This is a genomic window from Streptomyces sp. NPDC050842 (assembly GCF_044456565.1).
Classification (GTDB): domain Bacteria; phylum Actinomycetota; class Actinomycetes; order Streptomycetales; family Streptomycetaceae; genus Streptomyces.
In genome coordinates this window covers 111,700-222,954 of sequence record NZ_JBITGA010000001.1, presented here as the reverse complement: position 1 = coordinate 222,954, position 111,255 = coordinate 111,700, and the positions used below count along the sequence as shown (strand labels likewise).

Annotated in this window: 97 protein-coding genes, 1 tRNA gene and 1 riboswitch (2 of these 99 cut by a window edge); of the genes, 55 read left to right on the top strand and 43 right to left on the bottom strand. The window is 73.4% G+C overall.

The genetic code is table 11. From position 1 onward, the window contains the following. Positions 1-1,387, bottom strand: the 5' portion of a protein-coding gene (locus ACIBG6_RS01025; protein WP_399221146.1) for an FUSC family protein. 107 nt of this gene lie to the left of the window's left edge; 1,387 of the gene's 1,494 nt are visible here — the first part of the coding sequence; it begins with the start codon at positions 1,385-1,387; the stop codon falls past the left edge of the window. Positions 1,388-1,775: 388 nt separating this feature from the next. Between ACIBG6_RS01025 and ACIBG6_RS01020 the strand changes: the two genes are divergently transcribed. Together ACIBG6_RS01020 and ACIBG6_RS01015 are read left to right on the top strand one after the other, a co-directional pair. Next, positions 1,776-2,282: a hypothetical protein gene (locus tag ACIBG6_RS01020; protein ID WP_399220352.1), complete on the top strand. Its 507-nt coding sequence runs from the start codon at positions 1,776-1,778 to the stop codon at positions 2,280-2,282. A 167-nt stretch (positions 2,283-2,449) separates the two neighbouring features. Continuing rightward, positions 2,450-2,523: transfer RNA gene (locus ACIBG6_RS01015), tRNA-Met, on the top strand. A gap of 68 nt (positions 2,524-2,591) precedes the next feature. On the opposite strand, the gene ACIBG6_RS01010 is transcribed toward ACIBG6_RS01015, so the two are convergent. After that, positions 2,592-3,470: a DUF2690 domain-containing protein gene (locus ACIBG6_RS01010; RefSeq protein WP_399220351.1), complete on the bottom strand. Its 879-nt coding sequence runs from the start codon at positions 3,468-3,470 to the stop codon at positions 2,592-2,594. A 264-nt stretch (positions 3,471-3,734) separates the two neighbouring features. On the opposite strand from ACIBG6_RS01010, the gene ACIBG6_RS01005 reads away from it, so the two are divergent. The 3 genes from ACIBG6_RS01005 (at position 3,735) to ACIBG6_RS00995 (ending at position 7,063) form a co-directional block, all read left to right on the top strand. Next, positions 3,735-4,781: a peptidoglycan-binding protein gene (locus ACIBG6_RS01005; protein WP_399220350.1), complete on the top strand. Its 1,047-nt coding sequence runs from the start codon at positions 3,735-3,737 to the stop codon at positions 4,779-4,781. 57 nt (positions 4,782-4,838) lie between these two features. Beyond that, positions 4,839-6,056 carry a peptidoglycan-binding protein gene (locus ACIBG6_RS01000; protein ID WP_399220349.1) on the top strand — a complete coding sequence of 406 codons (1,218 nt, stop codon included), beginning with the start codon at positions 4,839-4,841 and terminating at the stop codon, positions 6,054-6,056. Between the two features lie 62 nt (positions 6,057-6,118). Continuing rightward, entirely contained in the window at positions 6,119-7,063 is a 945-nt protein-coding gene (locus ACIBG6_RS00995; protein WP_399220347.1) for a peptidoglycan-binding protein, read from the top strand. Between the two features lie 174 nt (positions 7,064-7,237). Here the strand turns inward: ACIBG6_RS00995 and ACIBG6_RS00990 are convergent, their stop codons facing one another. After that, entirely contained in the window at positions 7,238-7,786 is a 549-nt protein-coding gene (locus ACIBG6_RS00990; RefSeq protein WP_399220346.1) for a hypothetical protein, read from the bottom strand. 374 nt (positions 7,787-8,160) lie between these two features. Here ACIBG6_RS00990 and ACIBG6_RS00985 point away from each other — a divergent pair, with 374 nt between their 5' ends. The 5 genes from ACIBG6_RS00985 (at position 8,161) to ACIBG6_RS00965 (ending at position 13,510) form a co-directional block, all read left to right on the top strand. Next, entirely contained in the window at positions 8,161-9,120 is a 960-nt protein-coding gene (locus ACIBG6_RS00985) for a serine/threonine dehydratase (RefSeq protein ID WP_399220345.1), read from the top strand. Positions 9,121-9,209: 89 nt separating this feature from the next. Beyond that, positions 9,210-10,292, top strand: coding sequence for a magnesium and cobalt transport protein CorA (locus tag ACIBG6_RS00980; RefSeq protein WP_399221145.1), 1,083 nt, complete (start codon positions 9,210-9,212; stop codon positions 10,290-10,292). Positions 10,293-10,422: 130 nt separating this feature from the next. Further along, positions 10,423-10,902 carry an Lrp/AsnC family transcriptional regulator gene (locus ACIBG6_RS00975; RefSeq protein ID WP_399220343.1) on the top strand — a complete coding sequence of 160 codons (480 nt, stop codon included), beginning with the start codon at positions 10,423-10,425 and terminating at the stop codon, positions 10,900-10,902. Positions 10,903-11,010: 108 nt separating this feature from the next. Beyond that, positions 11,011-11,406 carry a molybdopterin-binding protein gene (locus ACIBG6_RS00970; protein ID WP_399220342.1) on the top strand — a complete coding sequence of 132 codons (396 nt, stop codon included), beginning with the start codon at positions 11,011-11,013 and terminating at the stop codon, positions 11,404-11,406. A gap of 124 nt (positions 11,407-11,530) precedes the next feature. Beyond that, positions 11,531-13,510 carry an ABC transporter permease gene (locus tag ACIBG6_RS00965; protein WP_399220340.1) on the top strand — a complete coding sequence of 660 codons (1,980 nt, stop codon included), beginning with the start codon at positions 11,531-11,533 and terminating at the stop codon, positions 13,508-13,510. A gap of 224 nt (positions 13,511-13,734) precedes the next feature. On the opposite strand, the gene ACIBG6_RS00960 is transcribed toward ACIBG6_RS00965, so the two are convergent. Next, positions 13,735-15,798, bottom strand: coding sequence for a SpoIIE family protein phosphatase (locus tag ACIBG6_RS00960; RefSeq protein WP_399220338.1), 2,064 nt, complete (start codon positions 15,796-15,798; stop codon positions 13,735-13,737). A 273-nt stretch (positions 15,799-16,071) separates the two neighbouring features. Here ACIBG6_RS00960 and ACIBG6_RS00955 point away from each other — a divergent pair, with 273 nt between their 5' ends. Continuing rightward, entirely contained in the window at positions 16,072-17,829 is a 1,758-nt protein-coding gene (locus ACIBG6_RS00955; RefSeq protein WP_399220337.1) for a hypothetical protein, read from the top strand. Next, complete coding sequence (locus ACIBG6_RS00950; RefSeq protein WP_399220336.1) at positions 17,826-19,616, top strand: protein kinase; 1,791 nt, start codon at positions 17,826-17,828, stop codon at positions 19,614-19,616. Before ACIBG6_RS00955 ends, ACIBG6_RS00950 begins: the two co-directional genes overlap by 4 nt. Here ACIBG6_RS00950 and ACIBG6_RS00945 read toward each other — a convergent pair. From ACIBG6_RS00945 to ACIBG6_RS00935, 3 genes are all read right to left on the bottom strand, one after another. After that, a complete protein-coding gene (locus ACIBG6_RS00945) occupies positions 19,598-22,726 on the bottom strand; it encodes an AAA family ATPase (RefSeq protein WP_399220335.1) in 3,129 nt (1,042 codons plus the stop codon). The two genes, ACIBG6_RS00950 and ACIBG6_RS00945, sit on opposite strands and share 19 nt — an antisense overlap. Before the next feature lie 147 nt (positions 22,727-22,873). Continuing rightward, entirely contained in the window at positions 22,874-23,737 is an 864-nt protein-coding gene (locus tag ACIBG6_RS00940) for a phosphoenolpyruvate hydrolase family protein (protein ID WP_399220333.1), read from the bottom strand. Positions 23,738-23,782: 45 nt separating this feature from the next. Then, the gene (locus tag ACIBG6_RS00935; RefSeq protein WP_399220332.1) at positions 23,783-25,045 is read right to left on the bottom strand and encodes a Tm-1-like ATP-binding domain-containing protein; all 1,263 of its coding nucleotides are present in this window, start codon (positions 25,043-25,045) and stop codon (positions 23,783-23,785) included. A gap of 135 nt (positions 25,046-25,180) precedes the next feature. On the opposite strand from ACIBG6_RS00935, the gene ACIBG6_RS00930 reads away from it, so the two are divergent. From ACIBG6_RS00930 to ACIBG6_RS00900, 7 genes are all read left to right on the top strand, one after another. Further along, the gene (locus ACIBG6_RS00930; protein WP_399220331.1) at positions 25,181-26,656 is read left to right on the top strand and encodes a PLP-dependent aminotransferase family protein; all 1,476 of its coding nucleotides are present in this window, start codon (positions 25,181-25,183) and stop codon (positions 26,654-26,656) included. Positions 26,657-26,959: 303 nt separating this feature from the next. Then, a complete protein-coding gene (locus tag ACIBG6_RS00925; RefSeq protein ID WP_399220330.1) occupies positions 26,960-28,663 on the top strand; it encodes an FAD-dependent monooxygenase in 1,704 nt (567 codons plus the stop codon). Between the two features lie 22 nt (positions 28,664-28,685). Further along, positions 28,686-30,308 carry a flavin monoamine oxidase family protein gene (locus ACIBG6_RS00920; protein WP_399220328.1) on the top strand — a complete coding sequence of 541 codons (1,623 nt, stop codon included), beginning with the start codon at positions 28,686-28,688 and terminating at the stop codon, positions 30,306-30,308. Further along, positions 30,305-33,565, top strand: a complete 3,261-nt coding sequence (locus ACIBG6_RS00915) for a ferritin-like domain-containing protein (protein WP_399220327.1) — start codon at positions 30,305-30,307, stop codon at positions 33,563-33,565. Before ACIBG6_RS00920 ends, ACIBG6_RS00915 begins: the two co-directional genes overlap by 4 nt. Positions 33,566-33,569: 4 nt before the next feature. Continuing rightward, on the top strand, positions 33,570-35,354 hold the full coding sequence (locus ACIBG6_RS00910; RefSeq protein ID WP_399220326.1) for an FAD-dependent monooxygenase: 1,785 nt from the start codon (positions 33,570-33,572) through the stop codon (positions 35,352-35,354). Beyond that, positions 35,351-36,643, top strand: coding sequence for a cytochrome P450 (locus tag ACIBG6_RS00905; RefSeq protein ID WP_399220325.1), 1,293 nt, complete (start codon positions 35,351-35,353; stop codon positions 36,641-36,643). The genes ACIBG6_RS00910 and ACIBG6_RS00905 overlap by 4 nt, the downstream gene beginning before the upstream one ends. 63 nt (positions 36,644-36,706) lie before the next feature. Beyond that, the gene (locus ACIBG6_RS00900; protein WP_399220324.1) at positions 36,707-37,246 is read left to right on the top strand and encodes a carboxymuconolactone decarboxylase family protein; all 540 of its coding nucleotides are present in this window, start codon (positions 36,707-36,709) and stop codon (positions 37,244-37,246) included. Here the strand turns inward: ACIBG6_RS00900 and ACIBG6_RS00895 are convergent. The 7 genes from ACIBG6_RS00895 to ACIBG6_RS00865 form a co-directional block, all read right to left on the bottom strand. Next, a complete protein-coding gene (locus tag ACIBG6_RS00895) occupies positions 37,243-37,569 on the bottom strand; it encodes an ArsR/SmtB family transcription factor (RefSeq protein WP_399220323.1) in 327 nt (108 codons plus the stop codon). The two genes, ACIBG6_RS00900 and ACIBG6_RS00895, sit on opposite strands and share 4 nt — an antisense overlap. 121 nt (positions 37,570-37,690) lie before the next feature. After that, positions 37,691-38,077, bottom strand: coding sequence for an STAS domain-containing protein (locus tag ACIBG6_RS00890; RefSeq protein WP_399220322.1), 387 nt, complete (start codon positions 38,075-38,077; stop codon positions 37,691-37,693). Positions 38,078-38,237: 160 nt separating this feature from the next. Further along, complete coding sequence (locus ACIBG6_RS00885) at positions 38,238-38,816, bottom strand: isochorismatase family protein (protein WP_399220321.1); 579 nt, start codon at positions 38,814-38,816, stop codon at positions 38,238-38,240. Between the two features lie 90 nt (positions 38,817-38,906). Continuing rightward, positions 38,907-39,818: a hypothetical protein gene (locus tag ACIBG6_RS00880; protein ID WP_399220320.1), complete on the bottom strand. Its 912-nt coding sequence runs from the start codon at positions 39,816-39,818 to the stop codon at positions 38,907-38,909. Further along, on the bottom strand, positions 39,818-41,041 hold the full coding sequence (locus ACIBG6_RS00875) for a DUF2306 domain-containing protein (protein ID WP_399220319.1): 1,224 nt from the start codon (positions 41,039-41,041) through the stop codon (positions 39,818-39,820). The genes ACIBG6_RS00880 and ACIBG6_RS00875 overlap by 1 nt, the downstream gene beginning before the upstream one ends. A 121-nt stretch (positions 41,042-41,162) precedes the next feature. Then, positions 41,163-41,678: a PadR family transcriptional regulator gene (locus ACIBG6_RS00870; protein WP_399220318.1), complete on the bottom strand. Its 516-nt coding sequence runs from the start codon at positions 41,676-41,678 to the stop codon at positions 41,163-41,165. Continuing rightward, positions 41,671-42,096 carry an STAS domain-containing protein gene (locus ACIBG6_RS00865; RefSeq protein WP_399220317.1) on the bottom strand — a complete coding sequence of 142 codons (426 nt, stop codon included), beginning with the start codon at positions 42,094-42,096 and terminating at the stop codon, positions 41,671-41,673. Before ACIBG6_RS00865 ends, ACIBG6_RS00870 begins: the two co-directional genes overlap by 8 nt. A 265-nt stretch (positions 42,097-42,361) precedes the next feature. Between ACIBG6_RS00865 and ACIBG6_RS00860 the strand changes: the two genes are divergently transcribed. After that, the gene (locus ACIBG6_RS00860) at positions 42,362-42,985 is read left to right on the top strand and encodes a GNAT family N-acetyltransferase (protein WP_399220316.1); all 624 of its coding nucleotides are present in this window, start codon (positions 42,362-42,364) and stop codon (positions 42,983-42,985) included. Next, positions 42,982-43,899, top strand: a complete 918-nt coding sequence (locus ACIBG6_RS00855; RefSeq protein ID WP_399220315.1) for a PaaX family transcriptional regulator C-terminal domain-containing protein — start codon at positions 42,982-42,984, stop codon at positions 43,897-43,899. The genes ACIBG6_RS00860 and ACIBG6_RS00855 overlap by 4 nt, the downstream gene beginning before the upstream one ends. Positions 43,900-43,927: 28 nt before the next feature. On the opposite strand, the gene ACIBG6_RS00850 is transcribed toward ACIBG6_RS00855, so the two are convergent. After that, positions 43,928-45,343 (bottom strand): aminopeptidase P family protein, encoded by a 1,416-nt coding sequence (locus ACIBG6_RS00850; protein ID WP_399220314.1) that lies wholly within the window; start codon positions 45,341-45,343, stop codon positions 43,928-43,930. Positions 45,344-45,514: 171 nt separating this feature from the next. Between ACIBG6_RS00850 and ACIBG6_RS00845 the strand changes: the two genes are divergently transcribed. Further along, entirely contained in the window at positions 45,515-46,498 is a 984-nt protein-coding gene (locus tag ACIBG6_RS00845) for a LuxR family transcriptional regulator (protein ID WP_399220313.1), read from the top strand. Between the two features lie 59 nt (positions 46,499-46,557). On the opposite strand, the gene ACIBG6_RS00840 is transcribed toward ACIBG6_RS00845, so the two are convergent. From ACIBG6_RS00840 to ACIBG6_RS00820, 5 genes are all read right to left on the bottom strand, one after another. Continuing rightward, positions 46,558-48,597, bottom strand: coding sequence for a prolyl oligopeptidase family protein (locus ACIBG6_RS00840; protein WP_399220311.1), 2,040 nt, complete (start codon positions 48,595-48,597; stop codon positions 46,558-46,560). A gap of 4 nt (positions 48,598-48,601) precedes the next feature. Then, positions 48,602-49,147, bottom strand: a complete 546-nt coding sequence (locus ACIBG6_RS00835) for an FABP family protein (protein ID WP_399220309.1) — start codon at positions 49,145-49,147, stop codon at positions 48,602-48,604. A 125-nt stretch (positions 49,148-49,272) separates the two neighbouring features. Further along, on the bottom strand, positions 49,273-51,339 hold the full coding sequence (locus ACIBG6_RS00830; protein WP_399220307.1) for an iron ABC transporter permease: 2,067 nt from the start codon (positions 51,337-51,339) through the stop codon (positions 49,273-49,275). A 4-nt stretch (positions 51,340-51,343) separates the two neighbouring features. Next, a complete protein-coding gene (locus tag ACIBG6_RS00825; protein WP_399220306.1) occupies positions 51,344-52,321 on the bottom strand; it encodes an ABC transporter substrate-binding protein in 978 nt (325 codons plus the stop codon). Next, positions 52,318-53,118, bottom strand: coding sequence for an ABC transporter ATP-binding protein (locus tag ACIBG6_RS00820; RefSeq protein ID WP_399221144.1), 801 nt, complete (start codon positions 53,116-53,118; stop codon positions 52,318-52,320). The genes ACIBG6_RS00825 and ACIBG6_RS00820 overlap by 4 nt, the downstream gene beginning before the upstream one ends. A 200-nt stretch (positions 53,119-53,318) precedes the next feature. Here ACIBG6_RS00820 and ACIBG6_RS00815 point away from each other — a divergent pair, with 200 nt between their 5' ends. The 3 genes from ACIBG6_RS00815 to ACIBG6_RS00805 all read left to right on the top strand — a co-directional run bounded on the left by ACIBG6_RS00815 (position 53,319) and on the right by ACIBG6_RS00805 (position 55,785). After that, a complete protein-coding gene (locus ACIBG6_RS00815; protein WP_313884353.1) occupies positions 53,319-53,402 on the top strand; it encodes a putative leader peptide in 84 nt (27 codons plus the stop codon). A gap of 123 nt (positions 53,403-53,525) precedes the next feature. Then, complete coding sequence (locus ACIBG6_RS00810) at positions 53,526-54,671, top strand: LLM class flavin-dependent oxidoreductase (protein ID WP_399220305.1); 1,146 nt, start codon at positions 53,526-53,528, stop codon at positions 54,669-54,671. Between the two features lie 7 nt (positions 54,672-54,678). Then, positions 54,679-55,785 (top strand): NAD(P)-binding domain-containing protein, encoded by a 1,107-nt coding sequence (locus ACIBG6_RS00805; protein WP_399220304.1) that lies wholly within the window; start codon positions 54,679-54,681, stop codon positions 55,783-55,785. Between the two features lie 67 nt (positions 55,786-55,852). On the opposite strand, the gene mltG is transcribed toward ACIBG6_RS00805, so the two are convergent. Both mltG and ACIBG6_RS00795 read right to left on the bottom strand, forming a co-directional pair. Continuing rightward, positions 55,853-56,752: an endolytic transglycosylase MltG gene (mltG, locus tag ACIBG6_RS00800; RefSeq protein ID WP_399220303.1), complete on the bottom strand. Its 900-nt coding sequence runs from the start codon at positions 56,750-56,752 to the stop codon at positions 55,853-55,855. 289 nt (positions 56,753-57,041) lie between these two features. Further along, positions 57,042-58,946, bottom strand: a complete 1,905-nt coding sequence (locus ACIBG6_RS00795) for an ABC transporter ATP-binding protein (protein ID WP_399220302.1) — start codon at positions 58,944-58,946, stop codon at positions 57,042-57,044. Between the two features lie 96 nt (positions 58,947-59,042). On the opposite strand from ACIBG6_RS00795, the gene ACIBG6_RS00790 reads away from it, so the two are divergent. The 3 genes from ACIBG6_RS00790 to ACIBG6_RS00780 all read left to right on the top strand — a co-directional run bounded on the left by ACIBG6_RS00790 (position 59,043) and on the right by ACIBG6_RS00780 (position 64,173). Then, positions 59,043-59,531, top strand: coding sequence for a MarR family winged helix-turn-helix transcriptional regulator (locus ACIBG6_RS00790; RefSeq protein WP_399220301.1), 489 nt, complete (start codon positions 59,043-59,045; stop codon positions 59,529-59,531). 39 nt (positions 59,532-59,570) lie between these two features. Further along, on the top strand, positions 59,571-62,495 hold the full coding sequence (locus ACIBG6_RS00785) for an FAD-binding and (Fe-S)-binding domain-containing protein (protein WP_399220300.1): 2,925 nt from the start codon (positions 59,571-59,573) through the stop codon (positions 62,493-62,495). A 241-nt stretch (positions 62,496-62,736) separates the two neighbouring features. After that, entirely contained in the window at positions 62,737-64,173 is a 1,437-nt protein-coding gene (locus ACIBG6_RS00780; RefSeq protein ID WP_399220299.1) for a Gfo/Idh/MocA family protein, read from the top strand. A 48-nt stretch (positions 64,174-64,221) separates the two neighbouring features. Here ACIBG6_RS00780 and ACIBG6_RS00775 read toward each other — a convergent pair whose 3' ends face one another. Beyond that, positions 64,222-65,838, bottom strand: a complete 1,617-nt coding sequence (locus ACIBG6_RS00775; protein ID WP_399220298.1) for a peptide-N4-asparagine amidase — start codon at positions 65,836-65,838, stop codon at positions 64,222-64,224. 191 nt (positions 65,839-66,029) lie between these two features. Here ACIBG6_RS00775 and ACIBG6_RS00770 point away from each other — a divergent pair, with 191 nt between their 5' ends. Continuing rightward, positions 66,030-67,847 (top strand): ABC transporter transmembrane domain-containing protein, encoded by a 1,818-nt coding sequence (locus tag ACIBG6_RS00770; RefSeq protein WP_399220297.1) that lies wholly within the window; start codon positions 66,030-66,032, stop codon positions 67,845-67,847. Further along, positions 67,844-69,625: an ABC transporter ATP-binding protein gene (locus ACIBG6_RS00765; protein ID WP_399220296.1), complete on the top strand. Its 1,782-nt coding sequence runs from the start codon at positions 67,844-67,846 to the stop codon at positions 69,623-69,625. Before ACIBG6_RS00770 ends, ACIBG6_RS00765 begins: the two co-directional genes overlap by 4 nt. Positions 69,626-69,682: 57 nt before the next feature. On the opposite strand, the gene ACIBG6_RS00760 is transcribed toward ACIBG6_RS00765, so the two are convergent. Further along, the gene (locus tag ACIBG6_RS00760; protein ID WP_399220295.1) at positions 69,683-70,390 is read right to left on the bottom strand and encodes an NAD(P)-dependent oxidoreductase; all 708 of its coding nucleotides are present in this window, start codon (positions 70,388-70,390) and stop codon (positions 69,683-69,685) included. Between the two features lie 121 nt (positions 70,391-70,511). Between ACIBG6_RS00760 and ACIBG6_RS00755 the strand changes: the two genes are divergently transcribed. Then, positions 70,512-71,258 carry a TetR/AcrR family transcriptional regulator gene (locus ACIBG6_RS00755; RefSeq protein ID WP_399220294.1) on the top strand — a complete coding sequence of 249 codons (747 nt, stop codon included), beginning with the start codon at positions 70,512-70,514 and terminating at the stop codon, positions 71,256-71,258. 30 nt (positions 71,259-71,288) lie between these two features. Here ACIBG6_RS00755 and ACIBG6_RS00750 read toward each other — a convergent pair whose 3' ends face one another. After that, positions 71,289-72,080: a metal-dependent hydrolase gene (locus ACIBG6_RS00750; protein WP_399220292.1), complete on the bottom strand. Its 792-nt coding sequence runs from the start codon at positions 72,078-72,080 to the stop codon at positions 71,289-71,291. A 134-nt stretch (positions 72,081-72,214) separates the two neighbouring features. On the opposite strand from ACIBG6_RS00750, the gene ACIBG6_RS00745 reads away from it, so the two are divergent. Continuing rightward, entirely contained in the window at positions 72,215-74,728 is a 2,514-nt protein-coding gene (locus ACIBG6_RS00745) for a DEAD/DEAH box helicase (protein WP_399220291.1), read from the top strand. A gap of 14 nt (positions 74,729-74,742) precedes the next feature. After that, the gene (locus ACIBG6_RS00740; RefSeq protein WP_329624749.1) at positions 74,743-75,606 is read left to right on the top strand and encodes an acyl-CoA thioesterase II; all 864 of its coding nucleotides are present in this window, start codon (positions 74,743-74,745) and stop codon (positions 75,604-75,606) included. An 18-nt stretch (positions 75,607-75,624) separates the two neighbouring features. Here the strand turns inward: ACIBG6_RS00740 and ACIBG6_RS00735 are convergent, their stop codons facing one another. Both ACIBG6_RS00735 and ACIBG6_RS00730 read right to left on the bottom strand, forming a co-directional pair. After that, positions 75,625-76,695: an RNA ligase (ATP) gene (locus tag ACIBG6_RS00735; RefSeq protein ID WP_399220289.1), complete on the bottom strand. Its 1,071-nt coding sequence runs from the start codon at positions 76,693-76,695 to the stop codon at positions 75,625-75,627. A 127-nt stretch (positions 76,696-76,822) separates the two neighbouring features. Next, positions 76,823-77,044: a DUF6011 domain-containing protein gene (locus ACIBG6_RS00730; protein ID WP_399220287.1), complete on the bottom strand. Its 222-nt coding sequence runs from the start codon at positions 77,042-77,044 to the stop codon at positions 76,823-76,825. Between the two features lie 36 nt (positions 77,045-77,080). Between ACIBG6_RS00730 and ACIBG6_RS00725 the strand changes: the two genes are divergently transcribed. Beyond that, positions 77,081-77,563 (top strand): glutathione peroxidase, encoded by a 483-nt coding sequence (locus ACIBG6_RS00725; protein ID WP_399220286.1) that lies wholly within the window; start codon positions 77,081-77,083, stop codon positions 77,561-77,563. A gap of 99 nt (positions 77,564-77,662) precedes the next feature. Here the strand turns inward: ACIBG6_RS00725 and ACIBG6_RS00720 are convergent, their stop codons facing one another. Beyond that, on the bottom strand, positions 77,663-79,036 hold the full coding sequence (locus ACIBG6_RS00720) for a cytochrome P450 (RefSeq protein ID WP_399220285.1): 1,374 nt from the start codon (positions 79,034-79,036) through the stop codon (positions 77,663-77,665). A 186-nt stretch (positions 79,037-79,222) separates the two neighbouring features. Here ACIBG6_RS00720 and ACIBG6_RS00715 point away from each other — a divergent pair, with 186 nt between their 5' ends. Next, positions 79,223-79,690 carry a VOC family protein gene (locus ACIBG6_RS00715; protein ID WP_399220284.1) on the top strand — a complete coding sequence of 156 codons (468 nt, stop codon included), beginning with the start codon at positions 79,223-79,225 and terminating at the stop codon, positions 79,688-79,690. A 59-nt stretch (positions 79,691-79,749) separates the two neighbouring features. Here ACIBG6_RS00715 and ACIBG6_RS00710 read toward each other — a convergent pair whose 3' ends face one another. Then, complete coding sequence (locus tag ACIBG6_RS00710) at positions 79,750-80,967, bottom strand: acyl-CoA dehydrogenase family protein (RefSeq protein ID WP_399220283.1); 1,218 nt, start codon at positions 80,965-80,967, stop codon at positions 79,750-79,752. A 164-nt stretch (positions 80,968-81,131) separates the two neighbouring features. On the opposite strand from ACIBG6_RS00710, the gene ACIBG6_RS00705 reads away from it, so the two are divergent. After that, entirely contained in the window at positions 81,132-81,779 is a 648-nt protein-coding gene (locus ACIBG6_RS00705) for a TetR family transcriptional regulator (protein ID WP_399220282.1), read from the top strand. A 56-nt stretch (positions 81,780-81,835) separates the two neighbouring features. Here the strand turns inward: ACIBG6_RS00705 and def are convergent, their stop codons facing one another. Further along, entirely contained in the window at positions 81,836-82,402 is a 567-nt protein-coding gene (def, locus tag ACIBG6_RS00700) for a peptide deformylase (protein WP_399220281.1), read from the bottom strand. Positions 82,403-82,528: 126 nt separating this feature from the next. On the opposite strand from def, the gene ACIBG6_RS00695 reads away from it, so the two are divergent. The 5 genes from ACIBG6_RS00695 (at position 82,529) to ACIBG6_RS00675 (ending at position 87,121) form a co-directional block, all read left to right on the top strand. Then, positions 82,529-83,776 (top strand): MurT ligase domain-containing protein, encoded by a 1,248-nt coding sequence (locus tag ACIBG6_RS00695; RefSeq protein ID WP_329624721.1) that lies wholly within the window; start codon positions 82,529-82,531, stop codon positions 83,774-83,776. A gap of 19 nt (positions 83,777-83,795) precedes the next feature. Next, entirely contained in the window at positions 83,796-84,524 is a 729-nt protein-coding gene (locus tag ACIBG6_RS00690) for a type 1 glutamine amidotransferase (protein WP_399220280.1), read from the top strand. 172 nt (positions 84,525-84,696) lie between these two features. Next, positions 84,697-85,722, top strand: coding sequence for a 6-phosphofructokinase (locus ACIBG6_RS00685; protein ID WP_399220279.1), 1,026 nt, complete (start codon positions 84,697-84,699; stop codon positions 85,720-85,722). Positions 85,723-85,827: 105 nt separating this feature from the next. Then, complete coding sequence (locus ACIBG6_RS00680) at positions 85,828-86,778, top strand: cytochrome c oxidase assembly protein (RefSeq protein WP_399220277.1); 951 nt, start codon at positions 85,828-85,830, stop codon at positions 86,776-86,778. Between the two features lie 118 nt (positions 86,779-86,896). Next, complete coding sequence (locus ACIBG6_RS00675; RefSeq protein ID WP_399221194.1) at positions 86,897-87,121, top strand: hypothetical protein; 225 nt, start codon at positions 86,897-86,899, stop codon at positions 87,119-87,121. A gap of 26 nt (positions 87,122-87,147) precedes the next feature. On the opposite strand, the gene ACIBG6_RS00670 is transcribed toward ACIBG6_RS00675, so the two are convergent. Continuing rightward, positions 87,148-88,194: a DUF3048 domain-containing protein gene (locus ACIBG6_RS00670; protein WP_399220276.1), complete on the bottom strand. Its 1,047-nt coding sequence runs from the start codon at positions 88,192-88,194 to the stop codon at positions 87,148-87,150. A gap of 79 nt (positions 88,195-88,273) precedes the next feature. On the opposite strand from ACIBG6_RS00670, the gene ACIBG6_RS00665 reads away from it, so the two are divergent. Together ACIBG6_RS00665 and ACIBG6_RS00660 are read left to right on the top strand one after the other, a co-directional pair. Next, positions 88,274-88,993 (top strand): lysophospholipid acyltransferase family protein, encoded by a 720-nt coding sequence (locus ACIBG6_RS00665; RefSeq protein ID WP_399221143.1) that lies wholly within the window; start codon positions 88,274-88,276, stop codon positions 88,991-88,993. Between the two features lie 64 nt (positions 88,994-89,057). Next, positions 89,058-90,092, top strand: a complete 1,035-nt coding sequence (locus tag ACIBG6_RS00660; RefSeq protein WP_399220275.1) for an NAD-dependent epimerase/dehydratase family protein — start codon at positions 89,058-89,060, stop codon at positions 90,090-90,092. Positions 90,093-90,158: 66 nt separating this feature from the next. Here ACIBG6_RS00660 and ACIBG6_RS00655 read toward each other — a convergent pair whose 3' ends face one another. The 8 genes from ACIBG6_RS00655 to ACIBG6_RS00620 all read right to left on the bottom strand — a co-directional run bounded on the left by ACIBG6_RS00655 (position 90,159) and on the right by ACIBG6_RS00620 (position 97,290). Then, complete coding sequence (locus ACIBG6_RS00655; protein WP_399221142.1) at positions 90,159-91,724, bottom strand: alpha/beta hydrolase; 1,566 nt, start codon at positions 91,722-91,724, stop codon at positions 90,159-90,161. A gap of 205 nt (positions 91,725-91,929) precedes the next feature. Then, the gene (locus ACIBG6_RS00650; RefSeq protein WP_399220274.1) at positions 91,930-92,673 is read right to left on the bottom strand and encodes an urease accessory protein UreD; all 744 of its coding nucleotides are present in this window, start codon (positions 92,671-92,673) and stop codon (positions 91,930-91,932) included. Beyond that, entirely contained in the window at positions 92,670-93,377 is a 708-nt protein-coding gene (ureG, locus tag ACIBG6_RS00645) for an urease accessory protein UreG (RefSeq protein WP_399220272.1), read from the bottom strand. The genes ACIBG6_RS00650 and ureG overlap by 4 nt, the downstream gene beginning before the upstream one ends. A 19-nt stretch (positions 93,378-93,396) precedes the next feature. After that, positions 93,397-94,059, bottom strand: a complete 663-nt coding sequence (locus tag ACIBG6_RS00640; RefSeq protein ID WP_399220271.1) for an urease accessory protein UreF — start codon at positions 94,057-94,059, stop codon at positions 93,397-93,399. Positions 94,060-94,072: 13 nt separating this feature from the next. Further along, positions 94,073-95,794, bottom strand: a complete 1,722-nt coding sequence (locus tag ACIBG6_RS00635) for an urease subunit alpha (protein WP_399220269.1) — start codon at positions 95,792-95,794, stop codon at positions 94,073-94,075. Further along, a complete protein-coding gene (locus ACIBG6_RS00630; protein WP_399220268.1) occupies positions 95,787-96,191 on the bottom strand; it encodes an urease subunit beta in 405 nt (134 codons plus the stop codon). Before ACIBG6_RS00630 ends, ACIBG6_RS00635 begins: the two co-directional genes overlap by 8 nt. Positions 96,192-96,203: 12 nt before the next feature. Further along, positions 96,204-96,506, bottom strand: a complete 303-nt coding sequence (locus tag ACIBG6_RS00625) for an urease subunit gamma (protein WP_317593596.1) — start codon at positions 96,504-96,506, stop codon at positions 96,204-96,206. 163 nt (positions 96,507-96,669) lie between these two features. Then, positions 96,670-97,290, bottom strand: coding sequence for a TetR/AcrR family transcriptional regulator (locus ACIBG6_RS00620; RefSeq protein WP_399220267.1), 621 nt, complete (start codon positions 97,288-97,290; stop codon positions 96,670-96,672). A gap of 104 nt (positions 97,291-97,394) precedes the next feature. Between ACIBG6_RS00620 and ACIBG6_RS00615 the strand changes: the two genes are divergently transcribed. Next, entirely contained in the window at positions 97,395-98,411 is a 1,017-nt protein-coding gene (locus ACIBG6_RS00615) for an ABC transporter permease (RefSeq protein ID WP_399220266.1), read from the top strand. A 112-nt stretch (positions 98,412-98,523) separates the two neighbouring features. Here ACIBG6_RS00615 and ACIBG6_RS00610 read toward each other — a convergent pair whose 3' ends face one another. Then, positions 98,524-98,802, bottom strand: coding sequence for a type II toxin-antitoxin system Phd/YefM family antitoxin (locus ACIBG6_RS00610; RefSeq protein WP_399220264.1), 279 nt, complete (start codon positions 98,800-98,802; stop codon positions 98,524-98,526). A 67-nt stretch (positions 98,803-98,869) separates the two neighbouring features. Between ACIBG6_RS00610 and ACIBG6_RS00605 the strand changes: the two genes are divergently transcribed. The 3 genes from ACIBG6_RS00605 to ACIBG6_RS00595 all read left to right on the top strand — a co-directional run bounded on the left by ACIBG6_RS00605 (position 98,870) and on the right by ACIBG6_RS00595 (position 100,807). Next, positions 98,870-99,493, top strand: a complete 624-nt coding sequence (locus ACIBG6_RS00605) for an ATP-dependent Clp protease proteolytic subunit (protein ID WP_399220262.1) — start codon at positions 98,870-98,872, stop codon at positions 99,491-99,493. Positions 99,494-99,500: 7 nt separating this feature from the next. Beyond that, a complete protein-coding gene (locus ACIBG6_RS00600) occupies positions 99,501-99,806 on the top strand; it encodes a hypothetical protein (protein WP_399220260.1) in 306 nt (101 codons plus the stop codon). 314 nt (positions 99,807-100,120) lie between these two features. Continuing rightward, a riboswitch (cyclic di-AMP (ydaO/yuaA leader) is annotated at positions 100,121-100,327 on the top strand. Between the two features lie 3 nt (positions 100,328-100,330). Next, on the top strand, positions 100,331-100,807 hold the full coding sequence (locus ACIBG6_RS00595) for a C40 family peptidase (protein WP_399220259.1): 477 nt from the start codon (positions 100,331-100,333) through the stop codon (positions 100,805-100,807). A gap of 199 nt (positions 100,808-101,006) precedes the next feature. Here the strand turns inward: ACIBG6_RS00595 and ACIBG6_RS00590 are convergent, their stop codons facing one another. Together ACIBG6_RS00590 and ACIBG6_RS00585 are read right to left on the bottom strand one after the other, a co-directional pair. Then, on the bottom strand, positions 101,007-101,435 hold the full coding sequence (locus ACIBG6_RS00590) for an ATP-binding protein (protein ID WP_399220258.1): 429 nt from the start codon (positions 101,433-101,435) through the stop codon (positions 101,007-101,009). A gap of 159 nt (positions 101,436-101,594) precedes the next feature. Beyond that, the gene (locus ACIBG6_RS00585; RefSeq protein WP_399220257.1) at positions 101,595-102,773 is read right to left on the bottom strand and encodes an 8-amino-7-oxononanoate synthase; all 1,179 of its coding nucleotides are present in this window, start codon (positions 102,771-102,773) and stop codon (positions 101,595-101,597) included. A 143-nt stretch (positions 102,774-102,916) separates the two neighbouring features. Between ACIBG6_RS00585 and bioB the strand changes: the two genes are divergently transcribed. The 8 genes from bioB (at position 102,917) to ACIBG6_RS00545 (ending at position 110,353) form a co-directional block, all read left to right on the top strand. Further along, positions 102,917-104,182 carry a biotin synthase BioB gene (bioB, locus tag ACIBG6_RS00580; RefSeq protein ID WP_399220256.1) on the top strand — a complete coding sequence of 422 codons (1,266 nt, stop codon included), beginning with the start codon at positions 102,917-102,919 and terminating at the stop codon, positions 104,180-104,182. Between the two features lie 5 nt (positions 104,183-104,187). Next, a complete protein-coding gene (locus ACIBG6_RS00575; RefSeq protein WP_399220255.1) occupies positions 104,188-105,468 on the top strand; it encodes an adenosylmethionine--8-amino-7-oxononanoate transaminase in 1,281 nt (426 codons plus the stop codon). Between the two features lie 20 nt (positions 105,469-105,488). Beyond that, on the top strand, positions 105,489-106,241 hold the full coding sequence (gene bioD / locus ACIBG6_RS00570; protein ID WP_399220254.1) for a dethiobiotin synthase: 753 nt from the start codon (positions 105,489-105,491) through the stop codon (positions 106,239-106,241). 78 nt (positions 106,242-106,319) lie between these two features. Then, complete coding sequence (locus ACIBG6_RS00565; protein ID WP_399220252.1) at positions 106,320-106,664, top strand: VOC family protein; 345 nt, start codon at positions 106,320-106,322, stop codon at positions 106,662-106,664. Between the two features lie 10 nt (positions 106,665-106,674). Beyond that, positions 106,675-107,337, top strand: coding sequence for a class I SAM-dependent methyltransferase (locus ACIBG6_RS00560; protein ID WP_399220251.1), 663 nt, complete (start codon positions 106,675-106,677; stop codon positions 107,335-107,337). 63 nt (positions 107,338-107,400) lie between these two features. Further along, positions 107,401-107,826 (top strand): GNAT family N-acetyltransferase, encoded by a 426-nt coding sequence (locus ACIBG6_RS00555; RefSeq protein ID WP_399220250.1) that lies wholly within the window; start codon positions 107,401-107,403, stop codon positions 107,824-107,826. Positions 107,827-107,987: 161 nt separating this feature from the next. Then, complete coding sequence (locus ACIBG6_RS00550) at positions 107,988-109,337, top strand: hemolysin family protein (RefSeq protein WP_399220249.1); 1,350 nt, start codon at positions 107,988-107,990, stop codon at positions 109,335-109,337. Beyond that, positions 109,334-110,353, top strand: coding sequence for a hemolysin family protein (locus ACIBG6_RS00545; RefSeq protein WP_399220248.1), 1,020 nt, complete (start codon positions 109,334-109,336; stop codon positions 110,351-110,353). The genes ACIBG6_RS00550 and ACIBG6_RS00545 overlap by 4 nt, the downstream gene beginning before the upstream one ends. Positions 110,354-110,428: 75 nt before the next feature. Here ACIBG6_RS00545 and ACIBG6_RS00540 read toward each other — a convergent pair whose 3' ends face one another. Continuing rightward, positions 110,429-111,255 carry the 3' portion of a maleylpyruvate isomerase family mycothiol-dependent enzyme gene (locus tag ACIBG6_RS00540; RefSeq protein ID WP_399220247.1) on the bottom strand. Its footprint extends 205 nt past the window's final position, so only the last 827 of its 1,032 coding nucleotides appear in the window; its start codon lies beyond the right edge, outside the window — the gene reads right to left on this strand; its stop codon occupies positions 110,429-110,431.

The window sequence follows — 111,255 nt, the reverse complement described above, 5'->3', positions numbered from 1 at the left end:
GAGCCTCCCCCTCGGTCCGGAGGTGCGGATCCGTCGCCACCACGGCCCCGCCGCGGGAGGTGAGGGCCTCCACGGCGGCCTCGACCCGCCAGCAGGCCGCGGCCAGGCGAGCGTCGTGGCTGGCATCCGGGTCGGCGGCCACGTCGACCAGACCTCGGACCTCCCCTGCGGCTTCATCGAGCAGCGCGAGGACCCGGCGCGCTCGCTGCTTCCTGGCCAGGAACGGGTTCAGGGGATGCACCAGGGGAGCAAGGGACAGCCGCACACGACCGAGCAGGGACTCCAGCTCGGCGGCGTGCGGCGTGGGGTCCGCGGCCTCTTCGCCGGCGAGGCGACGGACCGACGCGGATGTGGCCGACCGCACGCACAGCAGCGCTCGCTGGATCCACGCGTCGTTCGTCGTGTGGGTCCGCACCGGAAGGACCAGAGTCACGGCGAGGCCGGCGCACACCGCCCCGACACCCGTCTCCGCCACGCGCAGGAGGAGCAGCGAGCCGTCCAGAACCCCCAGCAGCCCGTACAGGAGGCTCGCCATGACGGTGACGGCCAGGATCATCCAGCTGTACGAGACCGCGGCGGTGTAGAAGATCCCGAAGACGCACCCGGCGACCAGGACGGCTGTGGCTGCGGGCGCACCGCCCAGCGGGATGGCCACGAGGAATCCGCCGGCGATGCCGGTGACGGTGCCGAGGACGCGGCGGAAGCCGCGGACGAGCGTCTCACCGCGCGAGGCGGTGTTGACGAAGATCCACCAGACGGTGCCGACGGCCCAGTACCAGCGCTCCTCGGAGAGGAACTGGCCCATGACGAGGGCCACGCCGGAGGCCACGGCGACCTGGACCGCCTGCCGCGTGGTCGCGCGGGCGAGCCCCCTGCCGGGAAGTGCCGCAGGCACGGCCGGCGGCGGGACGCGCCGCTCGATGGGCCAGATCAGGAAGCGGACGACTGCCGCCGCGCCCAGGGCGACGCCGGTCGCCGCGTACAGCTCGGGGAGCTGGGCGGGGAGCGCGTGCAGGAACTGCGTCACGAAGAACTGCATGAAGGCGAAGATGCCGAGCGCGTGCCCGCGGGGTCCCCAGCGGCGGGCGTAGACGCCGGCGAAGACCACGAGCAGCCAGGCCGCGTCCCGGAGGAGCGGCGCGTCGTGGAGAAGGGTCGCGAGCGCGAGGACGGGGAAGCCGACGGCCGGCAGCAGGGCGGTGGTGACGGCCTGACGCCGCACGGTGGGGTCACCCACGGTGAAGAGCGCGAGGAGCGCGGCGAGACCGGCCGTGATGGAGGCGGTGAGCGAGAAGCCGAGGAGTTCGGCCAGGGCGACCGCGAGCGTGATGCCGAGAACGGCACGGAGCGAGATCCTGAGCCGGACGAGCCCCGGATCCGGGGCCATGAGGTACTTCTGCACGGCGGCCAATCCCGCCCCCCTTGTTCCTGATCCTCGCCGCACGCGAGGCTCCCCGGGGGTGGTGGGGGCTCGGACACGACGAAGGCACCGCGGGCCGGTCCGGCCTCGTCGCCGGACGGCGCTGCGCGGCGCCGAAGGTATGTGATGCCTACAAGAATAGACCCCAAGGGGTACATCGGCTCAACAGGTGAACGAACGGGTGGGCCAATGGACCAGTCTCACGAACGATCAAGTGGCCAGAGGTGGCCATTGGCCCAGAGGGTCCACGAGCAGCCCGCCGAGCCCCTGAGGAGCACCCGGCGGCGCGCACGGGTGACTATCTTGGGCGGCGGCCCTCTCCTCCCTTCACCCCGGCCCTCACGTGGGAGCTCTCTTGCCGTTGCGGACTGGCATCACCCGCCCGATAACCCTGCTCCTGTCGACCGTGCTCGCTGCCGGAACGCTCACCGGCTGCACGTTGATGGAGCTCGCCAGGGACTGCGAGGGGACCGACGACCGGGTGAAGGAGCTGGCCGGGCTCGACATCCTCGACTCCCGGCCCGCGGGGGCCACCGTCGCCCGGGGTTTCGAGGAGGTCGACGCCTACTGCTGGGCGGACAGCGGCGATGTCGCGGTGCACGCCGGCCGGACGTACGCCTTCCCCGGCACCCAGGCCGAAGTAGCCGCCCACTACCGCGCGGCGGCGGTACGGGGCGGATGGAACCGGGACCCCGAGGCCTTGCCCGACGACCTGAGCTTCGTCAAAGAGGACATGGTCCTGCAGGTCGTCTTCCTCACTGCCGAGCGCCTCGCGGAGGACGGTCACGGAAGCCGCCCCGATCTCACCGCCGGGGCCGGCTACTCGATCGACATCGACTCGTACGTGAACAGCGGCGTCTAGGCGAGAGGCCGGGACGTGCGGTGAGCCGAGATCACGTGGACGAGGACGAGGGACGTCTTCGATCCAGATCCGGACTTCCCCGACCGACCATCCGCACCGGGCGCCCGACAGCCCAGAGAGGGGTGGTCATGAGGGTGCCGTGAGTGCCGTAGTGTTGTACCTACCGACGCGGGGTGGAGCAGCTCGGTAGCTCGCTGGGCTCATAACCCAGAGGTCGCAGGTTCAAATCCTGTCCCCGCTACTGAAGTGACCTGAGGCCCGGATCCTATGGATCCGGGCCTCAGGCGTGCATCCCCGACGGCCGACGGATCAGCCGCGCGCTTCGGAGGGGATCGTCGCGCAGACCGTCCGTGTCGCCAGGACCGCGCAGGCCGTCACGTCCTCGGGGCGGGCGGCCGGCAGCATCGTCGTGTGCGCGTCCCGCCCGCTGATCTGCGTGTACTCGCGCTTGCGGCCCGCACGGTCGCCGATCCGGGCGACGTCCCCCTGCGTGGTGTTGCTGATCTTGGCCCAGGCCGCCCGGCATTGCGCGCTGTAGCGGAGCTCGATGCCGATCACGGGGTCGGTGTCGGCGAACGCGGTGACCGCGTCCGTACTGCACACCGTGTGATTGGGCTCCAGGCCGAAGCACCTCTCGCCCTCGCAGACAGCGAGCTCGACCGCCGGTGCGGTGGCACGCGGGCCCTTGGCCGTGTCCGGCGCCTCATCCCGCTCGCCCTCCCAGGGGGCGATCACCCACAGCGCGCCGGCGACGACCACGGCGAGGACGGCCGCCACGGCGCCGTACAGGAGACCGCGGGACGAACGGGCGGGCGGGGCCTCGCGGGTCGAGTCGTGCGCGGGTGCCGGTCCCCGCTCGGGGCCCGGTTCCTGCGGGGGCGTCGCCCGGAGCCGCTGCTGTGCCGTGCGCTCCCGTGTGGCCCGCTCCCACAGGTCGAGGGCCACCGCCAGCTCCTCCTGCGGGCGCCCGAAGATCGCGTGGAGCTCCCGGACCACGTCCTCACGGGCGATCTGCGGCTTCGACGGGTCCAGGTAGCGCGACAGGGACGCCTGGGTCAGGTCGACGCCGCGCAGTTTGAGCTGTGCGACGAGCGCGTCCTGCTTTCGTACGGTCGCGTCGCTCTGCCACCACTGCCGCAACAGCGCGGATAACTCGGCGCCTTCATTCACCTGATCGGGTTGCCCCATGGGCTCCTCCCTCTGTTGTCCTATGCATGCACGCGCGCGAAACAGCTGGTCAGGGCCGTGTATTGACCGTGCATCAGCGATGTATGGGACGACCCCCAGCGCAGGGTAGAGGGTCGCCACCCCAGCGGTGCAAGCTTCGAGCAGCGGTCGCCGACAGAGCCACCGCACATCCCTCCCTCCACCGCCCCCACGGGCTGCCTCGCCGTGCCACGGCGTGCCTTTCCGTGCCCCGCTGCGGAGGGAGACGACACCGAGGAGCATCCCGTGACACTGCCCGGCACCTACTCCCGCACCGCGCCCAGCACCTTCCTCCGCACCCTCTCCCGCGCCGCCGTGACCGCCGCTCTCACCGGTGCGATGCTCGCCCCCGCGGCGGCCGTCGCCTCCTTCACGGACACGGCGCCCGCCGCCCGGACCGCCACCGTCACCGCCACCTCGCCGGCGCTCCGGCAGGGGGCACGGGGCGTGGACGTCGCCACCGCCCAGGACCTGCTGGCCGCTGCCGGCCGGCCGGTGACCGCGGACGGCGTGTTCGGGTCGGCGACGACCCGTGCCGTGAAGGACTTCCAGAAGTCCCGCCGGCTGGCCGCGGACGGCGTCGTCGGCTCGCGTACCTGGACCGCTCTCGCCGTCACCCTGCGGCCCGGCAGCAAGGGCCGGGCGGTCCGGGCGCTCCAGCGGCAGCTCGGACAGGAAGGCCACCGGATCGTCGTGGACGGCGTGTTCGGCGCCGGTACGGGCTCGGCGGTCCGGGCGGTCCAGCGGGCCCGCGGCCTGTCCGCCGACGGCGTGGCAGGGCCCCGCACCTGGGCGGCGCTCCTCGCCGGGCCCCGCACCCCTGCGCCCGGCCGGCCCTCCGGCGACGTCTCCGCGCTGCGGAAGCGGATCGTGAACACGGCCCGGGGCCAGATCGGCGTCTCCGAGCCGTCCGGCTGCCGCGCGTACCTCAAGGACTGCGCGCGTACGGCCTGGTGCGCCGCGTTCGTCTCGTGGACCTGGCGCAAGGCCGGGGTCCCGTCGGCGGCCGTACCGAAGACCCTCGTGGCGCGGGAGGTCGGCCTGTGGGGCCGGCGCAACGGCCTCTTCCACGCCACCCACCCGAAGCCGGGCGACATCGTCGTCTGGGGCAAGCCCGCCGCGCAGACCGGCGGTCACGTCGGGATCGTCGTCGCCGTCCACGCCGACGGACGCATCGACACCGTCGACGGCAACTACCGGAACAAGGTCACCTTCCGCAAGAACATCGACCCCCGCACGGCGAAGACCCGCTCGCACCGCATCTCCGGCTACGTCAGCCCGCGCGGCGCCTGACGCGGCCGCCTGCGCCGAACTCGCCCGGCTCGCCGATCTCACCGAATAGGAGTTCTCATGCGCACGTCCCGACTCACCGCGACCGGTCTCGCCCTCGCGGGCGTCCTGACCGCCGCCGTGCACGTCGTCCCGGCCGCGGCCGCCGAACCGTCCTCGTACCGGGTCACCGGAGTGGACACCAGCCACTACAACCACGCCACCCCTGACGCCGGGGAGACCGCCCGCATCGACTGGCGGAAGGTCGCCGCCTCGGAGTCGTTCGCCTTCCTCAAGGCCACGCAGCACACCACCGGCGAGGACGCCTGGTTCGCCGCCGACTGGAAGGCCGTCTCGGCCACGTCCCTGGCGCGCGCCCCGTACCACTTCTTCGACCCGCGCGGCCCGCGCGACGGACTGGCCCAGGCCGAGCACTTCGTCCGCACCGTCCGGGCGGCCGGATACACCGGTACGCGGCCGGGGGAACTGCCGCCGGTCCTGGACGTGGAGAAGGTGCGGCGCGGCGGCAGGGAGGTGTGCCCGCCGGCGCTGCGCGCCGACCAGATCGGTGCGTTCCTGCGTCGCGTACGGGCCGAGTTCCGGGTGACGCCGATCGTCTACACCCGGGCCTCCTTCGTGAAGGAGTGCATGCACGGCGACGGTCGCGTCTTCGCGGGCCATCCGCTCTGGCTGGCCCGTTACGGCAGCGGCGCCAAGGAGCCTCAGCCGGTGCCGGGGGCCGCGCCCGGGTGGACGTTCTGGCAGCACACGGAGAGCGGGCGGGTGCCCGGCATCCCGACGGCTGTCGACCGTGACGTGTACGCCGGCACCCGGGCCCGGCTCATGGCCATGGCCCACCTGCCGGCCGGCTCCCCCGCCCCGACACCGGCTCCACACCCGTCCGTCGACTGGCCGACGGTCCGCGCCGGCCGGCACGGCCCGGACGTGCGCACCGCCCAGTCGCTGCTAGGGATCCGCGCCGACGGCCGCTTCGGCCCGGCGACGACCCATGCGGTACGGGGCTTCCAGGGCCGGCACCGGCTCCGCGCCGACGGCGTCGTGGGCCCGCGCACCTGGGCGGCGCTCGTCCGGACCGTACGCACCGGCGACAGCGGCGGTGCCGTACGCGCCGTGCAGCACCAACTGGCCGCCTGCGGACACCGGGTGACGGCGGACGGCCGCTACGGCCCGGAGACCGCCCGGGCGGTACGGGACTTCCAGCGCGGGCACCGGCTGACCCCCGACGGCGTGGCGAGCCCCTCGACCTGGCGGGCGCTGCTCGCGACGTCCCGCGGATGACCCGCCCCGCCGCGCACCACCCCGACCCCGCCCCACTGACGACCATCCAAGGAGCACCCGCCATGACCGGAACGCGCCCCTTCTCCGCCCGCTGGACCCGCCTCGCGGTCGCCGTCGCGACGGCCGCGACCGTCGTGCTCGGGGCCGCCGCCGAGACCACGGCCGCGACGAGGACCACGACCGCGGCTCCCACGGCCGCCTCCTCCGCCTACTACACGCCGGCCCAGGCCAAGGCCAAGCTGCGCGCGGCCGGCATCACCTGGCGGTCCAGCGGCCGGTGCGAGGACAAGAACAGGAACGGCTGCACCAGCTTCCAGGGCATCCGCAGGACGACCGTCGACGGAGTCGTCGCCCTGCGGCGCGCCAGCCGCTGCGCGATCGTCATCACCGGCGCCGCGGAGATCCCGCCGCACAAGACCGCGGGCACGTACACCCACGGCAAGGGCTACAAGGTCGACGTCGCCCTCAACCCCTGCGTCAACCGCTACATCCCGCAGCACGCCCGCAAGATCGGCTCCGCCACGTGGGCGGCGGGCAGCGTCGAGTACCTCCGGGAAAGCAACCACTGGGACATCAAGTACAAGGGCAGCGGCTCCGGCTCGACCACGCCGGCCGACCGCGCCTGGCCCACGCTCCGCACCGGCTCGCGCGGACACGCCGTGACCACCGCCCAGCAGCTGCTGCGGATCGGCGCCGACGGACGGTACGGACCGGCCACCGCCCAGGCGGTGAAGGTCTTCCAGCGCAAGCACCGCCTCGCCGCCGACGGGGTCCTCGGCCCCGCCACCTGGCAGCGCCTCGCCCCCACGCTCCGCGCCGGCGCGCACGGCGACTCCGTCAAGGCCCTCCAGGCCCAGCTGCGCCGCCACGGAGCCCGTATCGCCACGGACGGCCGCTACGGCAACGCGACGACCACCGCCGTACGCGCCTTCCAGCGCGGCCGGCACCTGACCGCCGACGGCATCACCGGCCCCGCCACCTGGCGGCGCCTCCTCACCACCCGCTGACGCCCACCACCCCAGGGACCCCGGCCGCCCAGGCGGCCGGGGTTCCCGTGGCCATCAGGCCGGGACGGGTCAGACCGCCGCCTTCGACGGCGACACCGCCCACACCTACCGGGGCGCCGGTACGGAGTCCTGCCTCCCAGGTCTGACCCCGACCGCCGTCTTTCGAGGCCAGGGTCAGCGTCCGTACATGCCGCGGCACAGGTCCGCGGCGCCCATCGGGGCGCCGATCTCCTGGGCCTGTCGGCAGAGCCGGCGCATCTCGGGGGCCTGAGCGGTCACCGGCTGCTGCGGACGTGGACGCGGGGCAGGCTGTTCGGCGGAATAGCGGGGCTTCGGGCTCGGGCCGGTCCTCCGGGCGGGCCTCTCGGCCGGCTTCGGCGTCCGCCGCTCCGTCGTCGCACCCGGCGTCTTCGTCGGTGCCGCACGGCGTACGGGCCTTGCGGGAGGCGCCGGGGCCGTGCGGTCCGTGGTCGGCGCACGCTCCGCGGGGACGGCCTTCGCGGGCGGGCGGCCGGGGCGCGGCTCGGTGGCGGCGAGGTTCTCCCGGGGCGGGGCCTGGGTGGGTTCCGGCCATGCCGGGAGCGCGGAGGGCCGACGTTCGGCAGCGGGGGCGAGCTCGGCGGGCCGGGCCGGTGCGCTCGGGGTCGGGGCCTCGGGGACGGCCACGCATCCGCTGGTGAGGAGCGCGGCGAGGAGAGCGACCATCGCTCGGCGGGTGTTCATGGGGCTCACGCTGCCCGAGCCTGGCCGGGGCCCGCCTGCCGCACGGACCGGATCCACCGTGACGAGTGACGAGGGGCGACCGGCGTGACGCTACAGGCTGGAGGCGAGTGGCGCGGGTGTGACAGCGGACCGCGTCCGGGCGTCGGGACGGCCCCGGCCCCGCTCTCGCCCGGGCGGCGAGAGCCCGGCCAGCCGCCCTGACCGGAGCCCGGCCCGCCCCGGCCGGAGCCCGGGCGGGTGCGCCGGCCGGAACCTGGGCCGATGCGCCGGCCGAGCCTGGGCGGATGCGCTGGGTGGTGGGGCGTCGCGGTAGGTTCGGGGGACGTGCAGCGGGGTCGCCGAGCGCCCCGGCCGATCACCCCCGGGAGCCCCAGGTGCACACCCTCGTCTACGGCGACATCACGACCGCCGCCGACCGCGTCGCCGGCCATGTCAGGCCCGTCGCCCTCGCCGGGCCGACGGAGCCCGGCGGGGTGCATCTCGCGCTGGAGCTGATGCAGCACACCGGCTCGTTCAAGGCGCGCGGCGCGCAGAACTTCCTGCTCGCGCACCGCGAGGCCGGCACCCTCCCCGACGCCGGTGTCACGATCGCCTCCGGCGGGAACGCCGGTCTCGCCTGCGCCTGGGCCGCCGCCCGGCAGGGCGTCCCCGCCACCGTCTTCCTGCCGACCACCGCGCCCCGGGTGAAGGTGGCACGCCTCCGCCGGTACGGCGCGGACGTCCGCCTGGTCGGTACGGAGTACGCCGAGGCCCTCGCCGCCTGCGAGGAGTTCGCCCGGACGACCGGGGCGCTCGCCTCGCACGCGTACGACCATCCGCTGATCGCCGCCGGAGCGGGCACCCTGCTCGACGAGATCCGCCGCCAGGTCCCCGGTCTCGACACCGTCGTCGTCGCGGTCGGCGGCGGCGGTCTCTTCGCCGGGGTCGCGACCGCGGCCGGGCACCACGGCATCCGTACCGTCGCCGTCGAACCGGAGAACTGCCGCGCCCTCGACGCGGCCGTCCAGGCCGGGCGGCCGGTCGACGTCACCGTCGACTCCGTCGCCGCCGACTCCCTCGGCGCCCGGCGCGCCTCCGCCACCGCCGTGCGCGCGGCCCAGCAGGACGGCGTCCGCTCCGTCCTCGTCCCCGACGCCGCGATCGTCCGCGCCCGGCAGGCCCTGTGGGACGACCGTCGGCTCGCCGTCGAGCACGCCGCCGCCACCGCCCTGGCCGCCGTGATCCACCCCGATGCGGACGCCCTCGACGCCGGCTACCGCCCGGCGCCCGGCGAGACGGTCTGCGTGATCCTCTGCGGCGCCAACACCGACCCCACGGACCTCGTGGCCCTCTAGAGGGGCCCTCCGCTCGGTGGGCACTCGCGGATGCGTCGCCGCCGGTGGCAGACTGGCGCGTCGATCCGCCGAAGGAGCACGTCGTGTCCATGATCCAGCGTCTGCGCAGAGCCGTCCGTCTGACGTACCGGCGTGCCGTGGACCTGAGCCACCCGGCCCGCTCCCCGCTCGGCAGCGCGGTCGTCAACTGCGTGGTCTACATCGACGGCGTACGGCGCAGCGGGCGCGGGTCGGCCGAGGAGGCCCTGCGACAGGTCCGCAAGGCCGGCGACGGGTTCGTCTGGATCGGTCTGCACGAGCCGGACGAGAAGGAGTTCACGGGGCTCGCCGAGCTCTTCGGGCTGCACCCGCTGGCCGTGGAGGACGCGGTCAACGCCCATCAGCGGCCCAAGGTGGAGGAGTACGACGGCGTGCTCTTCGCCGTCTTCAAGACCGTCCGCTACGTCGAGCACGAGGAACTCACCGCCACCAGCGAGGTCGTGGACTCGGGCGAGCTGATGGCCTTCGTCGGGCCCGACTTCGTCATCACGATCCGGCACGGCGGCCACGGCTCCCTCGGCCCGCTGCGCGAGGCCCTGGAGGACCTGCCCGAGCAGCTGGCGAAGGGGCCCTCCGCCGTGCTGCACGCGATGGCGGACCACGTGGTGGACGACTACCTCGCCGTCGCGGACGCCGTGCAGGACGACCTCGACGCGATCGAGAGCGCGGTCTTCTCCGAGCAGGCGGACCGGCGGGACGCCGGGCGGATCTACCAGCTCAAGCGCGAACTCCTCGAACTCAAGCGGGCCGTGACGCCGCTGGCCCGGCCGCTCCAGCACCTCGCCACCCACCCGATGCCGCTGATCGACCCTGACATCAGGGCGTACTTCCGCGACGTGACCGACCATCTCGCCCGGGTCGCGGAGCAGGTCACGTCGTTCGACGCGCTCCTCGACTCGATCCTCCAGGCCCATCTCGCGCAGGTGACGGTCGCCCAGAACGAGGACATGCGCAAGATCACCGCCTGGGCCGCGATCGTCGCCGTCCCCACCATGGTGTGCGGCGTCTACGGCATGAACTTCGACCACATGCCCGAGCTCCGCTGGACCTACGGCTATCCGCTGGTCCTCGGCGTCATCGCCACGGCCTGCGTCGTCATCCACCGGGGCTTCCGCCGCAACGGCTGGCTCTGACCGCCGACTCGCCCTGGGGCGGAAGTCATCCGGGCGAGGTGGGCCCGTCGGGGCATCGGCGCAGGCCACGGCCTGGGTAAAGTCGAGATCCCGACGTCCGGACCGTGGGAGCGAAGGAGGCCGACCGGCCATGGCGGTGGACGAACTCGACACCCGCGTCCTGCGGCTCCTCATCGAGCGGCCACGTACGAGCGTGCGCGAGTACGCACGGATCCTGGGCGTGGCGCGGGGCACCGTGCAGGCGCGGATCGACCGTCTGGAGCGGGACGGGGTGATCACGGCGACCGGCCCCGTCCTCTCCCCCGCCGCCCTGGGGCACCCCGTGCTCGCCTTCGTCCACGTCGAGGTGACGCAGGGCCATCTCGACGAGGTCGGTGACGCCCTCGCGGGCGTCCCGGAGATCGTGGAGGCCTTCTCGATCACCGGCGGCGGGGATCTGCTGACCCGGGTGGTGGCCCGGGACGCCGGGCACCTGGAGGATGTCATCCAGCGGCTGATCCAGCTGCCGGGGGTGGTCCGCACCCGGACCGAGATCGCGCTGCGCGAGCGCGTGCCGCACCGGCTGCTGCCCCTGGTCGAGGCGATCGGGCGCCGGTCCGGCACCGCCTGAACGCACCCCACCCGCACCTTGTCGATTCCTCCAACAAGACTGGCGAATGCGCCGAGATACGCCTCGGTTCGTTGTAGACAGGAAGCCGCACGACCTACGGTGGCGCATATGCAGTCCTACACCATCGGGCAGGCGGCGCGTCTCCTGGGCGTCAGCCCCGACACCGCACGACGCTGGGCCGACGCGGGCCGGGTCGCGACCCAGCGCGACGAGAGCGGCCGGCGGCTCATCGACGGCCGCGACCTCGCCGCCTTCTCGATCGAGATCGCCCAGAGCGGCACGGGCGACGAGGACGACTCGTACACGTCCGCCCGGAACGCCTTCCCCGGGATCGTGACCGCCGTCAAGCTCGGCGACATCGCCGCACAGGTCGAGATCCAGGCGGGCCCGCACCGGCTCGTGTCCCTCCTCACCCGCGAGGCGGTCGAGGAGCTGGGGCTCGAGGTCGGCATGCAGGCGACCGCCCGGGTGAAGTCGACCAGCGTCCACATCGACCGCACCTGATCCACCGTCTTCCGAGGTGCCGCGCGGTCTCCCGCACCGGCCGGAGCCCCGGACTCGCCGTGGGGGCTGTCCGCGTCCGGGGGGACGGACAGCCCCCACCTCCATCTGCTGCCAGGGAACACCGATGAAACGACTCCGCGCCCGCCCCTCAGGTCACGGCCCGCGCCCGCCCGTCGTCCTCGTCGTCCCCGCGCTGCTCGCCGTGGCGTTGCTGGTCCTGCCCCTCGTCGGCGTCCTGGCCCGTACGGAGTGGGGCGCCATCGGCGCGCACCTGACGGATCCCGGCACCGTGCAGGCCCTGAAGCTGTCGCTGGTCGTCTCCTTCTGGGCGCTCGGTCTGTCGCTGCTGCTCGGGGTCCCGCTGGCCTGGCTGCTCGCGCGGGTGCCGTTCCGCGGCAAGGCGATCGTCCGCTCCCTCGTCCTGCTGCCCATGGTGCTGCCGCCGACCGTCGGCGGTGTGGCGCTGCTGCTCGCGTTCGGGCGGCGCGGGCTCCTGGGGCCCTGGCTGGAGTCCACGTTCGGCGTCACGCTCCCCTTCCACACCTCGGGCGCGGTCCTCGCCGCGACCTTCGTGGCGATGCCGTTCCTCGTCATCAGCCTGGAGGGCGCGCTCGGCGGACTGCGCCCCCGTTACGAGGAGACGGCGGCCTCCCTCGGTGCCTCTCCGGTGCGGGTGTTCTTCACCGTCACCCTGCCGATGGTCGCGCCGGGGCTCCTCGCGGGCGCCGCGCTGACCTGGGCACGGGCGCTGGGCGAGTTCGGCGCCACCATCACCTTCGCCGGAAACCTGCCCGGCACCACCCAGACCCTGCCGCTCCAGGTGTACCTGCTGCTCCAGGAGGAGCCCGAGGCGGCGACCTCCGTGTCACTGCTGCTGCTCGTCATCGCCATGGCCGTACTCGTCGCCCTGCGCGGCCGCTGGACGGGCGCGCCGGCGTCGCCCCGGCGCACCGTACCCGCCCCTGAGCCCGGTCCCGCCGCCGAGCCCGGACTCGCCGCTCAGCCCGGTCCCGCCCCCGGTTCCGCGTCCGAGGCCGGCGCCGCACCCGGTCCGCAGCCGGACGGCGGGCGCTGGGCGCTGCGGGCCGAGGTCGGCGGCTTCACCGAACTGGTCCTGGACGCCGATCCCGGCACCACGATCGCCGTCGTCGGCCCCAACGGCGCCGGCAAGACCACCCTGCTGCGGGCCCTCCTCGGTCTCACCCCCCGCGCCCACGCCACGCTGCGGCTCGGCGACACCGACGTCACCGATCTGCCCCCGCACCGGCGGCAGGTGGCCTGGGTGCCTCAGGACGGCGCGCTGTTCCCGCATCTGTCCGCGCTCTCGAACACCGCGTACGGCCTGCGGGCTCACGGCGTTCCCCGCGCCGAGGCGCGGCGGGCCGCCCAGGCCTGGCTCGACCGGCTCGGCGTGGGGCAGCTGGCGCACCGCCGTCCCGCGCAGCTCTCCGGCGGCCAGGCCCAGCGGGTCGCCCTCGCCCGCGCACTGGCCGCCCGACCCCGGCTGCTGCTCCTCGACGAGCCGCTCGCCGCGCTCGACCAGACCACCCGTGCCCATGTGCGGCACACCCTGCGCAGCCATCTCGCCGGGTTCGGCGGTGTCTGTCTGATCGTGACCCACGACCCCGTGGAGGCCGTCTCGCTCGCCGACCGGGTCCTCGTCCTCGAGGAGGGGCGCACCCTCCAGGACGCGTCCCCCGGCGAGGTGTCGCGCCACCCCCGGTCGCCGTGGGTCGCCCGGATGCTCGGCAGCAACGCGTGGCCGGGGGCCGCGACCGCCGAAGGGCTCACGCTCGACGGGGGCGGCACCCTGGTCGCCGCCGAGCCGCCGCCGCCCGGCTCGCGGGCGCTCGCGATCATCGCGCCCGAGGCGGTGGCCGTGCACCGCGAGAAGCCGGGCGGCAGTCCCCGTAACGTCTGGCCCGGAACCGTACGGGAGATCACCGCGAGCGGCAGTCGGCTGCGGGTCCTGGTGACGTCCGACCGCGCACCGGACCTCGTCGCCGAGATCACCCCGCAGGCGGCGGCCGAGCTGGGTCTCGCGGACGGGGTGCCGGTCTGGACGGGGGTCAAGGCGACCGAGGTGACCGTCGTGACGCTCTGACCGCCGGGAGGTCCTCGCCGTCGTGACCTCGCCGTCGTGATGACCTGGCCGTCGTGACCTCGCCGTCGTGATGACCTGGCCGTCGTGACCTCGCCGTCGTGATGACCTGGCCGTCGTGAGGTCCTCGCCGTCGTGACGCTCTGAACGCCGTGATGACCTGGCCGCCGTGACAGCCTCGCCGTCGTGATGACCTCGCCGTCGTGACCTCCCGACCGCTCGCTCCCTCAGCGCCTGGTCCGCGTACGGGCCATGAGGACCGCCACGTCGTCCTGGGCCGGTCCCCCGAGGAGCCGTGCGAGGACCTCGTCGCACAGGGTGTCCAGCGGCCGGTCCAGGTCCCGGAGCGCCCGGGCGAGCTGGCTCATCCCCTGGTCGAGGTCCCGGTCGCGGGCCTCGATGAGGCCGTCCGTGTAGAGGACGAGCAGGCCGCCCTCGGGCAGGGCGACCTCCTCCGTACCGAAGTCGTGGGCTCCGGTGCCCAGCGGGGTGCCGGGCGGGCCTTCGAGGAAGGTGATGGTGCCGTCCGGGGTGGCGAGCGCCGGTGGCGGGTGCCCGGCGCGGGCGATGACCCAGCTCCCGGTCGCCGGGTCGTGGACCGCGTACACGCAGGTGGCCATCTCGTCCTCGCCAAGGTCGGCCACGACGGCGTCGAGCGAGCTGAGCATCCGGGCCGGGGCGATGTCGTGGCGGGCCAGAGTGCGTACGGCGGTGCGCAGTTGGCCCATGACGGCCGCCGCGTGGATGCCGTGGCCCATGACGTCGCCGATGACCAGGCCCGTCCTGCCGCCGGGGAGGGCGATCACGTCGAACCAGTCGCCGCCGACGTCATGGGAGCTCGCCGGCAGATAGCGGCCGGTGAGTTCCAGTCCGGTGACGGCGGGCAGCGCGCTGTTGGTGAGGCTGCGCTGGAGCGTGAGGGCCGCTTCCCGCTGTGTGGTGTAGAGACGGGCGTTGTCGATGTTGAGGGCGGCGCGGGCCACGACCTCGTCGATGAGGACGCAGTCCTGTACGTCGAAGGGCTCCCGGGTCCGCAGCCGCGTCACGGTGACCGCGCCGAGCACCTGGCCCCTGGCCACCAGGGGGACCAGGCGCGCCGAGCCGATGCGGGTCGCGAAGTAGGTGCGGAGCGCCTCGGTGCGCGGGTCGGTGAAGAGCTCCGGGATGTCGGAGGTGTAGAGGTTCGTGGGTCTCCCGCGGGAGACGACCTGTTCGTAGACGGAGTCCAGCGGGAGCTGGAAGGTCTGGCCCGCGGTGAGCAGGGACGTGGGGGCCGTCGGGTCGGGGAACCCGGCCGCGAGGCGGCGCAGCACTCCGCGCGTGGAGCCGGCCGGGTCGTCGGGTTCGAGGACCGATTCCAGCATCTGTACGTCGGCGGAGTCGGCGAGCTGGGGCACGAGGAAGCTCACCACCTCGCCGGCCGTCTGCTCCAGGTCGAGGGTCGTGCCGATCCGGGCGCCGGCTTCGGCGAGCAGGGCGAAGCGGTGCCGGGCCCGCTCGACCTCGATGTGCGCCTCCTGGCTCTCGGTGATGTCGACGAGGGAGGCGATGAGGCCGAGGGGTTCCTCGGCGCGGTCGCTGAGGGGTGCGTACGAGCAGGACCAGATGTGGTCGCGGCCGGGGTCGGCGGGCGTGCGGCCGACCCTGCGGGCGTCGACGACGGCGGTTCCGCTGTCGAGGACCTGGCGCATGAGGGATTCGAGCGCGGTGGCGTTGACGCCGGGCACGACCTCGGTGAGACGGCGGCCGACATGGGCGGCGGACGGTACGCCGTTCATCCGGGCGAGGGCGTCGTTGACGCGGAGGAAGCGCAGGTCGGGGCCGAGGAGGGCGAGGCCGATGGGCGACTGGGTGAAGAGGCTCTCCATCGCCGCGAGGTTCTCCCGCATGCGCAGGACCTCGGAGGTCTCCACGGCGATGAGCATGGCACCGGAACGCCCCTGCGGGTCGGCGGCCGGCACGATCCACATCTCCATGGCGACGGTGTGGCCGTCGCGGTGGCGGACGGGGAGCGTGCCGACCATGGTCTCGCCGGACTGGACGCGCTTGGTCAGTTTCGCGGCCAGATCGCGGTTGGCGTCCGGCACGAGGAGCGGTGCGGCGAGGCGCCCGAGCACGTGCTCGGGCCGATGGCCGAGCAGGTCCTGGGCGGCGAGGGACCATTCGACGATGCGACCCTCGGCGTCCTCCCGCCAGAGGGCGATGGGCAGCAGCTCGCGGAGCACGCCCGCGTCCCCGACGGCCGCACGGGGCGGCTGCGGAACCCTGCTCGACGACTGGTGAGTCTCCAACGCATCGACCTACGCATCGGCCTGGCCCAGAGGGCGCAATCCCTACCGATTCACCCTAGCCGAGTCGTTGACGGGGGGCTCTGCGCAGTGCGGCCGTCCGGTTCCGGGCCGCCGCCGGGGGAGGGAATCGGGAGGCCGTACCCGGCGCTTCGCGGTTCTTCCGTAGTTCTACGGATGTGCGGGGCGGCGGGCGTCTGCGAGAGTCGTCGCGACCTCCGTGTATGCGCATCCACCTGTGCCGCCGTTCCGCCTCCCGTCCCCGGAGTACCCCGCATGACCAGCCTCCCGTCCGACGCGCGTCCGTACGACCGGGGGCCCGGCGGCGGCCGGCCGGAGGATCCCGACACCCTGCTCGACCGGGCCCGGCGGCTCTCCGCGGCCGGCGGGCACCCCGCGGCCGGCCGGGCCTGGGAGCGGGCCGCGACGGCCCTGCGGCGCGCCGGCGGGGCCATCACTCCCGGGGACCACGCCGACGCGCTGGACGCCACCGCCCTCGACTGCCGGGGCAGGGCGCGACCCGCGGCCCAAACCCTCTTCTCGCGCGCCGCCGAGCTCCACGAACGGTCCGGTCAGCCCGGCAAGGCGCTCATCTCACGTGCCCGGGCGCTCGCCACCGGCCCCGAACCGGGAGCGACGGCCTGCGCGGGGCTCGCGGACCTCTGCGAGCGGGCCGCCGTCCTGCACGAGGCCGGCCGGGCCACCGTCGCCCAGACCGCGACGGTCCTCCTGCTGCGCTGCCGGGCCCGCGCCGATCTCCTCGACACCGCGCCCGACCCGGCGGCCGAGGCCGCCGCGCTGCGCGAGGACCTCGTCCGGCTCGTCGCCTTCGCCGCGCCGCACCGGACGGACCCCGCCGTCCTCGGCCCGCTCGCCGACTCCCGCGCCCTGCTTGGTCGGGTCACCGCGCCCGACGACCCGGCAGTGGCCCTCACCCACCTGCGGGCGGCGCTCGCGGACCACGGCGCCTCGGGGCGGCCCTGGCCCCCGACGGAGACCCAGCTGCTGCTCGCCGGGGTACTCCGGGCCACCGGGGCGCATGCGGAGGCGGCCACGGTGCTGCGTACCGCCGTCGTCTCCGGCGAAGAGACCGCCCTGCTCCGGGCCGCCGACCGGGCCCGCCTCCGCCTCGCCCTCGCGCGGACGCTCGACGGACACGACAGCCGCGAGGGCGGCGCGGAGGTGGTGTCGCTCCTCACCGAGGCCGTCCGCCTGTCCGACCACTCCGGCGAGGACCCTCGCCTGGGCGTCCTGGCCCGGCTGCGCCTCGGCTCCGCCCACGCGGCGCGCGGCCGCTGGCAGGAGGCCGTCACCGTCCTGGAGGCGGTCCTGGCCGGGCCGGCGCGGGACGGGGACGAGGCGGCTCGCGTACGGGCCAGGGCGTGGCTCGCCTTCTGCGCGCTGCGGCTGGGCGACCCCGAACGGGCCGCACGGCAGTACGCGCTCGCGGCGGCCGAGGCCCGGCTCCGGGCCGATCGTCGCCACGGCGCGGCCCTCAGCCACCGTGCCGCGCACGCCCTCGGTACGGCCGGGGCTCCGGAGAAGGCGGCCCGGGCCTACGAACGCGCGGCCGACCTGTGGCGTTCCGTCGGCGATCACGGCGCGGCGGCCCGCTCCCTGCGGGCTCGTGCCCGGCACGTACGCACGGCCTGGGGCACCGCCAGGGCCGAAGTGGTCCTGGAGGAGGCCCTTCGGGAGGCCCAGCGCGGTCTGCCCGGAGCCCCGGGACCGGCTGAACACGACCGGCTGCGCGCCGAACTCGTGTCGATCCGCGAAGAACTGACGGATCTTCTCGACCCCGGTGCCGACGTCGACTCCGGAGCCGGCGTGGACTCCGGCGCCGGGGTCGACACTGGTGCCGGGGTCGACGCCGGCGCGCTCGACACGGACGACGGCTCCGGTCCCGGTCCGTGGTCGCCGCCGGATCCGTACGAAGCGTCGGGGCACTACCAGATCAACGTGTACGGCGACGTGGGCGGGAGCGGCCCGCCGGCCGCCGCCGCACCGAGAACCCGAGTACAGGGGTGCGTGTGAGCAGAGTGATCGACGGCCGCTTCGAGCTGGTGGAGCGACTCGGCGGCGGAGGCATGGGAACGGTCTGGCGCGCCCGCGACCTGGCCCTCCACCGTGACGTGGCCCTCAAGGAGGTACGCCCGCCGGATCCCGCGCTGGCCGAATACGACGCCGAGGGCGCCCGGACCCTGCGGGCGCGGGTGCTCCGCGAGGCCCGGGCGCTGGCCCGGATCGACCATCCGGGCGTGGTGACGATCCATCACATCGTCGACGCGGGCGAGGGCACGTACCCGTGGCTGGTGATGGAACTGGTCACCGGCGGCTCCCTCCAGGACCGCCTCGACCGGGGCCCGATGACGCCCGCCGACGCCGCCGTGCTCGGGCACCGCCTGCTCGCCGCCCTGACGGCCGCCCACGAGCGGGACATCGAGCACCGTGACGTGAAGCCCGCCAACGTCCTGCTGCGTCCGGACGGACGGCCGGTCCTCACCGACTTCGGCATCGCCGCGATCCGCGAGTCCACCGTCCTCACGGCCTCGGGTTCGATCATCGGCTCGCCCGACTACATGGCGCCCGAGCGGATCCGCGGCCGTTCGAGCGGCCCCGCCGCCGACCTGTGGTCCCTGGGCATGCTGCTGTACGTGGCGGTGGAGGGCCACCACCCGCTGCGCCGGGAGAACACCCTGGCGACTCTGGCGGCGGTGCTCTCCGACGACGTGCCACCGCCGCTGCGGGCCGGCGGACTCACGGACCTCCTGACCCGGCTGCTCGTACGGGATCCGACCGCCCGCCCGGACACGGCGGAACTCGACCGCCTTCTCGCCGCTGCCGCGACCGGCTCGGAACCGGCGGACGCGAAACCGGCGGGCGAGGACACGGCGGGTGTCGAGGCCGTCGAGGAGCAGAGGGGCGGCGAAGGAGCGGCCGGAGAGGCGACGGTGACCTCGTTCCGGCTGTCGCCTCCCCCGTCTCCGCCATCCGCGTCGTCCGCGCATCCCGAGACGGCACCTTCCGTACCCGTACCCGGACTCGAACCCGTACCCGTGCCCGTACCCGGACTCGAACCCGGCCCCGTACCCGTACCCTCCGCTGCGGCGGGTGCGGTAGGTGCCGCGGAGCCGACCTCGGCGGGACTCACCGCCGGCGTGCGCCGGAGAGGCCGCGCCGCCAGGTTCTTCGGCAGCGCCCTCGTCGTGGTCCTCGCCGTCGGGATCCCCGTCGGCGCGATGGCCTGGGACTGGCGGCCCGGCGAGGCGGGCGACGGCCCGAGCAGCGCTCCGCCCTCGCAGCAAGGGCCGGCCGCACAGCGTCCCCGCTCGTCGACGGCGCCGGTGAAGACCTCGGCCCCGAAAGAGCGCGACCTGCTCACGCCCGCCGGGATCAGGGCCGCCGTCGCCGCGGTCCACGCCGCCACGGACGGCGCGAAGGTCACCGGTTTCGTCGTGTACCCGGACTACGCCGTGGCCCAGTCACTGGTCAAGGGCAGTACGAAGCGCTACGACCGGTACATCTACCGGGGCGAGGACGTGGCCGTCCGCCAGGGACCCGGCGGTACGGCCTTCCCCGGATCGGTCCCCACCGACCTGAACGCCTTCGACTGGGACTCCCTGCCCGCTCTCCTGAAGCGCGCCGACAAGGACCTGGGCATCGATCGGCCCACCAGCCGGTACCTCGTGGTCACCCCGGGCTCGACGCTGCTCGGGAGCGGCGCCGGCCTGAGCATCTACCTGTCCGACACGTACGGCGTGGCCTACATCAACGCCGACACGAAGGGCCGGGTGACCTCCACTCATCCCCGCGAGAACTGACCTCCGCCCACCCCGGTCCTGACGACCAGGGAGGCGAGGCCCGCCCGGGTCTCCACACCCGTCTTCCGGTAGACCCGGGCGACATGGCTCTCGACCGTGCGGGGACTCAGGCAGAGCCGGTCGGCCACCGCCTGGTTCGTCAGCCCTTCGGCGACGAGGACCGATATCTCGCGCTCGCGCGGGGTGAGCACGGCGAGCCGTCCGCCGGGCGCGCCGCCGTCCGGAGGCGCCGGTCTGGTCCGGTCGGCCAGGTCGACCAGCATGAGGGCGCCGCCGTCGGCCGCCAGGCGGCGGCCCCTGCGCCAGAGTGCGGCGGCCCGGGCTCCGTCACCCGCGGCCTGTACGTGCGGGGCGGCGAGGAGCAGGCTGTGGGCCTCGCGGAGCCCGGCCCCGGAGCGGGCGCTCTCCCTCGCGGCCTCGGTGAAGGCCTCGGCGGCGGCCGCCGATTCGCCCCGGTGGGCCAGCACCCGCCCCCACGCGCGATGGGCGGCCCCCCGCTGGACGGGCAGGCCGAGCAGTGCCGCCTCCGTGAGGGCGCGCCGGGCCACGCGCTCGGCCTCCGGGAGGTCTCCGGCCACGAGGGCCGCCCCGGCGAGGAGTTCCAGATAGCCCGGGCGCAGGGAGGGCTGGAGCCGGGACAGGTCCCGGTCGCCGCCCGCCCGCAGGAGCGCCCCCCGCACCCGGTGCGGGTCCTGGCCGAGCGGGACGCTGTGGGCGAGCATGCAGCGGGCCTGCGTGGCCCACCAGCCCTGGGCGGTGCCCACGGTGGCCGCGGCCTCCTCCGCGGCGGCCAGTCCCTCGGGGTCGCCGAGGGGCCGGGCGTGGAGGAGGACGGTCGCGCGGATCGCCCGGCTGAAGCCGAGGAGTTCGGCGCCGCCCAGGGGGTGCGCGACGGTGAGGGACTCCTCGGCCAGGTCGAGCGCGGCACCGACCCTGCCCGTGACGAAGTGGACGTACGCCGAACAGAGGAGGAGCTGCGAGAGCGCGAAGGGCCGTCCGGCGCGGCGGGCCACCGCGATGCCCCGCACGGTGTGGCGCTCGGCCGCTCCGTACTCCTCCAGGAAGGCCTCGGTCCAGCCCAGGCGCACCAGCGACTCGACGTGGTCGGCCAGTTCGCCGTCCGTGAAGGCGTCGGTGAGCGCCGCGGCCTCCGTCGCGCGGGCGCGGGCGGTGGTCGTCTCGCCCTCGTACGCCTCGCCGAGCGCGGAGAGCGTCAGGGCCTCCGCCGTGTCGGCCTCGTCGCGGCGGCGCCGCGCGTCGTCGAGGGTCCGGGCGACCTCCCCGCGGACCTCGGGGTAGCGGGTGGCGAAGAGGGCCCGGGCGCCCCACTCGACGACGAGCGCGGTCCGCAGGCCGGCCCGGGGGCCGGGGCTGCGCTCCAGTTCGCGGCGGAGGAGCGCGTCGGCCTCGGGGTAGCGGCCGAGGTGGCGCTCCATGAACGCGCAGAGGAGGACGGCGGAGGTCCGGATCCCGGCCCTGTCCTCTGCGCCCTCTGTGGCCGTGGGGTCCTCTGGGCCCGCTGCGTCTCCTGCGTCCTCGGTACGAGCGGGGTCCGGGCGGCACATGTCGATCAGTCGGTGCAGGAGGTCCCGGCTCTCCGCGACGCGGCCCGCCGAGCCGAGCGCCTGGGCCCGGCGGAGCATCAGTTCGTGGCGGTCGGCGCGGTGTTCGGGAGCGTCGGGGAGGTGGTCGAGGGCGGCCGCGAGCCAGTGGGCGGCGCGCGCGGGGTCGACGGTCCCGGTCCGCTCGGCGGCCGCGACGAGGACGGCCGCGGTCTCCGCGTCCGGGCCGGCCGCGGCGCCCACGAGGTGGGGGGCCCGGGCGGTCGCGGGTGCGCCGGCCCGGGCGAGTGCGGCCGCCGCCCGCCGGTGCAGTTCGCGGCGGCGCCACGGGTCGAGGGCGCCCCGGACCAGCTCCGGGAGGGCCGGGTGGCGGGGGCCGAGGGTTCGGCCGTCCTGGTCGGGCCGGACGAGGTCACAGCGGGCCAGGGCGCGCAGCGCGGCGTCGATCCCGTCCTGGCCGTCCCCGACATCCGCGACGTCCCCGCCTCGGCGATCGGTGGCCACGGCCGCGACCAGTTCGGTCGTGGCGCGACCGTCGAGTACGGCGATCGCCTCCACGACGGCCCTCTCCACCGGGCCGAGCGGCGTCAGTTCGTCGAGGAGGACCGCCACCGGTCCGGTGCCGGGCGCCCCGCCGTGCCGCCCGCGGGTGTGGGCGAGCGCGCGGAAGTAGAGCGGGTTGCCGCCGCTGGCCGTGTGGAGCTCCCGGACCGTGTCCGACGGCACCCCGGGGGCGAGGCCCTCGGCGCAGTCGTCCGGTGCCAGCGGTCCGACGTCCAGCCGGGCGAGGGCGCCGGTGTCGGCGGCCCGGGCGAGGCAGGAGGCGAGGGCCGGCGGGGTCTGAAGCTCGCGTCGGGCCACGACGACCAGGACGGGAGCGCGCAGGGGGTGCCGGAGGAGATGGTCGACGAGGGCGACGGTGGCCGGGTCCGCCCGGTGGAGGTCGTCGAGGAGGAGGACGAGCCCGGGCGCCGGAACGCGGCCCAGCGCGGCACCGATTCGCCGCACGCGTTCGCCGTGTCCCTGCCCGCCGGGCGCACTCGCCACCGCGCTACCGCGTGCCGCCGCCTCGGGGACACCCTCGGTCGTGGCCGCGTCCGCCGCGTCCGCCGCCGCCGGCGAGCCCGTGCCCGTACTCCCCCGATGCCCCGGGCGCCGGGCGTCCCGCGGATCTGCCCCGGCCTCCTCGCCCATCAGCCCACCGTGCTCGACGAGTCGGGCGAGTTCGGCCAGGGCCGGGGCGGCCGCGCGCTCCTGGTGGTCGAGGTCGGCGAAGGCGTCCAGGACGGCCTGGAAGAGAGTTCCGCCGTCCGCTTCGGCGGTTCCGGCCCGGCCGCACAGGACGGTCACTCCGCGCCCCCTGGCCCGTATCGCGAACTCGGTCAGGAGCCGGGTCTTGCCGATGCCGGGCTCGCCCGTGACGTCCACGGCCACCGGGCCCGCGCCCTCCCTGCGGCAGCGCAGCAGCCCTTCCAGTCGGTCCAGTTCCCTGGCTCGCCCGACGAGGGGCGCGCGGTCGACGCACCCCCGGTCCGCGAAAGTGTCCACGTACAGTCCCCCTCGTGCGGTCGCACGTCGGTCGCGCGGTCGTGCGGACGTGCTTTTTCCCCGCTCTCAGTTGTACGGCACACCACCGACAGGCCCGTCGGCCGGTGGCCGGAGGGCCGGTCGTCGGTGTCCGGTGGCGGGAGGCCGTCAGCCGAGAGTGAGGGACTTGAAGGCGCGGGTCTGCTCCGTGACGGCCCGCTCCGTGGGCAGCCGCTCGATCGACGAGGCCCCGAAGAAGCCGACGACCCCGGTGGTGTGCTCCAGGACGTAGCGCGCGTCCTCCGGCTCCGCGATGGGCCCGCCGTGGCAGAGGACCAGGACGTCGGGGTTCACGCGCTTGGCCGCGTCGTGCATCTCCTGGACCGCCACGGCCGCCTGGTCGAGCGTCATCGCCGTGCCCGCGCCGATGGCGCCCTTGGTGGTGAGCCCCACGTGGGGCACGAGGACGTCGGCGCCCGCCGCCGCCATGTCGGCAGCCTGCTGCGGATCGAAGACGTACGGGGCGGTGAGCAGGTCCCGCTCGTGGGCGGCCCGGACCATGTCGACCTCCAGGCCGTACCCCATGCCGGTCTCCTCCAGGTTGACGCGGAAGGTGCCGTCGTACAGGCCGACCGTGGGGAAGTTCTGCACGCCCGCGAAGCCCATGGCCTTCAGCTCGTCCAGGAAGAGGTCCATGCGGCGGAACGGGTCGGTGCCGCAGACCCCGGCGAGGACGGGCGTGTCACGGACCACGGGCAGCACCTCGCGCGCCATGTCCTGGACGATCGCGTTGGCGTCCCCGTACGGCAGGAGCCCGGCGAGCGAACCGCGGCCCGCCATCCGGTAGCGGCCCGAGTTGTAGACGATCAGCAGGTCGACCCCGCCGGCCTCGGCGCACTTGGCGGAGAGACCGGTGCCCGCCCCGGCGCCGACGATCGGCCGGCCGGCGGCGACCTGGGCGCGCAGCCGGGCGAGGACGGCCTGGCGGCCGACGGTGGAACCGGTGTTCACGGTGGTGGATCCGGTGTTCACTTGATGGCTCCTCGATGTGTGGGTGTCGTTCGGTGCCCGGTGTCCTCAGGCCGTTCCGTGGCCCGCGCCGCCGTGGCTGCTCTCGGCGATCAACCGGTGGAGGCGGTCGGCCATGGCGACCGCGAAGGAGGCGTCGTTGACGTGCGCGTCGAGCTCGTGGACGCGGACCTCGCCGCCCCGGACGGCCGCGCGCAGGGCGTCGAGACCGGCGCGGTCGGCCTCGGGGTCGGCGAAGGGGCCGTCGGCCGTGTCCACGGCGGAGATGCCGCGCAGCGGCCAGAAGACCTCGGCGGGGCCGCGCGCGGTGCGGAGCTTGCGGCCCATCGTGGTGCCGAGCTCGGCCATTTCGGCGGCGGTGGTGCGCATGAGGGTCACCGTCGCGTTGTGGATGAGCAGCCGGCGCTCGCTGAACCGTTCCGGCACGGTCGCGGCCGGGCCGAAGTTGACCATGTCGAGGGCTCCTGGGGCGACGACCTGCGGGATGCCCATGGCCCCGGCGGCGGTGAGCCGGGTGGGGCCGGCGCTGAGCACGCCGCCGACCAGCTCGTCGGCGAGCTCCGTCGTCGTCAGGTCCAGTACGCCGTCGAGCATGCCGTCCCGCGCGAGCTTCTCGACGGCCCGGCCGCCCGCGCCGGTGGCGTGGAAGACGAGGACCTCGTAGCCCAGTTCGGCGAGCCGGGCGCGGGCCGCGTCGACGGCGGGGGTCGTGACGCCGAACATGGTGGCCGCGACGACCGGGCGCCCCCGACCCGCCGGCTCGTCGTGGTTCCGCTCGTGACGGCGGGCCATCCCCGCGGCGGCCGCGGCGGCGTTGCCGAGGACCTGGCAGGAGACGGCGTTGAGACCGGAGACGTCGACGACGCTGTACATCATGGTGAGGTCGCTGCTGTCGACGTACGGGGAGACGTCCCCGCCGGCCATGGTGCTGACCAGTACCTTCGGTACGCCGATGGGCAGGGCCCGCATCGCCTGGGCGGCGATCGCGGAACCGCCGCTGCCGGCCGCGGCGAGCACGGCGTGCAGCTTCCCCTTGCGGTAGAGGTCGAGGACGACACGGGTGAGGCCGTGGGCCATCGCGGTGACGGCGGCGCCCCGGTCTCCGGCGGCCCGCAGCCTGGCCAGGTCGTGGCCGGCGGCGCGCGCGACGACGTCGGCGGAGACGTCGGGCACGGGCGCGTGCGCGGGTGGCGGCAGGACACCGGTGTCGACGAGGAGGACGTCGCTGCCGTACTCCCGGAGCCGCTCCCGCAGCCAGGCGTACTCCTCCCCCTTCGTGTCCAGCGTCCCGACCAGCACGACGGTCGCCATGCCCCCACCCTTCTCCCGGTCCCGCGTCCGGTACCGCGGTCCGGTCCCGTTCTCGTCGATGCTCCGTCGCGCGACCTGCGGCGACAACGACCACTCCGGGCGTATTGGCCTGCGCCGTGGCGCACTATGGGGGCCATGGCCAGGATTGCTTCGACCCGTTTGTCCCGACTCCTCACCGGCTGGTCCTCCGAGGGGCCGGGGCCACTTCCCCGCCGTCTCGCGGACGCGCTGCGGGAGCTGGCCGAGCGCGGGGACGTACCGGCGGGGACCGTGCTGCCCTCGCAGCGCGAACTGGCGCTCGTCCTGGGCGTCAGCCGGTCCACGGTCACCTCCGCGTACGGCCTCCTGGAGACCGAGGGGTGGCTGGAGAGCGTGCGCGGCAGCGGCTCGCGACTGCGGGGCTCGGGGGCGCTCGACCGGTACGTCGCCGAGGGCCGGCTCGTGAGCTTCGACGCCCGTACGGGTACGGGGTCGGCGGGCGTCGCCGACCTGTCGAGCGGGGCGCTGCCGGGGCTCGGCGCGGTCGGCGAGGCGGTGGGGGCGCTGACCTCGGGCGACCTGGGCGGACTCCTGGTGGCCGACGGCTACCACCCGTACGGCATCCCGGCGTTGCGGGAGGGCATCGCCGCGTACTACCGGGCGGCGGGCGTGCCGACGGAGGCCGGGCAGATCCTGGTGACCGCGGGGTCGCAGCAGGCGGTGTGGCTCGTGGCGCAGGCGCTCGTGGAGCCGGGCGACACGGTCGTCGTGGAGGACCCCACGTACCGGGGCGCCTTGGAGGCGCTGCGGGCGCGGGGCGCCCGGCTGGTACCGGTCGGCGCGGACGGCACCGACGCGGGCGACGGCTCCGGCGCGGCGGCGCTCCGGCGGCTGAGCGCGCACGGCAGGCCCCGGCTGGTGTACCTCCAGCCGACCGTGCACAACCCGACCGGGCGGACGCTGGACGGCGCGGCGCGCCGGGAGTGGCGGCGGGTCCTGGAGGACCTGGAGCTGTTCACCGTAGAGGACACGGCCTGCGCGGAACTCGCCTTCGGGGACGGGGGCGCGGACGGGGATGGGGGCGGGGGCTGTGGCACCGGCGTCCCGGCGCCCCTTGTCGCCGGGCTTCCCATGGCGTCGACCGTGACCGTGGGCACGCTCTCGAAGCTCTTCTGGGGCGGCCTGCGGGTGGGTTGGGTGCGGTCCTCCCCCCAGGTGGTCGCCCGGCTCGCGAAGATCAAGACGTCGGTCGACCTGTCGTGCTCGGTCGTGGACCAGCTGGTGGCGGTCCGGCTGCTCGACCGGCTGCCCGAGGCCCGGGCCCGGCGCAGGGCCGAACTGCGGGCCCAACGGGACACGGCCGAGGCACTGTTGCGTGCCGGGGCTCCGCACTGGGAGTGGACCCGGCCGACGGGCGGCGCCGCCCTCTGGGTACGTGCCCCGGGCGCCGACACCGAGACCCTCGCCCAGCTGGCGCGGCGCCGTGGTGTCTCGGTCGTCCCCGGGTCGGCCTTCTCCCCGGTGGACGGCTTCCGGGACCGGATCCGACTGCCGTACGCCCACGGCACGGCGGCCTTGGAGGCGGCCCTCCCGACGCTCCTGGAGTGCGCGGAGCGCGCGGCGGCGGGGTGACGGCTGTCCAGAACTGGCCACGCGCCCCGGCCCGGGAGGCGTCCCGCTGTCAACTCGGGGAGGACGACCTCGCGTCCAAGGGTCTCGATCAGGCCAGGTCGCCGTGGATCACCACGGGCGGGCCACGGCACCGGAGCGGCACAGACGGCCGAATCCCACCGCTCGTCACTCAAACAGACCAGATGATGCACAGGTAGTCATCCCCCCAGGTCGCAGTGATCCTCGCGCCCTCGTCCACGCCCTGTTGAAGGTGATCTTCCGCAAGCACGCTGAACACCGGGAACGGCGAGCGGAGAGCGGGGGGTGACCCGGTTGGACACGGGCAGGGACGGAGACGTCGACGGGGAGAGGTCCGAAGAAGGCGTCGGCGACGCGGACGTGTGCGTGGTCGGGGCGGGCCCGGTCGGCCTCACGCTGGCCATCGGCCTGCGGCGGCTCGGGCTCCGCGTCCGGATCGTCGACAAGGCGCCCGCCACCAAGCGCGAGGCGCGGGCCCTGGTGCTGTGGGCACGAGCCCGGGAGGCGCTCGACGCCCTGGGGGTCGGCGAGACGCTCCGGTGTCACGGCGTGGAGCTGGAGGCGGTGACCGTCCACGCCCGTGACAGGGCCCTCGGCGAACTCACCACCGGCTGGACGCGGTCGGCCCACGCCCGGCCCCTCAACATCGAGCAGCACGACATCGAGCGCCTCCTCTCCGAGGAGCTGGCCCGGCTGGGCACCCGGGTCGAGTGGAACACGGAGCTGACGGACGTCAAGGTCCACGACGACCGGGCCGAGTTCACCCTGCGGGACGGGGACGGCACGGTGGAGTCCGCGGCCGCCCCGTGGATCGTCGGCTGCGAGGGCACCGCCGGCGTGGTCAGGGACCGGCTGGGCATCCCCTTCGAGGGGCGCCGCCGCACGGGCCTCCAGGTCGTCCAGGGCAACGCCCACCCGACCTGGCGGCTCGGCGAGGAGCCCGGCCGGGGCCACATCTTCCTGGCTCCGCACCGCTCCCTGCTCGTCTTCCCGCTGCCCGGCGGGGGCTTCCGCTTCTTCTGCTTCCGCGACGATCCCGACCCCACCCTGACCGCCGCCCCCACCATCGGCGAACTCCGGGACCTGGTCGCGGAGACCGCCCTGATGCCCGGTCTGCGCCTGGAGCCCACCGAGCACCTCTGGCTCAACCGGGCCCGCTTCAGCGACCGGGTCGCCGCCCGGCTCCGCTCGGGACGCGGACTGCTCGCCGGGGACGCGGCGCACGCCTGGGCGCCGGTCGGCGGCCACGGCATGAACGTCGGCATCCTCGGAGCCCACAACCTCGCCTGGAAGCTGGCCGCCGTGCACCACGGGCAGGCGAGCGAGGAGCTCCTCGACACGTACAGCGACGAGCAACGGCTCCTCGCGGTCCGGTACATCCGCGAGATGCGGTTCAACTTCATGGAGCTGCCGCTCCCGCCGCTCGGCTACCGGGCGTTCACCGCAACCGTGCCCGCGGCCCTCGCCCGGCGCGGTTTCCAGCGCCGGCTGGACCTGCGGCTGAGCGACCTGGGCCGGAACCACAGGGACAGCTCGCTGTCCCTGCACCGCCCCGGCCGCCGGCACCGCGCCGGGCCGCGCGCGGGCGACCGGATGCCGGACGTCGCCCTCACCACCGGGGACGGCGGAGAGGCCACCGTCCGGGCCACCGCGGCCGTCCGGCTGCACACGCTGCTCGGGTACGAACGGTGGACGCTGGTCCTGCACGCCGCGCGCGCCGACGCCGGCGTCCTCGACGCCCTGCGGGAGGCCTGCGACGGATTCCCGGCCCCGGTCCGCGTCCTCCCGGTGACGCCCTGGGACGCCGCCGAGGCGCGGCGGCTCGGTCACCCCGACGACCTGCGGCTCGTCCGGCCCGACGGATACGTCGGCCTGGTCGCCCCGCTGGCCCGTACCGCTCTGCTCCGCTCCTACCTCGCGGCGCTCACCGCCGGGGGCCGGATACCCGTCCGGCAGTCCCAGGAACCCCACCCGCACCGTCCGCACTGATTCGAGGGGGAGTCGGACCGTCATGCAGACCGCAACCGTCACGCAGCCCACAGCCGTGACGCAGCCCGCCACCGGGATACAGACCACCACCACCACGCCGCAGCCCGCCGCCGTCACACGGCCCGGTCACGTTCAGAAGCTCCTGCCGCGCGCCCGCCGCCGCACCCGCGCCAACAGCACGGTCAGCGTCGTGGGTGCGGGGATGGCCGGTCTGGTCGCCGCGTACGAGCTGGAGCGGCTCGGGTTCCGCGTCGAGGTCATCGAGGGCAGCCGCAGGCTCGGGGGCCGCGTCCACACGCACCGGTTCGGCGCCTCCGAGGGCGCGCCGTTCGTGGAGCTCGGCGCGATGCGCATCCCGACCGCGCACCACCGCACGATGCGCTACGTCGAGCACCTCGGCCTCGCCGACCAGGTCCGCCCGTTCACCACCCTGCTGTCCGAGGAGAACGCCTATCTGTCGACCAGCACCGGCCACGTCCGGCTGCGGGACGCCCCCCGCACGCTGATCGCCGACGTCCGCGCCTCGCTGCCGGGTGCCGACTACCGCGAGGAGACCGTGGTGTTCGGCGCGTGGCTGGCGGCCGTGGTCGACGCGGTGGCCCCGCCGGGGCTGCGGGCGGGGCTCCGCGCCGATCTCGCCCGCAACCTCCTCGACCTGGTCGAGGAGATCGACGTGTCCCCGCACCTCCTCGGCCACGCGAAGGACCGGATCGACGTGCACGGCCTGTTCGCCGCCCACCCGGGGATCCGGTCCGGCTGCGGCACCCGCCTGAACAGCTTCCTCGACGACATCCTCACCGAGACCAGTCCCGAACTGGTGCGGCTCGCCTGCGGCATGGACCAGCTCGTGCAGCGGCTCGCCGCCCGCGTGCGCGGTCCCATCTGGTTCGGGCAGCGGGTGTCGGGCTTCGAGGTGGCCGCCGACCACGTCCTCGTACGGGTCGGGGGCGGGCCGGCGGCGACCGTGCGGCGCTGCGACTACGTGCTGTGCACCGTGCCGTTCTCCGTGCTGCGGGGCCTCACCCTGACCGGCTTCGACGACGACAAGCTCGCGGTCGTACGGGAGGTGGACTACTGCCCCGCGACGAAGGTGGCGGTGCACTGCCGCGAGCCGTTCTGGGAGCGCGAGGGGATCCGGGGCGGTGCCTCCTTCAGCGGGGGCCGCATCCGGCAGACGTACTATCCACCCTCGGCGGACGAGGGGACCGTGGCCGACATGGCCACGGATCCGGCGCGGGGCGCGGCGCTGCTCGCCAGCTACACGATCGGCGAGGACGCCGACCACCTCGGCCGGATGCCTCCGCCGCTGCGGCACCGGACGGTCGTCGAGGAGCTGGGCCGGATGCATCCGCAGCTGCTGCGGCGCGGGATGGTGCGGGGTGTCGCCAGTCTCGCGTGGGGCGAGCATCCGTGGACGGAGGGCGGCTGCACCATCCGCTGGGGGCAGGACGCCGCCGCCTGCGAGGAGCAGCGCAGGCGGGCCGTGCGGCCGCAGCGGCGGATGTTCTTCGCCGGGGAGCACTGCGCGACCGAGCCCGCGTGGATCGAGGGGGCTGTCGAGTCGGCCCTTGAGGCCGTGGACCTCATCGCCCGGCACGCGCCGGGCCGGGGCGTGGCGCCGCGGGCCGGACTGGAGGCGGCATGAGCGTGTTCGACCTTCCCCGGCTGTACTTCGGCGGGACCGCCGTGACACGGCTGCCCACGGGACCGCGCGGCGGACTCGTGGACCTGGCGCGCAACACCGCCCTGCGGGGTGCGGGGACCGGGGCCGAACACCCTGCGGCCGTGGGCCCGTTCGGGGAGGACGGGCCCGCCGAGGCCTACCACGAGCACCTCGCGGAGCACGGCGCGCGCGGCGGGCACTTCTCCGGGAACGGCCATCTCGTCCTGGACGCCCGGGTGACCGGGGTGGAGCGGGTGGCCGGGGCCGTCGAGACGGACGATCCGGTCGTCGGGCGGGCCGTCGACCTGTGGGGCCACTACAACCCGTATCTGGGCACGACGGTGAACCGGGCCCGGGTCTTCGACGTCGATCCCGCCTCCGCGTGGACGACGACCCTGATGGGAGGCCAGTTCGCGTTCGGGCGGAAGGGCCGCTCCCACGACGCGGGATACCTGTGCGTGGGGGACGTGGGCGGGTTCATGCCGCCCCGGTGGCACGGGTTCACGCCGGTGCGCCGGACGCTCCACCAGTTCGCGATCGGTGCCGGGGAGGGGCTCGACTGGCCGGCCTCTGCGGCGGACTCCCCCGCCGTCCACGCCCTGCGGGCCGCCGTGGAGGAGGGTGAAGGCGGCGGAATCGTCGTCCAGTTCGCCCTGGAGCAGCCGGCCGCGCCCTCGGAGGGCGTACCGGACCCGGAGGGCGTACGGGGCCCGGAGGGCGTACGCGAATCGGGGGACGCGCCGGGGGTGTGGCGGCTGCGGGGCACCATCGCGCCCTGGCGGCCGGACGAGCCGCGCACGCACCCGGCGGGGCGGTTGCTCGTCCCGTACGGGAGGGGATCCCGTACGGACGGGTCCCCCGGGCCGTGCACCGTGCGGGTCTCCCCGGATACGGCCACGGTGGCGTTCAACCGGCCCTTCGTGCACGGGGACGGGGGCACCGCCCTGGAGCTGCGGACCGCCCGCTCGGACCTGCCGGTCGCCGTGCTGCCGGCCGGAGCCACCGCGGGAGGCGAGGTGGTGACGGTACCGGCCGCATCGGCGGAAGGGGTGCGGCGGGCCGCGGAGGAAGGACTCGTCCTGGTGCGCCAGGAGCCGGTCCGCCTCGCGGCGGACGGCGAGCGTACGCGCACGGTGCTGCTGCGGGAGCGCGAGGCCGTCGTGCTGACCGACGAGGCCTGCCTGATCCTGGAGCATCCGGACCCCGAGCGCGGCGAGGAGCACGCCGTCGAGGTCCCGGTGCGTACCTTCCTGCGGGGTGTTCCGGCCGCTCTCGACGAGGTGGTCGTCCGGCAGTTCCCCAACCCCCGGGCCCTGCCGCTGGATCCGGTGGCCTCGGCCCCGACGGCCCGCTGCGGGGACGTCGAGATCGTACGGCTCCGGGCCGGCAGGACCTCCGGCGAGAAGCCGCTCGTCGGGGAGGGTTCCGGTCGCGACGGAGCGTCCTCGTGCGGCTTCGCCACGGACGCGCACGGGCGCGGCTGGTTCACCGTCTCCGGGGCGCGGGCCGGCACGGCACGACTGCTGCTCGCGGCCGGTCCCGAGGAGCTGCCGCCCCACGATCCGGCCGCCCCGGGCTCAGCCGAGGCCTGCTACGACCACGGGGACGCCCTCGGCTTCTGGCCCTGCGCGGGCTCCGCCGCCGTCCGCGTCCTGCCCGACGACTGGCAGCTGGACGCCGTCCTCCAGCAGGACGTGACGTTCGAGCTGCTGCACCGCGAGGTGTTCGCCTACTACGAGCAGCTGTTCCCGTTCATGCGCGACGAGGTGTTCAGCCTGGCGGACCGCTGCAAGGTGGAGACGTACGCGAAGCTCATCTGGCAGATGTGCGATCCGGCGAACAAGGACCGGACGTACTACATGCCGCCGACCCGTGACCTGTCCCTGCCCAAGGCACGGCTGCTCCTGAGGTACCTGCGCGCGCAGAGCACGGCGGCGGCCGTGCCCCCGGCCGCCGTCCCGTCACCGGTCCGTTCGTCTGCGCAGATCACCACCCGGGGCCAGCTGCGGTCGGCGCTCTGGCAGGCCGTCACGGTGGAGCTCGCCACCTCGCTCCAGTACCTCTTCGCGGGGTACTCGGTGCCGACGCACGGCACCGGGTTCGAGTACGTCCGCAGCGGGGTGTGGACTCCGCGCCAGCTGCGGCTGGCGTGCGGGGACGGCGGGGAGAGCCTGGCCAAGGGCGTCAGGGACAGCCTCTTCGACGTGGCCCGTGAGGAGATGATGCACTTCCTGGTCGTCAACAACATCCTGATGGCGATGGGCGAGCCGTTCCACGTCCCGGAGATCGACTTCGGCACGCCGGGCAGGCTGCCGCTGCCGCTGGACTTCGCGCTCGAACCGCTGCACCTGGGCAGCCTCCAGCGGTTCATCGCGATCGAGCGCCCCGAGCGCCTCGCGGGTGGCACCGGAGCCGGAGCCGAGGACGGCCCCGGACCCGGACCGTTCGGCTCGCCGAGCGAGTTGTACGCGGGCATCCGGGAGGGGCTGACCCTGGTCCCCGACCTGTTCCCGGTCGACCGGGGGCGCGGCGGGGGCGAGCACCACCTCTTCATCGGCGGCACGGTCAACTCCGTGCATCCGGACTACCAGTTGGAGGTGGACGATCTGTCGAGTGCCCTGTTCGCCGTCGACTTCGTGACCGAGCAGGGCGAGGGCGGCGTCCTCGACACGGAGAAGGCCGGCTCCGAGTCCCACCACGAAACCTTCGTCCGCCTCGCCGAGCTGCTGATGACGGAACGCGCCGACGGGCCGCACGGCAAGGGCGCGCCGTGGCACCCGGCGTACCCGTCGCTGCGCAATCCGACGCTCGACCGGGGGCACCCCGGGCGGGCGGCGGTGAGCGATCCGCACGCGCGGCAGGTGATGCGGCTCTTCAACCGGTGCTACTTCATGATGCTCCAGCTGATCGTGCAGCACTTCGGGGAGAGCCCGGACGCGAGCCTGCGCCGCTCGAAGCTGATGAACGCCGCCATCGACGTGATGACGGGGATGATGCGCCCGCTGGCCGAGCAGTTGATGCCGATGGAGTCGGGGTGGCGGGGACGGACGGCCGGGCCCTCGTTCGAGCTGGAGGAGCCGCCCGCGTACATCGCGCGGCCCGACGTGGCCCGGCGCGGGTTCGCCATGCGCTTCCGGCATCTCGCGGTGATGGCCCGGGAGTGCGAGGGCGTGCCGGACAGGGTGCCGGAGCTGATGACCTGGTACGCGGAGCGCTTCGCACAGGAAGGGAGGAGCTGAGACCGTGTCGGACAGCCCAAGCACACGCACCACGTCCGCCGTCGAGGAGACCGAGGTACTGATCGTGGGCGGCGGGCCCGTGGGACTCGCGCTCGCCCTCGACCTCACCCACCGGGGCGTGGACTTCGTCCTGGTGGAGGCCGGGGACGGCCGGGTCACGCACCCGAGGGTCTCCACCGTCGGCCCGCGCGCCATGGAGGAGTTCCGGCGGTGGGGCGTCGCGGACGCGATCCGGGGCGCGGGCTGGCCGGCGGACCACACGCTGGACATCGCGTGGGTGACCGCCGTCGGCGAGTACGAGCTGCACCGGCTGCGGCTCGGGACGGCCGGCGGACGGCCCCTGCCCTCGTACACGCCGGAGCCCGAGGCGGTCTGCCCGCAGCATTGGCTGGCTCCCCTGCTCACCGCCCGCCTGGGGGTGTGGCCCGCGGGACCGGTCCGGCTCGGCACGCGCCTGGTCGGGCTCACCCGGAAGCCCGACCGGGTCCGCGCGGCCCTCGTGGACGGGGCGGGGGTGCGGACGACGGTGCACGCCCGGTACCTGGTGGGCTGCGACGGGGCCTCGTCGCCCGTGCGCAAGGCCTGTGGCATCGAGGCGCCCGAGCGGCACCGCACCCGCACCCTGCGCAACATCCTCTTCCGGGCCCCCGGGCTCGGGGCCCTGCTCGGGCCGCGCGCGGCGCTCGTCCACTTCGTCACGGAGCCCGGCGGGCTGCGGTATCCGCTGCGGGCGATGGACGGCCGGGAGCTGTACCGGCTGACGTGTCCGGCCGGGCCCGCCGACGCCGAGCGGGTCGTGCGGCGGGCGATCAGGCCGGCCGTGCCGGTCGAGGTGCTGTCGGACACCACCTGGCACCTGACCCATCGAGTGGCCTCGCGGTATCGCGACGGACGGGTCTTCCTCGCCGGGGACGCGGCGCACACCCTGTCGCCCTCGGGCGGGCTCGGCCTCGCGGCAGGCGTGGGCGACGCGGCCGGTCTCGGCTGGAAGCTGGCGGCGGAGCTGGCGGGCTGGGCGGGGGCCGGGCTGCTCGACACGTACGAGAGCGAACGGCGGCCGATCGCCGTCAACAGCCTGGAGGAGAGCCATCGCCACCTACGGCGGACCGTCGACCGACGGCTCTCCGGCGCGCTGCGCGACGATACGGAGGACGGGGCGAGGGCTCGCGCCGAACTGGGCCGCGAGATCGCGGAGTCCGATCCGCTCAGGGAGTTCGACGCGCCCGACCTGCACTTCGCGCACCGGTACGCGTCCGCGGTGATCGTGGACGAGAAAGGGAGGACGGACCCGCCACGCGACACCGCCGGGCCGAACGGCTCGCACAGTTCGCACAGTTCGGACGGGCGGGAGGGCTCAGGCGCGCCTGACGGGCGGGAGGGTACAGACATGCCTGACGGGCGGGAGGGTTCAGACGTGCCTGACGGGCGGGAGGGTTCAGACGTGCCTGACGGGCCGGTCTGGAACCGTACGACACTTCCCGGGGTACGGGCTCCGCACGCGTGGCTCGGGCCCGGCCGGTCGACGCTCGACCTGTTCGGCGGGGAGTTCGTCCTCCTCTGGTTCGACTGCTCCGACGCCGGAGCCGGCACTCCCGAGGGTCTGGTCCGTGCCTTCGCCGACCGCGGGGTCCCCCTCCGGGTACGGCACTGTCGCGACCCGCGGGTGGCGCGGCGGTACGAGCTGCCGTTCGTCCTGGTGCGCCCGGACGGGCACGTGGCGTGGCGCGGGGCCGCCCCGCCGGCCGATCCGCTGCGGATCGCGGACCTGGTGCGCGGGGCGGGCGGATGAGCGGGCGCAGGAGCGGGCCGACGGGCGGGTCCCGTACGGGAGAGGGCGGGCCGCCGGAACCCTTCGACCCGGCGCGGCTCGATCTGGCCGACCCCTACCCCGTCTACCGGCGCTACCGCGAGACTGACCCCGTGCACGCCGTGCGAGGCGGGCGGGACGAGCACGGCGTGGCGGTGCCCACGACCTGGTATCTCTTCGGCCACGCGGAGGTGGCGCAGGTCCTGACGGGGCGGAACTTCCGCCGGGCGTCCCCGCTGACGGCACGGACCGCGCCGGTCCCGGACGGATACGTCACGCTGCGGCGGGTCGTCGAGAACTGGCTCGTCTTCCTCGACCCGCCCCGGCACGCACGGCTGCGCGCGCAGGTGACCCCGCCACTCGGGGCCGCCGCGGTGGCGGCGCTGCGTCCGCGCGTACGGGAGATCGCGGAGGAGCTCGTCGCGCCGCTCGCGCGGCGGCCGGTCGTGGAGCTCGTCGAGGGGTTCGCGGCCCCGTATCCGCTGCTGGTCATCGGCGGGCTGCTCGGGGTCGAGGCCGAGCGGTGGCCGTGGTTCCGCGAGCAGGCTCTGGCGCTCCAACAGGCGGGCGGGACCCGGGGCGACCGGACTCCGGCCGCGCTGGACGGCGCCGAGCGAGCCGCGGCGGAGCTGGACGCGTACTTCCACCGGGAGCTGGCGGCGCGGCGCGGCGAGGACCGCGGCGACCTCCTCTCGGCGCTGGCGCGGGCCGGGGCCGAGGATCCGTCCCTGAGCGGGGAGGAGCTGGCGGCGACCTGTACGCATCTGCTGACCGCCGGGCACGAGACGACCACGGGGCTGATCGGCAAGGCGGTCCTCGCGCTTCTGGCACGGCCGGAGGTGGGCGACGAACTCCGCGCCGATCCGGGGCTGTTGCCGAAGGCCGTGGACGAGTTCCTGCGGCACGACCCGCCCGTGCAGATGGTGACCCGGTGGGCGCACCGGGACGCGGAGCTCGCGGGCCGGACCGTCCGGCGGGGCGACCGCCTCCAGTTGGTCCTGGGCTCGGCCCACCGGGACCCGGACCGCTTCCCGGACCCCGAGGTGCTCGACATCCACCGGGACAGCGGCCGCCACTGCGCCTTCGGTCTGGGCATTCACTACTGCGCGGGGGCCGCGCTCGCGCGCGCGGAGGCCGAGATCGGTCTCGGCGTCCTGCTCGACCGTCTGCCCGCGCTCGCCGCCGGCGCGCGGCCGGGAGTCGAGGTGGAGTACGCCCCCGACTGGGTGTTCCACGGGCCGTCCCGCCTGACGCTGTCCTGGCCCCGCTGACACCCGGGAACTCCTTCACCCCTCCCCTCGTTATACCCCCCACGGGTATACCGAGGAGGCTCCGTGACCACGAGAAGACTGACCGCGCTCAGCCCCGAGCAGGCGCCCGGCCGGGCGCGCGAGGTGCTCACCGACATCGTCGAACGACACGGCTCGGTCGGCGAGATGGTGTCGACGATGGCGCATTCGCCCGCGCTGCTCGACGGCTATCTGAGCCTGTCCCGGGCCATGAAGCGGGTGAAGATCCCCCGCGCCCTCAGCGAGAAGCTGTCGCTCGCCGTACAGGAGTGGATCGGCTGCGGAACGTGCCGCGAGGCGCACCGCTCGGCCGGGCGCGCGGCGGGGCTGAGCGAGACCGACATCGAACTGGCCCGCCAGGGCACGTCGACCGATCCGCGCGAGGCCGCGCTCATCGGCCTCGCGCTCCGGGTCCTCGCCGAGCCGGGCTCCCTCTCCGACGACGACGTCGCCGAGGTACGGGCGCACGGCTGGAGCGACCGGGTGATCGCGGAGGTGGTCGGGGTGGTCACGCTCAACCTGCTGACCGGGGCCTTCAACCTGCTCGCGGGCATCCAGCCCGAGCAGGTGCCGGACAGGCCCTAGCTCTCCCGGAGGTCTGCGAGGAGTTCCGCCTGCCCCGCGAGGACGCCGGACAGGATCGAGCGCGTGACCGACAGGAGTTCCGCCACCCGCGGGCTGGTCAGCGTGTAGTACACGGCCACGCCCTCGCGCCGGGCGACGACGAGGTTCGCCCGGCGCAGCACGGCCAACTGCTGCGAGAGGTACGCGGCTTCGACGCCGGTGTCACGCAGCATCTCGGCGACCGCGTGCTCGCGTTCGCTCAGCAGCTCCAGGACACGGATCCGGACGGGGTGTCCGAGCGTTTTGAAGAACTCCGCCTTCAACTGATAGAGCGGCGCGCTCATCGCACCCATCCCGTGCCTCGCGTCGAACCAGCACCATGCACCATGCCCCCATCCTCGCGCCTTCCGGGACGCGCGAGTTACCGATCTCCGGAGTCGGTCCGCACGGAGGGCCGGGGCCGGTTCACTCGCTCGGCCACGCGTCGCTGCGCCAGGCGCGCTGTTCCGCGCCCGCGTCGAGGTGGGCGGCGAACGCCGCGTCCAGGTCGCAGTGGACCGGGATCGCCGGGCCGTCGCCCGCGGGGACGAGGGCGCCGTCGGTGGGGATCGCGGCGAGTTCGAGGCTCCGGCCCGCGGCGCGGAGCCGATGGGCGGCCTCCGTGACGGCGAGCTGCCCGCCCGCGGACCAGCCGCGGAGCCGGCTCAGGTCGAGGACGACCGGGCCCGTGCCGCGCGCCACCGCCCAGCCCACGGCGCCGGTGAAACGCCCGAGGGCGTCGGCACCGAGGAACCCGGCCAGGGACAGCACGCCCAGCTCCTGCTGGACGGTGTAACGCCATTCGATGGTCATGCGCGTCGTCTTCCCTGTCGTACGGCGGTGGTGACGGGTGCGTAGGCGGGAGGGGCCTGGGCGCGTGGGGGCCGGACCAGGATGTAACGAATTGCAGGATTGTGCAATCTCCCATCTCACGGAGCGGATGGGATCTCGAAGGGGTCGGTACGGAGTCGGGTCAGCCCGCCGCGGGGGCCGTGAAGGTGACGTCGGCGGCGGCCACGGTGACCTCCGCGTCGCTCCCGAGGGCGTACGCGGCGACCCGGGAGACCGTCGCGGCCGGCACGGCCTCACAGACGCCCGGGACGGCCGGACAGTCCTGGGTGGCGTGGGCGTCGTACGGCACGACGACTCGGTAGCCGCGCGCCAGGGCCGTACGGGCCGTCGCCTGGACGCACATCTCGGACATCACGCCGCACACGGCGATCGCCCGGACCCCGGCGTCGGCGAGCGCGCCGCCCAGCGGGGTCTCGTGGAAGCCGTCGTCCCGGGGCTTGCGGATCACCAGCTCCCGCGGACCGATCCGGACGGGGTGGTGGAGTTCCCAGCCCGGCGTGTGGGGCTCGTCCTCGGATCCCGGCTCGCCGTCGTTCTGCAGATGGACGACGAGGGCCCCGTCCCTCCGCGCCCGGGTGATCAGGTCCGTCGTCCGCTCGACGAGCCGGTCGGCCGCGGGCACGGCCCCGTCACCGACGACGAAGGCCGACTGCACGTCCACGACGATCAGGGCGTCCACGGGCTGCGGGTGCTGGGTCATCCCGCCATCATCACTCCCACGGGCCCCGTTGATCCACAAGATTTCGGCCGACTCCCCCCTTCCACAGGCTGGTTCGGATCCCGTGCCGCTCTACGCCGTCTCACTGTCGGCACCGACACCGGCACCGGCCCTCGACAGGAGCAGGCGGCCCGCGGCGCCGGTCGCGAACAGGCCGGCGACGAGGGCGAGGAGCGCGACGCCCGGGCCCGACGTCCAGTCGACGGCGCGGGCATGGACGGCGAGCACGACGGCCGTCGCGAGTGCCACCGCCGGGACGGCCGTGAGAGCCGGGCGGATACGGGCCAGGTCGTCCTCGACGAGGGAGCCGAGGACGCCGACGCCGAGCGCCAGCGCCCACACGCCGAGGCCCTGCGCGTCGGCGCGGTTCACCGTCCACGGGACGAGGGGGCCCCAGAAGCCGGGGAAGGCGAGCAGGCCCGCGCCGATGCCGAGCCAGCCGGAGCCGAGGACCGCGAGCAGCGGCTTCGACCAGGCCGGCAGCGGTACGACGCGCGGGCGCTCGACCCCGGACGGCGGGGCGGGCCTGCGGTACTGGGCGGCGAGGCACACGACGACGGCGAGGGCGAGCAGCCCGAGGGTGGCGACCCAGCCGAGGCTGAACAGGGCGAGGAACAGGGGGCCGCCGTGGACGGCCTGGAGGGTGCCGCCGTTGAGCAGGCTCACCGCGAAGAGGCCGACGAGGACGATCGCGAGCGGCAGGACGAGGCACCGCGCCTCCTCCCAGACGCGGGCCCGGCCGACGGTGAACAGCGCGGGCGCGACGCCTGCCATGGCGGCCCCGAGGAGACCGGGGCTGAGCGGTGCCGGGGACACCCAGGCGCCCGCCGCGTGGCCGGTCAGGCTCGTGAGGACGAGCAGGGCGCCCACGGCGAGGCTGATGCCTCCCACGACGCCGCTCAGGATCACCACGGCGGGCGAGAGTTCCCTGCCGTCGACCGTGACGGCACCGCCGCGAGGCGTGGACGTCTCCGAGGCGCCCATCAGCGGTCGCCTTCCGGTGAGGTGGAGGTGGCCGCGACGGACACCGCGTCCGGGGCGGGCGTCACCGGGGCGGTCGGCCGCTCGGCCAACGCCCGTTGCCGCTTGAGGAGTTCGCGGCCGTACAGCACGCGCAGGCTCACCACGGTGACGGCTGCGTAGGCGAGCATGCCGCAGCCGATGCCGACGCCCGCGATCAGGGCCGTGAGCCGGCCGAGGCCCATGGACCGCTCCAGTACGGGCACGGCCACCGCCGAGAACGCGGGGGCCAGGCACAGGGCCGCCAGGTGCAGGCGCCACTCCTCGTGCGGCCAGTCGGCTCCCCTCGCCCGTGCGCGCGCCGCCCGCACCGCGATGACGGCATAGGTGGCGGCGTACGGGACGACGTAGCCGAGGAGCAGCCGGCGTCCGCCGCTCCCCTGGTCGAGGAAGGCGACCGTGATCCAGGTCAGTCCGGCGGCGCCCGCGAGGTGGACCGCGACCAGGACCGGCCGCGGACACCAGGTGCCGGACAGGCCGGGGACGGTGGTGCGCCGGTCGAGCGCGCGGGAGGCGAGCAGGGCGCCGAAGGAGACGAGTGAGCCGAGGTGCATGATCGCGACGCGGTTGATGTCCTGGATCGAGAGTCCGGGGTAGAGCGCGGGCAGGAATCCCCATTCGAGGCGGAGCAGCGGAGCGGTCATCAGGAAGCCGTAGCAGAGCAGCATCCAGCGCTGGTGCAGGTCCGGGAGGCCGCGGACGGCGGCGAGGACGCCGAGGGTCACACTGCCGACGGTGCCGGCCAGGATCGTGGCCAGGACGATCCAGAACGCGGCCCCGCTGAACGCCTGCTCCGGCGGGGTGCGGACGAGGTAGAGCGCGGCGCCGGCCATCGACACGTACACGGTGACGGCGAAGACGGTCCCGGCGATCCGGTGCAGCCGGATCCGCCGCCGTACCGCCGAGAGCAGCTGGACGGGGCCGAGCAGCATCAGCAGGCCGCCGAGGACGGAGTGCACGATCAGCGGGGCCAGGCTGCGGGTGTACGGGCCCATCCGGTCGCGCACGGCCTCGGCCACGAACTCCGGGGAGACGGACCGGCCGAGGAGCCACTCGCCGATGGCGGGGGCCCCGGGACTCGCGTACGGCCAGAGTTCGGTCGCCGCGATCGGCGCGTACGCCAGGCAGACCACCGTGACCGCGAGGGCGGCGACCCTCCCTCGTCTCGTGCTTGTCGGACGCCCCACGGCGGTTCCCCCTCCGAACGCGCGATAGTCCTTTCTGGACTATGGAGGAAGGTAGGGCGGGAGACGGCCGGGGTCAACCGGTCGGTAACAAAGTCGGGACGGAGCCGGTGCCGGTGCCGCGTCAGGGTTCTCGGGTCTCGACCCACTGCCAGAAGTCGACCATCATCCGCTCGTACCGGATGCCGAACTCCAGCGCCTCGCGCTGCCCGCGCGTCAGCAGCTCGCCCACGCCCTCGGCCAGCTCCTCGTACTCGCCGAGGGTCCGGCGGTGCTCCTCGACCTGGACCGGGGCGTGGACGCGCGGGCTCGCGCCGAACCACAGCTTGAGGATGCCTCGCTCGCGCGCCTCGACCGGGACGAAGGAGGAGTCGGCGAGCCAGCCGCGCAGGGCCGCGGCCCCCTCCTCCGTCAGCTTCATCAGACGCCGGTTCCGGCCGCCGGCCTGACGCACCTCCGACAGCAGACCCGCCTCCAGGAGCCGGTCGCACTGGGCGTAGACCTGAGCGTGCGGCATCGACCAGAAGGGGGCCACGGTGCGCGCGGCCTCGACCTTCACGTCGTACGGACTGGCCTCGCCCAGGTGGTCGATGATGCCGAGCACGAGGAAGGAGGGCGTGGTCAACCGGACTTCAGACATGCCGCGACGGTATCGCGGCGGTCGTCGAGGACGGCTGCGGAGAGGCGGCGGGCCGATCGAGAGGCGGAAGCGCCGGGTGGTCCCCGGGTACCGCGGCCTCGGGGCGGAGGAGTTCGCCGAGCGCCGTCAGGCGGATGAGCCGGAGGATCCACGGCTGGTCGCAGATCAGCCGCCAGCGGACGCCCCGCGCCTGGGCCCGCCCGGCGCAGTGGGCGAGCAGGCCGAGACCGGTGGCGTCACAGAAGGTGAGCCGGCGGATGTCGAGGGTCAGCCCCTCGGACTCCCGGACGAGGGCGTCGAGCTCGGGCCTCAGGTGCCGCACCAGGACGAGGTCGAGCTCACCGCGGAGCGCGGCCACGGTGAGTCCGCCGGTCGAGCGGACGACGAGGTGCGGGTCGTGACGGGGAATCAGCTGCATCGGACGCTCCACAGGGTGGGTCCATGTGTCCCGTCGAGCGTGGCCGCGGCCACGCCGGGAGGGACGTTTCGCCTCGACCCCTGTCACCTGATCCGGTGAATACGTGGGCCACTCGGAGCCGTCAGGACACCTTGATCCGAACACGCAGACGAACGAACACATCAATCTATCGGTTGACAAACGCTCGTTTCAAGAGCGAACGTTATGAGAGCGATAGAGTGCCGGTGGTTCTCCGAACCCGGCCCGCGACGGACGAGGTGGGCCGATGGACACGACGACGGTGGTACGGCGGGGCGTCCCGGAGGACGGTGCGGCGCGCGTCGCCGCCCTGTACTGGGAGGCGTTCGGGCGGAAACTCGGCGCCGCGCTCAACCCGCCCGACAAGGCCCGCGCGTTCCTGGCCGCCCACCTTCAGCACGACCGGGCCGTCACCGCCCTCGTCGACGGCGAGGTGGCCGGCGTGGCGGGGTACCGACTCGACGGGCGCGGTCTGCTGGGCGGCGGTGCGGGGGACGTCCTGTCGGCGTACGGGGTGCTGCGCGGACTGCACCGGGTGGCCCTGCTGGCGCTCCTCGAGCGGAGCCCCGCCTCCGGCGAGCTCGTGATGGACGGCATCGCCGTCGCCCCCGGACACCGCGGCGCGGGCATCGGCACGATGCTGTTGCGCGAGATCGCGGCCGTGGCCGCCGAGGCCGGCCTCCGCCGGCTCCGGCTCGACGTCATCGACGTGAACCCGCGGGCCCGTGCCCTCTACGAGCGGCACGGCTTCGTCGCCGTCCGCACCGAGCGGACGCCGTACCTGCGCGAGTTGATGGGCTTCGGCGCCGTCACCACCATGCACCGGCCGGTCACGGCGGCCGACGCGACCCCCGGCCGGGAGGCGCGATGAGCCCGGCCGACGGCATCCCCGACGGCATCCCCGGCCTCGCCCCCGTCCCGACGCGCACGCTCGTCCATGCCCTCGTCCGCGCGGACGGCACCGTGGACGCCGGTGAGCTCTACACGGTGGCGGGTCTCCTCGGCATGACCGACCAGCAGGTCCGGCTCTGCCTGAAGCGGCTCGTCGCCGAGGGGCGCTTCACCCACGAGGGCCGCGGCCGCAAGGCCGTCCTCCGCGCGGTCGCCGACGCCACCGGCGCGATCGCCCCGGACGCCGCCCACGTCCGCCTCGCCTACCGGCAGGACCACGGGCTCGCCCCGTGGGACGGCGTGTGGCACCTCTTCGCCTTCGCCGTCCCCGAGTCCGAGCGGGCCGCCCGCGACGCGCTCCGCGACACCCTGCTCCACCTGGGGGCCGCCCCGCTCCAAGGCGGCCTGTACGTCTGCGCCCACCCGATCGAGCCGCTCGTCCGGGCCCGGGCCGAGGAGCTCGGCGTCGCCGCCTCACTGACCTGTCTGACCAGCACCGACCTCAGCGTCGGCGGTGTCGCCGAACCGCGGGCCGTCGCCGACTCGCTCTGGCCCCTGGACGGGATCGCGTCCCGCCACGACGCGCTCGCCGCCTTCGCCCGCACCTGCCTCGAACGCCTTGACCGTCTCGACGGTCTCGACCGTCTCGACCGCCCGGAGCCTCTCGCGTCCGCCGAGCGCCTGAGCCTCGCGGTCCGGCTCGCCGCGGCCTTCTCGTACGCGATGACACCGGACCCGCTGCTGCCCGCCGAGCTCCTCCCCCGGCCCTGGCCGGGCACCCGGGCCCGGCACCTCATGGCGACCGCCTGGGCCGCACTCGTGAAGCATCCCGCCCCGGACGGCGGCGCCCCCCTCCCCCGCCTCTTCGTCCTCTACGAGGACTTCGCGGGGTAGGGGGACCGGTGGGGCTCGGGCCGTCGGATCAGCCCGCGAACTCCGCCATCCACGCCTCGACCTCGGCCGACGAGCGCGGCAGGCCGGCGGAGAGGTTCTCGTTGCCGTTCTCGGTGACGACCAGGTCGTCCTCGATCCGGACGCCGATGCCGCGCCACTCCTCGGGCACGGTCAGGTCGTCCGGCTGGAAGTACAGGCCGGGCTCGACCGTGAGCACCATGCCCGGCTCCAGGAGGCCGTCGACGTACTCCTCGTTCCGCGCGTGCGCGCAGTCGTGGACGTCCAGGCCGAGCATGTGGCCGGTGCCCGCCATGGTGAAGCGGCGCTGGAGGCCGAGCTCGTAAGCCCGGTCGACGGGGCCCTCGATGAATCCCCACTCGACCAGCTTCGCCGTCATGCTGCGCTGGGACGCCTCGTGGAAGTCGCGGTACCGGGCGCCCGGCTTGACGGCCGCGATGCCCGCCTCCTGGGACTCGTACACCGCGTCGTACACCTTGCGCTGCACCTCGTTGAAGGTGCCGCTGATCGGGAGGGTGCGGGTGACGTCGGCGGTGTAGAGGGAGTTCGTCTCCACGCCGGCGTCGAGCAGGAGCAGCTCGCCGGGGCGGACCGGTCCGTCGTTGTCCGTCCAGTGCATGATCGTGGCGTGCTCGCCGGCGGCGCAGATCGAGCCGTAGCCGAGGGCGTTGCCCTCCAGGCGCGCGCGGCGGAAGAAGGTGCCCTCGATCCACCGCTCCGACGTGGCGATCGCCCGGGACAGCTCGGAGACGCAGTCGGTGAATCCGCGCACGGTGGAGTCCACCGCCTTGCGCATCTCGCCGATCTCCCAGTCGTCCTTGACCAGGCGGAGGTCGCTGAGCGCCTCCTCCAGCTCGTAGTCGCGGTCCTCGTCGGTGGTGACGGCGGCCTCCAGGGCCGGGTCGTGACCGCGCACGATCCGGGTGGGGACCTCGGTGGAGGCGGCGGCGAGGTCCGCGGCGATGGTGCGGACGTCGCGGCAGGGCAGACCGAGGACGATCTCCGACTCGGCGAGCGAACGGCGCCGGCCCATCCACAGCTCGGCCGTGTAGCCGATCCAGAACTCGTCGTTGTCGCGGCTGTCCCGGGGCAGCTGGTAACAGTACGCGTCGTGACCGCCGTCCGCGCGGGGTTCGAGGACGAGGGCGCCGTCGCGGGCCTGGTCGCCGGTCATGTGCACGTAGCCCGTGTACGGGCGGAACGGGTAGGTGTCGTCGTTCGAGCGGGTCTTGAGGTTGCCGGACGGGATCACCAGGCGCTCGCCGGGGAAGAGGGCCGAGAGGGCCGCGCGGCGGGCCGCCGCGTACGGTGCCTGCTCGTCGGCCTCCAGACCGTGGCGCTCGGTGTCGGCCCAGCCCGTCCGCATCAGGGCGGAGAGCTCCGCGGACACGCCGTCGTAGAGCCCGTTCTTTCGACGCTTCGCCATGCGATGCACCTTCTTCTCGGAGGGTTCCTGGGCCACCGGTCATCGGCGGCTCACGGACAGTACTGCGCCGAACGCCCGTTGGGTGCCCAGGACCGCCAGTGGCACAGATCGGCCATCCGGCGCCTCGCCCATGGGTGCGGAGGGGGCACCGGGCCGTCGATAATGCGGCCCATGGCGAACGCGAAACTCGGTGAGGCCCTCCGGCTGCTCGGGATCGGGCACGACGCGGTGCGGGTCTACCTGGCACTCCTCGATCTGGCGCCCGCGCCGCTGAGTGCGATCGGTGCGGCGGCCGGGGTGGAGGGAGCGGAGCTTTCAGCGGCGTACGGCGCCCTCGTCGACGCGGGCCTCGCGAGCGCCGCCGCGGAGGGCGAGGACGTCGTGGCGCCCGTTCCGCCCGCCGCGGGCCTGGAGATCCTCGGCCGGCACCGGGCGGCCGAGCTCGACGAGTCGCGCATCACCGTCGGGGGCGCGTTCGAGTCGTTCCGGAGGCGGCGGCTCGCCGGCGACACCGACCACCTCGTGGAGATCGTCACGGGCGACGCGATCGGCCTCCGGATGCGGCAGGCCTGGGCCAGTGCCCGTCATCAGATCCGCCAGCTCGACTCCCCGCCGTACTTCCCGCTGCCCGGCGCCACCGAGGACGCGCTGGCCACCCTCGCCCGCGGGGTGACGCAGCGCGTCGTGTACTCGCGGGAGTCGCTGGAGCTGCCGGGCAATCTGGAGTCGGCGATCGAGCCGTGCATCGAGGCCGGCGAGCAGGCGCGGGTGCTGCCGTCGGTGCCGGTCAAGCTGGTGATCATCGACGACGCGTACGCGCTCGTGTCGCTGTCGATCAAGGAGGCCGACGTCCACAACACGATGCTGGTCGTACAGCCCTGCGGCCTGCTCTCGGCGCTCGTGGCGCTGTTCGAGCAGGCCTGGCAGAACGCCCTCCCGTTCCACGGCCACATCGCCCGCCCGGGCGGCCTGCCGCCCTCCGACCGGCGCCTGCTGTGGCTGCTCGCGGGCGGCGCGAGCGACGATGTGATCGCCCGGGAGCTCGGCATCAGCCGCCGCACGCTGTTCCGCCGGATCCAGATCCTGATGGCCCGGCTCGGCGCCACGAGCCGGTTCCAGATGGCATTGCAGGCCCAGCGCTCCGGCTGGCTGTGACGCCGGTCCGCAAGGCCGGGCGGCCCGTGACGCCGGGCCCGCCCAGTCCGACGTGACAGTCAGTCGGTGGCCGGGCCGCCGCCGAGCCGCTGCCACAGGAAGGTGTGCACAAGAGCGCTGTTGTGCGCTGCCTGTTCGTTGTCGCCGGCGCCCGCGTGTCCGCCGCCGGTGTTCTCGTGGAACAGCACCGGATGGCCGAGTTCCCGCAGCCGCGCCGCCGTCTTGCGGGCGTGGCCGGGGTGGACGCGGTCGTCGCGGGTCGAGGTCATCAGGAGCACCGGCGGGTAGGCCGCGTCCGCCGCGAGGCGGTGGTACGGGGAGATGTCGCGGAGGTGCGGCAGATCGGCCTCGTCGTCGGGGTCGCCGTACTCGGCGATCCAGGACGCGCCCGCGAGGAGCTTGTGGAAGCGGGTCATGTCGAGCAGCGGCACCTGCGCGACGATCGCGCCGAACAGCTCGGGGTGGCGGGTGAGCATCGCGCCCATGAGCAGGCCGCCGTTGCTGCCTCCGGAGGCGCCGAGCATGGCCGGGGTGGTGACGCCCCGCGTGACGAGGTCCTCGGCGACGGCCGCGAAGTCCTCGAAGGCCCGCGGCCGGTCCGCGCCCAGCGCGGCCTGGTGCCAGTCCGGTCCGTACTCGCCGCCGCCACGGATGTTCGCGATGACGTACGTGCCGCCGCGCTCCAGCCACGCCCGGCCCGTCACGGAGCCGTAGTAGGGCGTGAGGGAGACCTCGAAGCCGCCGTAGCCGTAGAGCAGCGTGGGGCCGGGGCCGGTGGCGGCGTGGTCGGGGCCGATGACGAAGTACGGGACGCTCGTGCCGTCCCGGGAGGTCGCGAAGTACTGCTCCACCGTGAGTCCGGCGGCGGAGAAGCGGTCCGGGGCCTGCTTGAGGAGTTCCGTGTCGGCGCCGATGCTCCCCCGGTACAGGGTGGAGGGCTGGAGGAACCCCGACACGTCGAGGAAGTACTCGTCGGAGACGTCGGGGTCGGTGTCGACGACGCTGACGGCGGACAGTTCCGGTACGCCGACGAGCGGTTCGCGGGTCCAGCCGCCGTCGGGGTCGGGGGTGAGGACCTCGATGCGGGTGCTGACGTCGTGCATCGTCTCCAGGATCAGATGGCGACGGGTCCACGCGTGCCCGGCCAGGGCCGTCCGCGCGTCCGGGGCGAACAGCACCTCGGGGGTGCGGTCGCCCGCCAGGAAGGCGTCGAAGTCGAAGGCGAGGAGGGAGCCGGTCGGCTGCCCGAGCCAGTCGGACTTCAGGGAGACGATCAGATGCCGGCGGTGGGCGTACGCGACGGCGTCCTCGGGGACGTCGATCCTGACGAGCGTGGAGTCGGGCCGCAGGAGGTACGTCTCGCTGCGGAAGAAGTCGAGGGCGCGGCCGACGAAGTCCCGCTCGAAGCCGGGCGTGCTGTCGCGGTACCCCCAGGCCGACACGTCGCCCTGCGCGGCCTCGTAGACGAGCTCGGCGTCCGCCACCGGGGTGCCCCGTCGCCACCTGCGGACCTGCCGCGGGTAGCCGGAGTCGGTGAGCGAGCCGGGCCCCGTGTCCGTACCGACGAAGAGGGTGTCGTCGTCGATCCAGCCGGTCCGGGTCTTCGCCTCCTCGACCCGGAAGCCGTCCTCGACGAACCGCCGGGTGCCGAGGTCGAACTCCCGGACCACCACGGCGTCCCCGCCGTCGCGCGACAGGCGTACCAGCGCCCGGTCGTGGTCGGGGCGGCGGACGCGGGCCCCGTCCCAGACCCACTTCTCGTCCTCGGCCGCGGCGAGCGCGTCGACGTCGAGGAGGACCTCCCACTCGGGGGCGTCCTTGCGGTACTGCTCCAGGGTGGTGCGCCGCCACACGCCCCGCACGTGCTCGGCGTCGCGCCAGAAGTTGTAGAGGTGCGCGCCGCGGCGGACGGTGTACGGGATGCGGTCGGAGGCGTCCATCACCTCGCGCAGGCGCTCCTTGAGCGGGGCGAACGCGGGGTCGGCGGCCAGGGCGTCGGCGGTCTCGGTGTTCCGCTCGGCCACCCAGGCCAGCGCCGCCTCGCCCGACACCTCTTCCAGCCACAGGTACGGATCGGCGTCGCTCACAGGCTGCTGCATGGACTCAGTTCCCGTTCTCGCGTCGGAGGTGTGCCGAAAGGTGGTACTGGAGCGGCTGTCCGACCGCCGCGAGGTCGTGGCGGAAGTCGAGGGTGTCCTCGTCCGTCAGGGTGTAGCGGCGGCGGGTGCCGGTCACGTCCTTGGCCGTGGGGGTGAGCGCCACCTGATGGGTGGTGAGGTCGATCGCGCCGTCGGCCGCGCCGCCGACGAGGATCTCGGCGATCCCGGTGGGCTGGGTGATCAGCGCCTCGACGCGCCCGTCGGGTTGCATCCGCCACCAGCCGCTCTCCCGGGCGGCGGGCCGCTGCGGGGTGCCGTCGGCGTCGACGATCCAGGCGCGGGCCTCGTAGTGGAGGAAGGGGCGCCCGTCGTGGCTGAAGGTGACCTCCTGCTCGTACGTGAACTCCTCCGCGAGCGTCGGGTACGAGCCGCGGCCGCGGCCGACCCAGGTGCCCAGGAGACCGGTGACCGGCGCGAGGAGCGCGTGCGGGGCGGGCGCCGCGTCGGCTCGCAGGGCGTCGGGGTAGGGGAACTTCCGGTCGCTGAACATGAGGTGCGCTCCTGGGTCGGGGCCTGTGCCGGATCGCAGCTTAGGCCCTGCCCTGGAAGCCTCCCGGGTCTTCGGCCCGCCGGTCGCGGTTCCCCCGCCCGCGACCGGCGCGCTCCTGCCCGTGGCTAGCCCCGGCTGCGTACCAGCAGGTAGAGGAAGTACGGGGTGCCGATCACGGCCGTCATGAGGCCGGCGCCGAGCTGGGCCGGGGCGATGACGGTACGGCCCACGAGGTCCGCGGTGCAGACGAGGACGGCGCCGAGGAGCACCGCGACCGGGAGCACGCGCGTGTGGTGCCGGCCGACGAGGGCGCGGGCCGCGTGCGGTGCGACGAGTCCCACGAAGGCGATCGCTCCGGCGGCGGCGACGGCGGTGGCGGTGAGCAGGACGGAGAGGGCGAGGAAGCCGAGGCGTGCGCGTCCCAGGCCGAGGCCGAGGAGGCGCGGGGTGTCCTCGTCGAGCGAGACGAGGTCGAGTTCGGTGCGCCGGGCGAACGCGACGGCCGCGCTCACGGCGAGGACGCCGATGAGGGGGACCACGTCGGGCAGGGACCGCCCGTAGGTGGAGCCCGACAGCCAGGTGAGGGCCTTCGTCGCGTTGAACGGGTCGGTGAGGATGATCAGGAGGCTGATCAGGGCGGACGCGGCGATGGCGACGCCGAAGCCGACGAGGACGAGCCGGTTCTGCTGGAACCCGCCCCGCGCGGCAAGTCCGAAGACGAGGACCGAGCTGGCTGCGGCGCCCGCGAACGCGGCGCCGGCCATGCCCCACGAACCGGCCACGGGCACGGTCGTCACGAGGAGTACGGCGCCGAGCGCGGCGCCTCCGGAGACGCCCAGGACGCTGGGTTCGGCGAGCGGGTTGCGGGTGACGGCCTGGACGAGGGTGCCGGCCAGGGCGAGCGCGGCGCCGGCGAAGAGGGCGGCGAGGACGCGGGGCACCCTGGTGTCGAGGACGAAGGTGACGGTCCGGCCGGCCTGTCCCTGGGCCCAGTTCACGACGTCGCCGAGGAGGAGTTTGCTGTCGCCGAGGAGGACGCCGGCGATGGCGACGCCGACCAGGGCGGCCACCAGGACGGCGGTGGTGGTGAGGAAGCGGGCCCGGCTCCTGATGCGCAGCCGCTCGGTGGCGGTGGTGCCGGCCGTGTCCCGGACGCGGATGGCCATGACGATCAGGAAGACCGCGCCGACGAGGCTGGTGACCACGCCGGTGGGCACGGCGACCGCCACGTCCGCCGGGATGACGGCCCGCAACAGCACGTCGGAGCCGAGGACGAGCGCGGCGCCGACGAGTCCGGCGGCGGGCAGGAAGCCCCGGGTGCGGGTGAAGCCGCGGAACCTGCGGGCGAGGGGCCTGACGAGCGCGGGGGCGCACAGACCGACGTAGCCGACGGGTCCGGCGAGGGTGACGGCGGCCGTGGAGAGGAGGGCGGCGAGGACGACGGCGGTGACCCGGGTGGCGCGGACGGGCACGCCGAGGCCGCGGGCGGCGTCGTCGCCGAGGGCGAGGGCGTCGACCCGGCGGGCGAGGAGCAGCAGTCCGACGAGGCCGACGACGGCGATGGGGGCCATCTGCAGGACGCCGTCGAAGCCGTTCTGGCCGATGCTGCCCTGGTTCCAGTCGTAGAGGCCCTCGGTCTCCGCGGGGAACAGCAGGAGCAGGGCTTCGGTGACGGCGGTGAGGCCGAGGGTGAGGGCGCTGCCCGCGAGGACGAGGCGGACGGTTCCGGCGCCCAGGCCCGAGAGGGAGAGGACGACGGCCGCGGCCGCGAGACCGCCGGCGAACGCGAACGCCGAGGAGGCGAACAGCGGCAGCGAGAGGCCGAAGGCGGCGGTGAGGCCGAGCGCGAAGTAGGAGCCCGCGTTGACGGCGAGGGTGTCGGGCGAGGCGAGGACGTTGCGGCTGACGGCCTGGAGGGCGGCGCCCGCGATGCCGAGGACGGCGCCGACCAGGAGGCCGGCGGTCATCCTCGGCAGGCGGGAGGCGACGACGACGGACGCGTCGGCCGGATCGGCCTGGCCCGTGAACGCCTTCCACACCTCGGGCGCGCCGACCGCGGCGGTGCCCTGGGTGATGTCCACGAGCGCGAGGACCGCGACGAGGAGGACCAGGGCGGCCGTCACCGGGGCCGCGCCCGTCCGGGACGTGGCCGTCGGCGGACGGGTGGCGGGGGTGGTTGCGGTGACGGCCATGGTGTTACTTCGTCAGCGCGGCGACGACGGAGTCGACGTACGTGCTCATCGACTGGGGGCCACCGAACATCCAGATGCCGTCGGGCAGACGGTGCACGTTGCCCTTCTTGACGAACGGCAGGGACGTCCAGACCTTGTCCTTGGCGAGGACGCCGGTGAACGGCGTGCTGCCGGCGTCGCCGTCGTTGCCGACGTAGGCGAACTGCACGTCACCGAGCTTGGTGAGGCCCTCGACGTCGGTGGCGCCGAGGCCGTAGGCCGGGTCGCCCTTGACGGTCCAGGCGTTCTTCAGGCCGAGCTTCTCGTTGACCGCGCCGATCAGCGAACCGCTGGTGTAGGGGCGGATCGAGACCTGGTTGGACATCACGTAGCCGTCGGCGAAGGCGTACTTCGTCCCGGCGAGACCGGCGTCGGCGAGCTTCTTCTTGCCCTCGTCGAGCTTCGCCTGGAACTCCTTCTTGAGCTCCTCGGACTTCTGCGTGGTGCCGGTCGCCTGGGCGATGGCGTCGAGGTCCGCGTTCATCCGGCCGATCGGGTCGGCGGCGTCGGCGGCCTTCAGCGTCAGGACCGGGGCGACCTTGCGCAGCTGCTTCACGGCGGCCGGCGGCAGGTCGGTGGTGGCGACGATGAGGTCGGGCTTGAGGGCGGCGACGGTCTCCACGCTGGGCTCGCCGCGGGTGCCGATGTCCTTCGGCTCGTTCTTGAGCGGGACGGCGGTGTCCCACGTCTTGTAGCCCTTGACGTCGGCGACGCCGACCGGGTCGACGCCCAGCGTGATCAGGTGCTCGACGACGTTCCACTCGGTGCCGACGACCTTCTTGGCGGGGCCGTCGAGCTCGACCTTCTCGCCCGTGGAGTCGGTGAGGGTGATGCGCTCGGTGCTCTTCTTCGCGTCGTCGGCGGCGGGCTCGGTGGTACCGCAGGCGGACAGGGCGAGGGCCGCGGTGGTGGCGGCCGCCGCGGTGAGGAGAAGTCGTCTCATGATGTGGTGCTGAGCCTTTCGCTTCGCGAGTGGTGGCGGCCTATCGCACGGGTGCGCAGCCGGCCGGTGAGTGGATCGGTGTCTACGTCGATGCGGATGCCGTACGTGGCGGTCAGCCGCTCGGGAGTCAGTACGTCCTCGGGGGCGCCGTCCGCGACGACCCGTCCCGCGTCGAGCAGGACGATCCGGTCGGCGACGGCCGCGGTCTGGTCGAGGTCGTGGAGGACGGCGCCGACGGCGATGCCGTGGTCGTCCGCCAGGTCGCGCATGAGGTCGAGGAGTTCGACCTGGTAGCGGAGGTCGAGGTAGGTCGTGGGTTCGTCGAGCAGCAGCACGCCCGTCTGCTGCGCGAGGCAGCCGGCGAGCCAGACGCGCTGGAGCTGGCCGCCGGAGAGGTGCTCGGCGCCGCGCTCCGCGAGTTCCGTGACGCCCGTCATGGCGAGCGCGCGGTCCACCGCTTCCCTGCCGTCCGGGTCGGCCTTGCCCCAGCGCCCCCGGTACGGGTAGCGGCCGAACTCGACCACGTCCCTGACCGTGAGCCCGCTGGGCGTGGGGCGTCCCTGGGTGAGCAGGGCGACGTGGCGCGAGAACTCACGGGGGCTCAGGGCGAGACCGTCCGTCTCGCCGTCGAGGACGAGCGTGGCGGTCCGGGGCTGCTGAAGGCGCGCGATGGTGCGCAGCAGCGTGGACTTGCCGCTGCCGTTCGGGCCGACCAGGACGGTCACTTCGCCGGGGCGCAGCGTCATGGCCGCGTCGTGGACGACGTCGACGCCTTCGTACGCCACGGTGACACCCATGGCCGAGAGTTCGTGACCGTGGGGGCCTGGGGCCGCGGAGGTCTGTTCACCTGCTTGCACGCCCCGAAGGTTAGCCTAACCTTAGCGAGAGGTAAAAGGGGGTCCGGGATTCGACCACAAGGCGAATTCCGGCCAAGCGTGCAGGTCCACACGCCGGGACGTCCGTTGACCCAGCCCACGGGGGCGGCTACGTTCGCGCCATGTTGCGTTCAGCACTGCTCACCACGCGCGGTCACATCGACCTGCTGCGGGTGGCCTCCGCCGCGTGTCGCCGCGGCCGCTGACGCCCTTTCACCCCCACCTCACCTCTTCTGTCTCCTGACGCCCTGTTCGTCGTGCGCGCGTGCCCGCTCCGCGCCCACGGCCGCTGTGGCGCACCGTCATCGCGTTCACGGAAAGGCCTCCTGATGACCGTCCACCTGCACTGGTTCCTGCCGACCGGCGGCGACGGCCGGACCCTCGTCGACCGGCACGCGTACGCGGACGGCGGGATCACCCGGAACGGGACCGTGCCGGGGCTGCGCGCCCCCGACATCACGTACCTGACCCAAATCGCCAAAGCGGCCGAGCAGTTGGGCTTTGAAGCGGTGCTGACCCCGACCGGAACGTGGTGCGAGGACGCATGGCTGACCACGGTCGCGCTCGCCCAGCACACCGAGCGCCTCAAGTTCCTCGTCGCGTTCAGGCCGGGGGTGATCTCGCCCGTGCTCGCGGCGCAGATGGCGGCCACGTACCAGCGCATCACCCGGGGCCGGCTGCTCCTCAACGTGGTGACCGGCGGCGACTCCGCCGAGCAGCGCCGCTTCGGCGACCGCCTCGACCACGACCGGCGCTACGCGCGCACGGCCGAGTTCCTCTCGGTGGTCCGGGGCGTCTGGAGCGGGCGGCCGTTCGACTTCGACGGCGAGCACTTCCGGATCGAGGGCGGGCTGACCGCCCTACCTCCGGACCCGCTGCCGGAGGTCTTCTTCGGCGGCTCGTCGTCGGCGGCGGGCCCGGTCGCGGCGGAGCACACGGACGTCTACCTGACCTGGGGCGAGCCGCCGTGGCAGGTGAAGGAGAAGATCGACTGGATCCGTCGCCTCGCGGAGGAGCGCGGGCGGACGGTCCGCTTCGGGATCCGGCTGCACACGGTCTCGCGCGACTCGGCGCGGGAGGCCTGGGCGACCGCCGACCGGCTGCTCGCCGACCTCGACGACGGGACGGTCGCCTCCGCGCAGGAGCTCCTCGGCCGCACCGAGTCCGTCGGCCAGCAGCGGATGCTGGCCCTGCACGGACGCGGCTCCCTGGACCGGGACAAGCTGGAGATCTCGCCGAACCTGTGGGCGGGGGTCGGCCTCGTCAGGGGCGGGGCCGGAACCGCGCTGGTCGGCAGCCACACCGATGTCGCGGACCGCATCGAGGAGTACCACGACCTGGGTGTGGAGCACTTCGTCCTGTCGGGCTACCCGCACCTGGAGGAGGCGTACTGGTTCGGCGAGGGCGTGACGCCGGAGCTCGTGGCGCGCGGGCTCGTCGCCCCGCGGGAAGATCCCCGACCCCCGAAGAGTTAGTAGAACCGTGAACGAATTCGGTGGAGCAGCGGTCCGGGCCACATCCGTGGACGTCGTCGTCATCGGCGCCGGCCAGGCGGGCCTCTCGGCCGCCTTCCACCTGCGGCGCGCCGGCCTGGAGCCCGACCGGGACTTCGTCGTGCTCGACCACTCCCCGCGCGCGGGCGGCGCCTGGCAGTTCCGGTGGCCGTCCCTCACGTACGGCAAGGTGCACGGCATGTACGCGCTGCCCGGCATGGAGCTGACCGGCGCCGACCCCGCGCGCCCCTCGTCGGAGGTGATCGGCGCGTACTTCGACACGTACGAGCGGACCTTCGACCTGCGGGTCCACCGGCCCGTCGACGTCACCGCCGTCCGGGAGGGCGACGGCGAGCGGCTGCTCGTCGAGACCTCCGAGGGCGCGTACGCGACACGTGCCCTGATCAACGCGACCGGCACCTGGGACCGCCCCTTCTGGCCCCGGTACCAGGGTCAGGAGACCTTCCGGGGCCGCCAGCTGCACACCTCCGGTTACCCGGGCCCCGAGGAGTTCGCCGGAAAGCGGGTGATCGTCGTCGGCGGCGGGGCCTCCGGAACCCAGCACCTCATGGAGATCGCCGAGGTCGCCGCCGAGACGACCTGGGTGACCCGGCGCGAGCCCGTCTTCCGCGAGGGGCCCTTCGGGGAGGCGGAGGGCCGCGCCGCCGTGGCGCTCGTCGAGGAGCGGGTACGCCTCGGGCTGCCACCGCAGAGCGTCGTCTCGGTCACCGGCCTCCCGCTCAACGACGCGATCCGCGCGGCGCGCGAGCGCGGTGTCATGGACCGGCTGCCGATGTTCGACCGGATCACGCCGACCGGGGTGGCCTGGGACGACGGGCGGACCGTCGACGCGGACGTCATCCTCTGGGCGACCGGCTTCCGTGCCGCCATCGACCACCTGACCCCGCTGCGCCTGCGGGAGCCGGGCGGCGGCATCCGGGTGGAGGGCACGCGAGCGGTCCGGGACGAGCGCGTCCATCTCGTCGGCTACGGCCCGTCGGCCTCGACGATCGGCGCCAACAGGGCCGGCCGCGCGGCCGTCACCGACATCCGCCGCCTGCTGACCCGCGCAACCGCCGGCGCCCCGACGGCCTGAGACCGCGCGCAACGGCCCGCGCGAACCGGCCCACCCGAACCCGCGCGCGCGAACCCGCGCGCGGCTCTCAGCCGGCGCGTTCCGCGCGCCGGTTCGCGTTGAACTCCGCCACGTTCTCCTGGTGGAGCGCGTATTCGGCCGTGAAGCGGGTGTCCCCCGGGGCCACGGTGACGAAGTACAGCCAGTCCCCGTCCGCCGGGCGGATCACCGCGTCCACCGCCTGCTCCCCCGGGTTCCCGATGGGCGTCGGCGGCAGCCCCTTCCGCTCGTACGTGTTGTACGGGCTGGCGCTCTTGGTGTCCTCCAGGGTCGTGTCGACGGTGCTGCGGCCCAGCGCGTAGTTCAGCGTCGAGTCCATCTGCAGGGCCATGCCCCGGGCCAGCCGGTTGTGCACGACCCGGGCGACCTTGGCCATGTCCTCGGGACTGTCGGCCTCCGCCTGCACGATGCTGGCCGCGATCACCGCCTGGTACACGCTCATCCCGTACGCCCGCGCGCCCGCGGCGATCCGCTCGGTGCCGAACCGTTTGCCCGCGGTCTCCACCATGTAGCGGAGGAGGCCTTCGGGGCTGGTGGCGGCCACGACCGGATAGGTGGCGGGGAAGAGGTAGCCCTCCGGGTTTCCGCCGGCCTCGGCGGGGAGCGGGAGCACGGCGGCGCCCGGCACGGCCGCGGCCTTCCGCGCCGTTCCCTCGGGCAGGCCGAGCGCCCGGTCGACGGCCGCGTAGACCTGCCCCGACCGCCACCCTTCCGGGACGAGGAGGGCGCGGGGCTTCTCGACCGCCGGTTCGTCGCCCGGGAGCAGCAGGAGCGGGACGGTGACCGCGGCGGCCACGGCGACGACGGCGCCGAGCAGGAGTGCCAGACGGCCGCGCCGGGTGAGCCGGGCACGGCGCGGAGGCCGGGGAAGCGAGGGGCGGCGGGAGCGGCGTGGGGGTGCGTACGGTGACGACTGCCGGTACGTCATGGCCGCACGCTAACCCGCCTCGTACGGGATTCCGGGGAGCCCCGCGCACGCGGCGGCGCCGCCGGTCCCCTGGGACGGGGAACCGACGGCGCCGGGCACTGCGATCGTCAGACGAGCCAACCCAGGAAGTGGAGGACGCCGGCGAGCAGATCGGTGATGACGTTCATGGTGGTGCTTCTCCTCGTACAGGTACATCAGTGGGACGGTGCGGTCGCGGTCTGCAGCCCGTCGCTCGCACTCCGTAATCTTCCGATGCCGTACGGGAGTTGGGCAACGATTCCCGGCACGATCACACGTTCTGGGGAACAACCGATCCCACGTTCGCTTGTTCGCCTTCCGGGGCGCTCTCCGCGGGGCCCTCCGCGGGGGCTTCGGCGGCGCCCGTCACGGCGGCCCGGGCGTCCCTGCGGACCAGGGCGGCGTACCGCCCGTCGTGGGCGAGCAGCTCCTCGTGCGTCCCGCGCTCCGCGATCCGCCCCGACTCCAGGACGACGATCTGATCGGCGTCGCGGACGGTGGAGAGCCGGTGGGCGATGGTGATGGTGGTGCGGCCGGCCGAGAGCGCGTCGATGGCCTGCTGCACGGCGTGCTCCGTCCGCGTGTCGAGGGCGCTGGTCGCCTCGTCGAGGATGAGCACCGGCGGGTCGCGCAGGATCGTGCGCGCGATGGCCAGCCGCTGCTTCTCGCCACCCGAGAAGCGGTAGCCGCGCTCCCCGACGAGGGTGTCGTACCCCTCGGGCAGGGAGGCGATGTGGTCGTGGATCTGCGCGGCGCGCGCGGCGGCCTCGATCTCCTCGTCGGTGGCGTCCGGCTTGGCGAAGCGCAGGTTGTCGGCGACGGAGGCGTGGAAGAGGTAGGTCTCCTGGGAGACGACGCCGACGGCACGGGCCAGGGTGTCGAAGTCGAGGTCCCGCACGTCGACGCCGTCGAGGACGACCCGGCCGCCGGTGACGTCGTACAGCCGGGGCACGAGGTAGCTGAGGGTGGACTTCCCTGAGCCGGTGGGCCCGACCACGGCCAGGCTGCAGCCGGCGGGGACGGTGACGTCGATCCCGTCGAGGGTCGGGCGCCCCTGGCCCTCGGCGTCGTAGTGGAACTCGACCTTCTCGAAGCGCACCTCGCCGCGGACCTTCGCGAGCCGGACGGGCTCGGCGGGCTCGGAAATGTCGACGGGCAGGTCCAGGTATTCGAAGATGCGCTGGAAGAGCGCGAGCGAGGTCTGCATCTGCACGCCGGTGGAGAGCAGGCTCACGGCGGGCCGGAAGAGGCCCTGCTGGAGCGAGACGAAGGCGACGAGCGTGCCGAGCGATATCGCGGGGCCGCCCGACTGGAGCGCGAGGCCGGCGGCCCAGTAGATCAGGGCGGGCATGGCGGCCATGACGATGCCGATGGTGGACATGCGCCACCGTCCGGCCATGGAGGAGCGCACTTCGAGGTCGACGAGGCGCTCGGACTCCTCGGCGAAGGACCTGGTCAGGGAGTCGGCGCGGCCCATGGTCCGGCCGAGCAGGATGCCGCTCACCGAGAGGGACTCGGTGACGGTCGCGGCCATCGCGGCCATCTGCTTCTGGCGCTGCGTGGTGATCGCCTTGCGCTCGCGGCCGACGCGGCGGCTGATCCAGACGAAGACGGGCAGCAGGAGCAGGGAGACGACGGTGAGCCGCCAGTCGAGCGCGAGCATCGCGACGACGGTCGCGACGACGGCGGTGAGGTTGGAGACGAGCGAGGTGGCCGTGGACGTCACGGTCGCCTGCATGCCGCCGATGTCGTTGGCGATGCGGGACTGGACCTCGCCCGTGCGCGTGCGCGTGAAGAAGGCGAGCGGCATCCGCTGGAGCTGCTCGTAGACCCCGGTGCGCAGGTCGTGCATGACGCGCTGGCCGACGGTGGTGGAGATCAGCGTCTGGAGCACGCCGAAGACGCTGGTCAGGACGGCGGTGGCGATCATGCCGAGGGCGAGGAGGCTCAGCAGCCCCGTACGGCCCTGCGGGATCGCCGTGTCCAGGATCTCCCTGAGCAGGAACGGCGAGGCGACCGAGACCAGCGAGGCGGCGCCGACGAGGAGGCCGACGAGCACGAGGCGGGCACGGTAGGGACGGAAGAGCCGCAGGATGCGCCGCAGCTGCGCGGGCTCCTTGGGCCGGCCGGAGTCGCGGGGCGGGGGCGTCCAGTCGGACTGGTCGTGGGGGCGCATGGGCTCCTTCGGGAGACGGACTTCTACGGGCGATGAAGACCCTAGCTCATTGTTACCTACACTCACAATGAACTAGGTCCTGATATTGTTCCCGGCATGAGCACCTCCGACCGCCCGAGCGGCACCGACCACCGGTTCAGCGGAACCGACGCCGATGCCGACGGGGTCCTCGCCGAGCAGTTGCTGCGCCTCACCCGGCGCCTGCACCGCATCCAGAAGCACCACCTGGAGCCGGTCGGCATCACCCCCGCGCAGTCCCGGCTCCTGCGCACGGTCGCGCACTTCGGCGAGCCGCCCCGCATGGCCGATCTCGCGACCCGGCTCGAAGTCGTCCCGAGGGCCGTGACCAGCCTCGTCGACGGCCTGGAGACCGGCGGCCGGGTGCGCAGGGTCCCGGATCCGAGCAACCGCCGCGTGGTCCGGATCGAGCTCACCGACGCGGGGCGCGCCACGCTGCGCGAGCTGCGCAGCGCGCGCCGGGCGGCCGCAGAGGACATCCTTGCTCCATTGACCGTCGATCAGCGCGAGGTGCTCGGAGGTCTGCTGTCCGCTCTGGTCGACCGCGTCCCGGAGAGCGGCTGCTGATCCCCCGGGTACGGGGACGCGCCGAAGGGGAGCCGTGACATGCCGCTGCTTGAGCCGAACCCGCAGGCCCTTCGCCCCGGTACGAAGCGGAGTCCGGCCCCTGACCGGGTTCCCGAGCTCCAGTCGCGGGGCACGCCGCGGCGGCTGCGCGAGGAGCTGACCGAGCTCCTCGGCGCGGAGAAGGTCCTGTCGGGCCTCTCCGACCTGGTCCGTTACGCCTCCGACGCCAGCCCGTACCGTTTCGTCCCGCAGGTCGTCGTGGTCGCCGAGGACATCGACGACATCTCCGCCGTCCTGTCGTACGCGCACGGCAAGGGCCGCGAGGTCGTCTTCCGGGCCGCCGGGACCAGTCTCAACGGCCAGGCGCAGGGCGAGGACATCCTCGTCGACGTCCGCCGCCACTGGGCGGGCGTCGAGGTCCTGGACGGCGGCGCCCGCGCCCGGATCCGCCCCGGTACGACGGTCGTCCGGGCCAACGCGGCGCTCGCGCCGCACGGGCGGGTCCTGGGGCCCGATCCGGCGAGCGCGATCGCCTGCACGCTCGGCGGGGTCGTCGCCAACAACGCCTCGGGGATGACCGCGGGGACCACCCGGAACTCGTACCGGACGCTGGCCTCGCTCACCGTCGTCCTGCCGTCCGGGACGGTGGTCGACACGGCCGCCCCGACGGCCGACGAGGAGCTCGCGCGCGCCGAGCCGAGGCTGTGCGCGGGGCTGATGGAGCTGAAGGCGGAGATCGAGGCGGACGCCGAGCTGACGGCCCGGATCCGGGCCAAGTACGCCATCAAGAACACCAACGGCTACCGGCTCGACGCCTTCCTGGACGGCTCCACGCCGGTGCAGATCCTGCGGGGCCTGATGGTCGGCTCCGAGGGCACCTTCGGCTTCATCGCCGAGACCGTCTTCGACACCCTCCCGCTGGACCGCGAGGTCTCCACGGCCCTGCTCTTCTTCCCGTCGCTGCCGGCCGCCGCGGCGGCCGTGCCGCTGTTCAACGAGGCCGGGGCGCTCGCCGTCGAGCTGATGGACGGCAACACGCTGCGGGCCTCGGTCAGTGTCTCCGGGGTCCCGGCGGACTGGGCGGACCTGCCGAAGGAGACGGCGGCGCTCCTGGTGGAGTTCCGGGCCCCGGACGCGGCGGGGCGCGAGGCGTACGAGCGGGCGGCGGGTTCGGTCCTGGCCGGCCTCGATCTGGTCGCCCCGGTGGCCTCCGTGGAGAACGCGTTCACCCGCGACCCGAAGAGGATCAACGGCTACTGGAAGGCCCGCAAGGCGTTCGTGACGGCCGTCGGCGGCTCGCGGCCCTCGGGGACGACGCTGATCACCGAGGACTTCGCGGTGCCGCCGGACCGGCTGGCGGAGGCCTGCGCCGAGCTGCTCGACCTCCAGTCCCGGCACGGCTTCGACGCGGCCGTCGCCGGCCACGCGGCCCACGGAAACCTCCACTTCCTGCTCGCCTTCGACGCCGGCGACCCCTCCGACGTCGAGCGGTACGCGGCCTTCATGGACGAGTTCTGCAAGCTGACCGTGGAGCGGTTCGACGGCTCGCTGAAGGCCGAGCACGCCACCGGACGCAACATCGCGCCGTTCCTGGAGCTGGAGTGGGGCACGAAGGCGACCGACCTGATGTGGCGGATCAAGGAGGTCATCGACCCCGACGGGGTCCTCGCCCCCAGGATCGTCCTCGACCGCGACCCGCAGGCCCACCTGCGCGGCCTGAAGACCATCCCCAAGGTCGAACTGATCGCCGACCCCTGCATCGAGTGCGGCTTCTGCGAACCGACCTGTCCCAGCCACGACCTGACGACCACACCGCGCCAGCGGATCGTGCTGCGCCGCGAGATGATGCGCCAGCCCGACGGCTCCCCCGTCGAGGCCCGCCTCCTGGAGGCGTACGGCTACGACGCCGTCGACACCTGCGCCGGCGACTCCACCTGCAAACTCGCCTGCCCCGTCGGCATCGACACGGGCGCGCTGATGAAGGACTTCCGTCACCAGCGCCACTCCCCCCGCGAGGAGCGGATCGCCGCGCTCACGGCGAAAAACTTCCGCGCGGTGGAGGCCTCGGCACGTCTCGCCGTAGCCGCCGCGGACCGGATCGGGGACCGGCTCCTGGAGCGGCTGACCGGCCTGGCCCGCAAGGCGATCCGCCCCGACCTCGTACCGAAGTGGCTGCCCGAGGTCCCCGGCGCCGCCGCGCGCCGGCTGCCCCGCACCCACCGCCCCGCGGCCGTCGCCGTCTACTACCCCGCCTGCGTCAACCGCATCTTCGCGGGGCCCGACGGCCACAGCGGCCCGTCCCTGCCGGAGGCCGTCGTCGCCCTGTCCGCGCGGGCCGGGAAGCCGGTGTGGATCCCCGACGACGTGGCGGGAACGTGCTGCGCCACCATCTGGCACTCCAAGGGGTACGAGCGGGGCAACGAGGTGATGGCCAACCGGATCGTGGAGGCGGCCTGGGGGTGGACCGCCGGCGGAAAGCTCCCCCTCGTCGTCGACGCCTCCTCCTGCACCCTCGGCATCGCGCACGACGTCGTCCCCTACCTCACCGACGACAACCGCGAGCTGCACGCCGAGCTCACCGTCCTCGACTCCCTCGTCTGGGCCGCCGACGAGCTGCTCCCCCGGCTCGACGTGCGCCGCCGCGTCACTTCGGCCGTCGTCCATCCGACCTGCTCCATGCGCCACCTCGGCGACGAGGAGCAGCTGACCAGGCTCGCCGAGGCGTGCGCGGAGGAGGTCGTCGTCCCCGCCGACGCGGGCTGCTGCGCCTTCGCGGGCGACCGCGGGATGCTCCACCCCGAGCTGACCGCCTCCGCCACCGCCCGCGAGGCCGCCGAGGTGACGGCCCGTTCCTTCGACGTGCATCTGTCGGCCAACCGGATGTGCGAGATCGGGATGGACCGGGCGACGGGCCGGAGCTACCGGTCGGTGCTGCTCTCCCTGGAGCGCGCGACCCGGCCCTGACCCCCCGTCAGTCCGCGGGCCGACCTCCCCGAAGAGACCCCTCACCCCGGCCGGTGAGGGGTCCTTCGTATGTTCGGGTGACGGCCGGTGCAGCGTACAACTCCATGCGATATCCGGAACAGTAAAGTCCAACTACCCGTCGCAAGAGTCCTATCCGCGCCCTTGCGCACCGTCGTTCACGGGGGCCAGGGTCCTGTGCGGGATTCATGAAACAGCCGTGCACACAGCTCCTGGAGGTTCCATGAAAGAGCAGGTACCGCCTACCCCGAGCCGCCGCAAGGTCCTCAAGACCACCGCCGGCGCGGCCGGAGCGGGTCTCGGCATCGCCGCCGTCGGCGCCCCGACCGCCCAGGCCGCCACCGGATCCGCGCCCACCGCGACGACCGCGGCCGCGGTGGCGGAGACGGCCGCGGCGGACACGCCGAGGCGTCGTGGGGCGACCATGGCCGGGGTCCCCTTCGAGGGCCGTTCCACGGTCCGTGTCGGGATCATCGGCCTCGGCAACCGGGGCAACGGCATGATCGGTCTCTTCCTCGCGCTGCCCTGGGTGCGGGTGGTGGCCGTCTGCGATCCGGTGCGGGAGAAGGCCGAGCGGGCCGCCGCCAAGGTCGTCGCCGCCGGTCAGCCCGCCCCCGCCGTGTACACCCACGGCGAGGACGACTACGAGAACCTCTGCGCCCGCTCCGACCTCGACTTCGTGTACGTGGCCACTCCCTGGGAGCAGCACTTCCCGATGGCCAGGGCGGCGATGCTGAACGGCAAGCACGTCGGCGTCGAGTGTCCGATCGCGATGCGGCTCGACGAGCTCTGGGAGCTGGTCGACCTCTCCGAGCAGACCCGTCGCCACTGCATGCAGCTGGAGAACTGCTGCTACGGGCGGAACGAGATGCGGGTCCTGCGCATGGCGCACGCCGGCAAGTTCGGCCAACTGCTGCACGGCGCGGGGGCGTACAACCACGACCTTCGCGGCCTGATGTTCTCGCCGACGTACTACGAGGGGCCGTGGCGCCGGCTGTGGCACACGAAGCTGCGCGGCGACCTCTACCCCAACCACGGTTTCGGTCCCGTCGCCAACTACATGGACGTCAACCGGGGCGACCGGGTGGTGAGCATCAGCAGCTTCGGCACCCCGGCGCTCGGCCTGGCCGAGTACCGCGCGGAGCACATGCCGCCCGGCGACCCGAGCTGGAAGGAGACGTACATCGAGAGCGACCGGACGATCAGCATGGTCCAGACGGCCAAGGGCCGGGTGATCCGGCTGGAGCACGACGTCTCCACCCCGCACCCGTACAGCCGGATCAACAGTCTGGGCGGGACGAGGGGCGTCTTCGAGGACTACCCGGCCCGGATCTACCTGGAGCCGGACCACACGAACGACCAGTGGGCCGACTTCTCGTCCTACGCCGCCGAGTTCGACCACTGGCTCTGGAAGGAACACGCCAACCCGCCCGGCGGCCACGGCGGCATGGACTACATCATGATCTACCGCCTGATGCAGTGCGTGCGGCTGGGTCTCGTGCCGGACTTCGACGTGTACGACGCCGCCACGTGGACGGCTCCGGTGCCGCTGAGCCACGCCTCGATCAAGGCGAAGGGCGCGCCCCAGGAGATCCCCGACTTCACGCGCGGCGAGTGGCGCAAGGCCCGCTCGGGCGTGGACTCGGTCAAGCCCTCCTGAGGGGTACGGTGCCCGGTCCCCGCGGGCGGGGGCCGGGCACCGTCGTGTTCAGCAGCGCCGCCGGTCCTCGGTGAGCGTCCCCTGAACCGTCGTCAGGGTCCGGTCGTGGCACCCGCCGGAGCCGTACAGCCGATAGCGCTCGGTCGTGGTGCCGACCGCGTGCCGCTGGTCGCGCGGGACACCCGTGGTGTACGTCGCGTCCCCGGTGTACGTGTCGTCCAGGTGCGACCAGGAGAGGCGCCGGCCGTCGCGCAGGACGACCGTGTCGGCGCGGTCCCCGAGCGTGAGGACCGTCCGCAGCCGGTCGCCCGCGCCGATCGTCGTCTCGCCGTCCATGGTGTACGCGCGGTGGACGCGGGTGACGGTCCGGCCGCTGGTCACGGTCTCGTGGTCCGTCCAGCGCGCGGTGAACGCGTCCGGGTTCTCGTTCTCGCCCCAGCGGTGGGCTGAGGTGTGGCCGACGGTCCGGTCGACGGTGGTGGCGATCCTGCCGTGCGAGGTGTTCAGGTGTCCGGCGACGGTGAGCCGGTGCCCGGCGCCGGTGTCGACGGCGTGCGGGGAGCTGCCGGAGGCCGCCGTGTACACGGAGGAGTTGCGCGGGGCGCTCTCCTGGTGCCGGTCGAGCCCGCCGGTGACGACCCGGCTGCCCTCGTCCTGCCAGAGCAGCATGTTGGTGGGGAGCGACCAGCCGCTCAGGCCTGCCGGGACGCCGGCGACCGAGACCTCCACGCGGTGGGCGCTGCCGTCGTTGAGGAGGGCGGCGAAGGGCGTGAGGTCGTAGACGATGGGCTGGACGTCGAAGGCGCGCGGGCCGGGGGTGACGTACCAGAGGAAGGGGTTGGACCAGCCGCCGGTCCAGACCGTGGGGAAGGGAGCCGCGATGCCCGCGAGCCGGCCGTCCACGGAGACGCGGACCTCGCGGTGCGGGCCGTCGGTCGCCCGGCAGGAGTACGGGGCGGCGTCGGGGACGGAGAGGTACCAGTACTCCTCGCAGCCGCCGCCGGAGCCGGTGGCGTACACCTCGGCGAGCAGCCGTTCGGTGTTGCGCGGGGTGGTGAGGGTGGAGCCGGTGAGGGGGATCACCCGGTCGGGGGTGCCGGCGGCGGGCTTCACGCGGCCCTCGGCGGTGTGGAAGGTGAGGGTGACGCGGACGTCGAGGACGCCGGTGTACGTCTCGTTCACGACATTGCCGATGAGCATTTCGACGGGCTGCGGGCGGCTGAGGGTGTCGCGGTAGCGCGTGACGTCCTTCTCGACGGACCAGGTGATGCCGTCGGGCGAGGGCTGGGGCGTCGAGGTGCGGAGGATCTCCACGCCTCCGACGGTGACGTAGCCGAGGCGGTCGTACTGGCGGCCCTTGACGCTTCCTTCGAGGCGGAGGACGACCTTGTTCCAGCGGGTGCCGCACTCCTTGGGCGGGGTGTATCCGCCCTGGTACGGGGTGAAGTCGCGGAACTGGGCGGCGGCGAGGGTGACCTCGCAGCTGCGGGTGCCGGGGGTCTCGACGGGTGGGCCGGCGGTGACCGGGTCGTGCCAGTCGCTGGTGAACTCGGCCGGGGGCGTCGGGCCGTTCGGACCGTCGGCGGCGGCCGGGTGGGCGGTGAGCAGCGCCCCGGCGGCCAGCACCAGCCCGCTGAGCATGCTCATGATCTTGAGTGATCTCATGAGGCGGAAGTGAAGCGCGGTCACCACGGCGTGGTCCAGAGGACGATGAGCGGACATGGCGCGATCTGTTCCCTCATGGGGAAAATCGATTGCCGCGCCGTGGGGAAAAAGCGAACCTTGCACGGTTTCCCCTCCGCCGTCGCACCCCCGGCGCGCGATCCACCAGACAGACCCGGAGACCCTGGGACGCCATGCAGATTCGAGATCTTCCCTACGCCGACCCAGGGGTCCCCGATGTCCGCTCGGGCACCCGGTTCCTCCTCTGGCTCGGCCGCAACCAGCTCGGCGGGCAGGTGAAGGCCCTCCTCTGGGGACTGCTCCTCCAGTTGGGCATCGCCGGGCTGCCGCTCGGCGTCGGCGTCGCCGTGCAGGCGGTCGTGGACCGTGACGGCGGGCGGCTCGGCCTCGCCGCGGGCCTGCTCGTGGCCTTCGGGCTCGCGATCGCGGTCGGCGACACGATGCTGCACCGCGTCGCCGTCACCAACTGGATCACCGCCGCCGCCCGGGTCCAGCAGCTTCTCTCCCGCAAGACCGCCGAGCTCGGGTCGGTCCTGACCCGGCGGGTCGCCGCGGGCGAAGTCGTATCCGTGTCCACGGGCGACGTCGAAAAAATCGGATGGTTCGTCGAGGCGCTGTCCCGGTTCGCCGCCGCGGCCCTCTCCCTGCTGATCGTCTGCGTGGCCCTCGTCGTCTACCAGCCCGCGCTGGGCGTCGTCGTCGCCATCGGCGTCCCCGTCCTCGCCCTCGCCGTGCTGCCGCTCCTCCCCCGCGCGACCCGCCGGGCGGACGTCCAGCGCGAGAAGGCGGGCAAGGCCACGGAGCTGGCCTCCGACACCGTCGCCGGGCTCCGCGTCCTGCGCGGCATCGGCGGCGAGGAGCTGTTCCTCGGCCGCTACCGGGCCGCGTCCCAGGAGGTCCGCAAGGCCGCCGTGCACAGCGCGCGGATGTGGGCGCTGATCGCCGCGATCCAGGTCCTCCTGCCCGGCATCCTGCTCATCGTCGTGGTGGCGTACGGCGCGCGGCTCGCGCTCGACGGGCGGATCACGGTCGGCGAACTCGTCACCGTCTACGGCGCCGTGGCCCTCACGCATCATCCGATGCGGAACTTCGAAGAGATCGCGATGGCCTTCTCCTTCTCCCGGCCGTCGGCGAAGCGGGCCGCCCGGGTCCTCGCGCTGACCCGCACCACGACCACCACCGGCACCACGGGCGAGGAGCGCGAGGCGACCGGCGATCTGTACGACCCGCTGACGGGGCTGCTCGCCCCGGCCGGCCGGTTCACGGCCGTCGTCTGCGGCGACCCGGACCTGGCCGGACGGCTCGCGGACCGACTCGGCGGCCACCCGGCCGAAGAGGACACCGAGGAGCGGGCCCACACCTCGGTCCTGCTCGGCGGGGTCCCGCTGGACGAGCTGCCACTGGCGGACGCCCGTGCGGCCGTCCTCGTCCAGGACAAGGACCCGGTCCTGCTCTCGGGCACCCTCCGCGAGCTCCTCGACGTGCCCTCGTCGGGCGCGGTCCGGGCCGAGGACGCGCTCGCCGCCGCCCAGTGCGGCGACGTCCTCGACGCGCTCGCCCAGGCCTCCGTCGACACCGACGGAGACCCGATGCGGACCCGGATCACCGAGCGGGGCCGGTCTCTCTCCGGCGGCCAGCGCCAGCGGCTCGCGCTCGCCCGCTCGCTGGTGACCGACCCGGAGGTGCTCGTCCTCGACGAGCCCACCTCGGCGGTCGACTCGCACACCGAGTCCCGGGTGGCGGACGGGATCGCCCGGCTGCGCGAAGGCGGGACCACCGTGGTCCTCGCCTCCTCGCCGCTGCTCCTGGACCGCGCCGACCGGGTCGTCCTCATCCACGAGGGCCAGGCGGTCGCTGTCGGCACCCACCGCGAACTGCTCGCCGCCGAGCCCCGCTACCGCGCGGTCGTCACACGCGAGACGGACGAGGAGCTCGCCACGGTGAGTCGCCTCGCCGATGAACTCGAAGCACTGGAAGGGGAAACGGCATGATCGGCCTGGCGCCACCGGAGTACGACCCGGCGGCCCCCACGACGGCGACGACACTGCCCGTCGCGGCCGGCGCGACCGTACGGATCTACGTACGGGAGCTGCTGCGCCGCCACCGCAGGGCGTTCGCGCTGCTCATCGGGGTGAACGCGATCGCCGTGATCGCCTCGATGGCCGGCCCGTACCTCCTCGGTTCGGTGGTGGACGAGCTGAGCGCAGGGGCCCGCGACCTCCATCTGGAGCGGACGGTCGCGCTGTTCGCGGTCGCCCTGCTGGTCCAGACGTTCTTCGTGCGGCTCGTCCGGCTGCGCGGGGCGATGCTCGGCGAGGAGATGCTCGCCGATCTGCGCGAGGACTTCCTCGTCCGTTCCGTGGGCCTGCCGCCCGGCGTCCTCGAACGGGCCGGGACGGGCGATCTCCTCTCCCGCATCACCACGGACATCGACCGGCTGGCCAACGCGATGCGCGAGGCCGTGCCCCAGCTGGCCATCGGTGTCGTCTGGGTGGGGCTGCTGCTCGGCGGGCTCGCGGTCACCGCGCCGCCGCTCGCGCTCGCGGCCCTGCTCGCGGCGCCGGTCCTCATCGTGGGCTGCCGGTGGTACTTCAAGCGGGCGCCGTCCGCGTACCGCTCGGAGTCCGCGGGGTACGCAGCGGTGGCCGCCGCGCTGGCCGAGACGGTCGACGCGGGCCGCACCGTGGAGTCGCACCGCCTCGGCGAGCGGCGGATCGCCCTCTCCGACCGGCGCATCACCGAGTGGGTGGCGTGGGAGAGGTACACGCTCTTCCTGCGGTCGGTGCTCTTCCCCGTCGTCACGCTCACGCACACGACGGTGCTGTGCGGCGTCCTCCTCCTCGGCGGGGTCTTCGTCTTCCAGGGCTGGATCGACGTGGGCCAGCTGACGACGGGCGCACTGCTCGCCCAGATGCTGGTGGACCCGATCGGGATCGTCCTCCGCTGGTACGACGAGCTCCAGGTCGCGCAGGTCTCGCTGGGCCGGCTCGTCGGCGTCCGGGACATCGAACCGGCCGCGGGCGACCACGAGGTACGGCCGGACGGGCGCGACGTCCACGCGGACGAGGTCCGGTTCGGCTACCGCGAGGGCGTCGACGTGCTGCACGAGGTGTCGCTGAAGGTGGCGCCGGGCACCCGGCTCGCCCTGGTGGGCCCGTCGGGCGCGGGCAAGTCCACGCTCGGCCGACTGCTCGCGGGCATCTACGCCCCGCGGACGGGCTCGGTCACGCTCGGCGCCGCCGAGCTGGCGCGGATGCCCGCCGAGCGGGTCCGCGAGCACGTGGCCCTGGTCAATCAGGAGCACCACGTCTTCGTCGGCTCGCTCCGGGACAATCTGCTGCTCGCCCGGACCGGCGCCGCCGACGCCGAGCTCTGGGAGGCCCTCTCCGCGGTGGACGCGGAGGGGTGGGCCCGGGGCCTCGAGGAGGGCCTGGACACCGAGGTCGGCTCGGGCGGCCGTTCGCTCACGCCGGCGCAGGCGCAGCAGGTCGCGCTCGCCCGGCTCGTCCTCGCGGACCCGCACACGCTGGTCCTGGACGAGGCGACCTCGCTGCTCGACCCGAGGGCGGCCAGGCACCTGGAGCGGTCCCTCGCCCGTGTGCTCGACGGGCGTACGGTCGTGGCCATCGCGCACCGGCTGCACACCGCGCACGACGCCGATCTGATCGCGGTGGTGGAGGCCGGCCGGATCAGCGAGCTCGGCAGCCACGACGAGCTGGTGGCGGCCGACGGGGCGTACGCGGCGCTGTGGCGGTCCTGGCACGGCTGACCCCAGGGGGTGGGGGCGCGCCGGCCGGCGCCCCCCTCCTCCGTACCAGCCGATCGCTCAGTAGCCGATGGTGAACCGGCGCTGGACGAAGCGGGGCAGCTCCGCCTCGTCGACGAGCGCCACGGCGGCGTCCTCGGCCGAGACGCGGCTGCGTCCCTCGGCGTCCCGGACCGGCTGGTCCTCGCCGACGCGGAAGCGGCCGGTGCGCTCGCCGGGCGCGATGTCCTCGGCGGGGCTGAAGTAGGTCCACCTGCGGTTCGAGGTGCGCAGCACGTTCAGGGCGTCCCGGTGGCCGCGTACCGCCGCCGCGTAGGCGCGGGGCAGCCCGACGGAGTCGAGGGTCTCGTGGAGCCGCTCCTCCGCGTCGGCGAGCACCACTCCGGGCTCGATCTCCAGGCTGCCGGCGCCGCCGATGACGATCAGTCGGGTCCTGGGGTGGGTCTCCAGGGCCGTGAGCAGGGCGCGGGCCGCGGTGGCGTAGACGGTGGCGTCGGCGATGGAGCGCCGCACGGTGTCGGTGAGGTCGCGGGCGGCGTTGCCGGGCTGGAAGGCGCTGATCAGGACGTCGAGCCCGGGCAGGACGGCGGCGATGCCCTCGGGGTCGAGGACGTCGAGGCTCGCCCAGGTGATGTTCTCACGGGTCTCACCGGCCGCCGCCTCGGTGGTGTCGCGGCCGAAGGCCCTGATGTGGTGCCCGCGTTCCAGGGCCTCCGCGACGACGCGGCTGCCGATGGTGCCGGTGGCTCCGATGACTCCGATGCGCATGACTCTCCCCTGTGATCACATCCACGACGCGACGTACGTGACGCCGTGCGAAAACTATACGCCGTGAAGTTCACGGCGTGCAGTTTTCCTACGCCCCTCAGTGGAGCGGTAGGGTTCCCGGATGACCGGGACATCGGAAGCACGGACAGCGGCCCCGCGGGCCGGCCTGGGACGCCGTGAGCGGCTACGGGCCGAGACGACGGCCGAGATCAAGGACACGGCCCTGCGGCTGATGGCCTCCGGCGGGCCCGACGCGATCACGCTGCGGGCCATCGCCCGCGAGATGGGCATGACGGCCAACGCGATCTACGGCTACTTCGCCACCCGCGACGACCTGGTCACCACGCTCATCGACGACGTGTACTCCGCCCTGGCCGACGCCGTGGACGCGGCCTGGGCGACCGCCCCCTCCGGGGACCCGGCCGCCCGGATCCTGGCCTGGTCCCGGGCCTTCCGCGACTGGGCCCTGGCCAACCCGGAGGGCTTCCGGCTGATCTACGGCGACCCGGTACCCGGCTACCGGGCACCGGAGGGCGGACCCGCCCCGGACGCGGCCCGCCGGGTGTGCACCGGCCTCGCCGGGCTCGCGGCGGCGGCCTGGCCGTACGCCGAACCCCAGTACCGGGACTCCGCGTTCACCTGGTCCGACTTCGACGCCGGACTCCTCGACAAGGTACGGCCGGCGTTCCCCGAGCTCCCGCCCGCCGCCATCGCGCTGGCCCTGCGCCTCTGGGGGCATCTGCACGGCCTGGTGACCCTGGAGGTCTACGGGCACCTGCGCCGCCAGACCGCGAGCCCGGACAAACTCTTCCAGGAGGAACTGACCCAGCTCGTACGGACACTGGGCGTCCCCCGGACCGGGTCGTAGAAGCACCGGCTCCGAGAAGAACTGGAAGAACTAGAAGAAGCCGAGCGCCGACGCTCCCCCGACCCCGCCGAGCAGCATGAAGGCGGGCATGAGGACCTTCAGCTCGACCCAGCTGCCGGCCCGGAAGCGGATCCCCTTCGGCGGGCCGATCGGGTACCAGCGCTTCCGGCCCACCGGAATGGGCCACAGGATCGGGCACCCGGAGACCGTCAGGGCGTCGCCGATGTCGTGGACGAGGGCGCCGAGGACGATCGGCAGGCCGAGCCACAGGTACTCCTGGCCGGGGCCGGTGAAGAACCAGTCCGCGCCGTTTCCGGGCTTGTCGAGCACGCCCGCGAGGATCCAGGCGCTGGTCGCGCCGAGCAGCCAGACCAGGACGTCGCTGGACATCCGGGCGGCCCGCCACAGCAGGCCTTCCACGGCGAGGACCAGGTGGACGAAGAGGATGGCCAGGACCGCCCACCGGCCGCCGGTGACCGCCGCGACGGAGGCACCGCCGCCGATCAGGACGGCCCAGAGCCAGGTGTGGGTGAGGGTCCGGTGCCCGCCGGACCTGCGGGGGTCGGCGGAGGAGCGGGTGGCCTTGTAGACGGCGTACGAGAGCTTGTCGACGATCTCGCAGAGGCCCTTGGAGACCGGCCCGAAGGCGCGGGAGATCGTCGCCGACTTGTGGTCGAGGTCGGGAGCGAGGGCGGCGCCCGCGCAGATGAGGGCCCCGACCAGGAGGACCGGCCACGGCATGGGCTTGTCGAAGCTGGCGGCGGCCGCTCCCACACCCAGCCAGGCCGCCGCTCCGGACAGTGAGTGCGCCGGTCCCATCATGGTTCGCTGCCGCCCCGTTTCTCGTGCGCCGGCGCTCAGTTGACGACCGGTCGACGGACGAGCCTACCGTCCGTGATCAAGAAGGCCTCCGGCCGGTTCCCTCATCCGAGCGGAATCCAGGCAAGATGGGGGGCGTGACCCTTATCGATCAGCTTCCGCCGACCGCCGACCCCGACGCCCTCTTCGAGGCCTTCTCCTCCTGGGCCGAGGACCAGGGCATCACGCTCTACCCGGCCCAGGAGGAGGCGCTGATCGAGGTGGTGTCCGGGGCGAACGTGATCCTTTCGACCCCGACCGGCTCGGGGAAGTCGCTGGTCGCGGCCGGGGCGCACTTCACGGCCCTGGCGAACGACCAGGTCACCTTCTACACGGCGCCCATCAAGGCGCTGGTGTCGGAGAAGTTCTTCGACCTGTGCAAGCTCTTCGGCACGGAGAACGTCGGCATGCTCACGGGCGACGCCTCCGTGAACGCGGACGCGCCGGTCATCTGCTGCACGGCCGAGGTCCTCGCCTCGATCGCCCTGCGCGACGGCAAGTACGCCGACATCGGCCAGGTCGTCATGGACGAGTTCCACTTCTACGCCGAGGCGGACCGCGGCTGGGCCTGGCAGATCCCGATCCTCGAACTGCCGCAGGCGCAGTTCATCCTCATGTCGGCGACGCTCGGCGACGTGTCGATGTTCGAGAAGGACCTGACCCGGCGGACCGGAAAGCCGACCTCGGTGGTCCGCTCGGCGACCCGGCCGGTGCCGCTGTCGTACGAGTACGAGCTCACGCCGATCACGGACACCCTGACGGAGCTCCTGGAGACCAAGCAGGCCCCCGTCTACATCGTCCACTTCACGCAGGCGCAGGCCGTCGAGCGGGCGCAGTCGCTCATGAGCATCAACATGTGCACGCGCGAGGAGAAGGACAGGATCGCCGAGCTGATCGGCAACTTCCGCTTCACCACCAAGTTCGGCCAGAACCTCTCGCGGTACGTCCGCCACGGCATCGGCGTCCACCACGCCGGCATGCTGCCCAAGTACCGGCGGCTCGTCGAGAAGCTGGCCCAGGCCGGTCTGCTGAAGGTGATCTGCGGGACGGACACGCTGGGCGTCGGCGTCAACGTGCCCATCCGTACGGTGCTGTTCACGGCGCTGACCAAGTACGACGGCACCCGGGTGCGCACGCTGCGGGCCCGTGAGTTCCACCAGATCGCGGGCCGCGCGGGCCGCGCCGGCTTCGACACCGCCGGTTACGTGGTCGCGCAGGCGCCCGAGCACGTCATCGAGAACGAGAAGGCGCTCGCGAAGGCGGGCGACGACCCGAAGAAGCGCCGCAAGGTCGTCCGCAAGAAGGCCCCGGAGGGCTTCGTCGCCTGGAGCGACACCACCTTCGAGAGGCTGATCGGCTCCGAGCCCGAGCCGCTGACCTCGCGCTTCAAGGTCACCAACATCATGCTGCTCTCGGTGATCGCCCGGCCGGGCAACGCCTTCGACGCGATGCGCAAGCTCCTGGAGGACAACCACGAGCCGCGCAAGGCGCAGCTGCGGCACATCCGCCGGGCCATCGCGATCTACCGCTCGCTGCTCGACGGCGGTGTGGTGGAGCAGCTGGACACCCCGGACGCCGAGGGCCGCACGATCCGGCTGACCGTCGACCTCCAGCAGGACTTCGCGCTCAACCAGCCGCTGTCGACGTTCGCGCTCGCCGCCTTCGACCTGCTCGACCCGGAGTCTCCGTCGTACGCCCTCGACATGGTGTCGGTGGTGGAGTCGACGCTCGACGACCCTCGCCAGATCCTCGCCGCCATGCAGAACAAGGCGCGCGGCGAGGCCGTCGGGCAGATGAAGCGCGACGGCGTCGAGTACGAGGAGCGGATGGAGCGGCTCCAGGAGATCTCGTACCCGAAGCCGCTGGAGGAGCTCCTCTGGCACGCGTACGACGTCTACCGGAAGTCCCACCCGTGGGTCGGCGACCACCCGGTGTCGCCGAAGTCGGTCATCCGTGACATGTACGAACGCGCCATGACCTTCACCGAGTTCACGTCCTGGTACGAGCTGGCGCGGACCGAGGGCATCGTCCTCCGCTACCTCGCGAGCGCGTACAAGGCGCTCGACCACACCATCCCGGACGACCTGAAGACCGAGGACCTGGAGGACCTGATCGCCTGGCTCGGCGAGATGGTGCGACAGGTGGACTCCTCGCTGCTCGACGAATGGGAGCAGCTGGCCAACCCGGAGGTCCAGACGGCCGAGGAGGCCCAGGAGAAGGCCGACCAGGTCAAGCCGGTCACGGCGAACGCCCGCGCCTTCCGGGTCCTCGTGCGCAACGCGATGTTCCGCCGGGTGGAGCTGGCGGCGCTCGACAACGTGGACGCGCTGGGCGAGCTCGACGCGGCGTCCGGCTGGGACGCGGACGCGTGGGGCGAGGCGATGGACGCGTACTGGGACGAGTACGACGACCTCGGTACGGGTCCGGACGCGCGCGGCCCCAAGCTCCTCGCCATCGAGGAGGACGCGGCGCACGGCCTGTGGCGCGTCCGGCAGACCTTCGCCGACCCGAACGGCGACCATGACTGGGGCGTCAGCGCGGAGGTGGATCTCGCGGCCTCCGACGAGGAGGGCCGCGCGGTGGTCCGCGTGACGTCCGTCGGACAGCTGTAGAGGAGAGACCCGTCGTGACCAACCCCGCCGAGAGGCTCGTCGATCTGCTCGATCTGGAGCGGATCGAGGTCAACATCTTCCGTGGGCGCAGCCCGCAGGAGTCGCTGCAACGGGTCTTCGGCGGGCAGGTCGCCGGACAGGCCCTCGTCGCGGCCGGCCGGACCACCGAGGGCGACCGGCCGGTGCACTCGCTGCACGCCTACTTCCTGCGTCCCGGCCGGCCCGGCGTGCCGATCGTGTACCAGGTGGAGCGGGTGCGGGACGGCCGGTCGTTCACGACCCGCCGGGTCACGGCGGTCCAGGAGGGGCGGACGATCTTCAATCTGACGGCCTCCTTCCACAAGCCGGAGGACGGCGCCTTCGAGCATCAGCTGCCGCCGCGGCATCTGACCGACCCGGAGAGCCTGCCGAACCTCGCCGACGAGATCCGCCAGCACCTGGGCGCGCTGCCGGAGGCCCTGGAGCGGATGGCCCGCCGCCAGCCCTTCGACATCCGGTACGTGGACCGGCTGCGCTGGACCCAGGACGAGGTCACGGGCGCGGATCCGCGCAGCGCGGTGTGGATGCGGGCCGTGGGGCCGCTGGGCGACGACCCGCTGGTCCACACCTGCGCGCTGACGTACGCCTCGGACATGACGCTCCTGGACGCGGTCCGGATCCCCGTGGAGCCCCTGTGGGGTCCACGGGGCTTCGACATGGCGTCGCTGGACCACGCGATGTGGTTCCACCGGCCGTTCCGCGCCGACGAGTGGTTCCTGTACGACCAGGAGTCGCCGATCGCCACGGGCGGCCGGGGGCTCGCGCGGGGCCGGATCTACGACCGCGAGGGGCGCCTCCTCGTGTCGGTGGTCCAGGAGGGCCTGTTCAGGAAGCTCTGAGGCTCCGAGCGGGTCCGGTCACTCGTACTCCGTGCCGCCCTTGCGGGTCAGGTAGGCCGGGCTGACCGCCTTGGCGATCGCCCGGCCGCCGACGACCGGGCTGTACCGCTCGGTGGCGGGTCGGATGACGACGCCCTCCCGCAGGTGCGTCTCCCGCCCGGAGACCGTCTCCCGGCCGCTGGCGTGCGCGAGGACCGTGTCCAGGTCGTACGGGCCGGAGTAGAGGCACGGGACGAGGGGGACCTCGCCGGGCGCGAGGACCTCCGCCGGGGTCAGCCAGTGGACCTGGCCGTCGATCTCGGCCGAGACGTCGAAGAGCGCGTAGCCGACGGTCTCGGAGCGGCCGTCGGCGCCGTACGCGAGGTCCTGGACCCCGGCTCCGTAGACCTCGCCGAAGAACCCGACGCGGCGGGCGCCGAGGCGCGTGGCGAGCCGCTCAGCGACGGCGGGCAGGCCGTGCGCGTGGACGGCGCGCCAGTACAGGTTGCGCGGGTCCTCCTGGAGGGCGAGGCCCTTCGCCCCGTATCCCTTGGAGGTGACCTGGACGCGCCCGCCCTCGGCGTGCCAGGTCAGCAGGCAGGCCGTGCCGTGGAGCTTCTCCGTCAGGACGACGGGCTCGCCGGGCTCGAAGACGTCCGGGTAGCGCTGGAGGTTCTCGATGTCGACCCAGGGCAGCAGGTCGGGAGCGGACTCGACGTCGCCGTTCATGGTGGTCGGGACCGGCGGGACCCATTTGGTGATGCCGAGCGTCTCCGCGAAGTCGGTCCGCTCGGCCGCCGCCCGGTCCAGGTCGGCGTCCGCGAGCGCGCCGGGGCGGCACACGATGCCCTGCGACAGCTCGCCGCGCAGGCGTACGGCCTTGACGCGGTCGGACTGCTTCCCGGCGAGGCGGCCCGTCAGTCCGAGCTCGTCGACGAGGGCGGCGGGCAGGACCGCCTGCTCCGGTATGTAGAGGGCCGTGTCCCCGGTCCGGTAGGCGCCCTTGGCGACGACGGCCCGGTAGAGGCCGACCTGGGCGAGCTCCAGGGCGTCGGCGTTGGGGTGGGGGTGGACGGTCAGGACTTCGGCGGTGACGCGCAGTGTCGACATTTCAGGACTCCGGTGGCTCGGGTTTCGCTCTCATCGACGATCACTGTGCCGAACCGAATTTCCCTGGGCGATCGATTTGCCGCCTGATAGCGTCCCCCGGGGTCCCGGGGCTGGAGCCGCAAAGGCCCTACGGTCCGTCGTCGATGCCCGGGAGGGTGTCCTGGACGACCTCGTGGCGACGGGAGCGGATGTCGGGGCCCGGCGGGTGGAGTTTGGCGTCGCAGGTCGGGCCGAGGCCCGTGCGGCGGGAGTCGGCGCCGGTCAGGGGGCGGCCGCAGAGGCGGCACCACACCCGGTGGGGCTCCTCCGATGCGGAATCGATCGCGATCGCCAGTCGTTCGTCACCCATGGAGAGATCAAACCCCATTTCCACCAGGAGCGGTCCATGAGCCTGTACGACATCCCCCTGACGACCCTGACCGGGGAGCCCGTGTCCCTCGCCGACTACCGGGACCACGCGGTCCTTGTCGTGAACGTGGCCTCGAAGTGCGGTCTGACCCCGCAGTACGCGGGCCTCGAGCGGCTGCAGAAGGCGTACGGGGAGCGCGGCTTCACGGTGCTCGGAGTGCCCTGCAACCAGTTCGCGGGCCAGGAGCCGGGCGGCGCGGACGAGATCCAGACCTTCTGCTCGGCGACGTACGGGGTGTCCTTCCCGCTCCTGGAGAAGGCCGACGTCAACGGCGACGGCCGCCACCCGCTGTACACGGAGCTGACCAAGGTCGCGGACGCCGAGGGCGAGGCCGGCGACGTCCAGTGGAACTTCGAGAAGTTCCTCGTCGGCAAGGACGGCGCGGTCACCCGCTTCCGCCCGCGCACCGAGCCGGAGGCCGCGGAGGTCGTCTCCGCGATCGAGGCGCAGCTCGTCTGACGCGGCTCGTCTGACGCGGCTCGTGTGATGCGGGTGTGGCCCCCGTACGCCGTCGGGTGACGGTGTCCGGGGGCCGTGGCATTTTCCGTATGCAAGGGGTCAGGGAGTACGGGGGCGGAGCCGGCAGCGGGCCGGGCCCGCCGCCTGGAGCGTGATCGCGGCCGCGACCGGGACCTCGGTGTCGACGGCCTCGAAGTCGTACTTCTGGAGGAGCATCGCCAGGGCGACCACCGACTCCAGCATCGAGAAGTGCTGGCCGATGCAGGCACGGGGTCCACCGCCGAAGGGGAACCAGGCGTACCGGGGGCGGGCGGCCTCCGCCTCGGGCGTGAAGCGGTCGGGGTCGAAGCGCTCCGGGTCCTCCCAGTAGGCCGGGTGGCGGTGGGTGACCCAGGGGGCGACGATGACGTCCGCGCCGGCCGGAATCGCGACGCCGTCGATCTCGGTGGCGGCGACGGACCGGCGGCCGATCGCGGGCGCGGCCGGGAAGAGCCGCATGGCCTCCTTGAGCACCTGGGTGACGTACGGCAGGGCGTCCAGGTCGGCGGCGCCGGGCGTGCGCCCCGCGAGGACCCGGTCGACCTCCTCGTGCGCCCGCTTCTGGACCTCCGGGTGAAGGCCGAGGAGGTGGAGGGCGAAGCCGAGGGAGGTCGCGGTCGTCTCGTGGCCCGCGACGAGGAAGACGAGGACCTGTTCGCGGAGTTCGGTGGCGCTGAAGCTGCCGTCCTCGGCGCTCTCGGTCTCGGCGAGGAGCGTGAGGAGGTCCTGTCCGTCACCGGGGGCGCGGCCGGACTCCCGGCGCTCGGCGATGATCCGGTCGCAGACCTCGTACAGCGCCTTGTGGACGTCGGCGGCCCGGCGGTTGCCGGGGGTGGGCCAGGCGCGGGGCGTGTTGAGCGGGGAGAAGCCGCGGCGGAGGACATAGGCGCCGACCTCGGGGAAGCAGCGCTCGACGATCTCGACGGCCGCGTCGACGTCGGTGCCGAAGAGGATGCGGGCGACGGCGCGGAGCGCGAGCCGGGTCATCTGCTGGAGGACGTCGACGGTGAGGGCGCCGTCCTCCTGCCATTCCTCGGTGAGGGTGGTGACCTCGGCCGCGATGGCGGCGGCGTAGCCGTCGACGCGGCGCTTGGTGAAGAGGGGCTGGACGAGCCGGCGCTGGCGGAGGTAGTCCTCGTCCTGGCTGGTGAGCAGGCCGTTGCCGAAGGACTCGCGTACCTCCTGGTAGAAGGCGTTGTCCTTGCGGAAGTTGGCCGATTCGCCGGCGAGGACCTGCTGCGCTCCCTCGGCGGAGAAGACGCCGTAGACGGTGGCGCGGATCCCGGGCGGCCCGGCGGATATCCGGACGACGTCGCCGAGCTCGCGCTGGGCCCGCAGGAAGGTGCCGAGCGAGTCGTTCTTGAGGTCGAACATGGAGCCGAGCAGCGGGAGTCCCGCGAGTTCGGGCGCTTCTGCCCGGGTGGTGGTGGCCATGATCGGTTCCCCCTTGGTCGTCACCGGCGGGGCGATTCTCCCCCAGGAAGTAACCCACAAGTAGGTGGCGTTGAACACCCGTCCGAATCCGGCCGGTTGGTCCGGCCCGCGCGGCTGTGGTGCGGCTGTCGGCGGCTGCCGTGCGGCCTTCGGGCGACTGTCAGTGGCGTCTGCGAGGCTCGTTCCATGGACCGACCCGAGCTCACCCTGCAACTGACGATCGACTGCGCCGACCCCCAGCGACTCGTGCCGTTCTGGCTGGAGGCCCTGCGGTACATCCCCGACCCGCCGCCTGCGGGGCACGCCACGTGGCGGGAGTACTGGCGGGCGATCGGCGTGCCCGAGGACGAGCTGGGCGACGACGCCGGGGAACTGCCCGAGTCCATCGTCGACCCGAAGGGCGTGGGCCCCCGCGTCTGGTTCCAGCAGGTGCCGGAGCCCAAGACCGTCAAGAACCGCGTGCACCTCGACCTCAAGGTCGGCGGCGGCCGCGACGTCCCGCTCGCGCTGCGCCGGGAGCGCGTGGACGGCGAGGTGGCCCGCCTGACGGCCCTGGGCGCCACGATCCTGTACGCGATGGACGAGCCGAACGGCATGGACTACTACGCGGTGGTGCTCCAGGACCCGGAGGGCAACGAGTTCTGTCTCGTGTGAGCCCGCACGCAGGCCGAGGGGCGGGACGGTTCGGCACCGCCCCGCCTCCTCCGTCGCCGCTACTTGGCGAGCGCGCGGCTGATCACCATGCGCTGGATCTCGCTCGTGCCCTCGAAGATCGTGTAGATGGCCGCGTCGCGGTGCATCCGCTCCACCGGGTACTCGCGGGTGTAGCCGTTGCCGCCGAGGATCTGGATGGCCTGGCCGGTGACCTGCTTGGCGACCTCGCTCGCGTACAGCTTGGACATGGAGCCCTCGGCCGCGGTGAAGGGCTTGCCGGCGGTCGCCATCCAGGAGGCGCGCCAGACGAGGAGCCGGGCCGCGTCGATCTGGGTGGCCATGTCGGCGAGCTGGAAGGCGACGCCCTGGTTCTCGATGATCGGGCGCCCGAACTGCACACGGGTCTTCGCGTAGTCGAGGGCGACCTCGTACGCGGCGCGGGCGGTGCCGACGGCCATGGCGCCGACCGCCGGGCGGGAGGCCTCGAAGGTGGCCATGGCGGCGTTCTTCACCCTCTCGCCACCGCCCGCCTTCGCCTTCTCGCGGGCCCTGGCGAGGCGCTCGTCGAGCTTGGCCTTGCCGCCGAGGAGGCAGTGGCCGGGGATCCGGACGTCCTCCAGGACGACCTCGGCGGTGTGGGAGGCGCGGATGCCGTGCTTCTGGAACTTCTGCCCCTGCGAGAGGCCGGGGGTGTTCGGCGGCACGATGAAGGAGGCGTGCCCCCGGGAGCCGAGCTCGGCGTCGACGACGGCGACGACGACGTGGACATTGGCGATGCCGCCATTGGTCGCCCAGGTCTTGGTGCCGTTGAGGACCCACTCGTCCTTGGCCTCGTCGTAGACGGCCCGGGTCCGCATGGCGGCGACGTCGGAGCCGGCGTCGGGCTCGGAGGAGCAGAAGGCGGCGAGCTTGACGTCGTTCGCGTCGCCGTACATCTGCGGGACCCAGGTGCCGATCTGCTCCTCGGTGCCGTTGGCGAGGACGCCGACTGCGGCGAGGCCGGTGCCGACGATGGAGAGGGCGATGCCCGCGTCGCCCCAGAAGAGCTCCTCCATGGTCATCGGGACGCCGAGGCCGGTCGGGTCGAAGAACTGCTGGGCGTAGAAGTCGAGGGAGTAGATTCCGAGCTTGGCGGCCTCCTGGATGATCGGCCAGGGTGTCTCCTCACGCTCGTCCCATTCGGCCGCCGCAGGGCGCATCACATCGGCGGCGAACCCGTGCAACCAGTCGCGGACCTGCTTCTGGTCGTCGTTGAGTTCGAGCGTGAACTCGGCCATAGTTCCCTCCCAGCAGTACGTTACTTGCGGTAACAGCAGTCTGTTACCGGCGGGTACGGGCTGTCAACCTGCGACGGAGCGGTTCGGGCCGCCCGGCACAGGGTGCCGCACGGGTGTTACGTTGCGACAGCCTCACGGAATCGCACGGGCGGGGAGACACGCTTATGGACATCACACACCGGACCACCGACCAGCAGAAGCCCGCGGAACAGCGCAGGCGCGAACTGTTGGAGGCGGCGGACCGGGTGGTGCTCCGGGACGGACCCAAGGCGTCCATGAACGCCATCGCGGCGGAGGCCGGCATCACCAAGCCGATCCTCTACCGGCACTTCGGCGACAAGGGCGGCCTCTACCGCGCTCTCGCCACCCGCCACACGGACGCGCTCCTCTCGGCGCTCCGGGCCGCGCTCGACGCCCCCTCCGACCGGCGCCGCCGCGTCGAGGGCACCCTCGACACGTACCTCGCCTCGATCGAGGCGATGCCGCAGGTCTACCGCTTCCTCATGCACCCGGCGGAGGAGTCGCACCAGTCCGAGCAGGGCTTCGACGTCGGCCGGCACTCGGCCCCGCTGCTGCGCCGCATGGGCGAGGAGCTCGGCCAGGTCATCGCCGAACGCGTCGACCTCGGCCCCGCCGCCGACGTCCAGGCCCGGATCTGGGGCCACGGCATCGTCGGCATGATGCACGCGGCCGGCGACTGGTGGCTCGGCGAGCGCCCCTGCTCCCGCGCCGACCTGGTCAGCAGCCTCGCCGACCTCCTCTGGGGCCGCCTGGCCGAAGCCGACGACCTCCCCGGCGGGCCTGGTTTCTAGAGGCTCGGTTCGCCTCCGGGGCGCCTGAGTCGGGGGAACAGGTCCCGGCGGGGGGGTCAGCGGGAGGCCTCCAGTACGGACGCGCCGACGCCCCACGGCTGCTTGCGGATCGTGCGCAGCAGACGTGACTTGCGCCACCCCGTCACATGGTCGGCGTAGACCCCGCCCCTCAGGTGGTCGGTCTCGTGCTGGAGGCAGCGGGCGAAGAAACCCGTGCCCTCGATCCGTACCGGAGTGCCGTCCAGCCGGACGCCCTCCACCACGGCGCGGTCGAAACGCGGCGTCGGAGCCTCCAGGCCCGGCAGGGAGAGACAGCCCTCCGCGCCCCGGATCACGTCGCCGTCCGCCTCCACCAACGTCGGATTCACCACATGTCCCAGGTGGCGCGTCTCCTCGTCGTCAGGGCAGTCGTACACGAAGACCCGCAGGCCCACACCGACCTGGTTCGCCGCCAGGCCCACGCCGTTCGCCGCGTACATCGTCGCGAACATGTCCTCGACGAGCCGGGCCAGTTCGGGGCCGAAGTCGGTGACGGGAGCGCAGGGCGCGTGCAGTACGGGGTCGCCGAGCAGAGTCATCGACCGGACGAGGCCGGAACTGCCGGGGATGGGGCGGTTTCGCATGGCCGTAAGGGTACGGTCCGCCGTGACCAGCCTGTTTCGCGCGCCCTGTCTGCGGTGCCGCTGTTCGGGCTGCTGGCCGGATCTCGATAGGCTGAGCCCGGACCGACGCAAGGAGGAACAAGAACGATGTCAGGACACCCCGGTAATCCAGAGCCGCTGTCGCCGCGCGCCAAGCTGGCCGTGACGGCGGGCAAGGCCGCGGCCGCGGTGTCGCGGGCGGCGGGGCGCGGCAGCGGATCGGTGATCGGCGGCAAGGTCGCGCTGAGGCTCGACCCGGACCTCCTCGGTCGGCTCGCGCAGCACCTGGACGTCGTCCTGGTGTCGGCGACCAACGGCAAGACGACGACGACCCGGCTGATCGCGGAGGCCCTGCGCGCCGCCGGCCCCGTGGTCTCGAACGCGCTCGGCGCCAACATGCCCGCGGGCATCACCTCGGCGCTCGCCGGCGGCTCGGACTCCAAGTACGGCGTCATCGAGGTCGACGAGAAGTACCTCGCCGGCGTCGCCCGCGACACCACGCCCAAGGCGATCGCGCTGCTCAACCTCTCCCGCGACCAGCTCGACCGCGCCGCCGAGACGCGGATGCTCGCCGAGAAGTGGCGCGAGGGCCTCAACGGCACCAAGGCCGTGGTCATCGCCAACGCCGACGACCCGCTCATCGTGTGGGCCGCCTCCTCCTCCCCCAACGTGGTGTGGGTGGCCGCGGGCCAGGAGTGGAAGGACGACGCCTGGTCGTGCCCCGCCTGCGGCGGTGTGATGCAGCGTCCGGGCGACGACTGGTTCTGCGGCGAGTGCGGCTTCCGCCGCCCCGCGCCGAGCTGGGCGCTCAACGGCGACCACGTGCTCGACCCGCACGGTTCGGCCTGGCCGATCCGGCTCCAGCTGCCCGGCCGCGCCAACAAGGCGAACGCCGCCACCTCGGCCGCCGTCGCCGCGGTCTTCGGGGTGCCGCCGCAGGTGGCCCTGGAGCGCATGTACCAGGTCCAGGCCGTCGCGGGACGCTATGACGTCGTCTCGTTCCAGGGTCGCGACCTGCGCCTGCTGCTCGCGAAGAACCCGGCCGGCTGGCTCGAAACGTTTTCCCTCATCGACGGGCCGCCGGCCCCGGTGATCCTCGCCGTCAACGCGCGCGGCGCCGACGGCACGGACACCTCCTGGCTGTGGGACGTGGACTACGGGCGGCTCGCCGGTCACCCGATCATGGTGATCGGCGACCGGAAGCTGGACCTCGCGGTCCGCCTGGAGGTCGCGGGTGTGGACTTCCGTGTGTGCGAGACGCTCGACGAGGCCGTCACGATGGCCCCGCCCGGGCAGATCGAGCTGATCGCCAACTACACCGCCTTCCAGGACGTCCGCCGCCGCGTCGGCAACTGACCCGTAGAGGACATGCAGCATGAGTGACAGCAGCTTGCGCCTGGTCTGGGTCTACCCGGACCTGCTCAGCACCTACGGCGACCAGGGCAACGTCCTCGTCGTCCAGCGCCGCGCCGAGCAGCGCGGCCTCAGCGTCGAGCGCGTCGACGTCCGCAGCGACCAGCCGGTGCCGACCTCCGGCGACATCTATCTGATCGGCGGCGGCGAGGACCGGCCGCAGCGGCTCGCGGCCGAGCGGCTGCGGAGGGACGGCGGTCTCAGCCGGGCCGCGTCCAACGGCGCGATCATCTTCTCGGTCTGCGCCGGCTACCAGATCCTGGGCCACGAGTTCATCAACGACCTCGGCGAGCGCGAGGCCGGCCTCGGTCTGATCGACGTGATCTCGACCCGCGGCGAGGGCGCGCGGTGCGTCGGCGACGTCCTCGCGGACATCGACCCGCGCCTCGGACTGCCCCAGCTGACCGGGTTCGAGAACCACCAGGGCATCACCCACCTCGGCCCGACGGCCCGGCCGTTCGCCCGGACCGTCTTCGGCAACGGCAACGGCACCGGCGACGGCACCGAGGGCGCGTACAACGAGACCGTGTTCGGTACGTACATGCACGGTCCCGTCATGGCCCGGAACCCGCAGATCGCGGACCTGCTCCTGAAGCTGGCCCTCGACGTGAACGCGCTGCCGCCGACCGACGACCGGTGGTACGACGCGCTGCGCGCCGAGCGCATCGCGGCGGCCACGCAGCCCGCCTGACGCAGCCCGCCTGACGCCCCCTCGGGCGCGCCGTCTCGGGCTCGTACGAAAGTACGGTGTCCACTGTGCGGACATCCGTTTCGGCCCCGCCACCCTGCACCGATAGGGTGGCGGGGATCCAGCCGGACGACGTGGTCCGGGAGTCGGCCCACGTTGCAAAGGTTTTTGGGCTATGCGCATTGGTGTGCTCACCTCCGGCGGAGACTGCCCCGGTCTGAATGCCGTCATCCGTTCCGTCGTGCACCGCGCCGTCGTCGACCACGGTGACGAGGTCATCGGCTTCCACGACGGGTGGAAGGGCCTGCTGGAGTGTGACTACCGCAAGCTCGACCTCGACGCGGTGGGCGGCATACTCGCCCGCGGCGGCACCATCCTCGGCTCCTCCCGGGTCCAGCCCGCGCACCTCGTCGGCGGCGTCGAGACCGCCCGCGGCCACGTCGCGGACCTGGGCCTCGACGCCATCATCCCGATCGGCGGCGAGGGCACCCTGAAGGCGGCGAACCTCCTCTCCGAGGCGGGCCTGCCGATCGTCGGGGTCCCGAAGACCATCGACAACGACATCGCCTCCACCGACGTCACCTTCGGCTTCGACACGGCCGTCACCGTCGCCACCGAGGCCCTCGACCGGCTGAAGACGACCGCCGAGTCCCACCAGCGCGTCCTCGTCGTCGAGGTCATGGGCCGCCACACCGGATGGATCGCGCTGCACTCCGGCATGGCCGCCGGCGCGCACGCCGTCGTCGTCCCCGAGCGCCCCTTCGACATCGACGAGCTGACCGCCCGCGTCGGCGAGCGGTTCGAGGCCGGCAAGCGGTTCGCGATAGTCGTCGTCGCCGAGGGCGCGAAGCCGCGCGAGGGCTCGATGGACTTCAAGACCGCCGGCACCGACATCTACGGCCACGAGCGGTTCACCGGCATCGCCAACCAGCTCTCCGTCGAGCTGGAGGGGCGCCTCGGCAAGGAGGCCCGCCCGGTCATCCTCGGCCACGTCCAGCGCGGCGGCACCCCGACCGCGTACGACCGCGTCCTCGCCACCCGCTTCGGCTGGCACGCGGTGGAGGCGGCGCACCGCGGCGAGTTCGGCATGCTGACCGCGCTGCGCGGCACGGACATCGTCATGGTCCCGCTGGCGCAGGCCGTCGAGTCCCTCAAGACGGTCCCGGAGGACCGCTACGCCGAAGCCGAGTGCGTGCTCTGACGAGACGCCACAGGTCCTGGAACCGCCCCCGGTCGCAGTCGCGGCCGGGGGCGGTTCTAGTCTGGTGCGGACAACAAGCGCGAATCGGGCTCCAGGAGTACTCAGATGGATCACAGCGGGCACGGCATGACCACGGATCTGCCGCCGTTCACGCTGGGGCGGGGTCTGGAGTTCTCTCCCGACCTCTTCTTCCTGATCGGCTGCCTCACGGCGCTCGGTCTCTACGGCTGGGGTGTGGCGCGGCTGCGGCGGCGCGGTGACGCGTGGCCGGTGAGCCGGACGGTGTTCTTCGTCGTCGGCGTCCTGACCGTCGCCCTGGTGATGTGCACCAAACTCAACGACTACGGCATGGTCATGTTCAGCGTGCACATGGTGCAGCACATGGTGATCTCCATGCTGTCGCCGATCCTGCTGCTGCTCGGCGCGCCGGTGACGCTGGCGCTGCGGGCGCTTCCGGTGGCGGGCCGCGGCTCGACGGGGCCGCGCGAGCTGCTCCTGAAGCTGCTGCACAGCCGGTACATGAAGGTGATCACGCACCCCGGCTTCACGATCCCGATGTTCATCGCGAGCCTGTACGCGCTGTACTTCACGCCGCTCTTCGACTTCCTGATGGGCTCCAAGCCCGGGCACATCGGGATGATGGTGCACTTCCTGATGGTCGGCGTGGTCTTCTTCTGGCCGATCATGGGCGTGGACCCGGGCCCGCACCGGCCGGGTTACGTGATGCGGATGCTGGAGCTGTTCGCGGGGATGCCGTTCCACGCGTTCTTCGGCATCGCGCTGATGATGGCCAGCGAGCCGATGGTGAAGGCGTACCAGAACCCGCCCGCCTCGCTGGGCATCGACGCCCTCACCGACCAGAACTGGGCGGGCGGCATCGCCTGGGCGTTCAGCGAGATCCCGTCCGTCCTCGTGCTGATCGCGCTGGTCTACCAGTGGTACCACTCCGAGCAGCGGCAGGCGGTCCGCATGGACCGGGCCGCCGACCGGAACGGGGACAAGGAGCTGGAGGCGTACAACGCGTATCTCGCCTCGCTCCAGACCCGGAGCCGGTGAGCGGCCCGTTTCCGGCCCCGGCGCACGCCGGAGCATCCAGGGAGTAGCGCGCGCCCCCCTTCCGGGGTGACCATGGGGGCGACTGCTTCCGCAGCCCTGGTCGGGAGGAGGCGGACCTATGTCCGGTCCCACGAAGACGATGGCGGCGCTCACCGGCGCGGCGCTGGTCCTGACGACGACGTACACGGTGGCGCTCGGCAGTAGCGGCTGGCTGTGGTTCGGGCTGGTGGTGCTCATGGTGGCCACGATCGGGATGGCGGCGGCGGACAGCTCCGTGCCGGCCGCCCCGCGTCGCCCCCGCCCACCGGGCGGGTCCGGTCGGCCGGGCCCGACACAGCCCTGACCCCGCGTACCCGCTCCCGCTCACCGCTACCCGCGCGGGGCGAGGACGACCCAGGTCTGGCCCGGGGCGAAGGCGAGGGGTGCCCCGTCCGGGGTGGTGAAGGTGGTGCCCGCCGACTGCGAGGGCCGGGACCAGCGGGCTTCGTACGAGCGGCCGTCTCGCAGGACGAGTGCGGTGCCGCTGCCGGTCGTCTCGGTGTACGGGGAGACCGCGCCGAACTTGTCCTGGAACCCGGACGGGCGGATGGTGACCCGCTGGACGACGACCGTCTCGGGGGTCAGCGGTCCGGTGTCCGTGGCGCGGGCCGCGCGGCCGTCCATCGCCACCCGCCAGGCGCGGTCGGCCGCGGACCAGGTGAAGGTGTAGCGGGCCGCCGGGAAGCGGACGGTCGAGGTGTCGACCGGGGTGCCGCCGGGCGGGGCGGCCCCGAAGCGGTAGCCGACGTCCCGGGCGTTCGGGGCTTGCGGATCGGTGGCGAGGGCGCGCTCCGTGCGGAGGTAGAGGTTGTGCGGGGCGGCCCGGTCCGGGGAGCGCGTGAAGGCCCTGGGCGCGGTGCTCTCGGTGACGAGGTGCAGCGGTGCGGCGTTCAGCAGGGGGTTCAGGGCGGACTGTGCGCCGGAATAGCCCAGTACCGGTCGGCCGAAGGGCGCGAGGAGCGCGATGTCGGACTCCCGGGCGCTGCGGACGGGGCCGGCGAGCTCGGGGAGCCGGGACGAGTACACGGCCAGGAGCCGGGTCACGCCGCCCTCGACCTGTTCGACGTAGACGAGATCGGCGGCGCCGAGACCCGTGTGGGGGCGGGCCGCCGCCACGTTGTCGATCTTCACGGCGAGGACGGGGGCGGGACGCGCGGGGAGCCCGGTGAGCGGGGACAGGCCGCTGGGCGCCGGGGTCGTCGTGGCGGGCGCGGGGGCCGTGGTGGCCGGGGCCGTCGTGGTGGGTACGGGGGTCGGTGTGGGGCTCGGCTCGCGCGGGCCCGGGTCGGAACAGCCGTAGAGACCGGCCGCCGTCAGCGCGCAGAGCAGCGCGGTGAGGACACGGCCGGGACGCCTGGTTCCGCGTTCGCCCGTCATGGTGGCGCTCCTCCACCAGTGGACCACGGGCCGCCGCGCCGATACAACGGGCATGACGGACGACGAACGGGGGTCGCGGGTGTTCTACCACCTGATGAAGCACGTACTGCTGGGGCCGCTCCTCAGGCTGCTCTTCCGGCCGCGGATCGAGGGGCTCGAGCACGTCCCGGACGAGGGCGCGGCGATCGTCGCGGGCAATCACCTCTCCTTCTCCGACCATTTCCTGATGCCGGTCGTGCTCGACCGGCGGATCACCTTCCTCGCGAAGCAGGAGTACTTCACGGGGCCCGGCATCAAGGGGCGGCTCACGGCCGCCTTCTTCCGGGCCGCCGGTCAGATCCCGGTGGACCGTTCCGGGAAGGAGGCCGGGCAGGCCGCGATCCGCGAGGGACTCGGCGTCCTGGGCAAGGGCGAGCTGCTCGGCATCTATCCCGAGGGGACGCGCTCTCATGACGGGCGGCTGTACAAGGGCAAGGTGGGGGTGGCGGTGATGGCGCTGACCGCCGGGGTTCCGGTGGTGCCGTGTGCCATGGTCGGGACGTTCGAGATCCAGCCGCCGGGGAAGGTCGTGCCGCGGATCCGCCGGGTCACGATCCGCTTCGGGGCGCCGCTGGACTTCTCCCGCTTCGCGGGGTCGACGGACGAGCGGGCGGTGGTCCGCGCGGTGACCGACGAGATCATGTACGAGATCCTGCGACTGTCCGGTCAGGAGTACGTGGACGAGTACGCGGCGGTGGTGAAGGCCGCGGAGGCGGGGGACGAGGTGCCCGCGCGAAAGTTCCGCCGACGGGAACGCTGAGGGCGGATCCGCGCACGGCGCAATCCCCTGGGCCGGTTCTCCGGGCGCCCGTAGCGTCGTGATCATGACCAAGGGAAACGCGTTCGTACTGGGTGGATCGGGACAGGTGGGGCGGGCGGCCGTGCGGGCCCTCGTCGCGGACGGCTGGGAGGTGACCGCCGCTTCGCGGGGCGGCGCCAGGGACGAGAGGTGGCCGGACGAGGTCCGGTCGGTGCGGCTCGACCGGACCGAGGAGGGGGCGCTCGCGGCGGGGCTTGGGGACGGCTGTGACGTGCTCGTCGACATCGTCGCGTACGACGGCGGGCACGGCCGGCAGCTGACCGGTCTCGCCGACCGGATCGGCTCGGCGGTGGTGGTGTCGAGCGGCGCCGTCTACGAGGACGCGCAGGGCCGCAGCTTCGACACGCAGGACCGGCCGGACGGCTTCCCCGCCTTCCCTGTGCCCACTCCGGAGGACTGCCGGACGGTCGCGCCCGGCGACAGCACGTACGGGACGCGGAAGATCGCCCTGGAGCGGGAGTTGCTGGCGGCCGGCGACGCACTGCCGACGACCCTGCTGCGCGCGGGCGCGATCCACGGGCCGTTCTGCCCCGGCCCGCGCGAGCTGTGGTTCGTGAAGCGGTCGCTCGACGGGCGACCGGTGCGCGTCCTCGCGCACGGCGGCGCCTCGCGCTTCCACCCGGTCCACGTGGACAACCTCGCGGAGCTCGTCCGGCTCGCGGCGGCGAACCCGGGCAGCCGGGTGCTCAACGGCGCCGACCCCGAGGCGCCGACGGTGGCGGAGATCGGGGCGGAGATCGACGCGGTCATGGGGGTGACGAGCGAGACGGTGCTGATGGAAGGCGAGCCGGAGGGCACCGTGGGGCTCACCCCGTGGACCGCGCCGCACCCCATCGTCTACGACATGACGGCGGCCGAGCGGGAGTTGGGGTACCGGCCGGTGGTGTCGTACGCCGAGTCGCTGCCGGAGACGGTCGCGTGGCTGACCGGGCACCTGGGCGACCGCGAGTGGCGGGAGGCCTTCCCGGGTCTCGCGAAGTACGGGGTGGACTTCTTCGACTACGCGGCGGAGGACGCCTGGCTGCGGTCCCGGGGCTGACCCGGACACGGTGAGAGGGGCGGCCGTCGGGCGGCCGCCCCTCTCCTCATCGCCCTGCGGCGGCTGTTACGGCTTCGGGGTGGCGTGCGGTGCGCACGTCTGGTCCGTGGCGTCCAGCTTGCCGGTCAGCAGGTAGGCCTCCACCTTGGTGTTGACGCACGGGTTGACCTGGCCGGTGACGCCGTGCGAGCCGGCGTCCTTCTCCGTGATCAGGCGCGAGCCCTTGAACCGCTTGTGCAGCTCGACGGCGCCGGCGTACGGCGTGGCGGCGTCGCGCTCGGCCGCGGTGATGAGCACCGGGGGCAGGCCCTTGTTGGTCTTCACCTGGGTCGGGCGCTGGCGCGGGCCGGACCAGGTGGCGCACGGCAGGTTCATCCAGGCGTTGGACCAGGTCATGAACGGGTACTGCTGGTGGAGCCGGCTGTTGTCCCGGTCCCACTTCTTCCAGCTGGTCGGCCAGGGGGCGTCGGCGCACTCGACCGCGGTGTAGACGGCGTTGCCGTTCTCCGAGGCGGCGTTTCCGGCGGTGTCGGTGGGGTCGGAGGCCGCGTTGTCGATCAGCGGCTGCGGGTCACCCGCGGCGTACGCGCTCCAGGCCTCGGCGACCGGGGCCCACATGGAGTCGTAGTACGGGGCGTTCTGGAAGAAGCCGATGAGCTCGGCCGGGCCGACCTTGCCGCCGAGGGGCTCCTTCTTGGCGGCGGCGCGCAGGGTCACCCACTGCTGCTGGACCTCCGCCAGGGTGTCGCCGAGGTGGTAGGTGGCGTCGTGCTGGGCGACCCAGGTCATCCAGTCCTTGAGGCGGCCCTCGAAGGCGATGTCCTGGTCGAGGTTGGCCTCGTACCAGATCTTGCGCGTCGAGGGGTTCACGACGCTGTCGAGGACCATGCGGCGGACGTGGGTCGGGAAGAGCGTGCCGTAGACCGCGCCGAGGTAGGTGCCGTAGGAGACGCCCACGAAGTTGAGCTTCGTCTCGCCGAGCGCGGCGCGGACGACGTCGAGGTCGCGGGCGGTGTTGAGGGTGTTGATGTACGGCAGGAGGTCGCCGCTCCTCTCCACGCAGCCCTGGGCGTACTCGGCGGCGAGCTTGCGCTGCGCGCGCTTGTCGGCCTCGGTGTCGGGGACCGGGTCGGGCTTGGGGCCCTTGACGAACTCGGTCGGGTCGACGCAGGAGATGGGCGCGGACTTGCCGACGCCGCGGGGGTCGAAGCCCACGAAGTCGTAGGCCTTGGCGGTGTTCGCCCAGATCGCGTTCTTGGTGGTGACGCGGCGCGGGAAGCGGAGGCCGGAGCCGCCGGGGCCGCCCGGGTTGTAGAGGAGCGCGCCCTGGCGCTCGGCGGGGGTGCCGGTGGCGTTGATCCGGTCGACCGCGATCTTGATCTTCTTGCCGTCGGGCTTGGCGTAGTCGACCGGGACGGTGACCCAGCCGCACTGGATCGGCTTCTCCAGGCCCCAGTCGGCCGGGCAGTCCTGCCAGTCGATGCCCGTCTGGGCGGCCCGGGCCGCGGCGACGGCGACGCCGATCGACGCCGCGTCGCGCGGGCTCCGGTCGTTGTGGGCGCTCGCGGCCGGGGCCGCGAGAGCGCCCGCCACGAGGGTGCCGGTTATCAGGGTGCCGGCCGAGCCGAGCATTGCCGTACGTCGCACGTGTATCCCCCAGGGTGGGCGCTGCCCCCGTGGCAGCCCCGCGTGTCAGGTTGTCCGGATGATCTTTATCGCTCCGGCAGCCGTGGGGTAAGGGCGTACACGTGTTTCTTTGCCGAACCAATAACCGGTGAACGGTGTACCGCTGAGCGGTGACCGCCCGGACTCGCACCGGCCGCGCATCGGACTCGCCTCAGAGCGGGGCGAGTTCGGTGAGGGCCGTGTCGAGGAGGCGGCGGAGCGCGAGGGCGTCGGGGGCGACGGCGGTGACGAGGGCAGCGGGGCCGGCGAGCGGGGCGAGCACGGCTCCCTCCCCGAGGAGCCGGGTCTCCACCGGTTTGTCGGCGAAGTCGGGGTCGACCACGAGGAGTTGCCCGGTGGCCCGGTGGCCGCCGAGGACCGCTCCGCCGTCCCAGCCGCCGGGGGCCCCCGGCCCGTACGCCAGCTCCTGGTCGAGCAGGGGCCGTCCGGCGCGGCGGACCGTGAGCCGGGTGACGAGGGTGCCGGGCGGTTCGCCGTGCCGGCCGAGGATCTGTTCCTCGCGGAGGACGAGCCGGGCGGTGGCGGCCAGCTCCACGGTGGTACGCATCCGCAGGTCCGAGCCGTGGGCGGAGACGAGCTGTTCGGGCAGCCAGCGGAGGACGCCCTCCTCCCCCACGGCGATCCGGACGTCGTACGTGGCGGGCTCGGCGCTCCGGCCCGGCAGGGCGAGGGTGGCGGCGGCGGCGTCGACCAGGAGCCGGGCCCCGTCCCGTACGTCGGTCTCGATCGCGAGCCGGTCACCGCCGAGCGGGGCGCTCATCGCGCCGACGACGGTGACCCGGGTCCAGCCGGCGGCGGCCCTGGTGCGGCGCAGGGCGAGGGGCCCGTCGCTTTCCAGCAGCGGCAGCCCGCCGTCGGCGGCGGCCGCGATCCGTGCGGTGGCGCGCAGGCTCACGCGGTCCGCGCCCCGGCCTCGGCCCCGGCCTCGGTCCAGGCGGCGAGCTGCGCGCGGACCCAGTCGGCGACGGGCCCGACGCCGTTCTCGGCGCGCAGGGAGGTGAAGGCGACGGGCAGCTCGCCGCGCTGCTCCTTCGCGTCGCGGGCCATCCGCTCCAGGTCGGAGCCCACGTAGGGGGCGAGGTCGGTCTTGTTGACGACGAGGAGGTCGGCGGTGGTGACGCCGGGTCCGCCCTTGCGGGGGATGTCGTCGCCGCCCGCCACGTCGATGACGAAGATCTGGGCGTCGACGAGACCCTTGGAGAAGGTGGCGGTGAGGTTGTCGCCGCCGGACTCGACCAGGATGAGGTCGAGCGGGCCGACGGCCTCCTCCAGCTCCTCGACGGCTTCGAGGTTGGCGGAGATGTCGTCGCGGATGGCGGTGTGCGGGCAGGCCCCGGTCTCCACGGCCTGGATGCGCTCGGGTGGCAGGACGGCGTTGCGGAGAAGGAACTCGGCGTCCTCACGGGTGTAGATGTCGTTGGTGACGACGGCGAGCGACAGGGTGTCCCGCAGGACCCGGCAGAGGGCGGCGACGGTGGCCGTCTTGCCGGAGCCGACCGGTCCGCCGAGCCCGATGCGCAGGGCGCGGCGGGTGCCGTCGGGGCGGTGGGCGTCGGCGGAGACGGCTCCGTGGTGGGTGTGACCGTGGTCGAGGTGCATGACTCTCCTGTCGGAGCGGTTACGAGGCGAAGAGACGGACGGGCCAGGCCGCGTGCTGTTCGGCGGTGAGGTCGAGCAGCGGCGCGGAGGCGGCCGGCAGAGCTTCGACGCCCTGGCGGGCGACGGCCGCCGCGCGGTCGGCGACGTGGTCCATCTCGGGCGCGAGGCGGGCGAGGACGGCGGTCGCCTGGTAGGGGTCGAGGCTGAGGAGGCGTACGGCGGCGGTGGCGGGGCCGCCGACCGTCTCGTACGCGACGCAGTGGGCGGCGTCCTCGGGGCCGAGTCCCGCGGCCCGGGCGGTGACGCCGAGGACGACGGGCTGATGGGCGCCGCGCGGGAAGGCCGCCGCGAGGGCGGAGAGTTCGGGGCTCGGCCAGGTGGCGCGGGCGGCCCGCATCAGTTGGCGGCCGAGCCTGCGGGCGGCGGCGCGCAGGGCGGGTGAGGGCGTGCGGGCGTCGGCGGCCGCGTCGAGCGCGTACGGGTCGAGCCCGTGCGCCGCGGCGGCGGCCAGGGCCGCCGAAGTGAGGCCGGTGGTGTGGAGCCGGCCTCGGCAGAAGGCCTCCAGGTCGTCGGCGTTCTTGATGCGGCCGGCCTTGACCGCGGCCTCGGCGCCGCCGGAGTGGGCGTGCCCACCGGCGGGGAACCGTCCGTCGGCGAGCACGAGGAGTGCGGAGCGTGTCATCGGGTCCGCGCCGTCAGAAGAGGAAGTAGCGCTGGGCCATGGGCAGTTCGGCGGCGGGTGCCGGCTCGACCGGCTCGCCGTCGATGGTCACCGTGAACGTGTCGGCGTCGACCTCGACCCGGGGCAGCGCGTCGTTCTCCCGCATGTCGGCCTTGGTGACCCGCCGGGTGTCGCCGATGGCGGTGAACTCCTTGTGCAGGCCCAGCTTCCGGGGCAGGTCGTCCTCGATCGCGGCCCGGGCGACGAAGTTGAGGGAGCCGGCCGCGGCCGCCCTGCCGAGCGCGCCGAACATCGGGCGGGGCATGACGGGTTGCGGGGTGGGGATGGAGGCGTTGGCGTCGCCCATCTGCGCGTACGCGATCTGCCCGCCCTTGATCACGGTGAGCGGCTTCACGCCGAAGAAGGCGGGGTCCCAGAGGACGAGGTCGGCCAGTTTGCCGGTCTCGACCGAGCCGATGAGGTGGTCCATGCCCTGCGCGACGGCCGGATTGATCGTGTACTTGGCGACGTAGCGGCGGGCCCGGTGGTTGTCGGCGCGGCCGTCGCCGGGAAGGGCGCCGCGCCGCTTCTTCATGACGTGGGCGGTCTGCCAGGTCCGCATGATCACCTCGCCGACGCGGCCCATGGCCTGGGCGTCGGAGGAGATGATCGAGATGGCGCCCAGGTCGTGGAGGACGTCCTCGGCGGCGATCGTGGAGGGCCGGATGCGCGACTCGGCGAAGGCGAGGTCCTCGGGGACGGCCGGGTTGAGGTGGTGGCAGACCATCAGCATGTCGAGGTGTTCCTCGATGGTGTTGACGGTGTGCGGGCGGGTCGGGTTGGTCGAGCTGGGCAGGATGTACGGCTCGGAGACGACGGTGATGATGTCGGGAGCGTGCCCGCCGCCGGCGCCCTCCGTGTGGTACGCGTGGACGGTCCGGCCCGCGATGGCGGCGAGGGTGTCGCCGACGAAGCCCGCTTCGTTCAAGGTGTCCGTGTGGATGGCGAGTTGGGCGCCGGTCTCCTCGCAGACGCCGAGACAGGCGTCGATGACGGCCGGGGTGGCGCCCCAGTCCTCGTGGATCTTGAATCCGAGGGCTCCGCCCCGGAGCTGGGAGTACATGGCCTCCCGGGACATGGTGTTGCCCTTGCCGAGCAGGCCGATGTTGACGGGGAAGGTGTCCAGGGCCTCGAACATCCGGGCCAGGTGCCACGGGCCGGGCGTGATGGTGGTCGCCTTGGTGCCCTCGGCCGGTCCGGTGCCGCCACCGACGAGTGTGGTGACGCCGGTGGCGAGCGCCTGCTCGACGACGGTCGGGGAGATGAAGTGGACATGGGCGTCGACGGCGCCGGCAGTGATGATCTTGCCGTTGCCGACGATGACCTCGGTCTCGGGGCCGATCACGAGGTCGGGGTGGACCCCGTCCATGGTGTCGGGGTTGCCGGCCTTGCCGATGCCGGTGATCCGGCCGTCGCGGATGCCGATGTCGGCTTTGACGATGCCCCAGTGGTCGATGATCACTGCTCCGGTGATCACGGTGTCGGGGGCGCCCTCGGCGCGGGTGGTGCGGGCCTGGCCCATGGACTCGCGGACGACCTTGCCGCCGCCGAAGACGGCCTCCTCGCCGGCGCGGCCGGGACCGCCGCAGCGGTCCTCCTCGATCTCGACGAGGAGGTCGGTGTCGGCGAGCCGGAGGCGGTCGCCGGCGGTGGGGCCGAACAGATCGGCGTAGACGGCGCGGTGCAGGTCAGGCACGGGGGCCTCCGTTCGGGCCGGCGACCCCGGCGGTGGCGGTGGCGTCGGGGGTTGCGTCGGCGGCGGCGGTGGCGTCGGGGATTGCGTCGGCATCGAGGGGACCCGCGGTCTCGCCGCGCAGGCCCGGGACGATCCGGCGGCCCGCGATCGGGACGAGCTCGACCTCGACGGGGATGCCGGGCTCGAAGCGGACGGCGGTCCCCGCGGCGATGTGGAGGCGCCGCCCGCGCGCGGCGGCGCGGTCGAACTCCAGGCCGGGGTTGACCTCGGCGAAGTGGTAGTGGGAGCCGACCTGGACGGGCCGGTCGGCGGCGTTCAGCACGGTCACACGGGTGACGGGGCGCCCCTCGTTGAGGGTGACGGGCTCCTCGGCGTACAGGATCTCTCCGGGGATCATCGCGCGCCCCGCTCAGACGATGGGGTCGTGGACGGTGACGAGCTTGGTGCCGTCCGGGAAGGTGGCCTCGACCTGGACGTCGTGGATCATCTCGGGGATGCCGTCCATGACGTCCGCGCGGGAGAGCACCTTGCGGCCGGAGGCCATGAGTTCGGCGACGGTGCGGCCGTCCCTGGCACCTTCCAGGATGTGGGAGGTGAGCAGGGCGACGGCCTCGGGGTGGTTGAGCCTCACACCCCGCGCCCGGCGCTTCTCGGCCACGTCGGCAGCGACATGAATGAGCAGGCGTTCCTGTTCGTGCGGGCTCAGTTGCACTCTTCCACCTCACGGTCGTCTACCGGGACGGGACCCGGACAGCTGCGGACCCTACCCAGCGTCAACACCTTGTTGAGCTGCGGAGAAGCGGCACGCGGCCAGACATTGCACGTTAGGGCGGAAGTTTTTCCGGCTCGTTAACTCCGGCTTTGCATTTCCATGATCATCGGATCGGATCGACCGACATGGACATCAGCCCCCGGAGACCGTCCTCCAGGATCTCGACGGCCACGTCCCCGAAGAGCGCCTGCTGGGCGATGAAGCCCTGCGCGACGGCGATGAGGGTCCGGGCCACGTGGTCGGCGGGGACGTCGGCGTGCAGGAGGCCGCTCTCGCGGTAGGCGGCCACCAGCTCCGTCCAGGCGGCGCGCATCCCCTGGTAGCCCTCCGCGAGGGTCTTCGCCAGTTCCTCGTTCCGCAGGGTCTCCGTCCACACCTGGATGATCAGCCGCGCGAAGGCCTGCCGGTCCGCGCCCTCGATCCGCTCCTCCAGGAAGAGCCGGAGCACCGCTCCGAGCAGCACGTCGGGGGTGGGGGGCGGGGTGGCCCTGGACGCCTCCTCGAACGCGCTCCGGATGCCGGCGAAGGCCTCGCCGGCGATGGCCCCGATGAGTTCGTCCTTGCCGCGGAAGTACCGGTAGACCGCGCCGGCCGAGAGACCCACCTCGGTCAGTACGTCCTGCATGGACGTCGCGTGGAAGCCGTTGCGGGCGAAGCAGCGCGCCGCGCCGTCGAGGATCTGCCGCCGCCGGGCGTCGAGGTGTTCCTGGGATACACGAGCCATGGGGCGAACCTAAAACGAATATTCATTCTTGACAACTTCCCGGCCCCGCAGGACAGTGGCAACACAGTAAAACGAACGATCCTTCTCTTTGAATCGAGGACGCCATGTCCGCCACCGCCACCGCCCCCGCCGCCGGCGCGGGGCGCCGCACCATCGCGGTGATGGTGCTGATCCCGACCGTCGTGGCCCTGGCCCTCTGGGCCTTCGCGTGGCCCGCGGCCCGGACGGCCCCCCGCGATCTGCCGATCGGCGTCGCCGGTCCCGCGACGGCGGCCACCGCCGTGGAGCGTGGGCTCGACCGCCACGAGGGCGCCTTCGAGGTCCACCGCTACGAGGACGGCGCCGCGGCCCGTGCCGCCATCGAGAACAGGGATGTATACGGAGCGGTCGTCGTGACCCCGGGCGGTACGGAGCTCCTGACCGCCTCGGCGGCGAGCCCCGTGGTGGCCGGGCTGCTGCGCGAGGCCGTGACCGCCCAGGCTCCCGAGGGCACGACGATCCCGGTCACCGACGTGGTCGCGGCCCCCTCGGGCGATCCGCGCGGGGCCGTACTCGCCTCGAGCCTGCTGCCGCTCGCCCTGGCGGGGGCGGCGGCCGGCGCCGTCACCACTCTCCTGGGGCTGCGCGGGACCCGTGCGGTGGCCGCCCTCTCCGGGGCCGCGGCCCTCGCGGGACTCGTCGGCGCGGCCCTCGCCGACACCTGGCTCGGCGCGCTCGGCGGGAACTGGTGGGCGGAGGCCGGACTCCTCGCCCTCACGGTCCTGGCGATCGGCTCGGCGCTCGCGGGACTGGCCGCACTCATCGGCAAGCCGGGCCTCGGACTCGGGGCGTTCCTGATGATCCTGCTCGGCAACCCCTTCTCGGGGATCGCGAGCGCGCCGGAGCTGCTGCCCACCGCCGTGGGCGCGCTCGGCCAGTTGCTGCCGCCGGGCGCCGCGGGCTCGGCCCTCCGCTCCGTCTCGTCCTTCGACGGGGCGGCGGCGGGCGGCCCGATCCTGGTCCTCGCCCTCTGGGCCGTCGCGGGCCTGACCGCGATCCTGCTGGGTGGCCGCGTGCGGCGCGCGGAGCCGGCGACCCCCCGGGTTCCGGAGCCGGCGCCGACGCCGACGCCGGTGGGCTGAGCCCCACGATCGAGCCCGTACCGGAATCACGCCGGGCCGGGACGGACGACAGCCGGGTGCCCCTCTCCAGTGGAGAGGGGCACCCGGCTGTCGTCGTCCGTCCCGGCAGCCCCTACGAGGCGCCGGGATCGCGGTGGTGGGCGGCGATGCCGAAGCGGCGCTGTTCGCCCATGGCGGAGTCGAGCGGCCGCAGAGTGGAGACCGAGCTGATCACCTGCTCCTCCGCCGGCTCCGGCGCCGCCTCCAAAGCCTCCAGGTCAGCGGCCGAGACCAGGGCGACGAGCGGCTTCCCGTGGCGGGTGACGACCACGCGCTCACCGCCGTACACGACGCGGTTGATGAGGTCGGCGAGCTCAGCCCGCGCTTGCGTCACCGGGATCTCGTAGGTCATGCTCCCCATCTTACGGGCTGTACGTCCTGTACATTTTTGCCAGAGAGATCGATGGAGGTGCTCAGCCATGGACGCGCGCTACGTTCTGCCCGAGTTCACGGAGCGGACCAGCTTCGGGACCCGGACCCTCGATCCGTACTCGAAGCTCCTCGAGTCCCGGATCGTCTTCCTCGGCACGCCGGTCGACGAGACCTCGGCCAACGACGCCATCGCCCAGTTCCTGTACCTCGACCACGCGTCGCCGGGCCAGGACATCTCCCTCTACATCAACTCCCCCGGCGGCTCCATCACCGCCATGACCTCGATCTACGACACGATGCGGACGCTCTCCTGCGACGTGGAGACCACCTGCCTGGGCCAGGCCGTCTCCACCGCGGCCGTACTCTTCGCGGCCGGCACGCCGGGCAAGCGCCTGATCCTGCCCGGCGCCCGGGTCACGCTCCGGCAGCCGACCCTGGACGAGCCCCTCCAGGGGCAGCTCAGCGATCTCGACCTCCAGGCGAGCGAACTGCTGCGGCTGCGCGCGCTGGTCGCGGGGATGCTCGCCGAGCACACCGGGCAGGACCCGGAGCGGATCGACGCCGACATCGACCGCCTGACCGTCCTGGACGCGCCGGCGGCCGTCGCGTACGGCCTGGCGGACCATGTCGTCGCGAACCGGCGCGCCGCCGCCGGCGGTACGGCGCGGTGAAGCGGCCGTGGTCCCCGAGCTGCCGCCGCTGCCGGCCCTGACGCGGGCCGAGGGCGATCTCGTCGACGCGTACCTCGAAGTCGTCGACCTCCTAGGGAAGATCAATCCATCCAGAAGTACGCATACCTATGGGGCGTTGCGTGCGGCTCAGGCCCTGGTGGGACGCGCGGAGGCGCTGCGCGAGGCCCTGACGCTCATGCATGAACGAGGCGAGACCGAGGTCCACGCGGACACATTGGCGCGCGCCCTAAGGGTGTTGGACGGGGAGCGCCGGGCCGACCGCGTCACCGTCCCCCGCGCTCGCGCGAGTTGACATTTCCGCGTGTCGTGTCGAGGTCCGGTCGGGCGACACGCACCGCAGAATCCCTCGCCCGTTCAGCGTAGTCGACGAGTCGACATATGAAGCGGGCGAGTTGCGCAACAGGTGTACACATTTGGCGGAATCGAACGTTCCATCGCTGGTACGCGGCTCGTAGGCCAAACCTCCGAAGATCACGAAGGCCGTCTGTCCACCCGAACGGATCAGTCGTGAGGAGCCTCACATATCGCCGTTTCAGCTCGGTTTTCGCCCATGTCGTGGGTCAAGATCCCTGTCGACGACAAGCCCCCGCCACCGCGGCGGGGCGGTCCGGGCGGACGCCGAGTCCTGCCGCTGTCCCGGACGTCTGGTCGACAGGAGTGGATCGGCAGGAGTGGAGGACCCAATCAGTACGGAACGTTCGCGCTGTCACCGCAGCGGGCCCGTTCCTTGGGGTGAAGCCGCAGCCGCGGCCGGGCATCTTCGCCAGCCCGAACCCGACAGGTCATCCTTCGCAGGCGGCTGACGAAGGGTTGCGCATGACCGCGCAGATGCATGTCCCGTCCCTGCTGTCCCGGGCCGGAGCCGTCTCGGCTCTCACCCTCGCCGCCGTCGGCGGCACGCTGTTCGCACCAGGTGCGGCGTCGGAGGCCCAGGCAGCGACGACACACGCGAACAAGGCACTGAGCGTCGCCGCGTCGAAGAAAGGATCGCCCTACCGGTACGGATCGACCGGACCCACCCGGTTCGACTGCTCCGGTCTGACGCTCTACGCGTACAAGAAGGCGGGCAAGTCGCTGCCTCGCACCGCGCAGCAGCAGTACAACAAGACCCGGCACATCTCCTCGTCCACCCGGCAGAAGGGCGACCTGGTCTTCTTCCACTCCGGCGGAAGGGTCTACCACGTCGGCATCTACGCCGGCAGCGGCAAGATCTGGCACTCGCCCAAGACGGGCTCCTGGGTGAAGCTCGACAAGATCTGGTCGTCGAAGGTCTACTACGGCCGCGTCCGATGACGTACCCCGGGCACTGACCCGAGCGAGCCGGAGGGTGCGGTGGCGCCGCCGCACCTCCTGCCGGCCTCACGCCTCGCGCAGCCGGACGGCCTCTCGCAGCCGGACGGCCTGCTCGGCCGCACGGCCTTGCTCAGCCGCACGCCTCGCTCTGCCTCACGCCTCGCTCTGCCTCACGCCTCCCCTCGGCGGTACGAGCCCCCTACACCGGCGCCATCGCCCACGGGAGGGTGATCCAGACGGTCTTGCCGCCCTCCTGGGTCGGCGTGACCGAGAGGCGGCCGCCGGCCTCCGCCGCGAGGACGCGGATGATGACCATGCCGCGACCGTTGTCCTGCTGGACCGCCGCCGGGAGGCGGCGGGGCCAGCGGGGATGGCTGTCCGTCACACCGATGCGCAGGCACTCCTCCCGCTCCAGGCGGAGGTCGACCGTGAAGGTGGGCGACTGCCCGAAGGTGTGCTGGACGGCGTTGGTCGCCAGCTCCGAGACGATGAGCCGGATCGAGTCCGCGATCTCCGCGTCGTCGTCGAGCCCCCAGTCCCCCAGGACGTCCGCGACCCATCTCCGTGCCGTGCGGACCGACGCGGGATCGCTCGGCAGAGTGGCGGATGCTTCCTGATGGTCTGCCATGGCAGCGCTGTCCCTTTCCCGCCGGGGACACCACCCCGGATTGCGCTTCGCGTCAGTGCCACCGATCGTGCCGCCCCGTGTGGCCTTCCACCACGAAATGTGGCCATCTATCGCCCGAAGCGGTGAACTCTGCTGCCCGGGAACGCTCTTGGGCTAGCCTCAGGCGGCGGGCGCGGTGCGCAGGATCGTCTCCACCGCCCGTGCGAGGTCGGCGTCCGTGAGGTCGGCGCGGGCCGTGAGCCGGAGCCGCGAGATGCCGTCCGGTACGGACGGGGGCCGGAAACACCCGACCGCCAGGCCCTGTTCGCGGCAGTCGGCCGCCCAGCGCAGCGCTGCCTCCGGCGAGGGGGCGCGCACCGAGACGACGGCCGCGTCCGGCCGCGCGGCGGTCAGTCCGGCCGCCGTGAGGCGCTCGTACAAGGTGGTCGCGACGGTCCGCGCCCGCCCGGCGAGCGCCGGTTCGGCGGCGATCAGCCGCAGGCTCGCCAGCGCGCCGCCCGCCGCGGCCGGGGCGAGCCCGGTGTCGAAGATGAAGGTGCGCGCCGCGTTCACCAGGTGCTCGACGACCCGGGCGGGGCCGAGGACCGCGCCGCCCTGGCTGCCCAGGGACTTGGAGAGGGTGAGGGTCGCGACGACGTCCTCGTCGCCCGCGAGGCCCGCTTCGTTCAGGGCGCCCCGCCCGCCGTCGCCGAGGACGCCGAAGCCGTGGGCGTCGTCGACGACGAACCCGGCGCCGTGGGCGCGGCAGGCGTCGGCGAGCTCCGGCAGCGGCGCCTTGTCGCCGTCGACGGAGAAGACGGAGTCGCTGACCACGAGCGCCCGGAGGTCCGGCCGCGCCTCCAGGGTCTTGCGTACGGAGTCGGGGTCGGCGTGCGGCACCACGGCCGTCTCGGCGCGCGCGAGCCGGCAGCCGTCCACGATCGAGGCGTGGTTGGAGGCGTCCGAGACGATCAGCGCGTCCCGGCCGCCGAGGGCCGTGAGCGCGGCGAGGTTGGCGGCGTAGCCGGAGGAGAAGACGAGGGCCGCCTCGAAGCCGCAGAACTCGGCGAGTTCGCGTTCGAGCCGGGTGTGCAGCCGGGTCGTCCCGGTGACGAGCCGTGAGCCGGTGGCGCCGGCGCCCCAGCGGCGCGCCGCCTCGGCCGCCGCCTCGGTGACCTCCGGTCGGCGGGTGAGGCCGAGGTAGTCGTTGCTCGCCAGGTCGAGGAGCTCCGACTCGGCGGACCGGGGCCGCAGCGTACGGACGAGACCGGCTTCCGCACGGCGGCGCGCCTCGGCGTCGGTCCAGTCGAACGCGGTCCGGCGCGGGCCCTCGGCCCGGGCGTCGTCGGCCTGTGGCATGCGGCGATCCTTTTGTAGGCAGCGCACAGACCCTAACCGGAGTGTGCCGAGGTCGGGATGTGGTCATCCACACACCTCGTTCGGCGGCGTTTGTTCGGATCCTCCTTGGCCCGGGGGTGGGCGGTAGGCAAGGATCAGCGCTTATGGACCTGCTGAACACGCTGGTGGAGAAGGGGCTGCGGCGCGAGCTGCCGACCCGTGAAGAAGCGCTCGCCGTTTTGGCGACCTCCGACGACGAGCTGCTCGATGTGGTGGCGGCGGCCGGCAAGGTGCGCCGTCAGTGGTTCGGGCGGCGGGTGAAGCTCAACTACCTCGTCAACCTGAAGTCGGGGCTGTGCCCCGAGGACTGCTCGTACTGTTCGCAGCGGCTGGGCTCCAAGGCCGAGATCCTCAAGTACACGTGGCTGAAGCCGGACGAGGCGTCCCAGGCCGCCGCGGCGGGTGTCGCGGGCGGGGCCAAGCGGGTCTGCCTGGTGGCGAGCGGGCGCGGTCCGACGGACCGGGACGTCGAGCGGGTCGGCAGGACCATCGAGGCGATCAAGGAGCAGAACGAGGGCGTCGAGGTGTGCGCCTGCCTCGGTCTGCTCTCGGACGGCCAGGCGGAGCGGCTGCGGGACGCCGGCGCCGACGCGTACAACCACAACCTGAACACGTCCGAGGCGACGTACGAGGGGATCACCAAGACCCACACGTACGCGGACCGGGTGGACACCGTGCAGAAGGCGCACGCCGCCGGTCTGTCGGCCTGCTCCGGTCTGATCGCGGGCATGGGCGAGACCGACGAGGACCTCGTCGACGTCGTGTACGCGCTGCGCGACCTGGACTCGGACTCGGTGCCGGTCAACTTCCTCATCCCCTTCGAGGGCACGCCGCTCGCGAAGGAGTGGAACCTCACCCCGCAGCGCTGTCTGCGGATCCTCGCGATGGTGCGGTTCGTCTGCCCCGACGTCGAGGTGCGGATCGCGGGCGGCCGTGAGGTGCACCTGCGCTCGATGCAGCCGCTGGCGCTGAACATCGCGAACTCGATCTTCCTCGGCGACTACCTGACGAGCGAGGGCCAGGCCGGCCAGGCCGACCTCGACATGATCGCGGACGCGGGCTTCGAGGTGGAGGGCGCGGGCACGACGACGCTCCCGAAGCACCGCGCGGACGCGCTCGCCGCGGCGGGTGCCGCCGCGGCCGGCGGCGGCTGCGGTTCCCAGGCGTCGGCGGGCTGCGGCTCGCACGACGCGGCGGAGGGCGCGGGCTGCGGTTCGCACGCCGAGGCCGGTGGCGGCTGCGGTCCCTGCGGCGGTCACACCGTGCCCGAGCCCGCGGAGCCCACCGAGGCCGCGGCGAACCAGGCGCGGACCGACCTCGTCGCCGTGCGCCGCCGGGGGGCCGGCACGGACCTCGCACCGAACGCGTGACGTCCATGCGCAACGAGGAACTGATCGCCCTGGACCGGGCGCACGTCTGGCATCCGTACGGCCCCATGCCGGGCCGTACGGACCCGCTGGTCGTCGAGTCCGCGTCCGGGGTACGCCTGCGGCTCGCCGAACCCTCCGAGGGCCGTGCCGAGTTGATCGACGGCATGTCCTCCTGGTGGTCGGCGATCCACGGATACAACCACCCGGTGCTCAACGACGCCGTACGCGGCCAGCTGGACCGGATGAGCCACGTCATGTTCGGCGGGCTCACCCATGAGCCGGCCGTCCGGCTCGCCGCGCGGCTCGTCGAGATCACCCCCGAGCCGCTGCGGCACGTCTTCCTCAGCGACTCGGGCTCCGTCTCCGTCGAGGTCGCGGTCAAGATGTGCCTGCAGTACTGGCGCTCCCTGGGCCGCCCCGAGAAGCAGCGGATGTTCACCTGGCGCGGCGGGTACCACGGGGACACCTGGCAGCCGATGTCCGTGTGCGACCCCGACGGCGGGATGCACGAGCTGTGGACCGGCGTCCTCCAGCCGCAGGTGTTCGTGGACGCCCCGCCGGCCACGTACGAGGAGTCGTACGCGGAGCTGCTGCGGACCGAGATCGGGAAGCACGCGCACGAGCTGGCCGCGGTGATCGTGGAGCCGGTGGTGCAGGGCGCGGGCGGGATGCGCTTCCACGACGCGGAGTACCTGCGGGTGCTCCGTGAGGCCTGCGACGCGCACGACGTGCTGCTCGTGTTCGACGAGATCGCCACCGGATTCGGGCGTACGGGCACGCTGTTCGCCGCTGATCGGGTGGGCGTCTCCCCCGATGTCATGTGCCTGGGCAAGGCGCTGACGGGCGGATACCTGTCGATGGCGGCGACCCTCTGCACGAGCCGGGTCGCCGACGGGATCTCCCAGGGTGAGGTCCCGGTCCTGGCCCACGGGCCGACCTTCATGGGCAACCCGCTGGCCTCGGCGGTGGCCTGCGCCTCGATCGACCTGCTGCTCTCGCAGGACTGGCAGGTCGAGGTGAAGCGGATCGAGGCGGGACTGCGCGAGGGGCTCGCCCCCGCCGCCGAGCTGCCCGGCGTCCGCGAGGTGCGGGTGCTCGGCGCGATCGGTGTCGTCCAGCTCGACCACCCGGTCGACATGGCGGCGGCGACGCGGGCCGCGGTCCGGGAGGGCGTGTGGGTACGCCCGTTCCGCGACCTCGTCTACACGATGCCGCCGTACGTGACGGGCGACGAGGACCTGGCCCGGATCTGCGCCGCGGTGTGCGCGGCGGCGGCCGCGGGCTGATCGGAAGAGTGAGGACAGCAGTGGGAATCATCGTCGTCAGCGGTACGGGAACGGAGATCGGCAAGACGGTCGTGACCGCGGCGGTGGCCGCGGTGGCCACGGCCGCGGGGCGGTCGGTCGCGGTCCTGAAGCCCGCGCAGACCGGGGTCGGCCCCGACGAGACGGGGGACGCGGACGAGGTGATCCGGCTGTCCGGCGCCGCGGCCTCGGTCGAGCTGGGGCGGTTCCCGGAACCGCTGGCCCCGGGCACGGCCGCCCGGCGGGCCGGGCTCGCCCCCGTCGGGCCCCTGCAGGTGGCCGAGGCGGCCCGTGCCCTGGCCGCCTCGCACGACCTGGTGCTCGTGGAGGGGGCGGGCGGACTGCTCGTCCGCTTCGACGAGGAGGGCGGCACGCTCGCGGACGCGGCGGCGCTCCTCGGCGCCCCCGTCCTGTGCGTGGTCCCGGCGGGTCTCGGGACGCTCAACACGACGGCCCTGACGGCCGAGGCACTGGCGGCACGCGGCATCGAACAGCTCGGTGTCGTGGTCGGCAGCTGGCCGGCCGCGCCGGACCTGGCGGCCCGCTGCAACCTCGCGGACCTGCCGGAGTCGGCGGGCGCGCCCCTGCTCGGGGCCGTACCGGAGGGTTCGGGGGCGCTCGACCCGGCGGGGTTCCGCGCCGCGGCGGGCGGCTGGCTGGCGCCGGCGCTCGGCGGAACGTGGGACGCGAAGGCCTTCGGGGCGGAGTTCGGCCCGGAACCGACTGCCGACGCCGGGACCGGCTTCGGGGGCTGACCCGGGAACCGGCTTCGGGGGCTGACCCGGGGCCCGGCTTCGGGCGCCGATCCGTGGCGGACTCCGTACGCTGGGCGCATGCGCGCTCACGTTCAGGAGATCGTCTTCGACTGTGCCGATCCGGCCGCCCTCGTCCGTTTCTGGGCGGGACTCCTCGGCGGTGATCCGGTCGACCGCTCCGGCGACTGGTCGTACGTCGACCCGCCGGAGTTCGTCCGGCTCGCCTTCCAGCGCGTGCCGGAGGGCAAGTCCGTGAAGAACCGGATCCATCTCGACCTGACGGTGGCGGACCCGGACCGGGCCGCCACCGAGGCCGGGCCCGCCGGCGCGGTCCGTGTCGGCGGTCTCGTGACGGACGAGCAGGGCTCCTTCCAGGTCATGCGGGACCCGGAGGGCAACGAGTTCTGCTTCGTGACCGGATGAGGGACACCCCATGACCTCCTCGCGCCCCGGCTCCCCCGGACCCCGTGTCCACCACCCTCTCTTCGCGCGCTTCTACGCCCGCGTCAGCGTGACGGCCGACGCGCGCGGCGGGCTCGCCGCCCTGCGCGAGGAGCTCCTGTCCGGTCTCACCGGCCGGGTCGTCGAGATCGGCGCGGGGAACGGACTGAACTTCGCGTACTACCCGGCCGGTGTCTCCGAGGTCGTCGCCGTCGAACCGGAACCCGGCCTGCGGCGGCTCGCCGAGGAGGCCGCGCGGCGGGCGACCGTCCCCGTGACCGTGCGGCCGGGCACCGCGGAGGAGCTGCCTGCGGAGGACGGTGTCTTCGACGCGGCCGTGGCCTCGCTCGTCCTGTGCACGGTACGGAACGTGCCGCAGGCCCTCGCGGAGGTGCGGCGCGTCCTGCGCCCCGGCGGCGAGCTCCGGTTCTTCGAGCACGTGGCGGCGGGGACGCCCGGGCTCGCCCGGGTGCAGCGGGGCCTGGACCGTACGGTCTGGCCACTCCTCTTCGGCGGCTGCCACACCGCACGGGACCCGCTCGCGGCGATCCGGGCGGCGGGCTTCTCCCTCGGCCCGTACCGCTCCTTCGACCTCCCGGAGAACGGGCCGCGCCTGCCGACCTCCCCGTGTGTCCTGGGCGTGGCCCGGATGTGAACCCGTGTCCCACCCGGCGGAACTCCCTGGCACCGGTCCCGGCCCGCGTGATGGGATCCGGCCATGATCGATCTGCGGATACGCGCCGCCCTGCCCGACGAGGCCGAGGCCGTCCTGGCCTTCTGGAAGGAGTCCGCCGAGGGGACGTCCATATCGGACGACGTGCACGGGGTCGGTCGGCTGGTCGAGCGGGATCCGGACGCCCTCATCCTCGCGCTGGCCGACGGTCTGATCGTGGGGTCCGTGATCGCCGGCTGGGACGGCTGGCGCGCCTCCCTCTACCGGCTCGCCGTGCTGCCCTCCCACCGCCGGCGCGGCATCTCCACCGCGCTCCTGCGCGCGGCCGACGAGCGGTTCGCCGCGCTCGGCGGCCGGCGCGTGGACGCGATGGTCCTGGAGGCGAACGAGACGGGCCGACGGCTGTGGACGGCCGCCGGGTACGAGCGCCAGGACCACTGGCGCCGCTGGGTGAAGCCGCTCGACGGCTGATCATCACCCGGTTTTGCCCGTCCTTTACTATGGTTCCTCATCCCGACTATCGAAAGGTGTGAGCGTCCGCCCATGGGCGAGCCTCCCAGTAGCACTGGTTCCACGTTCCGACATCGAGCGATCCCCTCCCCCCTGACTGATCATGGGACGGAGGTGAACCGATGACCGAAGTGCTCCTGCTCGTCCTTGCGCTCCTGCTCTCGCTGCTGTGCGGTGCCTTCGTCGCGGCCGAGTTCTCGCTGACGACGGTCGAGCGCGGCGAGCTCGAAGCCGCCGCGGAGCGCGGCGAGCGCGGCGCGGCGGGCGCGCTCAAGGCCGTCCGTTCGCTCACCTTCCAGCTCTCCGGCGCCCAGCTCGGCATCACCGTCACCAATCTGGTCGTCGGCATGCTCGCCGAGCCCTCGATCGCCAAGCTGATCCGGGGCCCGGTCGAGGCCCTCGGCCTCTCCACCTCCGTGGCCTCCTCGGTCGCCCTCGTCCTCGGCACGGCCTTCTCGACCGTCGTCCTGATGGTCGTCGGCGAGCTGGTCCCGAAGAACTGGGCGATCTCCTCGCCCCTCGCGGTCGCGAAGGTGGTGGCGACCCCGCAGCGGGTGTTCACGGCCGCCTTCAAGCCGCTGATCAGCCACCTCAACAACACCGCGAACCGGATCCTGCGCCGCATCGGCATGGAGCCGACCGAGGAGCTGGCCTCCGCGCGTTCCCCGAAGGAGCTCGTGGCGCTCGCCCGGCACTCCGCGAAGGAGGGCGCCCTGGAGGCGGACACGGCCGAGCTGTTCGTCCGCACGCTCAACCTGGCGGAGCTGACCGCGGAGAACGTGATGACGCCCCGCGTCCAGGTCACCGCCCTCGAGGTGCAGGCCACCGCCGAGGACGTGGCGAACGCGACCCGCGCGACCGGCCTCTCCCGCTTCCCCGTCTACCGGGGCAACCTCGACTCGGTCGTCGGCATCGCGCACATCAAGGACGTGCTGGCCATACCGGCCGGCGAGCGGGCACGCCGCCGGATCGGCGAGATGCTGCGCGAGCCGCTGCTCGTCCCGGAGACCCTGACCGTGGACCGTCTCCTCGACCGGCTGTCCGGCAAGCAGACGATGGCCGTCGTCATCGACGAGTACGGCGGTACGGCCGGCGTCGTGACCCTGGAGGACATCGTCGAGGAGGTCGTCGGCGAGGTCCGCGACGAACACGACCCGCACGAGACGCCGGACCTGGCGCGGGCGGGCGAGGACGCCGACGGCCGCGAGCTGTGGTCCGCGGACGGCGCCGCCCGTACGGACCAGGTGGAGGCGATCGGCCTCCATGTGCCGGACGGCCCGTACGAGACGCTCGCGGGTGTCCTCGCGAACGAGCTGGGCCGCATCCCGGCCGTCGGCGACAGCGTGGAGCTGGCCGGCTGGCGGCTCGACGTCGTGGACGCCTCGGGGCGGCGCGCGGCGCGCGTGCTGATGCACGCCCCCGCGCACACCGCCTCGCATGACTCCGACCAGACCGGGGAGGCCCGCCGATGATCGTGATCCAGCTGTTGATCGGTCTGCTGACCCTGGTCGTCAACGCCTTCTTCGTCGGCGCCGAGTTCGCCCTGATCTCGGTCCGCCGCAGTCAGGTCGAGCCGCTGGCCGAGTCCGGGAACCGGCGGGCGCGCAGCGTCATCTGGGGCCTTGAGCACGTCTCCGCGCTGCTCGCGGCGGCGCAGCTCGGCATCACCCTCTGCACCCTGGTCCTCGGCATCGTCGCCGAGCCGGCCATCGCCCACCTCCTGGAGCCGGTCTTCGACGCGGTGGGCGTGCCGCACGGTCTGGTGCACCCGATCTCGTTCGTGATCGCGCTGTCGGTGGCGACGTACCTGCACATGCTGCTGGGCGAGATGGTGCCGAAGAACATCGCGCTCGCGGAGCCGACGCGCACCGCGCTGATCCTCGGCCCGCCGCTGGTGACGCTCGCGCGGGCGCTGCGTCCGGTGATCTTCACGATCAACGCCTTCGCCAACGCGCTGCTCAAGCTGTTGCGGGTGGACGTAAAGGACGAGGTCGCGGCGACGTTCTCGGACGACGAGCTGGCCCGCATGGTCACCGACGCGGGTCACGCCGGACTCCTGGACGACCGGGCCGCCGAGCGGCTGCACGACGCCCTGGAGCTGGGCCGCCGTCCGGTCCGGGACGTCGTGATGCCGGCGGAGAAGGTGGTGTACGCGCAGGTCGGCACCACTCCCGAGGAGCTGGAGGCGCTGTCGGCGTCGACGGGCTACTCGCGCTTCCCCGTGGTCGACTCGGAGCGCACGATCCTCGGCTATCTGCACGTCAAGGACGCCCTGGACGTCACTCCGCGCGATCTGCCGTTCCCGGTCTCGGCGCTGCGGCCGATCGCCCGCGTCCGGGCGGCCACGCCGCTGGACGACGTCCTGACCGCGATGCGCCGGAGCCGTACGCATCTGGCGGCGGTCCTCGACGAGGACGGCAAGCCGGCCGGTCTCGTGACGATGGAGGACGTGCTGCGCGAACTGGTGGGGCGCCCGGCGGCACCGTGACCCGTACCGCGTGACGCCGAAGGGCCCCGGGAGTCTTCCCGGGGCCCTTCGGGCGTTCTCGGGTCGTGCGGGGTCTCAGAGCGCGGTGGCGGTCAGCCAGGCGTCGAGGAGGCCGCGGTCCCCGGAGTGCGCGAAGCGCGGGTCGTCGGCGGCGTACCGGCGGTGCAGCAGGAGCAGCAGCTCGTCGCCGGCGCCGGTGACGCTCGCGGTCGGTTCCGTACGCGCGGCGGACGCCGCGTTTCCGCGCCGCCAGGTGAAGCCGCCCCCGCCGAGCGTGAGCGTCCAGACGGTACCGGTGTCCGTGGCCGTGAGCCGGAGCAGGTCGCCGTCGCGGTCGAGCTGGGCGATCCGCTCGGCGGTCCGCGGGACGTACAGGAGGGTGGCGAGGTGGTGTTCGATGCCCTCGGCGGCCGTGCCGGGGTCGATCGGTCCGGCCGCCCCGGCGAGGGCGATCTCGGCGTCGGCGAGGTGCACGACGGCCTCGAAGAGGACGTGGCGCGGGTAGTACCCGGCGCGCGGTTCGGGTCCCGGGGACCAGAGCGGGGTGTCCGGGTCGGCGGCGCGGAGGGTCGCGACGAGGGTCTCGGCGCCGGCGGCGAACCAGTCGGGGTACGCGGCGGGGTCGCCCGGCAGGTCGAGGGGGAGGTCGCGGGCGGGGACGCGGGCGGTGGCCCCGGTGCGTACGAGGTGTTCCGCCCAGCGGTGGACGGTGCCGAGGTGCCGGGTCAGCTCGGCGAGGGTCCAGCCGGGGCAGGTGGGCACGGGGGTGGCGGGGTCGGCGTCCCGGACGGCGGCGCCGAAGCGGCGGGCCCGCTCGGCGACGGCCGCGCAGGCGGCGGCGTGGGTGTCCTCGGTGAGGCCGAAGCCCTCCGAGACCTTGAGCAGCTCGTCCCGCCAGGGTC

What these genes read in the sequence shown, in the direction of transcription:
- ACIBG6_RS01010 (WP_399220351.1), bottom strand. Translation starts at nt 3,470, where the DNA reads ATGGGGCAACCCGATCAGGTGAATGAAGGCGCCGAGTTATCCGCGCTG.
- ACIBG6_RS01000 (WP_399220349.1), top strand. Translation starts at nt 4,839, where the DNA reads ATGCGCACGTCCCGACTCACCGCGACCGGTCTCGCCCTCGCGGGCGTC.
- ACIBG6_RS00995 (WP_399220347.1), top strand. Translation starts at nt 6,119, where the DNA reads ATGACCGGAACGCGCCCCTTCTCCGCCCGCTGGACCCGCCTCGCGGTC.
- ACIBG6_RS00990 (WP_399220346.1), bottom strand. Translation starts at nt 7,786, where the DNA reads ATGAACACCCGCCGAGCGATGGTCGCTCTCCTCGCCGCGCTCCTCACC.
- ACIBG6_RS00980 (WP_399221145.1), top strand. Translation starts at nt 9,210, where the DNA reads ATGATCCAGCGTCTGCGCAGAGCCGTCCGTCTGACGTACCGGCGTGCC.
- ACIBG6_RS00975 (WP_399220343.1), top strand. Translation starts at nt 10,423, where the DNA reads ATGGCGGTGGACGAACTCGACACCCGCGTCCTGCGGCTCCTCATCGAG.
- ACIBG6_RS00970 (WP_399220342.1), top strand. Translation starts at nt 11,011, where the DNA reads ATGCAGTCCTACACCATCGGGCAGGCGGCGCGTCTCCTGGGCGTCAGC.
- ACIBG6_RS00965 (WP_399220340.1), top strand. Translation starts at nt 11,531, where the DNA reads ATGAAACGACTCCGCGCCCGCCCCTCAGGTCACGGCCCGCGCCCGCCC.
- ACIBG6_RS00955 (WP_399220337.1), top strand. Translation starts at nt 16,072, where the DNA reads ATGACCAGCCTCCCGTCCGACGCGCGTCCGTACGACCGGGGGCCCGGC.
- ACIBG6_RS00935 (WP_399220332.1), bottom strand. Translation starts at nt 25,045, where the DNA reads ATGGCGACCGTCGTGCTGGTCGGGACGCTGGACACGAAGGGGGAGGAG.
- ACIBG6_RS00930 (WP_399220331.1), top strand. Translation starts at nt 25,181, where the DNA reads ATGGCCAGGATTGCTTCGACCCGTTTGTCCCGACTCCTCACCGGCTGG.
- ACIBG6_RS00920 (WP_399220328.1), top strand. Translation starts at nt 28,686, where the DNA reads ATGCAGACCGCAACCGTCACGCAGCCCACAGCCGTGACGCAGCCCGCC.
- ACIBG6_RS00915 (WP_399220327.1), top strand. Translation starts at nt 30,305, where the DNA reads ATGAGCGTGTTCGACCTTCCCCGGCTGTACTTCGGCGGGACCGCCGTG.
- ACIBG6_RS00905 (WP_399220325.1), top strand. Translation starts at nt 35,351, where the DNA reads ATGAGCGGGCGCAGGAGCGGGCCGACGGGCGGGTCCCGTACGGGAGAG.
- ACIBG6_RS00895 (WP_399220323.1), bottom strand. Translation starts at nt 37,569, where the DNA reads ATGAGCGCGCCGCTCTATCAGTTGAAGGCGGAGTTCTTCAAAACGCTC.
- ACIBG6_RS00890 (WP_399220322.1), bottom strand. Translation starts at nt 38,077, where the DNA reads ATGACCATCGAATGGCGTTACACCGTCCAGCAGGAGCTGGGCGTGCTG.
- ACIBG6_RS00885 (WP_399220321.1), bottom strand. Translation starts at nt 38,816, where the DNA reads ATGACCCAGCACCCGCAGCCCGTGGACGCCCTGATCGTCGTGGACGTG.
- ACIBG6_RS00880 (WP_399220320.1), bottom strand. Translation starts at nt 39,818, where the DNA reads ATGGGCGCCTCGGAGACGTCCACGCCTCGCGGCGGTGCCGTCACGGTC.
- ACIBG6_RS00870 (WP_399220318.1), bottom strand. Translation starts at nt 41,678, where the DNA reads ATGTCTGAAGTCCGGTTGACCACGCCCTCCTTCCTCGTGCTCGGCATC.
- ACIBG6_RS00865 (WP_399220317.1), bottom strand. Translation starts at nt 42,096, where the DNA reads ATGCAGCTGATTCCCCGTCACGACCCGCACCTCGTCGTCCGCTCGACC.
- ACIBG6_RS00860 (WP_399220316.1), top strand. Translation starts at nt 42,362, where the DNA reads ATGGACACGACGACGGTGGTACGGCGGGGCGTCCCGGAGGACGGTGCG.
- ACIBG6_RS00855 (WP_399220315.1), top strand. Translation starts at nt 42,982, where the DNA reads ATGAGCCCGGCCGACGGCATCCCCGACGGCATCCCCGGCCTCGCCCCC.
- ACIBG6_RS00850 (WP_399220314.1), bottom strand. Translation starts at nt 45,343, where the DNA reads ATGGCGAAGCGTCGAAAGAACGGGCTCTACGACGGCGTGTCCGCGGAG.
- ACIBG6_RS00845 (WP_399220313.1), top strand. Translation starts at nt 45,515, where the DNA reads ATGGCGAACGCGAAACTCGGTGAGGCCCTCCGGCTGCTCGGGATCGGG.
- ACIBG6_RS00840 (WP_399220311.1), bottom strand. Translation starts at nt 48,597, where the DNA reads ATGCAGCAGCCTGTGAGCGACGCCGATCCGTACCTGTGGCTGGAAGAG.
- ACIBG6_RS00835 (WP_399220309.1), bottom strand. Translation starts at nt 49,147, where the DNA reads ATGTTCAGCGACCGGAAGTTCCCCTACCCCGACGCCCTGCGAGCCGAC.
- ACIBG6_RS00830 (WP_399220307.1), bottom strand. Translation starts at nt 51,339, where the DNA reads ATGGCCGTCACCGCAACCACCCCCGCCACCCGTCCGCCGACGGCCACG.
- ACIBG6_RS00825 (WP_399220306.1), bottom strand. Translation starts at nt 52,321, where the DNA reads ATGAGACGACTTCTCCTCACCGCGGCGGCCGCCACCACCGCGGCCCTC.
- ACIBG6_RS00820 (WP_399221144.1), bottom strand. Translation starts at nt 53,118, where the DNA reads ATGGGTGTCACCGTGGCGTACGAAGGCGTCGACGTCGTCCACGACGCG.
- ACIBG6_RS00815 (WP_313884353.1), top strand. Translation starts at nt 53,319, where the DNA reads ATGTTGCGTTCAGCACTGCTCACCACGCGCGGTCACATCGACCTGCTG.
- ACIBG6_RS00810 (WP_399220305.1), top strand. Translation starts at nt 53,526, where the DNA reads ATGACCGTCCACCTGCACTGGTTCCTGCCGACCGGCGGCGACGGCCGG.
- mltG (WP_399220303.1), bottom strand. Translation starts at nt 56,752, where the DNA reads ATGACGTACCGGCAGTCGTCACCGTACGCACCCCCACGCCGCTCCCGC.
- ACIBG6_RS00795 (WP_399220302.1), bottom strand. Translation starts at nt 58,946, where the DNA reads ATGCGCCCCCACGACCAGTCCGACTGGACGCCCCCGCCCCGCGACTCC.
- ACIBG6_RS00790 (WP_399220301.1), top strand. Translation starts at nt 59,043, where the DNA reads ATGAGCACCTCCGACCGCCCGAGCGGCACCGACCACCGGTTCAGCGGA.
- ACIBG6_RS00785 (WP_399220300.1), top strand. Translation starts at nt 59,571, where the DNA reads ATGCCGCTGCTTGAGCCGAACCCGCAGGCCCTTCGCCCCGGTACGAAG.
- ACIBG6_RS00780 (WP_399220299.1), top strand. Translation starts at nt 62,737, where the DNA reads ATGAAAGAGCAGGTACCGCCTACCCCGAGCCGCCGCAAGGTCCTCAAG.
- ACIBG6_RS00775 (WP_399220298.1), bottom strand. Translation starts at nt 65,838, where the DNA reads ATGAGATCACTCAAGATCATGAGCATGCTCAGCGGGCTGGTGCTGGCC.
- ACIBG6_RS00770 (WP_399220297.1), top strand. Translation starts at nt 66,030, where the DNA reads ATGCAGATTCGAGATCTTCCCTACGCCGACCCAGGGGTCCCCGATGTC.
- ACIBG6_RS00765 (WP_399220296.1), top strand. Translation starts at nt 67,844, where the DNA reads ATGATCGGCCTGGCGCCACCGGAGTACGACCCGGCGGCCCCCACGACG.
- ACIBG6_RS00760 (WP_399220295.1), bottom strand. Translation starts at nt 70,390, where the DNA reads ATGCGCATCGGAGTCATCGGAGCCACCGGCACCATCGGCAGCCGCGTC.
- ACIBG6_RS00755 (WP_399220294.1), top strand. Translation starts at nt 70,512, where the DNA reads ATGACCGGGACATCGGAAGCACGGACAGCGGCCCCGCGGGCCGGCCTG.
- ACIBG6_RS00750 (WP_399220292.1), bottom strand. Translation starts at nt 72,080, where the DNA reads ATGATGGGACCGGCGCACTCACTGTCCGGAGCGGCGGCCTGGCTGGGT.
- ACIBG6_RS00735 (WP_399220289.1), bottom strand. Translation starts at nt 76,695, where the DNA reads ATGTCGACACTGCGCGTCACCGCCGAAGTCCTGACCGTCCACCCCCAC.
- ACIBG6_RS00730 (WP_399220287.1), bottom strand. Translation starts at nt 77,044, where the DNA reads ATGGGTGACGAACGACTGGCGATCGCGATCGATTCCGCATCGGAGGAG.
- ACIBG6_RS00725 (WP_399220286.1), top strand. Translation starts at nt 77,081, where the DNA reads ATGAGCCTGTACGACATCCCCCTGACGACCCTGACCGGGGAGCCCGTG.
- ACIBG6_RS00720 (WP_399220285.1), bottom strand. Translation starts at nt 79,036, where the DNA reads ATGGCCACCACCACCCGGGCAGAAGCGCCCGAACTCGCGGGACTCCCG.
- ACIBG6_RS00715 (WP_399220284.1), top strand. Translation starts at nt 79,223, where the DNA reads ATGGACCGACCCGAGCTCACCCTGCAACTGACGATCGACTGCGCCGAC.
- ACIBG6_RS00710 (WP_399220283.1), bottom strand. Translation starts at nt 80,967, where the DNA reads ATGGCCGAGTTCACGCTCGAACTCAACGACGACCAGAAGCAGGTCCGC.
- ACIBG6_RS00705 (WP_399220282.1), top strand. Translation starts at nt 81,132, where the DNA reads ATGGACATCACACACCGGACCACCGACCAGCAGAAGCCCGCGGAACAG.
- def (WP_399220281.1), bottom strand. Translation starts at nt 82,402, where the DNA reads ATGCGAAACCGCCCCATCCCCGGCAGTTCCGGCCTCGTCCGGTCGATG.
- ACIBG6_RS00695 (WP_329624721.1), top strand. Translation starts at nt 82,529, where the DNA reads ATGTCAGGACACCCCGGTAATCCAGAGCCGCTGTCGCCGCGCGCCAAG.
- ACIBG6_RS00690 (WP_399220280.1), top strand. Translation starts at nt 83,796, where the DNA reads ATGAGTGACAGCAGCTTGCGCCTGGTCTGGGTCTACCCGGACCTGCTC.
- ACIBG6_RS00685 (WP_399220279.1), top strand. Translation starts at nt 84,697, where the DNA reads ATGCGCATTGGTGTGCTCACCTCCGGCGGAGACTGCCCCGGTCTGAAT.
- ACIBG6_RS00680 (WP_399220277.1), top strand. Translation starts at nt 85,828, where the DNA reads ATGGATCACAGCGGGCACGGCATGACCACGGATCTGCCGCCGTTCACG.
- ACIBG6_RS00675 (WP_399221194.1), top strand. Translation starts at nt 86,897, where the DNA reads ATGTCCGGTCCCACGAAGACGATGGCGGCGCTCACCGGCGCGGCGCTG.
- ACIBG6_RS00670 (WP_399220276.1), bottom strand. Translation starts at nt 88,194, where the DNA reads ATGACGGGCGAACGCGGAACCAGGCGTCCCGGCCGTGTCCTCACCGCG.
- ACIBG6_RS00660 (WP_399220275.1), top strand. Translation starts at nt 89,058, where the DNA reads ATGACCAAGGGAAACGCGTTCGTACTGGGTGGATCGGGACAGGTGGGG.
- ACIBG6_RS00655 (WP_399221142.1), bottom strand. Translation starts at nt 91,724, where the DNA reads ATGCTCGGCTCGGCCGGCACCCTGATAACCGGCACCCTCGTGGCGGGC.
- ureG (WP_399220272.1), bottom strand. Translation starts at nt 93,377, where the DNA reads ATGCACCTCGACCACGGTCACACCCACCACGGAGCCGTCTCCGCCGAC.
- ACIBG6_RS00640 (WP_399220271.1), bottom strand. Translation starts at nt 94,059, where the DNA reads ATGACACGCTCCGCACTCCTCGTGCTCGCCGACGGACGGTTCCCCGCC.
- ACIBG6_RS00630 (WP_399220268.1), bottom strand. Translation starts at nt 96,191, where the DNA reads ATGATCCCCGGAGAGATCCTGTACGCCGAGGAGCCCGTCACCCTCAAC.
- ACIBG6_RS00620 (WP_399220267.1), bottom strand. Translation starts at nt 97,290, where the DNA reads ATGGCTCGTGTATCCCAGGAACACCTCGACGCCCGGCGGCGGCAGATC.
- ACIBG6_RS00615 (WP_399220266.1), top strand. Translation starts at nt 97,395, where the DNA reads ATGTCCGCCACCGCCACCGCCCCCGCCGCCGGCGCGGGGCGCCGCACC.
- ACIBG6_RS00610 (WP_399220264.1), bottom strand. Translation starts at nt 98,802, where the DNA reads ATGACCTACGAGATCCCGGTGACGCAAGCGCGGGCTGAGCTCGCCGAC.
- ACIBG6_RS00605 (WP_399220262.1), top strand. Translation starts at nt 98,870, where the DNA reads ATGGACGCGCGCTACGTTCTGCCCGAGTTCACGGAGCGGACCAGCTTC.
- ACIBG6_RS00595 (WP_399220259.1), top strand. Translation starts at nt 100,331, where the DNA reads ATGACCGCGCAGATGCATGTCCCGTCCCTGCTGTCCCGGGCCGGAGCC.
- ACIBG6_RS00590 (WP_399220258.1), bottom strand. Translation starts at nt 101,435, where the DNA reads ATGGCAGACCATCAGGAAGCATCCGCCACTCTGCCGAGCGATCCCGCG.
- ACIBG6_RS00585 (WP_399220257.1), bottom strand. Translation starts at nt 102,773, where the DNA reads ATGCCACAGGCCGACGACGCCCGGGCCGAGGGCCCGCGCCGGACCGCG.
- bioB (WP_399220256.1), top strand. Translation starts at nt 102,917, where the DNA reads ATGGACCTGCTGAACACGCTGGTGGAGAAGGGGCTGCGGCGCGAGCTG.
- ACIBG6_RS00575 (WP_399220255.1), top strand. Translation starts at nt 104,188, where the DNA reads ATGCGCAACGAGGAACTGATCGCCCTGGACCGGGCGCACGTCTGGCAT.
- ACIBG6_RS00565 (WP_399220252.1), top strand. Translation starts at nt 106,320, where the DNA reads ATGCGCGCTCACGTTCAGGAGATCGTCTTCGACTGTGCCGATCCGGCC.
- ACIBG6_RS00560 (WP_399220251.1), top strand. Translation starts at nt 106,675, where the DNA reads ATGACCTCCTCGCGCCCCGGCTCCCCCGGACCCCGTGTCCACCACCCT.
- ACIBG6_RS00555 (WP_399220250.1), top strand. Translation starts at nt 107,401, where the DNA reads ATGATCGATCTGCGGATACGCGCCGCCCTGCCCGACGAGGCCGAGGCC.
- ACIBG6_RS00550 (WP_399220249.1), top strand. Translation starts at nt 107,988, where the DNA reads ATGACCGAAGTGCTCCTGCTCGTCCTTGCGCTCCTGCTCTCGCTGCTG.
- ACIBG6_RS00545 (WP_399220248.1), top strand. Translation starts at nt 109,334, where the DNA reads ATGATCGTGATCCAGCTGTTGATCGGTCTGCTGACCCTGGTCGTCAAC.